103 protein-coding genes, 4 tRNA genes, 1 pseudogene and 1 riboswitch (2 of these 109 cut by a window edge) are annotated in these 115,343 nt (G+C 55.6%); of the genes and pseudogenes, 68 read left to right on the top strand and 40 right to left on the bottom strand.

Annotated features, from left to right (window positions below):
* The 4 genes from secD to queA form a co-directional block, all read right to left on the bottom strand.
* A protein-coding gene (secD, locus tag AC1XYH_RS02065) for a protein translocase subunit SecD (RefSeq protein ID WP_483325012.1) crosses the window boundary here: on the bottom strand, nucleotides 1–1,329 show its 5' portion. Its footprint begins 543 nt before the window's first position; the window shows 1,329 of its 1,872 coding nt (coding positions 1–1,329); it begins with the start codon at nucleotides 1,327–1,329; its stop codon lies off the left edge, out of view.
* 63 nt (nucleotides 1,330–1,392) lie between these two features.
* The gene (gene yajC / locus AC1XYH_RS02060) at nucleotides 1,393–1,728 is read right to left on the bottom strand and encodes a preprotein translocase subunit YajC (protein WP_483325011.1); all 336 of its coding nucleotides are present in this window, start codon (nucleotides 1,726–1,728) and stop codon (nucleotides 1,393–1,395) included.
* Between the two features lie 59 nt (nucleotides 1,729–1,787).
* Entirely contained in the window at nucleotides 1,788–2,906 is a 1,119-nt protein-coding gene (tgt, locus tag AC1XYH_RS02055; protein WP_483326280.1) for a tRNA guanosine(34) transglycosylase Tgt, read from the bottom strand.
* Between the two features lie 5 nt (nucleotides 2,907–2,911).
* Nucleotides 2,912–3,961 (bottom strand): tRNA preQ1(34) S-adenosylmethionine ribosyltransferase-isomerase QueA, encoded by a 1,050-nt coding sequence (queA, locus tag AC1XYH_RS02050; RefSeq protein WP_483325010.1) that lies wholly within the window; start codon nucleotides 3,959–3,961, stop codon nucleotides 2,912–2,914.
* 152 nt (nucleotides 3,962–4,113) lie between these two features.
* On the opposite strand from queA, the gene AC1XYH_RS02045 reads away from it, so the two are divergent.
* A tRNA-Leu gene (locus AC1XYH_RS02045) sits at nucleotides 4,114–4,200 on the top strand.
* An 82-nt stretch (nucleotides 4,201–4,282) separates the two neighbouring features.
* Here AC1XYH_RS02045 and AC1XYH_RS02040 read toward each other — a convergent pair.
* The 5 genes from AC1XYH_RS02040 to AC1XYH_RS02020 form a co-directional block, all read right to left on the bottom strand.
* Entirely contained in the window at nucleotides 4,283–6,223 is a 1,941-nt protein-coding gene (locus AC1XYH_RS02040; RefSeq protein WP_483325009.1) for a DUF7844 domain-containing protein, read from the bottom strand.
* The gene (locus AC1XYH_RS02035) at nucleotides 6,220–6,534 is read right to left on the bottom strand and encodes a DUF2388 domain-containing protein (protein WP_483325008.1); all 315 of its coding nucleotides are present in this window, start codon (nucleotides 6,532–6,534) and stop codon (nucleotides 6,220–6,222) included. The genes AC1XYH_RS02040 and AC1XYH_RS02035 overlap by 4 nt, the downstream gene beginning before the upstream one ends.
* A gap of 131 nt (nucleotides 6,535–6,665) precedes the next feature.
* Nucleotides 6,666–7,382, bottom strand: coding sequence for a ZIP family metal transporter (locus tag AC1XYH_RS02030; RefSeq protein ID WP_483325007.1), 717 nt, complete (start codon nucleotides 7,380–7,382; stop codon nucleotides 6,666–6,668).
* Between the two features lie 109 nt (nucleotides 7,383–7,491).
* Nucleotides 7,492–8,439, bottom strand: a complete 948-nt coding sequence (gene trxB / locus AC1XYH_RS02025; protein WP_483325006.1) for a thioredoxin-disulfide reductase — start codon at nucleotides 8,437–8,439, stop codon at nucleotides 7,492–7,494.
* A gap of 106 nt (nucleotides 8,440–8,545) precedes the next feature.
* Nucleotides 8,546–9,145 (bottom strand): peroxiredoxin, encoded by a 600-nt coding sequence (locus AC1XYH_RS02020; protein ID WP_483325005.1) that lies wholly within the window; start codon nucleotides 9,143–9,145, stop codon nucleotides 8,546–8,548.
* A 138-nt stretch (nucleotides 9,146–9,283) separates the two neighbouring features.
* Here AC1XYH_RS02020 and cysZ point away from each other — a divergent pair, with 138 nt between their 5' ends.
* Nucleotides 9,284–10,027 (top strand): sulfate transporter CysZ, encoded by a 744-nt coding sequence (gene cysZ / locus AC1XYH_RS02015; protein WP_483325004.1) that lies wholly within the window; start codon nucleotides 9,284–9,286, stop codon nucleotides 10,025–10,027.
* A 29-nt stretch (nucleotides 10,028–10,056) separates the two neighbouring features.
* Nucleotides 10,057–11,283, top strand: coding sequence for a glycosyltransferase family 4 protein (locus AC1XYH_RS02010; RefSeq protein ID WP_483325003.1), 1,227 nt, complete (start codon nucleotides 10,057–10,059; stop codon nucleotides 11,281–11,283).
* Nucleotides 11,284–11,304: 21 nt separating this feature from the next.
* On the opposite strand, the gene AC1XYH_RS02005 is transcribed toward AC1XYH_RS02010, so the two are convergent.
* The 3 genes from AC1XYH_RS02005 to AC1XYH_RS01995 all read right to left on the bottom strand — a co-directional run bounded on the left by AC1XYH_RS02005 (nucleotide 11,305) and on the right by AC1XYH_RS01995 (nucleotide 13,741).
* Nucleotides 11,305–12,414, bottom strand: coding sequence for an NADH:flavin oxidoreductase (locus tag AC1XYH_RS02005; RefSeq protein WP_483325002.1), 1,110 nt, complete (start codon nucleotides 12,412–12,414; stop codon nucleotides 11,305–11,307).
* 95 nt (nucleotides 12,415–12,509) lie between these two features.
* Nucleotides 12,510–13,097, bottom strand: coding sequence for a TetR/AcrR family transcriptional regulator (locus AC1XYH_RS02000; RefSeq protein ID WP_483325001.1), 588 nt, complete (start codon nucleotides 13,095–13,097; stop codon nucleotides 12,510–12,512).
* Nucleotides 13,098–13,255: 158 nt separating this feature from the next.
* The gene (locus tag AC1XYH_RS01995) at nucleotides 13,256–13,741 is read right to left on the bottom strand and encodes an FKBP-type peptidyl-prolyl cis-trans isomerase (protein WP_483325000.1); all 486 of its coding nucleotides are present in this window, start codon (nucleotides 13,739–13,741) and stop codon (nucleotides 13,256–13,258) included.
* A 240-nt stretch (nucleotides 13,742–13,981) separates the two neighbouring features.
* On the opposite strand from AC1XYH_RS01995, the gene AC1XYH_RS01990 reads away from it, so the two are divergent.
* From AC1XYH_RS01990 to AC1XYH_RS01980, 3 genes are read left to right on the top strand one after another with little or no spacing between them, the layout of a single operon-like run.
* Complete coding sequence (locus AC1XYH_RS01990) at nucleotides 13,982–15,187, top strand: acetate kinase (RefSeq protein ID WP_483324999.1); 1,206 nt, start codon at nucleotides 13,982–13,984, stop codon at nucleotides 15,185–15,187.
* Nucleotides 15,184–17,325, top strand: coding sequence for a phosphate acetyltransferase (gene pta, locus AC1XYH_RS01985; protein WP_483324998.1), 2,142 nt, complete (start codon nucleotides 15,184–15,186; stop codon nucleotides 17,323–17,325). Before AC1XYH_RS01990 ends, pta begins: the two co-directional genes overlap by 4 nt.
* A gap of 49 nt (nucleotides 17,326–17,374) precedes the next feature.
* Entirely contained in the window at nucleotides 17,375–18,304 is a 930-nt protein-coding gene (locus AC1XYH_RS01980; protein ID WP_483324997.1) for an acyltransferase, read from the top strand.
* An 80-nt stretch (nucleotides 18,305–18,384) separates the two neighbouring features.
* Here the strand turns inward: AC1XYH_RS01980 and AC1XYH_RS01975 are convergent, their stop codons facing one another.
* Together AC1XYH_RS01975 and AC1XYH_RS01970 are read right to left on the bottom strand one after the other, a co-directional pair.
* A complete protein-coding gene (locus AC1XYH_RS01975; protein ID WP_483324996.1) occupies nucleotides 18,385–19,041 on the bottom strand; it encodes a YiaD family glycine zipper/OmpA-like lipoprotein in 657 nt (218 codons plus the stop codon).
* 118 nt (nucleotides 19,042–19,159) lie between these two features.
* Complete coding sequence (locus tag AC1XYH_RS01970; protein ID WP_483324995.1) at nucleotides 19,160–19,804, bottom strand: MBL fold metallo-hydrolase; 645 nt, start codon at nucleotides 19,802–19,804, stop codon at nucleotides 19,160–19,162.
* A gap of 234 nt (nucleotides 19,805–20,038) precedes the next feature.
* Between AC1XYH_RS01970 and AC1XYH_RS01965 the strand changes: the two genes are divergently transcribed.
* The 3 genes from AC1XYH_RS01965 to AC1XYH_RS01955 all read left to right on the top strand — a co-directional run bounded on the left by AC1XYH_RS01965 (nucleotide 20,039) and on the right by AC1XYH_RS01955 (nucleotide 22,306).
* The gene (locus tag AC1XYH_RS01965) at nucleotides 20,039–21,121 is read left to right on the top strand and encodes an OmpP1/FadL family transporter (protein ID WP_483324994.1); all 1,083 of its coding nucleotides are present in this window, start codon (nucleotides 20,039–20,041) and stop codon (nucleotides 21,119–21,121) included.
* A 16-nt stretch (nucleotides 21,122–21,137) separates the two neighbouring features.
* Nucleotides 21,138–21,272 carry a hypothetical protein gene (locus tag AC1XYH_RS01960; protein WP_483324993.1) on the top strand — a complete coding sequence of 45 codons (135 nt, stop codon included), beginning with the start codon at nucleotides 21,138–21,140 and terminating at the stop codon, nucleotides 21,270–21,272.
* Nucleotides 21,273–21,373: 101 nt separating this feature from the next.
* Nucleotides 21,374–22,306 carry an autotransporter domain-containing protein gene (locus tag AC1XYH_RS01955; RefSeq protein ID WP_483324992.1) on the top strand — a complete coding sequence of 311 codons (933 nt, stop codon included), beginning with the start codon at nucleotides 21,374–21,376 and terminating at the stop codon, nucleotides 22,304–22,306.
* A gap of 97 nt (nucleotides 22,307–22,403) precedes the next feature.
* Here the strand turns inward: AC1XYH_RS01955 and AC1XYH_RS01950 are convergent, their stop codons facing one another.
* Together AC1XYH_RS01950 and AC1XYH_RS01945 are read right to left on the bottom strand one after the other, a co-directional pair.
* A complete protein-coding gene (locus tag AC1XYH_RS01950) occupies nucleotides 22,404–23,765 on the bottom strand; it encodes a DUF1329 domain-containing protein (RefSeq protein ID WP_483324991.1) in 1,362 nt (453 codons plus the stop codon).
* A 447-nt stretch (nucleotides 23,766–24,212) separates the two neighbouring features.
* Nucleotides 24,213–25,898 carry a fatty acid--CoA ligase gene (locus AC1XYH_RS01945; RefSeq protein ID WP_483324990.1) on the bottom strand — a complete coding sequence of 562 codons (1,686 nt, stop codon included), beginning with the start codon at nucleotides 25,896–25,898 and terminating at the stop codon, nucleotides 24,213–24,215.
* A 218-nt stretch (nucleotides 25,899–26,116) separates the two neighbouring features.
* Between AC1XYH_RS01945 and AC1XYH_RS01940 the strand changes: the two genes are divergently transcribed.
* The 28 genes and pseudogenes from AC1XYH_RS01940 to AC1XYH_RS01805 form a co-directional block, all read left to right on the top strand.
* Nucleotides 26,117–27,298 carry an acetyl-CoA C-acyltransferase gene (locus AC1XYH_RS01940; RefSeq protein ID WP_483324989.1) on the top strand — a complete coding sequence of 394 codons (1,182 nt, stop codon included), beginning with the start codon at nucleotides 26,117–26,119 and terminating at the stop codon, nucleotides 27,296–27,298.
* Between the two features lie 528 nt (nucleotides 27,299–27,826).
* Nucleotides 27,827–29,128: an urea ABC transporter substrate-binding protein gene (gene urtA, locus AC1XYH_RS01935; protein ID WP_483324988.1), complete on the top strand. Its 1,302-nt coding sequence runs from the start codon at nucleotides 27,827–27,829 to the stop codon at nucleotides 29,126–29,128.
* 108 nt (nucleotides 29,129–29,236) lie between these two features.
* Nucleotides 29,237–30,901, top strand: coding sequence for an urea ABC transporter permease subunit UrtB (gene urtB / locus AC1XYH_RS01930; RefSeq protein WP_483324987.1), 1,665 nt, complete (start codon nucleotides 29,237–29,239; stop codon nucleotides 30,899–30,901).
* 45 nt (nucleotides 30,902–30,946) lie between these two features.
* Nucleotides 30,947–32,041, top strand: a complete 1,095-nt coding sequence (gene urtC, locus AC1XYH_RS01925; RefSeq protein WP_483324986.1) for an urea ABC transporter permease subunit UrtC — start codon at nucleotides 30,947–30,949, stop codon at nucleotides 32,039–32,041.
* Entirely contained in the window at nucleotides 32,041–32,877 is an 837-nt protein-coding gene (urtD, locus tag AC1XYH_RS01920; protein WP_483324985.1) for an urea ABC transporter ATP-binding protein UrtD, read from the top strand. Before urtC ends, urtD begins: the two co-directional genes overlap by 1 nt.
* Nucleotides 32,878–32,880: 3 nt before the next feature.
* On the top strand, nucleotides 32,881–33,576 hold the full coding sequence (gene urtE / locus AC1XYH_RS01915) for an urea ABC transporter ATP-binding subunit UrtE (RefSeq protein ID WP_483324984.1): 696 nt from the start codon (nucleotides 32,881–32,883) through the stop codon (nucleotides 33,574–33,576).
* 239 nt (nucleotides 33,577–33,815) lie between these two features.
* Nucleotides 33,816–34,721 carry an SDR family oxidoreductase gene (locus AC1XYH_RS01910; protein ID WP_483324983.1) on the top strand — a complete coding sequence of 302 codons (906 nt, stop codon included), beginning with the start codon at nucleotides 33,816–33,818 and terminating at the stop codon, nucleotides 34,719–34,721.
* A gap of 561 nt (nucleotides 34,722–35,282) precedes the next feature.
* Complete coding sequence (gene rfaH / locus AC1XYH_RS01905; protein WP_483324982.1) at nucleotides 35,283–35,795, top strand: transcription/translation regulatory transformer protein RfaH; 513 nt, start codon at nucleotides 35,283–35,285, stop codon at nucleotides 35,793–35,795.
* A 374-nt stretch (nucleotides 35,796–36,169) separates the two neighbouring features.
* On the top strand, nucleotides 36,170–37,330 hold the full coding sequence (locus AC1XYH_RS01900) for an outer membrane beta-barrel protein (protein WP_483324981.1): 1,161 nt from the start codon (nucleotides 36,170–36,172) through the stop codon (nucleotides 37,328–37,330).
* A 25-nt stretch (nucleotides 37,331–37,355) separates the two neighbouring features.
* Nucleotides 37,356–37,886 (top strand): polysaccharide biosynthesis/export family protein, encoded by a 531-nt coding sequence (locus tag AC1XYH_RS01895; protein ID WP_483324980.1) that lies wholly within the window; start codon nucleotides 37,356–37,358, stop codon nucleotides 37,884–37,886.
* Entirely contained in the window at nucleotides 37,886–40,123 is a 2,238-nt protein-coding gene (locus AC1XYH_RS01890; protein WP_483324979.1) for a GumC family protein, read from the top strand. The genes AC1XYH_RS01895 and AC1XYH_RS01890 overlap by 1 nt, the downstream gene beginning before the upstream one ends.
* A gap of 176 nt (nucleotides 40,124–40,299) precedes the next feature.
* Nucleotides 40,300–41,139: a tyrosine-protein phosphatase gene (locus AC1XYH_RS01885; protein ID WP_483324978.1), complete on the top strand. Its 840-nt coding sequence runs from the start codon at nucleotides 40,300–40,302 to the stop codon at nucleotides 41,137–41,139.
* A gap of 369 nt (nucleotides 41,140–41,508) precedes the next feature.
* Nucleotides 41,509–42,900 (top strand): undecaprenyl-phosphate glucose phosphotransferase, encoded by a 1,392-nt coding sequence (locus AC1XYH_RS01880; protein ID WP_483324977.1) that lies wholly within the window; start codon nucleotides 41,509–41,511, stop codon nucleotides 42,898–42,900.
* A 58-nt stretch (nucleotides 42,901–42,958) separates the two neighbouring features.
* A complete protein-coding gene (locus AC1XYH_RS01875) occupies nucleotides 42,959–44,422 on the top strand; it encodes a hypothetical protein (protein ID WP_483324976.1) in 1,464 nt (487 codons plus the stop codon).
* Nucleotides 44,419–45,696, top strand: a complete 1,278-nt coding sequence (locus tag AC1XYH_RS01870; protein ID WP_483324975.1) for an oligosaccharide flippase family protein — start codon at nucleotides 44,419–44,421, stop codon at nucleotides 45,694–45,696. The genes AC1XYH_RS01875 and AC1XYH_RS01870 overlap by 4 nt, the downstream gene beginning before the upstream one ends.
* Before the next feature lie 12 nt (nucleotides 45,697–45,708).
* A complete protein-coding gene (locus tag AC1XYH_RS01865; protein WP_483324974.1) occupies nucleotides 45,709–46,626 on the top strand; it encodes a glycosyltransferase family 2 protein in 918 nt (305 codons plus the stop codon).
* 75 nt (nucleotides 46,627–46,701) lie between these two features.
* Nucleotides 46,702–47,766, top strand: a complete 1,065-nt coding sequence (locus tag AC1XYH_RS01860; RefSeq protein WP_483324973.1) for a glycosyltransferase family 4 protein — start codon at nucleotides 46,702–46,704, stop codon at nucleotides 47,764–47,766.
* Nucleotides 47,763–48,914 (top strand): glycosyltransferase, encoded by a 1,152-nt coding sequence (locus tag AC1XYH_RS01855; RefSeq protein ID WP_483324972.1) that lies wholly within the window; start codon nucleotides 47,763–47,765, stop codon nucleotides 48,912–48,914. The genes AC1XYH_RS01860 and AC1XYH_RS01855 overlap by 4 nt, the downstream gene beginning before the upstream one ends.
* A gap of 14 nt (nucleotides 48,915–48,928) precedes the next feature.
* Entirely contained in the window at nucleotides 48,929–50,338 is a 1,410-nt protein-coding gene (locus AC1XYH_RS01850; RefSeq protein WP_483324971.1) for a mannose-1-phosphate guanylyltransferase/mannose-6-phosphate isomerase, read from the top strand.
* Between the two features lie 38 nt (nucleotides 50,339–50,376).
* Nucleotides 50,377–51,396 (top strand): NAD-dependent epimerase/dehydratase family protein, encoded by a 1,020-nt coding sequence (locus AC1XYH_RS01845; protein WP_483324970.1) that lies wholly within the window; start codon nucleotides 50,377–50,379, stop codon nucleotides 51,394–51,396.
* A gap of 75 nt (nucleotides 51,397–51,471) precedes the next feature.
* Nucleotides 51,472–52,494 carry a UDP-glucose 4-epimerase GalE gene (gene galE, locus AC1XYH_RS01840; RefSeq protein ID WP_483324969.1) on the top strand — a complete coding sequence of 341 codons (1,023 nt, stop codon included), beginning with the start codon at nucleotides 51,472–51,474 and terminating at the stop codon, nucleotides 52,492–52,494.
* A gap of 32 nt (nucleotides 52,495–52,526) precedes the next feature.
* Entirely contained in the window at nucleotides 52,527–53,360 is an 834-nt protein-coding gene (gene galU, locus AC1XYH_RS01835) for a UTP--glucose-1-phosphate uridylyltransferase GalU (protein WP_483324968.1), read from the top strand.
* Between the two features lie 152 nt (nucleotides 53,361–53,512).
* Nucleotides 53,513–55,543 (top strand): acyltransferase family protein, encoded by a 2,031-nt coding sequence (locus AC1XYH_RS01830; RefSeq protein ID WP_483324967.1) that lies wholly within the window; start codon nucleotides 53,513–53,515, stop codon nucleotides 55,541–55,543.
* Between the two features lie 60 nt (nucleotides 55,544–55,603).
* Nucleotides 55,604–56,788, top strand: a complete 1,185-nt coding sequence (locus tag AC1XYH_RS01825; RefSeq protein ID WP_483324966.1) for an acyltransferase family protein — start codon at nucleotides 55,604–55,606, stop codon at nucleotides 56,786–56,788.
* A 115-nt stretch (nucleotides 56,789–56,903) separates the two neighbouring features.
* Entirely contained in the window at nucleotides 56,904–57,986 is a 1,083-nt protein-coding gene (locus tag AC1XYH_RS01820; protein ID WP_483324965.1) for an acyltransferase family protein, read from the top strand.
* A gap of 65 nt (nucleotides 57,987–58,051) precedes the next feature.
* Complete coding sequence (locus tag AC1XYH_RS01815; RefSeq protein ID WP_483324964.1) at nucleotides 58,052–59,191, top strand: glycosyltransferase; 1,140 nt, start codon at nucleotides 58,052–58,054, stop codon at nucleotides 59,189–59,191.
* 39 nt (nucleotides 59,192–59,230) lie between these two features.
* A complete protein-coding gene (locus tag AC1XYH_RS01810) occupies nucleotides 59,231–59,593 on the top strand; it encodes a VanZ family protein (protein WP_483324963.1) in 363 nt (120 codons plus the stop codon).
* A 90-nt stretch (nucleotides 59,594–59,683) separates the two neighbouring features.
* Nucleotides 59,684–59,815: pseudogene (locus AC1XYH_RS01805) on the top strand (serine/threonine protein kinase); the annotation flags it as partial.
* A gap of 81 nt (nucleotides 59,816–59,896) precedes the next feature.
* Here AC1XYH_RS01805 and AC1XYH_RS01800 read toward each other — a convergent pair.
* The gene (locus AC1XYH_RS01800) at nucleotides 59,897–61,060 is read right to left on the bottom strand and encodes a type III PLP-dependent enzyme (RefSeq protein ID WP_483324962.1); all 1,164 of its coding nucleotides are present in this window, start codon (nucleotides 61,058–61,060) and stop codon (nucleotides 59,897–59,899) included.
* Nucleotides 61,061–61,531: 471 nt separating this feature from the next.
* On the opposite strand from AC1XYH_RS01800, the gene AC1XYH_RS01795 reads away from it, so the two are divergent.
* From AC1XYH_RS01795 to AC1XYH_RS01765, 7 genes are all read left to right on the top strand, one after another.
* Nucleotides 61,532–62,344 (top strand): MotA/TolQ/ExbB proton channel family protein, encoded by an 813-nt coding sequence (locus AC1XYH_RS01795; protein ID WP_483324961.1) that lies wholly within the window; start codon nucleotides 61,532–61,534, stop codon nucleotides 62,342–62,344.
* A complete protein-coding gene (locus AC1XYH_RS01790; protein WP_483324960.1) occupies nucleotides 62,334–62,729 on the top strand; it encodes an ExbD/TolR family protein in 396 nt (131 codons plus the stop codon). The genes AC1XYH_RS01795 and AC1XYH_RS01790 overlap by 11 nt, the downstream gene beginning before the upstream one ends.
* Nucleotides 62,726–63,154 carry an ExbD/TolR family protein gene (locus AC1XYH_RS01785; RefSeq protein ID WP_483324959.1) on the top strand — a complete coding sequence of 143 codons (429 nt, stop codon included), beginning with the start codon at nucleotides 62,726–62,728 and terminating at the stop codon, nucleotides 63,152–63,154. Before AC1XYH_RS01790 ends, AC1XYH_RS01785 begins: the two co-directional genes overlap by 4 nt.
* Nucleotides 63,151–63,903 (top strand): energy transducer TonB, encoded by a 753-nt coding sequence (locus AC1XYH_RS01780; RefSeq protein WP_483324958.1) that lies wholly within the window; start codon nucleotides 63,151–63,153, stop codon nucleotides 63,901–63,903. The genes AC1XYH_RS01785 and AC1XYH_RS01780 overlap by 4 nt, the downstream gene beginning before the upstream one ends.
* Nucleotides 63,904–64,056: 153 nt before the next feature.
* Nucleotides 64,057–66,306: a TonB-dependent receptor gene (locus AC1XYH_RS01775; protein ID WP_483324957.1), complete on the top strand. Its 2,250-nt coding sequence runs from the start codon at nucleotides 64,057–64,059 to the stop codon at nucleotides 66,304–66,306.
* A gap of 72 nt (nucleotides 66,307–66,378) precedes the next feature.
* Nucleotides 66,379–67,065: a Fe2+-dependent dioxygenase gene (locus AC1XYH_RS01770; RefSeq protein ID WP_483326279.1), complete on the top strand. Its 687-nt coding sequence runs from the start codon at nucleotides 66,379–66,381 to the stop codon at nucleotides 67,063–67,065.
* Nucleotides 67,065–68,177: an alpha-hydroxy acid oxidase gene (locus AC1XYH_RS01765; protein WP_483324956.1), complete on the top strand. Its 1,113-nt coding sequence runs from the start codon at nucleotides 67,065–67,067 to the stop codon at nucleotides 68,175–68,177. The genes AC1XYH_RS01770 and AC1XYH_RS01765 overlap by 1 nt, the downstream gene beginning before the upstream one ends.
* A gap of 84 nt (nucleotides 68,178–68,261) precedes the next feature.
* Here AC1XYH_RS01765 and AC1XYH_RS01760 read toward each other — a convergent pair whose 3' ends face one another.
* From AC1XYH_RS01760 to AC1XYH_RS01740, 5 genes are all read right to left on the bottom strand, one after another.
* Nucleotides 68,262–69,101 (bottom strand): ABC transporter ATP-binding protein, encoded by an 840-nt coding sequence (locus tag AC1XYH_RS01760; protein ID WP_483326278.1) that lies wholly within the window; start codon nucleotides 69,099–69,101, stop codon nucleotides 68,262–68,264.
* An 80-nt stretch (nucleotides 69,102–69,181) separates the two neighbouring features.
* Nucleotides 69,182–70,201, bottom strand: a complete 1,020-nt coding sequence (locus AC1XYH_RS01755) for an ABC transporter permease (RefSeq protein WP_483324955.1) — start codon at nucleotides 70,199–70,201, stop codon at nucleotides 69,182–69,184.
* Nucleotides 70,202–70,282: 81 nt separating this feature from the next.
* Entirely contained in the window at nucleotides 70,283–71,668 is a 1,386-nt protein-coding gene (locus AC1XYH_RS01750; RefSeq protein WP_483324954.1) for a CmpA/NrtA family ABC transporter substrate-binding protein, read from the bottom strand.
* Between the two features lie 38 nt (nucleotides 71,669–71,706).
* Entirely contained in the window at nucleotides 71,707–72,942 is a 1,236-nt protein-coding gene (locus AC1XYH_RS01745; RefSeq protein WP_483324953.1) for an alginate export family protein, read from the bottom strand.
* Between the two features lie 417 nt (nucleotides 72,943–73,359).
* The gene (locus AC1XYH_RS01740) at nucleotides 73,360–73,980 is read right to left on the bottom strand and encodes a hypothetical protein (protein WP_483324952.1); all 621 of its coding nucleotides are present in this window, start codon (nucleotides 73,978–73,980) and stop codon (nucleotides 73,360–73,362) included.
* Between the two features lie 184 nt (nucleotides 73,981–74,164).
* Here AC1XYH_RS01740 and AC1XYH_RS01735 point away from each other — a divergent pair, with 184 nt between their 5' ends.
* The 13 genes from AC1XYH_RS01735 (at nucleotide 74,165) to AC1XYH_RS01675 (ending at nucleotide 92,493) form a co-directional block, all read left to right on the top strand.
* Complete coding sequence (locus AC1XYH_RS01735; RefSeq protein WP_483324951.1) at nucleotides 74,165–74,578, top strand: winged helix-turn-helix transcriptional regulator; 414 nt, start codon at nucleotides 74,165–74,167, stop codon at nucleotides 74,576–74,578.
* Nucleotides 74,579–74,825: 247 nt separating this feature from the next.
* A riboswitch (guanidine-I (ykkC/yxkD leader) is annotated at nucleotides 74,826–74,927 on the top strand.
* Nucleotides 74,928–74,980: 53 nt separating this feature from the next.
* Entirely contained in the window at nucleotides 74,981–76,009 is a 1,029-nt protein-coding gene (locus tag AC1XYH_RS01730) for a putative urea ABC transporter substrate-binding protein (protein WP_483324950.1), read from the top strand.
* 52 nt (nucleotides 76,010–76,061) lie between these two features.
* Entirely contained in the window at nucleotides 76,062–76,883 is an 822-nt protein-coding gene (locus AC1XYH_RS01725; protein ID WP_483324949.1) for an ABC transporter permease, read from the top strand.
* Nucleotides 76,880–77,662: an ABC transporter ATP-binding protein gene (locus AC1XYH_RS01720; RefSeq protein WP_483324948.1), complete on the top strand. Its 783-nt coding sequence runs from the start codon at nucleotides 76,880–76,882 to the stop codon at nucleotides 77,660–77,662. The genes AC1XYH_RS01725 and AC1XYH_RS01720 overlap by 4 nt, the downstream gene beginning before the upstream one ends.
* A gap of 27 nt (nucleotides 77,663–77,689) precedes the next feature.
* Nucleotides 77,690–78,406, top strand: coding sequence for an urea amidolyase associated protein UAAP1 (locus AC1XYH_RS01715; protein WP_483324947.1), 717 nt, complete (start codon nucleotides 77,690–77,692; stop codon nucleotides 78,404–78,406).
* Between the two features lie 11 nt (nucleotides 78,407–78,417).
* A complete protein-coding gene (locus tag AC1XYH_RS01710; protein WP_483324946.1) occupies nucleotides 78,418–79,059 on the top strand; it encodes an urea amidolyase associated protein UAAP2 in 642 nt (213 codons plus the stop codon).
* Nucleotides 79,060–79,147: 88 nt separating this feature from the next.
* A complete protein-coding gene (gene uca, locus AC1XYH_RS01705) occupies nucleotides 79,148–82,762 on the top strand; it encodes an urea carboxylase (RefSeq protein ID WP_483324945.1) in 3,615 nt (1,204 codons plus the stop codon).
* Nucleotides 82,759–84,561 carry an allophanate hydrolase gene (gene atzF, locus AC1XYH_RS01700; RefSeq protein ID WP_483324944.1) on the top strand — a complete coding sequence of 601 codons (1,803 nt, stop codon included), beginning with the start codon at nucleotides 82,759–82,761 and terminating at the stop codon, nucleotides 84,559–84,561. Before uca ends, atzF begins: the two co-directional genes overlap by 4 nt.
* An 86-nt stretch (nucleotides 84,562–84,647) precedes the next feature.
* Nucleotides 84,648–88,520, top strand: coding sequence for a DUF1631 family protein (locus tag AC1XYH_RS01695; RefSeq protein WP_483324943.1), 3,873 nt, complete (start codon nucleotides 84,648–84,650; stop codon nucleotides 88,518–88,520).
* A 131-nt stretch (nucleotides 88,521–88,651) separates the two neighbouring features.
* Complete coding sequence (locus tag AC1XYH_RS01690; protein ID WP_483324942.1) at nucleotides 88,652–90,241, top strand: peptide chain release factor 3; 1,590 nt, start codon at nucleotides 88,652–88,654, stop codon at nucleotides 90,239–90,241.
* 96 nt (nucleotides 90,242–90,337) lie between these two features.
* Entirely contained in the window at nucleotides 90,338–91,132 is a 795-nt protein-coding gene (locus AC1XYH_RS01685) for a TatD family hydrolase (RefSeq protein WP_483324941.1), read from the top strand.
* Nucleotides 91,133–91,191: 59 nt separating this feature from the next.
* On the top strand, nucleotides 91,192–91,656 hold the full coding sequence (locus AC1XYH_RS01680; RefSeq protein ID WP_483324940.1) for a hypothetical protein: 465 nt from the start codon (nucleotides 91,192–91,194) through the stop codon (nucleotides 91,654–91,656).
* Between the two features lie 18 nt (nucleotides 91,657–91,674).
* Nucleotides 91,675–92,493, top strand: coding sequence for an SDR family oxidoreductase (locus AC1XYH_RS01675; RefSeq protein ID WP_483324939.1), 819 nt, complete (start codon nucleotides 91,675–91,677; stop codon nucleotides 92,491–92,493).
* Nucleotides 92,494–92,558: 65 nt separating this feature from the next.
* On the opposite strand, the gene AC1XYH_RS01670 is transcribed toward AC1XYH_RS01675, so the two are convergent.
* On the bottom strand, nucleotides 92,559–93,590 hold the full coding sequence (locus AC1XYH_RS01670) for a Leu/Phe/Val dehydrogenase (RefSeq protein WP_483324938.1): 1,032 nt from the start codon (nucleotides 93,588–93,590) through the stop codon (nucleotides 92,559–92,561).
* A gap of 112 nt (nucleotides 93,591–93,702) precedes the next feature.
* Between AC1XYH_RS01670 and AC1XYH_RS01665 the strand changes: the two genes are divergently transcribed.
* A complete protein-coding gene (locus AC1XYH_RS01665; protein ID WP_483324937.1) occupies nucleotides 93,703–94,545 on the top strand; it encodes a Tim44 domain-containing protein in 843 nt (280 codons plus the stop codon).
* Between the two features lie 86 nt (nucleotides 94,546–94,631).
* Here AC1XYH_RS01665 and AC1XYH_RS01660 read toward each other — a convergent pair whose 3' ends face one another.
* Both AC1XYH_RS01660 and AC1XYH_RS01655 read right to left on the bottom strand, forming a co-directional pair.
* The gene (locus AC1XYH_RS01660; protein WP_483324936.1) at nucleotides 94,632–95,186 is read right to left on the bottom strand and encodes a response regulator transcription factor; all 555 of its coding nucleotides are present in this window, start codon (nucleotides 95,184–95,186) and stop codon (nucleotides 94,632–94,634) included.
* Nucleotides 95,176–96,453: an ATP-binding protein gene (locus tag AC1XYH_RS01655; protein ID WP_483326277.1), complete on the bottom strand. Its 1,278-nt coding sequence runs from the start codon at nucleotides 96,451–96,453 to the stop codon at nucleotides 95,176–95,178. Before AC1XYH_RS01655 ends, AC1XYH_RS01660 begins: the two co-directional genes overlap by 11 nt.
* Nucleotides 96,454–96,605: 152 nt before the next feature.
* On the opposite strand from AC1XYH_RS01655, the gene AC1XYH_RS01650 reads away from it, so the two are divergent.
* Nucleotides 96,606–97,313 (top strand): SIMPL domain-containing protein, encoded by a 708-nt coding sequence (locus AC1XYH_RS01650; RefSeq protein WP_483324935.1) that lies wholly within the window; start codon nucleotides 96,606–96,608, stop codon nucleotides 97,311–97,313.
* 53 nt (nucleotides 97,314–97,366) lie between these two features.
* Here the strand turns inward: AC1XYH_RS01650 and AC1XYH_RS01645 are convergent, their stop codons facing one another.
* On the bottom strand, nucleotides 97,367–97,582 hold the full coding sequence (locus AC1XYH_RS01645) for a hypothetical protein (RefSeq protein ID WP_483324934.1): 216 nt from the start codon (nucleotides 97,580–97,582) through the stop codon (nucleotides 97,367–97,369).
* A gap of 59 nt (nucleotides 97,583–97,641) precedes the next feature.
* On the bottom strand, nucleotides 97,642–98,328 hold the full coding sequence (locus AC1XYH_RS01640) for an energy-coupling factor ABC transporter permease (protein WP_483324933.1): 687 nt from the start codon (nucleotides 98,326–98,328) through the stop codon (nucleotides 97,642–97,644).
* 183 nt (nucleotides 98,329–98,511) lie between these two features.
* Here AC1XYH_RS01640 and AC1XYH_RS01635 point away from each other — a divergent pair, with 183 nt between their 5' ends.
* Complete coding sequence (locus tag AC1XYH_RS01635; RefSeq protein WP_483324932.1) at nucleotides 98,512–98,688, top strand: DUF3094 family protein; 177 nt, start codon at nucleotides 98,512–98,514, stop codon at nucleotides 98,686–98,688.
* A gap of 77 nt (nucleotides 98,689–98,765) precedes the next feature.
* On the top strand, nucleotides 98,766–100,088 hold the full coding sequence (locus AC1XYH_RS01630; protein ID WP_483324931.1) for an NAD(P)/FAD-dependent oxidoreductase: 1,323 nt from the start codon (nucleotides 98,766–98,768) through the stop codon (nucleotides 100,086–100,088).
* Nucleotides 100,089–100,345: 257 nt separating this feature from the next.
* Here the strand turns inward: AC1XYH_RS01630 and AC1XYH_RS01625 are convergent.
* From AC1XYH_RS01625 to AC1XYH_RS01600, 6 genes are all read right to left on the bottom strand, one after another.
* A tRNA-Lys gene (locus tag AC1XYH_RS01625) sits at nucleotides 100,346–100,421 on the bottom strand.
* Between the two features lie 15 nt (nucleotides 100,422–100,436).
* Nucleotides 100,437–100,513, bottom strand: a tRNA-Pro gene (locus AC1XYH_RS01620).
* A gap of 14 nt (nucleotides 100,514–100,527) precedes the next feature.
* Nucleotides 100,528–100,603 (bottom strand) — tRNA-Asn (locus AC1XYH_RS01615).
* A gap of 201 nt (nucleotides 100,604–100,804) precedes the next feature.
* Entirely contained in the window at nucleotides 100,805–102,352 is a 1,548-nt protein-coding gene (locus AC1XYH_RS01610) for a phosphoenolpyruvate carboxykinase (protein ID WP_483324930.1), read from the bottom strand.
* A 174-nt stretch (nucleotides 102,353–102,526) separates the two neighbouring features.
* A complete protein-coding gene (gene hslO / locus AC1XYH_RS01605) occupies nucleotides 102,527–103,408 on the bottom strand; it encodes an Hsp33 family molecular chaperone HslO (RefSeq protein ID WP_483324929.1) in 882 nt (293 codons plus the stop codon).
* A gap of 35 nt (nucleotides 103,409–103,443) precedes the next feature.
* On the bottom strand, nucleotides 103,444–103,851 hold the full coding sequence (locus tag AC1XYH_RS01600; RefSeq protein ID WP_483324928.1) for an RNA-binding S4 domain-containing protein: 408 nt from the start codon (nucleotides 103,849–103,851) through the stop codon (nucleotides 103,444–103,446).
* 102 nt (nucleotides 103,852–103,953) lie between these two features.
* On the opposite strand from AC1XYH_RS01600, the gene rimB reads away from it, so the two are divergent.
* Together rimB and rimK are read left to right on the top strand one after the other, a co-directional pair.
* Complete coding sequence (gene rimB, locus AC1XYH_RS01595; protein WP_483324927.1) at nucleotides 103,954–104,415, top strand: retropepsin-like aspartic endopeptidase RimB; 462 nt, start codon at nucleotides 103,954–103,956, stop codon at nucleotides 104,413–104,415.
* A gap of 48 nt (nucleotides 104,416–104,463) precedes the next feature.
* Complete coding sequence (gene rimK, locus AC1XYH_RS01590) at nucleotides 104,464–105,369, top strand: 30S ribosomal protein S6--L-glutamate ligase (protein WP_483324926.1); 906 nt, start codon at nucleotides 104,464–104,466, stop codon at nucleotides 105,367–105,369.
* A 101-nt stretch (nucleotides 105,370–105,470) separates the two neighbouring features.
* Here the strand turns inward: rimK and yrfG are convergent, their stop codons facing one another.
* A complete protein-coding gene (gene yrfG, locus AC1XYH_RS01585; RefSeq protein ID WP_483324925.1) occupies nucleotides 105,471–106,133 on the bottom strand; it encodes a GMP/IMP nucleotidase in 663 nt (220 codons plus the stop codon).
* 75 nt (nucleotides 106,134–106,208) lie between these two features.
* On the opposite strand from yrfG, the gene nudE reads away from it, so the two are divergent.
* A complete protein-coding gene (gene nudE / locus AC1XYH_RS01580) occupies nucleotides 106,209–106,775 on the top strand; it encodes an ADP compounds hydrolase NudE (RefSeq protein WP_483324924.1) in 567 nt (188 codons plus the stop codon).
* An 87-nt stretch (nucleotides 106,776–106,862) separates the two neighbouring features.
* On the top strand, nucleotides 106,863–107,507 hold the full coding sequence (gene msrA, locus AC1XYH_RS01575; protein ID WP_483324923.1) for a peptide-methionine (S)-S-oxide reductase MsrA: 645 nt from the start codon (nucleotides 106,863–106,865) through the stop codon (nucleotides 107,505–107,507).
* A 21-nt stretch (nucleotides 107,508–107,528) separates the two neighbouring features.
* Here the strand turns inward: msrA and AC1XYH_RS01570 are convergent, their stop codons facing one another.
* Nucleotides 107,529–109,004 carry an HDOD domain-containing protein gene (locus AC1XYH_RS01570; protein ID WP_483324922.1) on the bottom strand — a complete coding sequence of 492 codons (1,476 nt, stop codon included), beginning with the start codon at nucleotides 109,002–109,004 and terminating at the stop codon, nucleotides 107,529–107,531.
* A 159-nt stretch (nucleotides 109,005–109,163) separates the two neighbouring features.
* On the opposite strand from AC1XYH_RS01570, the gene AC1XYH_RS01565 reads away from it, so the two are divergent.
* Both AC1XYH_RS01565 and AC1XYH_RS01560 read left to right on the top strand, forming a co-directional pair.
* Entirely contained in the window at nucleotides 109,164–109,952 is a 789-nt protein-coding gene (locus AC1XYH_RS01565) for an AraC family transcriptional regulator (RefSeq protein WP_483324921.1), read from the top strand.
* A 51-nt stretch (nucleotides 109,953–110,003) separates the two neighbouring features.
* A complete protein-coding gene (locus tag AC1XYH_RS01560; RefSeq protein WP_483326276.1) occupies nucleotides 110,004–110,861 on the top strand; it encodes a DMT family transporter in 858 nt (285 codons plus the stop codon).
* A gap of 85 nt (nucleotides 110,862–110,946) precedes the next feature.
* On the opposite strand, the gene AC1XYH_RS01555 is transcribed toward AC1XYH_RS01560, so the two are convergent.
* The 4 genes from AC1XYH_RS01555 to AC1XYH_RS01540 are packed head-to-tail and all read right to left on the bottom strand — an operon-like array spanning nucleotide 110,947 to nucleotide 113,195.
* Nucleotides 110,947–112,155 carry an AI-2E family transporter gene (locus AC1XYH_RS01555; RefSeq protein ID WP_483324920.1) on the bottom strand — a complete coding sequence of 403 codons (1,209 nt, stop codon included), beginning with the start codon at nucleotides 112,153–112,155 and terminating at the stop codon, nucleotides 110,947–110,949.
* Nucleotides 112,152–112,424: a hypothetical protein gene (locus tag AC1XYH_RS01550; protein WP_483324919.1), complete on the bottom strand. Its 273-nt coding sequence runs from the start codon at nucleotides 112,422–112,424 to the stop codon at nucleotides 112,152–112,154. Before AC1XYH_RS01550 ends, AC1XYH_RS01555 begins: the two co-directional genes overlap by 4 nt.
* Nucleotides 112,402–112,890 carry a hypothetical protein gene (locus AC1XYH_RS01545; protein WP_483324918.1) on the bottom strand — a complete coding sequence of 163 codons (489 nt, stop codon included), beginning with the start codon at nucleotides 112,888–112,890 and terminating at the stop codon, nucleotides 112,402–112,404. The genes AC1XYH_RS01550 and AC1XYH_RS01545 overlap by 23 nt, the downstream gene beginning before the upstream one ends.
* Complete coding sequence (locus AC1XYH_RS01540; RefSeq protein ID WP_483324917.1) at nucleotides 112,887–113,195, bottom strand: hypothetical protein; 309 nt, start codon at nucleotides 113,193–113,195, stop codon at nucleotides 112,887–112,889. The genes AC1XYH_RS01545 and AC1XYH_RS01540 overlap by 4 nt, the downstream gene beginning before the upstream one ends.
* A gap of 356 nt (nucleotides 113,196–113,551) precedes the next feature.
* On the opposite strand from AC1XYH_RS01540, the gene AC1XYH_RS01535 reads away from it, so the two are divergent.
* Nucleotides 113,552–114,730, top strand: coding sequence for a saccharopine dehydrogenase family protein (locus tag AC1XYH_RS01535; protein ID WP_483324916.1), 1,179 nt, complete (start codon nucleotides 113,552–113,554; stop codon nucleotides 114,728–114,730).
* Between the two features lie 45 nt (nucleotides 114,731–114,775).
* Here AC1XYH_RS01535 and AC1XYH_RS01530 read toward each other — a convergent pair whose 3' ends face one another.
* A protein-coding gene (locus AC1XYH_RS01530; RefSeq protein ID WP_483324915.1) for a 23S rRNA (adenine(2030)-N(6))-methyltransferase RlmJ crosses the window boundary here: on the bottom strand, nucleotides 114,776–115,343 show its 3' portion. The gene runs 275 nt beyond the window's last position; only the last 568 of its 843 coding nucleotides appear in the window; its start codon lies off the right edge, out of view; its stop codon occupies nucleotides 114,776–114,778.

Below are 115,343 nucleotides of genomic sequence, written 5' to 3'. Positions count from 1 at the left end.
GTGCATGGGGGCAGCCAAGCCACCGGCACGCAGCAGCAGCGCAAGCTCAGAGGCCTCCGCAGGCGAATCCAGGCCCGTAATACGGAACTGATTACCCAGCGCGCTCTGGATGGTCGCCAGGCTGATGATGGATTTTTCTTCCAAGAACGCCGGAATCTCGACCTCTTGCTCAACACCATCTACTTCCTTGGTGACAGTCCGACTGATCTGCCGTTGCTCGATGAAGAGCACTGCCATGCCACGCCCGATATTGCTGCGCGTAGCACGGTTCATCAGCTCGCCGCCGTGGCTGTCGAGCTTAATGTTGACCTGTGGTCGGCCATTCTCATCGTAGTTGGACTGGGCATCAGTAACCTGGTCACCCGTGATAATGAGCGCGCGCTCAACCTGCGCTGGCGGACGGCCACCGCTACCGCGGTATTCGAAGGTTTCGGTAGTGGCCGCTGCAGCGTCAGGCTCAGCAGCCAGCCGGAACTCAAGGTTGGCCGTCTTGCCCAACACGCGCTTGGCTTCAGCGGTATCTTGCACACCCGGCAGCTCAACCACGATGCGATTGGCGCCTTGGCGCTGAACCAATGGTTCGGCCACACCCAGTTCGTTGACGCGATTGCGGACCGTTGTCAGGTTCTGCTTGACCGCATATTCGCGAATCGCCGCGATTTCTGACTCGGTCAATGCCAGCTGCAATACCTGTTGCTCACCCTGCTCTACCGAATTCACCGCGAACTGAGTGTAGGTTTTGTTGATCAAACGTCGCGCAACAGAAAGCTGCTCTTCATCGGCAAAACCAAACTGCAGCGTAGTGCCCTGAGTCGGCAGGCTGCGATAACGCAGGCCTTCGGTACGCATCAGGCCCCGTACTTCGCTCTGATAAACGTTAACCCGCGTCTCCAGTGCCTTGTCCATATCAACTTGCAGCAAGAAGTGCACGCCGCCAGACAGATCAAGACCCAATGTCATGGGGCCAGCACCGATATTGGTCAGCCACTCAGGTGTGGTTGGCGCCAAATTTTGCGCTACGACGTAATCACGGCCCAACGCATCGCGCACCACATCCTGCGCTTGTAGCTGATCAGAGCGGTTGACCAAGCGCACCAGACCAGAACGGCCGTTGCTGCCTAGCTCACTGCCTTTGGTCTGCAGGTCGGCGGTAGCCAACGCTCGCTCGATGAGATCAAGGTCGGACTGTTCGATGGTTTGCGTGGAACTGGCGCCAGAAATCTGAATAGCCGGGTCGTCCGGGTACAGGTTTGGCGTGGCATAGATCAGGCCAAGCGCGAGCACGACCACGATCAGCAAATACTTCCAGAGGGGGTAACGGTTGAGCATATCAGGGCCTGATAGCAGTCCGGGCGCTTTAGCGGCGCCCGGAACAGAGTTCTACATGAAGGATTAGATGGCTTTCAGTGTGCCCTTGGGCAGCACGGCGACGATCGCGCCTTTCTGAAACTTCAGCTCCTGGCTCTCAGTCACTTCCAACACAACAAACTCATCAGTCACTTTCTTGACCTTGCCAAGAATGCCGCCGCCGGTGACAACTTCGTCGCCGCTAGACAAGTTCGCCAGCAAGTTCTTATGTGCCTTGGCGCGCTTGGACTGTGGACGCCAGATCATCAGATAGAAAATAACGACAAAACCGACCAGAAAAATCCATTCAAAACCAGCACCCATGGGCGCGGCTGCACCGCCAGCTGATTGCGCCATAGCGGAAGGAATGAAAAAGCTCATGTGAAACTCCTGTTATTAAACTGTAAGAAAATCGGTTATGGGGGCGATCTGAGCGTTAATCAAGCCTGCAAGAGCGGAACCGGCAGACCGAGCTTGGCGTAGAAGTCATCCACAAAGTCGGTCAATGTACCTTGTTGGATGGCACCGCGCAAACCGGCCATAAGCCGCTGATAATGCCGCAGGTTATGGATGGTATTGAGCATGCTGCCAAGCATTTCACCGCACTTGTCCAGGTGATGCAGGTACGCCCGCGAGAAGTTCTCACAGGTGTAGCAGTCACAGCCTGAATCAAGCGGGTTCTGGTCATGCCGATGCACTGCGTTGCGAATCTTGATCACACCCGCGTCAGTGAACAAATGGCCGTTGCGCGCGTTGCGGGTGGGCATGACGCAATCGAACATATCTACGCCACGACGCACACCTTCTACCAGATCCTCCGGCTTGCCAACGCCCATCAGGTAACGAGGTTTTTCCGGTGGCATGTGCGCAGGCAGGAAGTCCAACACGCGCATCATTTCGTCTTTAGGCTCACCCACCGACAAACCGCCAATGGCCAGACCGTCAAAACCAATGTCGCAAAGCCCTTCGAGCGAGCGCAAGCGCAAGCTCTCATGCATGCCGCCCTGCACAATACCAAACAGCGCCGACGGATTGCCTTCATGCGCTGCTTTAGAACGCTTGGCCCAGCGCAAAGATAGCTCCATGGAGCGACGCGCAGTGTCCTCATCAGCAGGATACGGCGTGCACTCGTCAAAAATCATGACGATGTCTGAGCCCAGTTCGCGCTGCACTTGCATAGACTCTTCCGGCCCCATAAATACTTTGGCGCCATCAACCGGCGAGGAAAAATACACACCCTCTTCTTTGATTTTGCGCATAGCACCCAAGCTAAATACCTGGAAACCGCCAGAGTCAGTCAGAATCGGGCCTTTCCACTGCATGAAGTCGTGTAAGTCACCGTGCTGCTGAATCACCTTGGTACCCGGGCGTAGCCACAAGTGGAAGGTGTTACCGAGAATAATTTGCGCGCCCGTGGCTTCAACATCACGCGGCAACATGCCCTTGACCGTACCGTAGGTACCTACTGGCATAAACGCGGGTGTTTCGACCACGCCACGCGGGAAGGTCAATCGACCGCGACGCGCCTTGCCATCGGTGGCCAGCAATTCAAACGACATGTGACTCATGGAGTAACCTCGGGACCGCGAGCGGCGGGATTGCGGGTGATGAACATGGCATCACCGTAACTGAAAAAGCGATAGCCCCGTGCTACAGCCGCCGCGTAGGCCGCCATAATCTCGGGGTAACCGGCAAAAGCCGACACCAGCATCAGCAGGGTCGACTCGGATAAATGAAAGTTAGTGACCAGGGCATCAACCACGTGAAAGGTCTTGCCCGGATAGAGAAAAATATCAGTGTCGCCGCTAAAGGGCTTTAGCTGCCCATCACGCGCCGCCGACTCCAGCGAGCGCACGCTGGTAGTCCCGACCGCTATCACGCGGCCACCGCGCGCCTTGCACTGCTCAACTGCAGCGACTACATCAGGCCCGACCTCCAACCACTCTTGATGCATCACGTGATCTTCAATGCGCTCAACTCTCACTGGCTGAAAGGTGCCTGCGCCAACGTGTAAAGTGACTTCGGTCGTGGCTACTCCTTTGTCCGCGATGGCCTGCAATAGCGCCTGATCAAAGTGCAGACCCGCGGTTGGTGCAGCAACCGCGCCCTGACGTTTGGCGTACACAGTTTGATAACGCTCTCGGTCGGTGTCTTCATCAGGCCGATCGATATAGGGCGGTAGCGGCATGTGGCCGACGCGCTCCAGTAGCGGCAAGACCGGCTCAGCAAAGCGCAGCTCAAAGAGCGCAGCATGCCGCGCGACCATCTCAGCCGAGGCGTCGCCATCAAGCAGAATGCGGCTGCCGGGCTTGGGTGATTTGCTTGAACGAATATGGGCTAGAACGCGGTACTCATCCAGCACCCGTTCAACCAGCACTTCAAGCTGGCCGCCGGTTTCCTTGCGGCCAAACAACCGCGCAGGAATCACCCGCGTGTTGTTAAACACCATCAGGTCGCCGGGGCGCAGGTAATCGAGCAGGTCGGCAAAGTGGCGATCACTCAACTCACCGCTGGGACCATCCAGACACAGCAAACGGCTGGCCCGACGCTCGGCCAGCGGATGGCGCGCGATGAGTTCATCAGGCAGATCAAAGGCAAAATCACTGAGACGCATGCAGGGTGCGGTTCCGGAGCAGTTTCAAAGGGGGCATATAATAGCGGAAAACATGCTTCATCGCGATCAACAACAACATCGATTGTCATTTGAGCATTGACCAATGCGCCAACAGCTTCGTATACTCCGCGCCGGCTTGCTTAAAGCGCAAAGCCTCGATGGCGGAATTGGTAGACGCGGCGGATTCAAAATCCGTTTCTGGTGACAGAGTGGGAGTTCGATTCTCCCTCGAGGCACCATTTGATTTGATCAGATGGTGGTAGCAAGGCCCTAAAATGACCAGCCCTGAGCTGGTTTTTTTGTGCCTGACACAAACCCAACTCAGCGCAACTGCAGGCCACCCCCTGCCCGATGCAGCTCCCGCAAACGCTCAGCCAACAGGCTAATATTGTGCTTCCCCGCCTCAATTTCATCACGTCGTTCAGCATCCAGCAAAGCCAGTAACTGTTCGTCCAAACTACCTGCCATATCCAACAAGCCTTGCCGGCGCTCACTGCTGCGCTGCTGCAATTGCTGCCACTCATCTGCCTGCGGTAGCCCGTAACCTGCGGTAAGCAACTCCGCCGGACGGCTAAGGTAGCCGCTCTCAGCCAACAGTTGCCGCATTAGCTGCTCCGTTTGGTTCAACTCTGCATGCCCGGTGTCGCGCAGAGCCAGATAACGCTCTTTCAACTCCTGACGTACCAACAACAGCTGACGGCGCTGCGCCGCCTGCTCCAACAGAAGCAACGCGGCAGTCGTGCGCTGATCACCCATGTTCAGCCAGTTGGCTCGCTGCTGTGCACCCAGCGCCAGCCAATCTTCTACGCGCTCGGACGGCACCTTCAGATGTGCTCGGACCACATCGAACATCACCTGATAACGCTCGCGAAAGGAATCAAAAAAGTAGCCGCGTCGCATGGCCCAGTCGCGATCAGCCAGTACGCTATCATCCGCCAGCCCACGACCTTCAAGCAGCGCCAGCAGCCCTGTTGGGGTAATGCTTTCGAGGTTTCTCAAAGCCGTATTTGCTGTGCCGCTGCGCAGCAGCTTCAGCGTCTCTACTGCGCAATTATTATTGATGAAGTAGTAGGTACCGTCATAACTCCAATGCAGTTGTGCCGCTTGCTGTAACAAGCCTTCGCGCTCCTGCGCATTGAGTCGCAGCGGAATCGAGCTGAGACTACGCAACTCTAGTTTGGTGTATTCGTCTACCACCTGAGTCAGCGGCAGAATGAACAGGCGCGACGGGTAATTACCGGTCAAGCCATCCCAGCTCGACAGCTGCACATCTTCCACAAAGGCGCGAAACGACAGCACCAGGTGCTGATCCACATCCAACATGCAATCTGGCCCGCGCGGGCGGCCCGGTGCGCAGACAACCAAGCGCAGCATGCTGTGCCCCCAGCGGCTAGCCCAGGCTTCGTTCGGCTCGGCCAAGAGGTAGTGCACGGCATAGACGCGCTCAGGATCTATCCGACCCAGCGCTTGCTGGGATGGATCCAGGCTGGCATTCAAATACGGGTAACTGCCAGAGCAGGCCTGCACATCTGCCGGCGCCCAGGAAAAGTGCTGGCGAAAGTAGGCAAAAAGGGCCGGACGGCGACAGGCGTATTGCGGATCGAGCAGGAAGTACTCGAGGTTGACCGCTACGAATTCGGCGGGGCTGGCCAATTCATAGGAATCAGGACTGCGATCACGCTGATGGTTCGTGACTTCACGTGCGCCCCGCTCGCCCATCTGCTCGGGCCAGCCAGCCAAATCCAGCAGGCGGGGATCGTCGCTAAGGGTGAACTGCCGCTCCGCTTGACCACGACAGCGCGCGGGTAAGCCGATCAAGCCGAGGCTTTGTTGCTGTGACTGGCAATCCTGCAATAGCGGGTGCTGCTCGCGGGAAACATAGCGACCACGATCATAGAGGTGAGCCAGCTCATGCACCAGCGTGGCTAGCAGCAGCTTGCGGCTTGCCTTCTGTGCGCCCTCAGAATCCACCGCCGTCAGTGCGGCGAGCCGATCATAGTTGAGCAACACAGCACCAGTGGCGCTGGCCCGACCGACCACCTCGGCGTCCAGCGCGGTACTCCAGCGCACCGGCACAGCGCTATCCAGCCTACTGACCAGCACCGGGGGCAGGCTGCGCCTTGCTTCTACCAGCAGCGCTTGGCTAGCGCTGCGCTGCAACTCGCTCAACCCCGCGGGCTGCAGCACCAGGCGCAATTCTGCCTGCGCCGGAAGACACAACAGCAATAACCAAATCAGCAGCCCACGTTCAAACCAGCTCAACGGGCGAGAATGGCCTCAGCGAGCTGCATATCACTGGCATTCAGTGCGGGCTGTTGCTGACGGATATGGGCAAGTGCCGCCTCCAGACGTACGCCACGGATGCTGCCACCGCTGGCAACAAAGCTGGCTGCATCGTCCTGCGCCTGCAGCAACACCTTATCGTTACCGCCGGAGCTCACGTCGCTGGTGCCTTCTACGCTATTGGCCAGAGAAGCGCCGATGGTATCGGTGGTAGCGACAAAACTACTGGCCGAGGCCAGACCGGAGAAAGCAAACACGCCGATGGCGGCGAGCAAAGAAAGACGTTTCATGGCAGTACTCCTCAAACACACGGAAATGACGCCTCGCTACGCAAGAGTCTCGCGACCGCAAAGCCTGTACACCTGATCAATAATAGCTGTTTTAAAGGCTGCATACCTGCATCTGATAGCACAGACGCCAATCAACCCATCGTCAATTGATGGCCGACCATACCGAGCACAAAGCCCAACACCGCTCCCATCGGTGGCGCCCAGTGCTTTTCTAGCCGGGCCTGCGGGGCGATGTCCTGAAATACTGAGTAGCAAATTCCGCCGGCGGCAAACAACATAACCATTGCCACTACCGAGGGGTAGGCTGAAAGCCAGCTGTAACCGAGCACACCGAAGATAGGCCCGAGCAGCGCCATGGCAGCAAATATTAAGGCTATACGGCGCGCCCGGTAATGCGTTGCGGCGCGCAGTTCGCGACAGGCGTTAAAACCTTCTGGCAAGTTCTGTAGCGTCATCAAACACGCCAAGAGCACACCACTGCTTTCACCCACAGCAAAAGCTGCACCTAGCGCCAAAGACTCAGGCAGAAAGTCCGACAGCATGGCCGCTAGCTGGCCGGCTGGCGTATTGATTTTGTCCAGCAGGATATCCAACGCCATGAAAGCCGCGCCGCCCACCACAAAGCATAGGGCGGCCAACCACGGAGACAATGGTGCGATACCCTCGGGCACCAACACCAACGCGACTGCTGAGAGTAAGGCGCCGCCGCCAAAGGCAATGATGCCGTGGCGATACTCGTCTCTCAGCCAATTGGGACGCAGCTGATCAACACCGGCGAGCAAAGCCCCCAGCGGCATCGCCATACCCGCCATCAAGGTCAGAATGATGACTAGATAAAACTCCTGCATACCCATCTCCGTTGTAGCCGCACCACACCACACATGACTGCATAGAACACAGACACAAAAAAGCCCTGCACAAGCAGGGCTTTATAACACTCAAGCGTCGATGCGCTGCTTACAGCTCATCCAGAAAACGCTCAGCATCTAACGCAGCCATACAACCCGCGCCCGCCGAAGTAATGGCCTGACGATAAACGTGGTCAGCCACATCACCTGCGGCAAATACACCCGGAATATTAGTCTGGGTGGCGTTACCCTCGGTGCCGCTCTTGATCTTCAGATAGCCATCATGCATATCCAGCTGATCTTCGAAAAGACTGGTATTTGGCGTGTGACCAATCGCGATAAATACGCCAGCAAGCGCTATGTCTTCAGTACCACCGCTGTTCAGCGCGATGCGCATGCCGGTCACACCGCTTTGGTCGCCCAGCACTTCATCCAGAGTGGCGTTCAGCTTCAGCTCGATTTTGCCCTCAGCGACGCGCGCCAGCAGCTTGTCGACCAGAATTTTCTCTGCGCGGAAGATTTCACGACGGTGCACCATGGTGACTTTTTTCGCGATATTGGCCAAATAGAGCGCCTCTTCCACCGCTGTGTTACCACCGCCCACAACCGCCACATCCTGATTGCGATAGAAGAATCCATCACAGGTTGCGCAGGCAGAAACGCCTTTGCCCATGAAGGCTTCTTCCGAAGGCAGCCCTAGGTAGCGAGCTGAAGCGCCGGTAGCAATAATCAGCGCATCACACTGGTACTCACCGCTGTCGCCCCACAGGGTGAACGGGCGCTTGCTCAGATCAACCTTATTGATATGGTCGAACTGGATCTCGGTCTCAAAGCGCTCGGCATGTTTACGCATGCGTTCCATCAGTTCAGGACCTTGCAAGCCTTCAACATCACCTGGCCAGTTATCAACCTCGGTTGTCGTTGTCAGCTGACCACCCATCTGCATACCTGTGATCAGCAACGGCTTGAGATTAGCGCGCGCGGCATAGACCGCAGCACTGTAGCCGGCCGGGCCGGAGCCCAGGATGATCAGACGAGAATGACGCACTTCAGACATATAAATCTCCAATTCGCCACCTTGATGGCGAGATAAAAAAGCAGAGTGATTCTGGGTTAAGGGAACCCGCCGCGAGGCCGATCACTCTGGGAAATCAATTCGGTTTTTAGAGCTTGGCTGCATGCTCAGCCATGTAGCTGGCGACCCCTTCGGGGCTTTCCTGCATGCCTTTTTGGCCTTTGCGCCACCCAGCGGGACACACCTCGCCGTGCTCTTCGGTAAACTGCAGCGCTTCAATCAAACGAATCATTTCGTCGACTTCACGCCCCAGCGACAAATTATTCACCACCTGATGCTGCACCACACCGGCGCGATCAATTAGAAAAGACGCGCGCAAGGCGACACCGTCTTCATGCTCCACGCCATAGGCCTGAGTGATCTCATGTTTGACGTCGGCTACCATGGTAAAGCCGACCGGGCCAATACCGCCCTTCTCCACCGGCGTATTACGCCAAGCGTAATGGGTGTACTGCGAATCAACCGAGATGCCGACGACCTCAGCACCCAACGCGCGGAACTTGTCCATGCGATTATCGTGGGCAATGATTTCCGACGGGCAGACGAAGGTAAAGTCCAGCGGCCAGAAAAACACCACAACATATTTGCCACGCAATGAAGAGAACGCAAAATCCTCTACAATACTGCCGTCGGCCAATACCGCAGGGGCGGTAAAATCAGGCGCCGTGCGGTTCACAAGTACACTCATCGCGACCCTCCCGAGTCATCTTTAGAGGCGCAGCTTAAGGCGTCCTCAGGTATGTGGAAATTGCAAAGACTGTATGAGCCAAATAGTTTACCCCTATAGGCTTGGCCAAGCCCCTTTTTCATCCAGGAATCCAGCACCATGAAGAATACATTCGACGTCTTGCGCGGCCCCGACTATCTCAAGGAAGGTTGGCGCACAATCAAGCAGCCAGGGCTGCGGCGTTTCGTGATTATTCCACTGATCCTTAATCTAATCGTATTCGCTGCTTTGATCAGCTGGGGCATTCAGCAGTTTGACTTAATGATGGCGCAGCTGATGCCGCAGCTGCCGGACTGGGCCAGTTTTATCGAGTGGCTGCTATGGCCGTTGTTTGCACTAGTCGTTTTGCTGGTGCTGTTTTTTGGCTTTAGCGTGGTTGCCAATATCATCGCCTCACCGTTTTACGGATTCCTCGCCGAGAAGGTCGCAGAGCAGGAACGCGGCGAAGTCAGCCCGCCCACCAGCTACCGCGATATTCTCCTGGTGGTGCCCCAAAGCGTCGGCCGCGAATTACGCAAGTTGCTCTATTATTTGCCGCGGGTGGGCATACTGCTGCTTCTGACGCTGGTGCCCGTGGTAAACCTAGTGACGTCACCCCTACTGCTGCTGTTTGGCGTATGGATGATGGCCGTGCAATATATCGATTATCAGGCCGACAACGAGAAAGTCAGCTTTATCGACATGCTGCGCTGGATGCGCGGACGCCGCGGTATTTCCTTTGGCTTTGGACTGCCGGTTTATGTCGGCATGCTGATTCCGCTGGTGAACTTGCTGGTAATGCCTGCAGCCGTCGCTGGCTCTACCTTGCTGTGGGTCCGTGAGCGGCGCATACAGCCATCATAAAAATGTAATCAAGCTGTCACAGCGGCATCATGACCCGACACCATACTCGGGTCATGAATATAGCCCAGCCCCCCAGCCAATGCTTCGCGCTGGTTACCGAAACCTATCCGCCGCAGATCAACGGGGTCAGCAACACGCTGGGCAAACTCTGCCAAGGATTGCTGGGCCGTAACCATCAGATACAGCTGATAAGGCCCGCTCTACCAGGTGAAAAACCTGGCTCAAAGCAATCAGGCAACCTACTGGAGCGCTGCGTGCGCGGCCTGCCGATTCCTGGCTATCCAGGCTTGCAATGGGGCTTGCCGGCACAGCGAAAACTCAAACGTTTATGGAACCGGCAACGTCCAGATGCTGTTTATCTGGCGACCGAAGGGCCATTGGGTTGGTCTGCTCTGCGCTTGGCGCGCCGGATGAAAATCCCGGTCATCAGCGGCTTCCACACCAATTTCCAGCAATACAGCAACCACTTTCATCTGGGCCTGCTGCACGAGCCGGCCATGCGTTACCTGCGCTGGTTTCATAACCAAACACAGCTAACCTTGGTGGCCAGCACTACTCAACAACGCGAATTGAACCGCATGGGTGTGCAAAACTTGATGCTGCTTGGACGCGGAGTCGATTGCGATCACTTTCATCCTACCCATCGCAGCGAAACGCTGCGTAAACAGTGGGGCGCCAGCAACCAAGATACCGTGCTATTGCATGTGGGCAGGCTATCGCCGGAAAAGAACCCAGAGCTGCTAGCCGAGAGTTGGGCCAAGCTGAAATCCGCGCACAACAATGCCAATAGCAAACTGCGGATGGTAGTTGTGGGGGATGGGCCTTCAGCGAGTGAACTGCGCAAACGCATGCCGGAAGCGATATTTACCGGCGCCTTGACCGGTTCAGCGCTCGCTGGCGCCTACGCCAGTGCCGATATCTTCGTCTTCCCGAGTTTGACCGAAACCTTCGGCAATGTAGTTACCGAAGCAATGGCCTCAGGATTAGCCGTATGTGCATTTGATACGGCTGCTGCGCACCAGCACATTCAGGACCGCTACAGTGGCAGCCTTGCTCCACTGAGTCACGATCAACTGTTCATCGATAACCTGCGGTGGTTGATTGAGGATACCGAAGGACGCCGTAGCATCCGCCTGCATGCCCGGCACCGCGCCTGCCAACTGGATTGGCAGGCTATAGTGCTGCGCTTCGAGCGCAGCCTGTTGCAGGCTGCGCTACACAAAAGCGTTCCGGTTCAGGCAATCCCAAGCAAGTAGGACTGCCCAACCCCGCTTTACTCAGACCAGCGTTTTTAGCGCTTCACGGCTGAAGGGCTCAATGTCGCTAAAACGACCTTCGCGCACCTTGTCAGCCCACTGTGGATCAACCAACAACGCACGGCCCACACCCACCAGATCAAATTCACCGGCACCAAGGCGGGTCAGCAGATCATCAATATTTGCCGTCTCTGCCACTTTGTCGGTATTGACCATGAATTCCAGGAACTCGCCATCCAGGCCAACGCTACCGACAGTGATCGCAGGCTTGCCGGTAATTTTGCGTGTCCAGCCAGCCAGGTTCAGATCGGAACTCTCGAACTCTGGCTCCCAAAAACGACGCTGCGAACAATGGAAGATATCCACGCCAGCTTCAGATAGCGGAACCAGGAATTGCTCCAGCAGCTCAGGCGTGGGCGCCAGACGTGCGGTGTAATCCTGCTGTTTCCACTGTGAGAAGCGGAAGATGATTGGGTAGTCTGCGCCGACAGCGGCACGCACAGCGCGCACGATTTCAACCGCGAACCGACCGCGATTTTCCATGCTGCCACCGTAGTTGTCGGTGCGCTGGTTGGTGCCTTCCCAAAAAAACTGATCGATCAGATAGCCGTGTGCGCCGTGCAGTTCAATCGCATCAAAACCGATTTCTTTGGCATCTTTAGCTGCCTGAGCGAAACCAGCGACCACGTCATCGATATCAGCCTGGGTCATACCCTTGACCAGCGTCTTGCCTTCCTTCTGTTTTTCCATCGGACCATAACCCGGTACTTCCGGAGCAGGCTCGGTACCCAGACGACGCACATTGCCCACGTGCCACAACTGTGGAGCAATCTTCCCGCCAGCGGCGTGCACAGCATCGACTACTTGCTTCCAGCCAGCCAACGCTTCTTCACCGTAAAAATGCGGTACGTTCGGGTAGCTATTGGCGCCTTCGTGATTGATCACTGTACCTTCGGTGACGATCAAGCCAACACCGGATTCAGCGCGGCGGCGATAGTAATCGACTACTGCCTGATTCGGCACGCCCTTGGGTGAGAAGTTGCGGGTCATGGGCGCCATGACAATGCGGTTACTCAGGGTCAGTGGGCCCAAGGTGAAGGGAGCGAACAGCGGAGTTACATCAGCAGACATGCATTAGTCCTCATAGGTTGTGATCAACAACACGGTTCGCGCTAGAGCTGACCGGTCGTCTTGGTTTTTTTGGGGGTCGATATCAGGGGTAAACATCAAGCTTTTAGCAAACGCTCAAGCTGATCAATGAACACCCGCAACGGGCCAATCTGACGATCCGTTTTCATTCGCAGTAGAGCGCCTTCCCAAGCCGCGCCTATAAAGCTGGCGAGCGCTGCTGGATCTTGATCCTGGGGGATCTCACCCGCTTCCCGCGCCTGTTCGAGACACTCTGCCAGCACCCGACTGGAGCTCTGCAAAATGGCAGCAGCGGCAAATCCGATCGGTTGACTCTCATCGGCCTTCTCATGGCATAGACTGCCAATGAAGCATTGATGCAAGGGCTGCTCCTGATTGGCAAAGTAACCAATCAAGTCACGGTAGCAACGTAATATACGCTCGCGCGGCGAAAGCTCTGGCGTATTAAGCGCAGCTGCAAAACGCTCGATACGAGGCGTGTAATAGTAGTGCAGCGCCTGAATGGCGAAGTCTTCCTTGCTCTCAAAGTAATGATAGAAGGACCCCTTGGGCACACTGGCTCCCTGGGTAATTTCTTGCACACCGGTACCGTTGTAGCCCTTGCGCAACATCACGCTGGTACCGGCGGCCAAAATGCGCGCACGTTTATCTTGGATCGTATTCATGCGCGTACTATACGACTGGTCAACTTGTTTTAATAGTGACGTCCATCATCATTGATAAAATTGATAGTAGCGAATCCATTTAGCCCAACCTCAAAACGTGGGCGAAAAAAAACCAGCCATCACTGGCTGGTTTTTCTACTGCGTGAGCGCTGTGGTGCTTAGTGCTCTACGCCGCCTTCGCCATGAATATGGCCGTGAGCCATTTCGTCTTCAGTGGCTTCGCGTATTTCCAACACCTTCACATCAAAGGTCAACTGCTCGCCGGCGAGCGGGTGGTTGCCATCAACAGTGACTTCATCATCTTCCACTGCCTTGATGGTAACAATCTGCATGCTGCCGTCAGGACCAGAAGCGTGGAATTGCATACCCACTTCCAGCTCATCAACCCCTTCAAACATGTTACGACCCAGCACCGCAATTAGCTCGGCGTTGAATTCGCCGTAAGCTTCAGCAGGCTCGACAGTCACGTTCAGCGCATCACCTTCCTGCTTGCCTTCCAACGCTTTTTCCAGACCTGGAATAATGTTGCCAGCACCGTGCAGGTAGACCAGCGGCGCGCCACCATCGGAGGAATCCAAAACCTCGCCATCCGCATTAGTCAGGGTGTACTCGATGGAAACAGCCTTGTTGGCAGCAATCTGCATAATCTAGTTCCTATCATTTGCTTAAAAATCGTGATTGTACGCGGGTTAGATAACAAACGCACGGCTTGACCCGACTAGCGGACCGACTGAAGATGCGGTCTTTAAAAGGTCGCTAGGCTAACCGTAGTTCAGCTGAACCATGCCCGCTGATTGGCATCGAACGTCTGGCACGCTGCGCAGAACGCGCCTCATTATCGGCAGCTGAAGCCTGCCCATTGATACAGGAAGATTGACGTTACCATGACAAACCGCCTGGTACTGGTCATCAACGGTGGCAGCTCATCGATCAAGCTGGCACTGCGTAAACAGGGAAGTTCCAAGCCCATATTCAAGGCAGAAGCGGAGCGCCTGAACACCCCGCAAGCCAGCTACAGTTACCCCGGCAGCGAAGAGTTCAGCCTGCCAGATGCCGACCATCAAACAGCCCTCAACGCGTTACTACCGTTGTTCGATGCGCATCTGGATCAGCCAATCAGCGCAGTAGGACATCGCGTGGTGCACGGCGGCGAGTTGTTTACCAGCGCACGTCTGATCGACGCAGACGTCATGGCCGGCATTGAAGCCAATGCACCCCTGGCGCCACTGCACAACCCGGCTAACCTGAGCGGCATACGCGCTGCCATGCAGCTGCTACCGGGCATTCCACAGATTGCCGTGTTCGATACCGCCTTTCATCAAAGCATGCCGCCACATGCCTTTCGTTATGCCCTGCCGGACGAGCTTTACGCGGTGCACGGCGTGCGACGCTACGGTTTTCATGGCACCAGCCACCAATACGTCGCCCACCAGGCCGGCTTACTCACTGGCCGGCCTGATGGCTCAGGTGCTTGGCTCAGCGCACACCTAGGCAACGGCTGCTCCAGCTGCGCCATCCTCGACGGCAAAAGCATGGATACCAGCATGGGCCTGACCCCGCTGGAAGGCCTGGTCATGGGGACTCGCAGTGGCGATGTTGACCCAAACCTACACGCGCATCTGGCCCGCACCCTAGGCTGGGATCTGCCCCGCATTGAACAGATGCTCAACCGAGAAAGCGGTTTATTGGGCCTCTCTGGCCTGTCCAACGACATGCGCGAACTCGAGCAGGCACGGACCGAAGGCCACGGCGGCGCGCAATTAGCGATCGAGGTGTTTTGCTATCGTTTGGCACGCTCGCTGGCAGGCTTGGCAGTGGCTCTGCCACGTATCGACGGCTTGATTTTCACTGGCGGCATCGGCGAGAACTCTGCCTTGACTCGAGCCCTAACCCTTAGCCACCTGGCGGTGATGGGCCTGCATATTGATCCGGATCGCAACAGCGCGTTACCACGCGGCGAAACAGGTCGCATTGAAGCTAACGGCTCACCGGCTATTCTAGTGATACCCACCGACGAAGAGCGGCAAATAGCCGAAGAAAGCCTCACTCTCTTGGATCACCAGCCCATGGAAATGGAAACCACGGCATGAGCCAGCACACCTTCTTTGTTGCACCCACCGGTTTTGGCGTCGGCCTGACGTCCACCAGTCTGGGTTTAATCCGCGCGCTGGAGCGCACCGGCCTGCGGGTGCGTTTTCTCAAGCCTGTCGCTCAACCGCACCCCGGCGATGAAGGCCCAGAGCGCTCTACCGAACTGATCAGCCGCACACTCGGATTGAGTCCACCTGCTGCTATGCCCTTAGCAGAAGTAGAACACCTACTGGCCAGTGGCGAATTGGATGATCTGATGGAAGCGATGATCGGCCTTTATCAACAGGCCGCCCAGGACGCTGACGTGGTAGTGGTTGAAGGCATGGTGCCGACACGACAAAGCAGCTACACCGCGCAGATCAACCAAGCGCTGGCGAAAAGCCTGGATGCCGACGTCATTTTGGTCACCACGCCCGATGGCGACGACATGGCGACTCTCGCTGACCGTATCGAGATTCACGCTCAAGCCTTTGGTGGCCCAAGCCACCCAAAAGTGCTTGGCGTGATAGTCAACAAAGTGCATGGCCTGGAACAAGAAGCACTGGCTGAAGTACCTGATGGTCGCGAACTAAAAAGCAGCCTGAAAAACTTTGCGCAGGAGCTAAAAGCAGCCTCTTCGAGACTGAATACTGATGATTTCCGGCTAATCGGCTGTGTGCCTTGGCAGGATGAACTGAATGCCCCGCGCACCGCCGACATTGCCACCTTGCTGAAAACCACCATCTACCATCCGGGCGATATGCACCAGCGCCGCGTGATGGAGATCGCCCTGTGCGCCCGCACAGTGCCCAATATTATTGATCGCCTTAAGCCGGGCACGCTGATCGTTACGCCCGGCGATCGCGACGATATCATTATCGCCAGCAGCCTGGCCTCGTTAGCAGGCACCCCGCTCGCCGGCCTGTTGTTAACCGGCGACATGGCACCCGATCCGCGCGTGGTGCAACTATGCCAACCCGCGCTGGATCAGGGGCTAACCATCCTCGGCGTTAGCACTAACAGTTTCGATACCGCCACTCAGCTTGACCGGATGAACCGCGAAATTCCGATTGATGATCGCGATCGCGCTGAGCGGGTGACTAATTTTGTTGCCTCGTATATCGATCAAGCCTGGCTAGCCCAACGTTGCGATACGCCGCGCGAAAAGCGCATGTCGCCACCGGCATTTCGCTACGAGCTGGTACGTCAGGCGCAGCACGCCGCCAAAACCATTATCCTGCCGGAGGGTGACGAACCTCGCACCGTGCAGGCCGCTGCGATCTGCCAAAAGCGTGGCATCGCCAACTGCATCCTGCTGGCCAAGCGCGAGTCGGTCGAAGCGGTTGCCCGCGCACAACACATCACCTTGCCCGAAGGCCTAAAGATCATCGACCCTGATGAGGTGCGCGCGCGCTACGTTGCACCCATGGTCAAACTGCGCGAAGGCAAAGGCTTGAACGAACCCATGGCGCTACAGCAGCTGGAAGATAACGTAGTGTTAGGCACCATGATGCTGGCAATGGATGAGGTCGACGGACTGGTATCTGGCGCCATTCACACCACGGCCAATACCATTCGCCCGGCCTTCCAGTTGATCAAAACCGCACCCGGCTACAACCTGGTGTCATCGATCTTCTTCATGCTATTACCCGAGCAAGTGCTGATCTATGGCGACTGCGCGGTAAACCCCGACCCAAGCGCCGCGGACCTCGCCGAAATTGCCATTCAAAGCGCTCGCTCAGCCGAAGCTTTTGGGATTCCCGCAAAGGTCGCGATGATCAGCTATTCGACCGGCAGCTCAGGCAGCGGCAGTGAGGTCGAGAAGGTGCGCGAAGCGACGCGACTGGCCAAAGAACGCGAGCCTGACCTGTTGCTAGACGGTCCACTCCAGTATGATGCCGCCGCGATTGCCAGCGTCGGGCGTTTAAAAGCGCCCGACAGCCCAGTGGCCGGTCAAGCCACTGTATTTGTATTCCCCGACCTTAATACGGGCAACACGACGTATAAGGCCGTACAGCGCAGCGCCAACGTAGTCAGCGTCGGCCCGATGCTGCAAGGCCTGCGTAAACCGGTGAATGACCTGTCGCGCGGCGCACTGGTGGATGACATTGTCTACACCATTGCTTTGACAGCGATACAGGCCTACAAAAACCAATAACATAAAGAGAACGACCGCCCATAGCGGTCCTGCCAAAGAGCCCACTACCATGCTTGCTTTCCTACCCGCCTTTCTGCGCGGCAGTTTGGCCACCCTACTGCTGGCATTGAATACCATCTGCTGTGCCTCGTTGTTGTTTATCCTGGCGCTGATAAAACTGCTGCCAATTCCCTCCCTGCAGAAACTCTGCACCCTGATCATGATCGAGGTCGCTGAACTCTGGATGTACTGCAACAGCGGCTGGATTGCTCTGGTCGGCAATACCAAGTGGGAGGTCGAAGGTTTGGAGCAGCTGGACTATCGCGGCTGGTATCTGGTCACCAGCAACCACCAGAGCTGGGTCGATATTGTGGCACTGCAACATGTGCTGAACCGGCGCATGCCGATGCTCAAGTTCTTTCTCAAACAGGAGCTGATTTGGGTACCGGTTATCGGCCTCTGCTGGTGGGCGCTCGACTTCCCTTTCATGAAGCGCTACAGCAAAGCTTATCTCGCAAAGTACCCTGAAAAAGCTGGCCAAGACCTGGCGACCACCCGCAAAGCCTGCGAAAAGTTCAAAACAACACCTGTCGCGGTGTTTAACTTCCTTGAAGGCACCCGGCTAACGCAGGCCAAGCACGCGCAGCAAAAGTCTCCGTTCAACTATCTGCTCAAGCCCAAGTCAGGCGGCATCGCCTTTGTACTGGATGCCATGGGCACGCAATTGCGCTCCCTGCTAGACATCACCATTCACTACCCCAACGGCAACCCAACCTTCTGGGACTTGCTTAGCGGCAAGCTAACGCACGTAGTGATGCACTGCGAGCTCAAGCCCATTCCGGCTGAGTTTCTTGGCAAGGATTACCAGAATGATGCCGCGTTCAGGTCCGAATTTCAGGCGTGGGTAAATGGCCTATGGCTTGAAAAAGATGCACACCTGGCACGCCTGCATGCGCAGTACCCCACACCGACAGACCGAGCCAAAGGCAATAAGCCCTAACCGCTCAAACACTATTCAACAAGCACCCACAAAAAAACCGCGCGGGATTTATCCGGCGCGGTTTTTTTTAACCTACAGCCTTACAGCTGAGTCAGGTTAATCTCCACGCGGCGATTCTGCGCACGACCTGCCTCGGTATCGTTGCTGGCAATCGGTTGGCTAGGGCCAACGCCGCTGCTGCTGATACGGCCACCGGGAACACCCTGACCAGACAGGTAAGATGCCACGGCGCTAGCACGCTCACGTGACAAGCGTGTGTTCAGCTCATTTGAACCAGTGCTGTCGGTGTGACCAACAATGTTGATGCCATTCTTGTCGAACTCTTTGAATACCTTGACCAATGAATTCAGCGTCGGATAGAAGCTACTCGAAATATCCGAAGAGCCGGAGGAAAAGGTGATATTGCCCGGCATGACCAACTGAATGTTATCGCCGTTACGCACCACTTGCACACCCGTTCCAGTTAGTTCCTGACGCAGAGCCTGCTCTTGCTTATCAGCGTAATAACCATAACCGCCACCCGCTGCGCCGCCGACCGCAGCACCGATCAGCGCGCCTTTGCCCCGGTCCTTGCTGCTGGACGTTGCTGCACCAATCGCCGCACCGGTAACTGCCCCGATACCGCCGTATATTGCAGACTTACCTGCCTGCTCTTCACCCGTGTAAGGATTATTAGTGCAACCAGTTAGTACCAGTGCACATACACCGGCAGCAATCAAACCTCGGCTTTTCATCATATTCTTCCCTTTCATATGTTATTTGAATCATTTATTGCTAAAACAGGGCCGGCACCGGACCTAAATCAACAGTGCACGCCCAACCTCAAAAGTGTGACAAACACGTGGGCGATTCACATTAACCACGAATAAACGGATTTTCGCGAATCTCGTCACCAATACAGGTATCGGCACCATGGCCAGTTACCACTACAGCGTCTTCATCCAAACTATAGAGCCGCTCACGAATGGATCGTTCAATTTTCTGATAATCGCCGCCCCAGAGATCAGTGCGACCAATACCCCGGCGAAACAAGGTATCGCCAGCGATCAGCAGCTTATCCTGCGGAAACCAAAAGCTCATTGAACCGGGTGTATGCCCCGGCGTATGCAACGCCACACCGCAACCGCACGCCAGCTCTTCATCGTCTTGCAGCCAGTAATCAGGCGCCGGTACGGGGCGATACGGCACACCAAATCGCTGACACTGCATCTCCAGATTATCCCAAAGAAACTGATCTTCCTTGTGCAGATGCAAGCTCGCGCCGGTCGCCTTTTTCATCTCGCCCGAGGCAAGAAAGTGATCAAGATGCGCATGGGTATGAATGATACTGACCACCTTGAGCCCGAGCACCTCCAGACGATCTAAAATCAGCTGGTGGTCACCACCCGGATCAATTACCAGAGCCTTCTTGCTGATCGGGTCACCGATGATGGTGCAGTTGCACTGCAGAGGGCCAACCGGGAAGGTTTCACGTATCAACGCAGTTTGTGGGGCTGACATGCAAACTCCTATTAAAGAACCTAAGCACTTTCGCCCAAGCCCGCATTGTTAACAACGCCCAGTATACCCAGCACCAAACTCTTTTTCTGCCACCCAGACCACACGAGTTTCTGGCCAAAGCCGGAGGGTTGGCTACGCTATTGTTAGTCGGCTGGAATCGAACCAAAGCGACCGTTGGTTTCTTTCTATAGAACTATAGAAGCTCAGCCATTCAAGGATCAGAGAGGGCAACAAATGGGCACAATTACTTCCTCCACCGGCCTACGCGTATTAAGCAGCCTGTCACTCGCTATTACTGCAGCCTGGAGTGCCACAGCTAGCGCCGGGGGCATCATGCTTTATGAGGTAGGGCAGGAAGGCGCCGGGCTGTCCAACGCTGGCGCGGCAGTACTCGCCACCGACCCTAGCGTGCTGATGAGCAACCCAGCTGGCATTTCCGAACTGGAAGGCACCCAGATCAACGCCAGTGGCCAACTGGTGATCGGTCATATTAAATTTTCCGGCGATAGCAACAGCGACTTTACCGGTAACAACGGTGGCAACGCGCTGGACTATCTACCTGGCGCCAGCTTCTTCATCAGTCACCAGATTGACGATAAATCCAGCATCGGCTTTGGCATGTACGGCAACTTTGGCCTGGCGGTTAAATACGATGACGATTGGGCCGGGCGCTATTTCACCCAAAACGCAGCAGTAATTGGCCTAAGCTTGGAACCAGTTTATTCCTACAAGGTGGATGAAAAGCTCTCGCTCGGTATTGGCCCGCGCATCATGTATGGCTTCTACCGCACGGAGGCGGCAGTCGACAACAACGTGCTCGGGCTTGGCGGTGGCCGCAGCGACGGCCAACTTGAATATGAAGACACTGATATCGGGATAGGCATCAACATGGGTGCTCTCTATCACCTCAACGAGCGCATAGATGTCGGCTTGGCCTACACCAGCAAAGTCGATCTCGAGTTTGAAGATCGCCCCAGCTTCGAGAACATCAACAACCCTCTACTCAACACTGCACTGCAAACCGCCAACATCAACAGTTTGGAACTTGCCATGCAGGTTCCACAAACCCTGCTGCTAAGTTCCAGTTATATCCTTGACCAGCAATGGAAGCTTCTCGCCAGCTTGGGTTGGCAGGACTGGAGCCAATTTGGTGATATCGGTGTTGAGGTAGAGGCCGACAGCGGCACGGTATCAACTGGCGTCGACCGCAAATATAAAGACACCTGGCATGCCTCGGTCGGTGCGCAATATCAGGCCAGCCGGCAGCTCCGCTGGAGCATGGCGCTTTTCCGGCGGCCTCAATTACGCAGTAGATGACAGTCTCGACCTGCACATGGCTTACACCCTCGTCTGGCTGGGCGACATGGACCTGTCGCAAAGCAAAAGCCGTTCTGGCGATACGCTCTCCGGGAGCTACGACAGCAGCGCCCTGCATATTCTGGGCGGTGGCGCAGTGTGGCGCTTCTGAGCTCTGATCACCGCTCATCACGCGGTGATATTTGCGGCAGGAAAATGTAAGAATTTGAAGTATATTGACGGCAATACAGACCGGAACTTGCCTTAACGCCCATGCTCAGAAAGACCTGTTGCGCCGCCCTGCTCGCTTTCGTTAGCTCCCCGCTGACTGCCGCGCAGTTAAAACTGACCGACACCAACGTCGAAGAAAAAATCAACGGCATTCTGTCGCTGATGGCCTACTCAATGACATTGGACCTGGCCTCTAGTGCCCTGCAGATCAACGATAACGATACTGGCGACCCCTCACTGACCATGACGCAACTCGGTGGCGGCGCGACCATGAGCGTCGACATACCTTTGTACCTTGAGGGATCGATTGCCTACAGCCGTTATGACCCAAAATTCGTCGCCAGTGATGGCGTGCAAACCCGTACCATCCCCGTGAAATGGACGTCGCTCACCGCAGCCGGTGGCATTGGTTGGGATTTTGCGCTGAATGATGAGTGGGTGCTCAGACCCATTGGCAATGTCGCACTCGGCTACATCAGCAGCGATCTCAACAGCGCGCGCCTTTACCTCAGCTATGAGCTGGATCGTGATATCGAGTTTCTGGATGACGGGCACATGAGCGCGCTGGGCCTGGGCGGCGCGATGATGCTCGACTGGGAACGGGTACGCGAAGACTACGAAGCTGACATGGAGCTGCGCTACAGTTATCTGGACCTGCAGAATATCGGCGGTAGCGACGCCATTAGCGGTAACGTCACCGCTCAGACCGCCAATCTATGGACGCGCTATCGCGCGCCAACCGGTTGGACTGTCATGCGTAACCCATTGCGTTATGTATTGGAGTACTCACACTCGGAGTATTTAGGTGAACAGCGCGGCGCCCTCGGCTTTGATAGGCTGTCCACCGTCGGCGCTGGCATCGAGTTCGACTCTAGTGCCTACCCCGTATTCATTACCCGTACCCGCGTGTTGATCAGGCAAATGTTTGGTGATGGTGTATCGGGTACAGCCCTGAGTTTGGCGGTCAGCTTCTAAAACCAACAGCAATAAAAAAGGCGCATGGGATCACTCTCATGCGCCTTTTCGTTTGCGGCGCTAACCTGCATGCAGCAGGTTAGCGTGCAATCAACGCTTAGCGAACACCAGCCTGACGCAGCGCAGTAGGCGTGAAGTCATTGCTCCCCGCCTTGTAGCTGTAGTCGTAGTTGCTACGCTCTTCGTTGTTCATGCCCATAGCCAGGTAGCGACCCGCCACCAGGTCATACAGCGTTTCCATAGCATAGCTCGGAACCTGGTCAGGATAACGCTGCAGACCTTCGGCCTCAGCTACACGCCACAACTGATCACGTGCATCGTAGTGATCGATGTGGGCTGCTTGCCAGGAATCCTCGTCCAGGAACATCTGACGCTTAGCGTAGATATGACGCTCGCCTTCCTTAACGGTAGCGGTTACATCCCATACACGGTGCAGCTCGTAACGCACCAGATCCTGGTTGATGTGACCGGCCTGGAAGATCTGCTCGTACTTGACCTCAGGCGAAGCCAGCTCGTAATTGTTGTACGAGACAAACATTTCGCGCTTGCCATTCAGCTTCCACTCGTAACGATCAGGTGCGCCGTTATATAGATCCAAGTTATCTGAAGTACGCATGCCATCGGCTGCGGTACCTGGACCATCGTAGGACACCTGCGGAGCGCGACGTACGCGACGCTGACCGGCGTTGTAGATCCACGCCATGCGCGGATTGGCTACCTGGTTAATGGTCTCGTGAACCAACAGAACGTTACCGGCCAAACGGCTCGGATCAGTTACCTGCTGTTTGAAGTAGTAAAGCATCTCGTTCTTGGCACTGGCATCGTAATCAGTCAACGCACTGGGTAGCACATACTCTTCAACAAAGCGCACAAGATTGTAATTACCGTTCACCTGCGGGGTAGCCTGGGTAACGGTACGCTGCAGCGACGCGCCACGGTAGCGAGTAATCTGGTTCCAAACGACTTCCAGGCCATCCTTAGGAATCGGGAAGGCATAGGCCATTTGGTAATTAGTCAGGCCATTACCGCCGGCAACCAGCTCAGTGTTGGCCGCGTTGTGCTTGGCTGCATCGTTAATTTCTTGCGGTAATGCAACACTGCGACGGCTTTCAAATACGCGCATCTTGAAGGTATCAGGATAACGCTTGAACATAGCGATCTGACCCGGGGCCAGGTTATCGACATACTCTTCGTAGTTGGCGGCTGTGATCACGAATAACGGTTTGTCATCGGCATAAGGGTTGGCCAAAAAGCCTTTTGCGTCGACTGCTGCAGCATCAGTTGCCAAACCACCTGTCCAGGCAGGAATGGTGCCGGCAGCGTTGCCCGCAGTTTCTGCGCCGACCGGCGTCAGGCTGTTGCCCAGCTCGGCAACCTTTTGCGCATCAGCAGCGGCAAAGCTGACTTGAGCGACCAGCGCGGAGGCCAGAAAAGTAGAAGCAAGAATAATCGGTTTCATCGATTCGCCCTGTTTTGCTTGATTGTTTTCGGCTAAGCGCTGCTAACAAATGACGCAGCAGAACGGCCGGAGGGGTGGCATCAAGGAAGCGCGGCCATCGCGCCTGCATAAAGTGTAGACGCACGAAAACATCCTTGCTGTACCGTCTTGTGGACCAGTGCAACAAAGCGTTCAGGATTGTTAGGCTTTTTTATATTCCTTGAGGAGCTGCGCACTTTATAGACAGACGTAATGGCAATCAAGCCCAAGTGTCCCATCGTCACCTTCCGCGCCTTCCAGTCCAACTTTCTACAGCGCCGAATCCATGCGCCTTGCAACCCGGTTAACTACGCTTGAACCGCTCTAGAAGTGAGACATTAGGCAACAATTGATCAGCTAGGCGTGCAGCACCTACAAAAAGACCGCCGGTCGATCACTCGACAGGCGGTCTGCGGACATGCCGCTCGACTATTTCATGGATGAAATACAAGCATCTCCGGACTCTAACCACTGCGCGATTTCACCGCGAATGCGCTTCTTGTCGAGCTTGCCGACACTGGTCTTGGGGATTTCGTTGACCACCGCAATTTGCGTCGGAATCGCCCACTTATTGATCCGACCTTCATCAACAAACGGCATGAGATGCTCGCATAAAGAGTTTGCGGTAACTTCCTGGCCTGCCGCCGCTACTACCAACGCGAACGGACGCTCATCCCAACGCGGATCAGGAATGCCTACCACGGCCACTTCCTTGATGGCTGGGTTGCGGCTGATCAGATCTTCCAGCTCCAACGAAGACAACCACTCGCCACCTGTCTTGATCACATCCTTGATGCGATCCCGAATGTCGATAAAGCCCATAGGGTCGATAGTGGCCACATCGCCGGTATGCATCCAACCACCCGCCCACAGTTCCTTACTCTTCTCTGGCTCACGGAAGTAAGCCTGCGTCAGCCAAGGTGCGCGCAGCACCAACTCACCTTGGGTCTTGCCATCTTTGGGCAGCATGTTGCCGTCGGTGTCAACGATCTGCGCATCAACCATCGGCCCCGGTACACCAGCCTTGATACGATGGCCCACACGGTCGCTTTCGCTGCTGGCTTCCAACTCCAAATTGATATAACCGGCCGAAATCATCGGACAGGTTTCCGACATGCCATAAGCAGCGCTGAGCTGCATACCCTTGGCCAGCGCCCCTTCATACAGACTGCGGTTCAGCGCGCTGCCGCCGATGATCACGCGCATGCCGTCAAAGTCAAAGTCCTTGGCGCCGTCAGCGTTCAATAGCATTTGCAGAATAGTCGGCACGCAATGCGAGAAGGTAACGCCGTGATCCTTGATCAGTTTAACCAGCAACTCGGGCTCGTACCGCCCGGGGTACACCTGTTTGATGCCCAACAGAGTCGCGGTATAGGGAATGCCCCAGGCGTGTACGTGAAACATCGGCGTGATCGGCATATAAACATCACGGTTGCCAAGCATCCGCACGCTATCCAGCGCCCCCAGTGAGGTCGCCTGCGCCAGTGTGTGCAGAACCAATTGACGATGGGTGAAGTAAACACCCTTGGGGTTCCCGGTGGTGCCGGTGGTATAGAAGGTAGTCGCCACCGAGTTTTCGTCAAAATCGGCAAATTCGTAAGTTGGCTCAGCAGCCGCCAGCAGTTGCTCATACTCACCGGCGAAACCGGGAAGGTCCGCCTCTTTGCTTTCTTCGTCAGTCAGCAGAATAGTCGTAGTTACCGTGGTCAGATCGTTCTCAATGGCCTTATAAATAGGCACAAACTCACTATTGACCAGCACCACGATGTCTTCCGCGTGATTCATGGTGTAGAGAATCTGATCCGGCGACAGACGCACATTGATGGTGTGCATCACTGCGCCGAGCATCGGCACAGCGAACATGCATTCCAGATAACGATGGCTGTCCCAATCCATCATCGCGACCGTGTCGCCTGCCTTGACACCAGCTTTGGTCAGCGCGTTGGCCAGCCGACAGACGCGTTGGTTGAAGGTAACGTAGTCATACCGGCTGATGTCCCGGTAGATGATTTCCTGGGTACGCTCGTAACGCTGACCAGACAGCAGCAAGTTCTTGATCAGCAAGGGCGTGGAATGCGCCTCGTCGGTGGGCTTGAGAATACGAGTATTGAGCATGAAATGACCTAGTGTTTTTGGGATTGTCAGGGCATGGAAGCGTAACTAGAACCCACGCCACTGCTCGAAAGCAGTCTAAAGAATAGCGCAGGTGGCAGAGCCGCTAAACATCATACGGATTTTATTCAGACCCATTAAGCGTATAATTGTAAACAAAAGTCGCTTTATGACTGAATTCGAATTCATAGTTTCGAAATAACAACAGTGGAGCCAGAATCATGTCCGACAACAGCATAGTCATCGTTAGCGCTGCGCGCACACCCATGGGCGGATTTCAGGGCTGTCTTTCTAGCGTCAGCGCTGTTGACCTGGGCGCGACGAGTATCCGGGAAGCGGTCAGCCGTGCTGGTCTTGAGGCAGATGCTGTGGAAGAGGTGATCATGGGCTGCGTCCTACCTGCGGGCCTCAAACAAGGCCCTGCGCGCCAGGCCAGCCTGAATGCTGGTCTGCCTAATGCGACAGGTTGCACCACCATCAATAAACTCTGCGGCTCCGGCATGAAAGCCGTGATGCTGGCCCACGATCTGATCAAAGCGGGCAGCAATAAAATCATGGTCGCGGGCGGCATGGAAAGCATGTCCAACGCACCCTATCTACTGGAAAAAGCCCGCACCGGTCTGCGTATGGGGCACGGCGAGATCAAGGACCACATGTTTCTCGACGGCCTGGAAGACGCCCGCAGTGGCCGACTGATGGGTTCTTTTGCGCAGGATACAGCCGATCAGTACGGCATCACCCGCGCAGAAATGGATGCCTATTCCATCGAGTCACTAAAGCGCGCTCAAGCGGCGATTGAAAGTGGTGCGCTAGCTAGCGAAATCGTTCCAGTCACGGTGAAAACCCGCAAAGGTGAAGTGGTAATTAAGGACGATGAGCAGCCCCACAACGCTAATATCGACAAGATCCCTACCCTGAAGCCCGCTTTTAAAAAAGACGGTTCCATCACCGCAGCCAATGCTAGCTCGATTTCTGACGGCGCCAGTGCACTAGTATTAATGAGTGCAAGCGAAGCCGAACGCCGGAGCCTGAAACCGCTGGCTCGCATTATCGGCCACGCTACCCAAAGCCAAGATCCTAGCGAATTCACTATCGCGCCCGTGGGTGCTATCAGCAACCTGTTCAACAAGACCGGTTGGAGCGCGGCAGATGTGGATCTATTTGAAATCAATGAAGCCTTTGCCATGGTCACCATGCTGGCCATGCGCGAACACAAGCTGGATCACGCTAAGGTCAACATTTACGGCGGCGCCTGCGCGCAGGGCCATCCGGTCGGCTCTACCGGCTCACGTATTATCGTTACATTGATCAACGCCTTGCAGAACACTGGTGGCAAACGCGGTGTGGCAGCGTTATGCATTGGCGGCGGTGAAGCGACTGCCATTGCCATCGAACTGATCTGACCCTAGCGGGGCTGGCACTTACCTAAGTGGCAGCCCTTTCTCACGCGCACCGATCAAGATCGCACCAACATAAGGCACAGCACTAATTTGGCGCACCGCTTTGAGCGCACTTGTTTCCTCGATTCCCCTCCAGCTCCCGCCGAGCAATCCATCCTAAATCGTAACCATATGATTTAGATCTTCTTTTTCTGACAATGCGTGACATTGTCAAACTATGGCACGGTCCCTGCTCTGCTCTTAGTCGCCTACAAGGCAGCTACCCGCGACGGACAGGAAACCGATGACTCGCTCATATCAAGGGCACGACCACAGAACACCAGACCAACACCGCCCTGCGGTGGCGGCCCTGCTCAGCACTTGCCTCGCGTTTCCCCTGCGGTCCCGATCCAGCACCCACCGACTCACCCAGCCGGCCACGGGCGCGGATGTTTTGTGTACTTCCTGCTGCGGCGACTTGCCCAATGTCAGCCGCGCACAGCTGTCTCTACCCAAATTACTGGACACAATCACAACAATGGAGATGTACCCATGAAACTGAAGAATCTGGTCAAGAAGGCCGGCGCACTCGGTGTGGCTTGCAGCATGGCGCTCGGCGCGCTGAGCGTGCAGGCTGAAGAAACCATCAAGGTCGGCGTGTTGCATTCGCTATCCGGCACCATGGCGATTTCAGAAACCACACTGAAAGACACCATGCTGATGCTGATTGAAGAGCAGAACAAGAAAGGCGGCCTGCTCGGCAAGAAGCTCGAAGCGGTAGTGGTTGACCCCGCATCCAACTGGCCACTGTTTGCCGAGCGCACCCGTGAACTGCTGGAACAACACCACGTGAATGCGATCTTCGGCTGCTGGACCTCAGTTTCACGCAAGTCCGTATTGCCCGTTATTGAAGAGCTGAACGGCATGCTGTTCTACCCGGTGCAGTACGAGGGTGAAGAGTCCTCACGCAATGTTTTTTACACCGGCGCCGCGCCAAACCAGCAGGCGATTCCGGCTGTTGATTACCTGAAAGACGAGCTTGGTGTAGAGCGCTGGGTACTGGCTGGCACCGACTACGTTTACCCGCGCACCACTAACCGCATTCTGGAAGCCTATCTGAAGGCTGCCGGCGTTGCGGAAGAAGACATCATGATCAACTACACGCCCTTCGGTCATTCCGATTGGCAGAACATCGTGGCCGAAATCAAGCGCTTTGGCAGCACAGGCAAGAAGACCGCTGTGGTTTCCACTATCAACGGCGATGCCAACGTACCTTTCTATCGCGAGCTGGGTAACCAGGGCGTTTCTGCTGAAGACATCCCTGTAGTGGCCTTCTCGGTCGGTGAAGAAGAACTGTCTGGCATCGACACTGGCCCATTGGTCGGCCACATGGCTGCCTGGAACTACTTCATGAGTGAAGACACGCCAGAGAACGAAGCCTTCATCAAAACCTGGCACCAGTTCATCGGCGACGAAAAACGCGTCACCAATGACCCGATGGAAGCGCATTACATCGGTTTCAACATGTGGGTAAAAGCGGTTGAGAAAGCCGGCACCACTGATACCGACAAGGTGATTGATGCCATGGTGGGTGTAGAAGTGCCCAACCTGACCGGAGGCACCAGCAAAATGCTGCCAAACCACCACATCACCAAGCCAGTCCTGATTGGTGAGATCCAGGACGACGGCCAGTTCCTGACCGTATCCAGCACTGATGAACTGGTACCCGGCGATGCCTGGTCCAACTATCTGGAAGGCAGCAAAGACCTGATCTCCGACTGGACTGCACCAATCAGCTGCGGCAACTACAACACCAAAACCAAAACCTGCGTCGGCGCTCAAGCCGAAGAATAAGCAGGACGCTATCTGCTGGCGGCAATACCCAGCGCCAGCAGAAACAAAGGGAGTGGCTCGCCGCTCCCTCTTTGATTGCCCCAGAATAAAACCTTCAGGACCGCAGTTATGAACCCACTTTGCCGCATCACACCCCGGCATACCCTGCACGCCTTGCTGCTCTGGCTGGTCTGCCTGTCGCCTTTGCAAGTCAGCGCGCAAACGCCCGAATCCGAACCCGATGCCCAATCTGCTGCAGCGCCCACCGCTGCTCAGCCAAGCTTCGAACAACTGGTACAACAACTAGCTGGCGGTAGCCTGCGAGAGCGTGCCGCGACCGTTAAACAGCTATCCAGTCAGAGCGATGAACGCCTGGCCGATATTTTTAATGCTTTGGTGGCCGGTGACTTATTGGCCAACAAAGAGAAACCACCCACCATCGCTATTCGCGAAGGTGAAAAGCTAACAGATGCGCTAACCGGTGCCGACCTGACAGGCACCGAGCGGCTGCGCCGCATCCCAGTGAACAACGGTCTGCGTACTCAACTACGCGGGCAAGTCGCGCAGCTCAACCTGAGCCACCCGAATACCGACAAACGCTACGCCGCCGTGCAACGTTTTATTCGCGACGGTGTAGACGAAGAGACCGCCAGCTTGCTGCGCGCCCATCAAGAAGTCGAAGAGTCCGGCCGCGTTCAAGACGCCATCACCACGGCACTGGCCGTGTTTCAACTGCAATCCGATGATCGCGAGATCCGCTTGGCCGCCATCGACGAACTCAGCGGCTCGCTGGAGCAAGAGGCACGCAACGCTTTACGCGGTATTGCCGAGAATGACGCGGACGCCGAACTACGCGCAGCCGCCGCCGAGGCCATCGAGTCCATTCAGGGTCGCATCAGCTTTTACCGCTTTGTCGAGAACCTGTTCTTTGGCTTGAGTCTCGGCTCAGTGCTGCTGCTCGCTGCCATCGGCCTGGCCATCACCTTTGGCGTGATGGGCGTGATCAACATGGCGCACGGCGAACTGATCATGATCGGCGCCTATACCACTTGGGGCGTGCAGGTGCTTTTCCCCGACCTGATCGAGTGGAGCCTGCTGATTGCCGTGCCGGCTGCGTTCCTGATTACCGCACTGGTCGGCATCGCTATCGAGCGCGGCGTCATTCGCTTCCTCTACGGCCGTCCGCTGGAAACCTTGCTCGCCACCTTTGGTTTGAGTTTGGTATTGCAGCAAGCGGTGCGCACCCTGTTCAGCCCCCTGAACCGCTCGGTCAGTTCACCGGAGTGGATCAGCGGCGCGCTGAACGTCAACCCGGTGCTGTCGATCACCTACACCCGTCTGTACATCCTGATCTTCGGGCTAATGGTGTTCTTTGCCCTGATGCTGGTAATGAAGCGCACCACTCTGGGCCTGAAGGTACGCGCTGTTTCACAAAACCGCGCCATGGCCCGTGCGGTCGGTGTGCGCTCCAGCTGGGTAGACGCTCTCACTTTTGGCCTCGGTTCCGGCGTCGCTGGCGTGGCCGGTGTTGCGCTGTCGCAGCTGACCAACGTGGGCCCGAACCTCGGCCAGGCCTACATCATCGACTCCTTCATGGTGGTGGTATTTGGCGGCGTGGGTAACCTCTGGGGCACCTTGGTCAGTGCCATGAGCCTGGGTCTGATCAACAACTTTCTGGAGCCCTATGCCGGCGCCATGTTGGCCAAGGTACTGGTGCTGATCATGTTGATTCTGTTCATCCAGAAAAAGCCCAAGGGACTCTTCCCGCAAAAAGGACGGGCGGCGGCTGACTGATCGCCCCGCTATCCATAGTTAAACGAATTTAACGAGGGAAGAAGTATGCTAACCCAACGACTGTTACTCAGTGATCGGGGCGGAATGCTGGTGCTGGGCCTGGTGGTCCTCATGGCGATTATCGTGCCGATCTGCAATCTGGCGCTGCCTAGCAGCTCGCCGTTCTATATCTCAAACTTTACTGTCGGGCTGCTCGGCAAGTTTCTCTGCTTTGCCCTGCTCGCGCTCTCGGTCGACTTGATCTGGGGCTACGCCGGCATCCTATCGCTCGGCCACGGCGCCTTTTTTACGCTAGGCGGCTACGGCATGGGCATGTACCTGATGCGTCAGATTGGTGATCGCGGTGTGTATGGTCATCCCGAGCTGATGGACTTCATGGTAGTGCTCAACTGGGAAGAGCTGCCGTGGTACTGGCAGGGCTTTGATATGTTCTGGTTTGCCATGCTGATGGTGCTGCTGGTGCCTGGCCTGCTAGCCCTGGCATTCGGCTGGCTGGCATTTCGCTCGCGGGTTACCGGTGTGTATTTTGCAATCATCACCCAAGCCCTGACCTACGCGCTGATGCTGGCGTTCTTCCGCAATGAGATGGGCTTTGGCGGCAACAACGGATTGAACGATTTCAAGGAAATCCTCGGCTTTGATCTCGCCGAAAAAGCCACCCGCGCCGGCCTGTTTGTAGCATCGGCCATCGCACTGGTGCTCGGCTATCTGGCGTGCCGCTATATCGTCACCTCGCGCGCTGGCCGAGTCATCGTCTCGATCCGCGATGCCGAAAGCCGCACGCGGTTCTGCGGCTATCAGGTTGAGTCCTACAAGCTTTGGCTATTCGTCTTTTCCGCCATGCTGGCTGCCGTCGCCGGTGCGTTGTATGTGCCGCAGGTCGGCATCATTAATCCCGGTGAATTCGCGCCACTCAATTCGATCGAAATGGTCGTATGGGTTGCGACCGGCGGCCGTGGCACCCTGTTCGGCGCGATTGTCGGCGCCTTCAGCGTGAACTACGCCAAAACCTTCTTCACTACCTATTCACCGGAAACCTGGCTGTTCATTCTCGGCGGGCTGTTCGTACTGGTTACCCTGTTGCTGCCCAATGGCATCGTCGGCCTGTTTGATCGCTTCCGCCGCAAGGGAGATAAATAATGAACCCACTTAATCGCCTGCGCGAAACCTGGCGCCCGGACCAAGTATTCGACATCGTTCAGCCAGCGCCTACGTTCGACAAATCGCTGGATACCAAGCACGGCCCGATTCTCTACGTCGAGGATATCAGCGTCAGCTTTGATGGTTTCAAGGCGCTGAACAACCTGAACCTCTATATCGACGACGGTGAGCTACGCTGCATCATCGGCCCCAACGGCGCCGGCAAAACCACCATGATGGATGTGATCACCGGCAAGACCAAGCCCGACTCAGGCAGCGTTTACTTCGGTCAGCGGATCAACCTGCTCAAGCTGTCGGAACACGAGATTGCGCGTGGCGGCATTGGCCGCAAATTTCAGAAACCGACTATTTTTGAAGCGCTATCGGTATTTGAAAATCTGGAACTGGCCACCGCATCCAACAAGCGTGTGTGGTACACCCTGAACCATCACTTGAGCGGCGAACAACGTGACCGCATTGATGAAGTGCTCACCCAAATCGGCCTCACCTCGCATTTTAACCAGGAAGCCGGCGCCCTCTCGCACGGCCAAAAACAGTGGCTGGAGATCGGCATGCTGCTAGTGCAAAACCCTCGCGTACTGCTGGTGGATGAACCGGTGGCAGGTATGACGGGTGAAGAGGTCGAGCACACCGCTGAACTGCTGATCTCACTCAAGGGCCGTCACTCGGTGATCGTGGTCGAGCATGACATGGCTTTCGTACGCTCCATCGCCAACAAAGTCACCGTGCTGCATCAAGGTTCGGTACTGGCTGAGGGCAGCATGGACCAAGTGCAGAGCGATCCGCGCGTGGTCGAAGTCTACTTGGGGGAATAACGCATGCTGAACATTCAAGGCATCAACCAGTACTACAACCAGAGCCACATTCTCTGGGATCTTGATTTGGAATTGAAAGAAGGCAGCTGCAGCTGTTTACTGGGCCGTAACGGCGTCGGCAAAACCACACTGCTCAAGTGCATCACCGGCCTGTTGCCTGTCCGCGACGGGCAGATAAACCTAAGAGGCCAGGACATCACCCGCATGAGCACCGAGAACCGAGCACGCTCGGGCATCGGTTACGTACCCCAAGGCCGCGAAATTTTCCCGCTACTCACAGTGGAAGAAAACCTGAAAATCTCACTGGGCGCGCGACCAGATAAAGCCAAGCAGATACCGCCGCAAATCTATGAGCTGTTTCCGGTACTCAAGGAAATGAAACACCGCCGTGGCGGCGACTTATCTGGTGGGCAGCAACAACAGCTGGCGATTGGCCGAGCGCTGGTACTGGATCCTAAACTGCTAATTCTCGATGAGCCCACCGAAGGCATTCAGCCAAATATCGTGCGTGACATTGGTGAGGTAATCCGCAAGCTCAACAGCGAACTAGGCCTGACCGTTCTGTTGGTCGAACAGAAACTACCCTTTGCCCGGCGCGCGGCTGAGCACTTCTTTATCATGGAGCGCGGCCGGGTGGTCGCCAATGGCGAAATGGACACACTGGATGATGAGTTGATTCAGCGTTATCTCACGGTGTAATTGACCGGCGGCTCGGGCGCTTGGATCGCGCTTGAGCCGCCATTCTTATCCGCAATCGCGGCCTGCATCACCAAGCCCTGACCTCCATCAACCCGCGTAGAACCCGATAAAAAACTCACTTGGTAGACTGAATACGGTTTATATCAAGCTATTCACCCGTCGGGCCGCCCTTGCCTAAATCAAACGACTGTTCGACACTGGGTGCCGATTTTCCATCCGCACACTGAAGGGAACAACCCATGAGCGATATTCGTTTTGACGACAAAGTTGTCATCGTAACCGGCGCTGGCGGCGGCATTGGCCGCGCCCACGCCCTGCTGTTCGCCAAGCACGGCGCCAAAGTCATCGTTAACGACCTGGGTGGCAGCACCCAAGGCGAAGGCTCCAACAGCGATGCAGCACTCAAGGTTGTTGAAGAAATCAAGGCCGCCGGCGGTACTGCTATTGCCAACCCTGACAACGTGATCGATGGCGAGAAGATCGTTCAGTGCGCCATGGATAACTTCGGTCGCGTTGACGTTGTCGTCAACAACGCCGGTATCCTGCGTGACAAGAGCTTCGTCAAGATGAGCGATGCCGACTGGGATCTGGTTTACAAGGTCCACGTTGAAGGCGCTTACAAAGTGACCCACGCCGCCTGGCCGCACATGAAGGACAGCAACTTCGGTCGCGTCATCTTCACCGCGTCCACCTCTGGCATCTACGGCAACTTCGGCCAGGCCAACTACGGCATGGCCAAGCTGGGCCTCTACGGCTTGACCCGCACCTTGGCCATCGAAGGCCGCAAGAACAACATCTTCGTCAACGCCATCGCCCCTACTGGCGGCACGCGCATGACTGAAGGCCTGTTCCCAGAAGGCGCGTTCGAGAAGCTCAAGCCTGAGCTGGTCAGCCCGCTGGTGGCTTACCTCTGCTCCGAAGACAACAAAGAAACCGGCAGCCTGTTCGAAGTCGGCGGCGGTTGGATGGGTAAAGTACGCTGGGAGCGTTCACTGGGCATCGGTTTCAACCCAGACGAAGGCTTCACTCCAGAAGACGTTGCAGCCAACTTCGAGCAACTGTGCAACTTCGAAGGCGCCGTGCATCCGAAGGACAACATCGAAGCACTGCGTGAGTTGATGGCTAATATCCAGAAGTTTGCGTAACCGCAGCCAGAAACTTTAAGTCCCAAGCGGCAAGCTGAAGGTCAAAAGCTGGAAGCAAGCGTAAAAAAGCCCGCCGTGACGCAAGTCACGGCGGGCTTTTTATTTGGATTGAAGCGGTAGTTTTCAACCCAGCAGTGACAATCCGCCGCTTGAAAAGAGCATGCCACTTCATCACCGAGAAACTTACCTACATAATTGATCGATAAAAAAAGAGCCTTTTGCCCAAAACCACAACCGCTGCCCAAAGTGAAAGCGCGCTATGCACCAGACTAGTGCCAACCGCTAATACTCACCCGACTGCCATTGCCCATTTCCCTACAACGAGAACCCACAAACCATTCGTCAACAAAACGGCGATTATCTATCTAGCTGATTTCAGACGTCAAAAGTTCATAATTCACTGATAGGATCGCTCCATCTCTGGTTCTCAAGCATCCGCAGCATTTTTTGGCATGTTCCCTGCATTTGTTTGAATACCCGTTCCTCTAGGACAGAAGGACTGGAGTCAGGGTCGGCAAATCGTCGCCAACTCTGTCATCCCAAGGTAAAAAACGGAGCAATATGCGAATGGAAAGCCTCGCCGCAGCACCAACATCTTGGTATTTGTTGCAATGTAAGCCCCGCCAAGACTCGCGTGCGGAGCTTAATCTCCAGCATCAACAATACACCGTTTTTCGCCCCCAAATCGCCAGTAAACGCTTACTCGGCAAAACCAGTTCAAATAGTCTGGAAGCGCTGTTTCCAGGCTATATGTTTATTGCACTCTCCCAGGAAGACAACTGGGGACCTCTGCGGTCAACCCGGGGTGTTAGCCGTATTGTCGGCTTCAACAACACTCCACTTAAGGTGGCGGATCAGGTTGTAGAGCACCTCTACGAGCGATGCAGCACTTATCAGTCGGAAGAGCCCATTCTCGCTCCCGGCGACGCCGTGCAGATCGTTCAAGGCCCACTGAACACGTTGGAAGGTATCTTCCTATCAATGGACGGTCACGAACGTGTAGTGGTTCTACTGCAACTACTGAGCCGCGAACAACAGGTTCGAATGCCTCTGGAACACATCCAGAGCGCTTGAAACGCTCCACCAGAGAGCGAGAGTTACAGGATGCTGAATGGCATTCCTCGAAACTGATTAGAACCCCCGACTCGTGGGGTGGAACAAATCTTTCTACTGCCAGATTCGTCTCAAGGGATTAACGATAAACCCTTGGGGCGGTAGCGTGCCTGAAAGCTCAGTATGGATACTGACGAGTACTGGATTACCGGGTTTTGTTCACGACAAAAAGCACAAGCCATGCGCACACTCATGACCGTGCTCACCTTGTTCTTCCTTACCTGCGGTAACGAAATAAACGCTGTGAATAACAACGAAAGCAGCACCGTAAGCCCGAGCTGAAACAACGGATTAGACCTGAGACTTGGAAAGATGCAAAACGCAAGGATACGTGGATGAAATCAGCCAGCTCACTCGCCATAGTGCTTATTGCGCCTACGCTACTGCCTGTTTATGCATGGGCTCTCGACCCGCAAAGTGTATATGTTGCTGGAATGCAACTCGTCCCTACACTGAAGGTAAGCGAATCCTATGACGACAACTTCCGCCAGCTAAACAAACACGAAGAGTCGTCCTGGATTACCACAATCGCGCCTGAACTGGCGTTGGTTGCCGAAGATCGCAACAGCGCCTATCGCTTAATTTATAAAGGCAATAGCCAGATCTACCACGACGATTCTGACGCCAGTAACACCGACCATATAGTTAAGCTCGATGGCGTCATGGAGTTCACCGCCCGCCAGCGCCTCAAGCTGACCGGTGAATACCGCAAAATGGAAGACACTGCTGACACTGCTGTGGAGACAGAGAACGACAAATACCACGTCAAATCGATTAGCGGTTTGTATAGCTACGGCACCGAGAGGGCCAGTAACCGTATCGATCTGGGTGCCAGATACTCAGAATTACGCTACGACAATAGCGGCAACATCAATGCCGATGAGGAGCGTGACACAACCAGCGTTAACGCAGTCTTGTTTCATCGTCTGGGTGGCTCCACTACTGCTCTGATAGAGGCGCGTCACACCGATTATGACTATCTGTTGGCCAATAGCCGACGCAACAGCACGGAAGAAGCTCTGTTAGCCGGCGCAGTCTGGGAAACCACCGAAAAAACCACCGGTAAATTACGTGTTGGTTACGAGATCAAAGATTTTCAGCGCAATGACGTTGATGATCTAGAAAGCCCCATGTGGGAAATCGGCATCGACTGGGAACCCCGTACCTACTCTAAATTCAGCCTGTCTACACGACAATCGTTCGATGAAGGTGACGACGGCTCCAACGCCATCAAGAACACCAGCTCTACCGTGGCCTGGAGCCATGGCTGGACCAACCGCATTACCTCAAGGGTATTTTTCGGCTATTCGCAGCAGGATTACGAAGGCCAGGACCGCCAAGACGACATCACTAACATAGGAGCGAACCTGACTTACAAAATGCGCAGCTGGTTGGACATCGGCGTTGGCTACACCTTTATCGACAATAATTCCGATGCAGACAACGAAGGCTACAAACGCAACATCTACTTGATCAGCCTAACAGGCAGTCTCTGAGCAAAAACAACTTGAGCCCCGCCCTATGATTTATAGAACCGTTTTAGCGCTTGTAACCTTGGTGTTTTGCCAACTGGTTGGCGCGGAAGGAGATGGTCAGTACCAACTTGCCTCTGGCGACGTGGTGCGAATCACCGTATTTGGCGAAGCAGATTTGAGCTTTGATGAGATCCGCCTGAATGACGCGGGCACGTTCTCCTACCCATTCATTGGTCAGGTGCGCGCGCGGGGCAAAACGCCCAGTCAGATCGAAGATGTAATCGCCAGCAAGCTTAAAGATGGTTACTTGATTGACCCGCGCGTAACAGTAAGCGTGGTCACTTACCGCGAGTTCTACATCATCGGCGAAGTAAAAAAACCTGGCGGTTACCCTTACCAACCTGGCCTCACACTGGAGCGTGCGATTGCTCTGGCTGGCGGCTTGACCGAGCGAGCCTCAACCAACCGAGTAACCATCATGCGTGGCAACGGAACCACCCGCAACGCCCAGAAAGCTGAACTCGAAACCGCCATTCATCCAGGCGACTCCATCAACATCGAGCAGGGTTTCTTCTGATGGATAACACTCCGCGCGCTACCAGTGAACGTTTCATTCCTCTTCACCATAGCAGTGAAGAGGACGACGCCATCGACCTCCGAAAACTAGGCAATGTGCTTTGGGCTGCCAAGTGGAACATCGCCGCATTGGTGGTTGTAGTAACCGTGTTGGCTATCGTTGCTGCGCTCAATTTAGTGCCGCAGTATCGTTCCAGCGCTACCCTGCTGATTGAGGAAAAGAACCCTCAAGTGCTGTCGTTCCAGCAAATTTATGATCCAGCCAACACCACCAGCGAATACCTGCAAACCCAACTTGGTTTGCTGCAATCGCGAGCGCTGTCTGAACGTGTGGTTCGTTCCCTTGGTCTTATCGAAGACCCGTTTTTTGATCCACGCCAGTACTCCAAACCACTGATCGACCCAAAAAACATATTGCGCAATATGGGCGTTTCCGACCTGGTCCCTGGCCTGCTCCCGGAGGAAGACAACAGTGGTCCAAGCGAAGAAGAGCTGACTAACTACGCTACGCAAAAGCTCATGAATTTGATTAACGTCGGATTTGTCGGCAAAAGCCAATTGATGGCCATCAGCATCGAAATGCCCAACGCCGAATTGTCTGCAAAGATCGCCAACGCCTTGGCTGAAGGCTTTATCGAGAGCCAGTTGGATGCCAGCTTAAACATGTCACTCTCGACCACCATCTGGATGGACTCTCGCCTGGCTGAACTACAAGAAAAGCTGCGCAACGCTGAGAACACCCTGCAGGGCTATCGCGAGGCCCAAGGCCTTGTGGACGTCGACGGCGTTACCACCATCAGTGCCAATGAGCTGTCGATGACCGGCAATCGAATGATTGATGCCCGTCGCGCTCGAGCTGAAGCCGAAAGTCAATATCGCCAGGTGCAATCCTTTAGCTCTGGAGACCTAGACCGACTGGCCAGTGTGCCGGCCGTTCTAGGCCACCCACTGATTCAACAGTTCAAAGCTGAGGTCGCCAGGTCGCAGGCAAAGGTAGACGAGCTATCCAGCCGTTATGGTGATAAGTACCCAAGCATGATTGCTGCTCGCACTGAACTGGCCGCTGCAACAGCAAGCCTGCAGGCACAAGTGCAGTTGGTGGTGGCCGGACTCCAGCGCAACTATCAACTGGCGCAGGCCAACGAGAATTCACTAAGCAAGTCTTTCAACAATAACAAAGCGCAAATCCAAGACATTTCACGCAAGGAGTTCAAACTGCGTGAGCTACAGCGCGAAGTGGATAGCAACCGGGTTCTTTATGAAACCTTTCTGACGCGCTTGAAAGAAACCGCCGCCACTTCCGATATCAACTCGGCGAACGCCCGCATCGTCGATATGGCGATAACCCCAAGCGCACCGAGCAAACCGCGTAAATCGCTGATCGTTGCTATGGCTGCGGTACTGGCGGGCTTTATTGGTATTGGTCTCACGCTGCTGTTTGAAGGAATGAACAATACCTTCAAAGGCACTGACGACGTGGAAAGTAAACTCAACTTGCCGGTACTGGGTGTGGTGCCGATGGTGCTGAAAAAGAATCGCCACCAGGTTGCCAGTCTATTTCAAGAGAACAAGGACAAGCGTTTCTGTGAGTCAATCCGCACCCTGCGCACCAGCCTGGTATTGTCTGACTTGGACTCACCACGGCGAATTATATTGGTTACTTCATCAGTGCCAGGTGAAGGCAAAAGCTCAATTGCCAGCAACCTGGCGTTCTCCCTCGCACACATTGAAAAAGTACTGCTGATAGATGCCGATCTGCGCCGGCCCACCATGGCACGCAATTTTGACTTCCCAGTCGGCGCGCCTGGCTTGGCCAATCTGATTGCTGGCACCGCCAAGCTTGAGGAATGTATTCGCACTGTCGGCAATGTCGACATGATCCCAGCCGGAATGGTGCCACCGAACCCACAGGAGTTGCTCTCGTCATCACGACTGACAAAACTTCTTGAGGGTCTGAAAACCAGATATCAACGCATCATTATCGACTCACCGCCCACTCAAGCCGTGAGCGACTCGATGTTACTCGCGACCATTTCCAATGCATTGATATACGTGATCCGAGCAGAAAGCACGTCGATACCCTTGGTGCAAAAAGGTGTTGGCCAATTGCTGCAAAACAATGCCCCGGTAACCGGCGTCGTACTAAACCAAGTCGATGCGAGCAAAACCAAGCGCTATGGACACAACTACGCCAACTACTACGACAATTACGGCAACCAGTCGCAACCACAGACCTAACTGCAGAAAGCTGAAAGCGACCACTTAAACAGGCGCGCTTTCATTAAGTTACAACTTCACGTTACTTGCTCTCGAGCCAGAACAAGCTAAGAAACCCAGCCCAATAATTTTGCTGTCTGCGGCAATGCTTTACGCATTGCTTGCGTCGGCTGCACGTGCATCCGGACGACATGCCCATGATCGACATCCACTCACACCTGCTGCCGGGCATTGATGACGGCGCACAAAACATGGCCGAGGCACTTGAACTTGCGGCGCACGCCGTGGCCTGCGGCACCACACATATGCTTTGCACGCCGCACCTGCACCCTGGGCGTTATAACAACACGGCAGCCCGTATTGCCCTGGCCGTACGCGAATTTTCCGCTGCCCTGGCCCAGGCCAAAATTCCCTTACAAGTGAGCGCGGCCGCGGAAGCACGGTTTGATTCGGACCTGGTGACGCTGGCAAAACGCAACGAACTGCCCTTTGTTGGCGAATGGAATGGTCGCCAAGTGCTATTACTGGAGTTTCCTCACAGCGCAATTCCAGCGCAGGCTGAAAAGCTCACTAGCTGGATGCTGAAAAACAACATCCAGCCATTGATTGCCCATCCAGAACGTAACAAGGGTGTGATGGCTAACTACAAACGCATTACGCCATTTCTTGAACAGGGCTGTTTGCTACAAGTGACCGCTGGCTCGCTGGTCGGGCAATTTGGGCCAACCGCACAGAAGTTGGCCGAATCTCTATTACTGAGCAACCACATAACCATACTTGCCAGTGATGCCCACAACATGAAAAACCGCCCACCAAATCTACTTCCTGGCCTAGAACAGGCTACTCGTCTGATTGGTGAAGCGGCAGCTCGCAAGCTGGTACAGGATAACCCTTGGCGCATGGCGCATGGGCATTTCCCAACAACGCACATGAATACCGTTACCGCTATTAGCCCCGTCAGTGTGGATACACCCGGTGTGGATACATCCAGTGCGGACACACAGGCGCAAACTACGTCACGTGTTTTATCCAATTAACAGCGCCACCTACCTCAACCAACATGGCCGAATACGTGAGCGCGTTTGCGCCCATAGCAAATATACCTTAGGGGAAGTCAACACCGAGTTCGCCTACGCATTCGAGCAAGCCAAGCAACTCGGACGTTATCACCCGCGAGTACAGTTTGAGCTAGCCAATAACGGCATACGTGCCTGATCAAATCTGTCTTTTAAGCAACGCCTCTCTGCCCTCTTTTGAATGCGTAAAACCCTAGGTAGCAGCGATGCTAACGCAATTCGCCTGCTTGCCATGGCCCAGTCCACAGGACTGGAAAGAATGCTCTGTGAGAGTGCCGGCTAAGACCTCGACAGAGTCCGCAAACGTTGTATGCGTGCAGGTGACCCTTAATGACTTCCCAACACAGCAGTATTTTGGCAAATCGCCGTGGCCTGACGTTTTGGGGCCAGTGGGCGACTGCCATGTTTCTTGTCAACCTGATCCTTACTGCCATTGTGATCCACCGTTACGGCATAATCCCAAGCGAATACAGACTGCTTGGCGTTCTTACCTTACTCGGTTCGGTGCCTTGCTATGCGGCGCTTCAGGTCTATCACAAACGTCATCGCCTGCTCTCTGGGCTGGGACGCTTGGCCGCTGGCTGGGGCTTGTTGTTAGGTGCACTGCTAACCATTGCTTTCGCCACCAAAAACATTGGCATCTATTCGCGCGAAGTTGTGCTCCCTTGGGCCATTCTTGGCTTTGTTGTGCAGGTGCTGAGCTACTTACCACTGCGCATGATTACCCGCCTGCACTCACGCAAGCTACGTAAAGAACGACTTTCCGTGATTGTTGGTACCGGAGCTCTGGCCAAAGATCTAGCATATAAACTCAGCCACCCGAACCGGGTGCCACTCGCTGGCATGATTAGCACAGATAAAAGCGACCCAAGCGACGAGTGCGCACTGCCGGTGCTTGGCAATCTGGAAAACCTGCGTGACATCATCGTGCGAGAACATGTGCGCCGCGTGTACATCGCCGTACCATTGGGCGAAGTAGCACACATCGAAAGCATCTACATTGATCTGCTGGACATGAGCGTCGACGTGGTATGGATTCCTGACTTCGGCAGTATGTTGTTGCTCAATCAGTCAATCTCCGAGATCGAACACATGCCCGCCATCTACCTGAATGAAAGCCCGATCAGCTCTCATCCGGCGGCGCTGTTCGCAAAAGAAGCTATGGAGCGCACCCTGGCGCTGCTGGCGATCATCATTCTCAGTCCCGTTATGGCCGGCATTGCCATTGCTGTGCGCCGCTCCTCGCCAGGGCCGATTTTGTTCAAACAGGAGCGCCATGGCTGGAATAGTGAAGTAATCAAGGTGTGGAAATTCCGCTCCATGCGTATGCACGACGACCATGTAGTAAAACAAGCAACGCGCGGAGACGACCGTATTACACCGGTGGGCGCGTTTATTAGACGCACCTCGCTAGATGAGTTGCCGCAGCTGTTCAACGTGCTCTTTGGTGAGATGGCGCTGGTCGGACCACGACCACATGCAATTACCCACAACATCTATTACACCGACAAGATCCGCGCGTACATGGCGCGGCATCGGATCAAACCGGGCATCACCGGTCTGGCGCAAATCACCGGCCACCGTGGCGAAACAGAAACAATCGACAAGATGCAGCAACGGGTCAATCAGGACCTCAACTACATCAACCAGTGGTCTTTGTGGTTGGACATAAAAATCCTGATCAAAACGCCATTCACACTACTGTCGAAAAACATCTACTGATTACCCTGGGCCTCATGGCCTGGGACTCAACCATTTTTCAGGGCATGCCACGCGAACCATGACTGCCATTCCTATCCTTATATTCTGGGGGCTCGCCTTCTGGGGCTTGTTCGGCAGAATTCATGTTCTGTTGTACCTGTTTTTCGCGTCGATGCCGTTCGGCGCGTTTGCGGTTATCCCGTCACAGCTCACCGGCGGTTTGACCCTGACGCCAACACCCATGATTTTGCTACTGCTGATTTTGCGCACTATCGCAGCACCCGGCGGTTTACAATTTTTTGCCACCTTAGCTCTGTCACCAAAACGATTACTGTGGCTATTTATATTTTGGTTGGTGGCGATTTATACCACTGTTTTTATGCCACGGTTGTTTGGCGGCGACGTCACCATCATCCCTGTGCACTTGCAGCTTTACACCGAAGGTGAGCTGCTATGGCCAACTTCGCAAAATTTTTCACAACTGGCCTACTTGAGCATCTCCGTGTTCGCCGTATTTGCCTTTACTCGCATACTGCGCGACGAAAACACTCGTCAGCACGCATTAGCCGCCATGTGCTTAGGCGGCGCAATGGCAGTGCTCACCGGTCTGCTTGATTACCTGAATCAGTACATACCACTTAATCCGTTACTCGACCCTTTTCGTACCGCCACATACAACCTTCTAACGGAAGTTCAAGTAGCTGGAGGCAAGCGCGTGGTAGGCCTGATGCCAGAAGCCTCGGTATACGGTATTCGCTGCCTGATGTTTTTAAGCCTGCTGTACTTCTTCCGCCACGCGATGACTGATCGCTGGCTGCGAGAACGCGTGGTACCAGCGCTTATCTTTTTGCTGATACTGTTTATCTGGCTATCTACCTCATCGGCATCCTACGTTGGTTTGATCGTGTTTTTTCTGCTGGCGGTCATCGAATGGTCACAGCGCAAAGCTTCGCCGCGCATCTCCAGCTTCGGCCGCAAAGGTCTTGGCGCGGAGTTCTGGACTGCTTGGACAGCTTTGATCGGTATTGGCCTGGTGATTTTGTTTGCCCCAAGCATGCTTGATCCGATCATCAACAACTTCAACGAAATGGTGGTGAACAAATCCCAGTCCAGCTCCTTCGAGGAGCGCAACATGTGGACTGCTGTGGGCTGGCAAGCGTTGATAGACACCTGGGGCCTCGGCGTGGGTCTCGGTGGCACCCGTACGTCTAACTCCCTAGCAGCTATTCTGAGCAATACCGGGCTGCTGGGCGGCTTTCTGTATTTGTCATTTGCCTTCCAAACTCTAATGCGCAGGCTGAATACAAGAAGCAACGAAATCAGCAATGCCATGATGAGCGGCGCACGCTACGCCTACATCCCGCCGTTCGCCGTCGGCCTATTGATCAGTACCACACCCGATTTTGGTAGCTATAACTCATTTTTATACGGTATTGCGCTGGCAGTCATACTGACTACCAACAACAAAATCAGTCAGTCTGCCCACTCATTCAATGTGGGTACTTTGCAATCGAAGCATGCGCCGAGTGATTTACCAAGATGACGAGCGCCAACAATATCCACAACCAGTCTCGCGCTGACTTTTACTTCGTCTATACCGCGTACGCCTTTCGTTATCTCTACCTGCTGCTGCTGATTCCATTCTTTGGTCGGGTGCTGGGGGTTGAAGGGTATGGCGTGGTGCTGGCCGCCATGTCGTTGATGACCATAGTCTGGCGTTTCGTCGAATGGGGTTTTGCCACCGCTGGCATGCGCGACATTGCTACTGCTGAACCGCAACGCTATGTGCGCCTGTTCAGTGACCAACTAACTGCGCGCGTTATGCTCGGGATGCTTGCCATTGTTGGTGGCGCAGCCGCTATTGCGTTGTCGCCGGTGCTCGCAGCGCATCCATTGACTGGCATCCTGGCGGTCACGCTGGGTATTGTTTCGGCATTTAACATTGGATGGTATTTCATTGGCAGTGGCCGTCCACGTATTGCGGTGAAACTGGAAGTGTTGGGTTTTGCCATCAGTCTGGGCCTCATTTTTGCGTTGGTGCGTGGCCCCGAAGATGACGATCTGGTGCTGCTATCTCTGCTCTGCTCGGCGGTGATTGCTCTCTGCGCTGCACATTGGACTGCACGCCGGGAAATTAGCGCCACGTCCCTGGATATCAAGGCTGGTATGGCCTTGGTTCGCTCATCCAGCACCATTTTTCTGTATACCGGCAGTTCGGCACTATTGGTGGCTTCGTCCACCTACCTGCTTAGTATTTTGTCCACGCCGGCAGAGGTCGGTGCCTTTGGTGCAGCTGAACGTCTGGTAGCGGTTGGCTTAAGTGTGATGGCACCGGCCGGGCAGATTTTTGTACCGCGCATAACCGCTTTTTTTGTCCGCGACGAAGCGGCTGCATATGCTCTGATCCGCAAGGCACTAGTGCTGCTCACCGGGATCGGCATATTGGGGTTGGCGTGCAGTTTGCTGCTGGGAGACTGGATTGTGCCGCTGATTTTCGGCCCCGGCTTTGAGTCGAGCGTAGCCATTTTGCAGTGCCTCGCTTTCATATTCCCCATTAGCGCCATCACTCTGATTTTGAGCAGCTATGTGCTGATCCCGCTGCATAAAGAAGGCCTACTGGCCAAAATCGTCTTATGCAGCGCTGCAGTCAGCCTGGTCTGCGCAGTCCCCCTAGGCATGAATTACGGCGGTATTGGCATGGCGGTGGCCCGCCTGTTTGGGGAAATTTTAGTGTTTGTCAGCCTCAGTTACGCGTGCTGGAAAATGGGGATCCTGCGCCGGCTATTTACGTTTGAATCCAAGGGACTTTCGAAATGAGGGGCTTGTAACATGAAGGCATTCGTCATTATTGCCACCAAAGGACGCGCCAAGGAAACCTACGTTCTACTCGACTATTTGGCCAAACAAACCTTGGCCGCATCGTTCATCTATCTAGTCGGTAGCGAACAAAAAGATGTAGAAGGGCTGGAGCAGCACCCACTCTTCGCCGCAGGAAAAACCGCAGTTTTGCTCTCTACTGCAGGCCTGACGACGCAACGCAATGCCGGGCTGGTAGCTTTAGCGCCTTTAGTTAAAGAACTGCCGCCGCAAGACTGGTTTGTCACTTTCTTCGATGATGACTTCCGTCCAGCCCCCGACTGGCTGGAGAACGCCGCCAAGACACTACAGCAAGATTCAACTGTGGTCGGCATTACCGGTAACGTACTTGCCGACGGAGTGAACACCGAGTTCGGCATCGCCGAGCTTGACGCACCGCTATACATCGACGGCAGCAAACCGCCGGAAACGCATTGGTCGAGCGCCGCACAAAGGAAACTCCTCGACGGCCTGTATGGCTGCAACATGTCCTATCGAGGCACCGTGGCTGGCGTTGAGCGCTTTGACGAGCATTTGCCTATGTACGGATGGCAGGAAGACTGGGACTACTCCAGTCGCGCTCGGAAGTTTGGCAGCCTGACTCTTGAACCCAGCTGCAAAGGTGTACACCTGGGCGTCAGTTCAGGTCGCACCAGCGGTGTACGCTTCGGCTACTCGCAGATTTCCAACCCGATTTTCCTATTGAAAAAGGGTTCAATGAGCTGGAGCAAGGCTTGTCTGTTGATGTCGAAAAACATCGTCTCCAATGTGGTGAAAACGCTATTGATGGTGCGCATCAAAGATTTCCCCGGCCGCCTGCGCGGTAACTTTCTGGCCTTCTCGCACTTGTTCACCGGCAAGCTCGACCCTCTGCACGTTCTGAAAATCTAAACATTCGTCAGCCGACCCTATCCCTCTCCTGCTACTGGTGTGGCATTCGCCGCACCGGGTATCGGTCTTTTATCTATGCAAAGGATTTCTGGCTTGGTCTACATAAACGCACGCTTTCTCACACAAGCCATGACTGGTGTACAGCGATATTCGCTGGAAATCAGCCTTCAGCTGCGACAGCTGCTGCCTTCGGTACAATTTGTTGCGCCGCACAACATCGTCCAACATGAGGCAGCACAGGCGCTCGGGGTAGAGCTGATTGGCAGTCGCACCGGGCATGCCTGGGAGCAGATCGATCTGCCGTTGTTTTTGCGCAAAAACGGCTCACCATTGCTGATCAATCTTGCCAACACCGCCCCACTGCTTTACGTCAATAAAATTTCTACGCTGCATGACGTGGCCTTTGAGCGCTTTCCGGACAATTTTTCCTGGAAATTCCGCTTGGCGTACCAACTGGCCACCCCACGAATTATTAATAGCTCGCTGAAGATGCTCACCGTCAGTGAGTTCTCGAAAAAAGAAATTTGCGACATTTACAAGACCTCGAAAGACAAGGTTGTAGTCATCCCTAATGCCGTTTCCGGTTCATTCCATACCCGCACAGAACCGGCTGCCGAACGTTATTTGTTAGCGGTGTCGTCACTCAACCAACAAAAGAATTTCCATGGCTTGATTGATGCTTTCACCCTGCTCAAACAAGACACACACCAGCTCTACATTGTCGGTTCACTGAACAAGAATTTTGCTGATCCTGGGCTGGTGAAAAAAATTGAAGCCGATAGCCGCATCAAGCTACTTGGCCGAGTCAGTGATGAACAATTGGTCGGCCTCTACAGCGCAGCCGAAGCTTTTATCTTCCCTTCATTTTACGAAGGCTTTGGCATCCCACCGCTAGAAGCCCAGGCATGCGGCTGTCCAGTGATTGTTGCCAACACCGCGAGCCTGCCTGAGGTCTGTGGCGACTCCGCACTCTATTGTTCGCCGCATGATGCACAAGACATCGCCGCAAAAATCCAACAGCTAATCACCCACCCGGAATTAGCCGAAAGTTTGAAACAAAAGGGCTATGCCAACATCACCCGCTACAGCTGGGAAACCTCTGCCAAACGCCTTGTTCAAGTCATACGGGAGCTTCAATGAAAGTTGCAATCATCCATTATTGGTGGCTCAGCAATCGCGGCGGTGAAGCCGTCTGTGCAGCGCTGGTCGAACTGTTCCCGCACGCCGATATCTTTATTCATGTGTGCAATGAAGAGGTGGTGCGCCAAGCCCTGCCAGAAACCTTCACGGGGCAAATCAACAACACCTTCATCTCGCGTTTGCCAGGTGCCAAGAAGCACTACCAGAAATATCTACCCTTTATGCCCCTGGCCTTGGAGCAGCTGGACCTCAGCGTCTATGACCTGATACTGAGCAGCGAATCAGGACCAGCCAAGGGCGTGATCACGCGCCCGGACGCGGTGCACATATGCTACTGCCACTCGCCCATGCGATATGTCTGGGACATGTACCACGAGTACATGGCGGGCAGCGGCCGGCTTATTCGCAAGCTGTTCCCGATAGTCGCGCATTGGCTGCGCGTATGGGATCGCTTGTCGGCGGACCGAGTTGATTATTTCATCGCTAACTCGGGCTTTGTTGCCGCACGCATTCGCAAGTTCTATCGACGTGAGGCCGAGGTGATTTTCCCACCGGTGAATACCACTGAGTTCAGTCATGAACAGCAGCGTGGTGACTTCTATCTGTGCCTTGGGCAACTGGTCGCCTATAAGCGCGCGGATCTAGCCGTGGAGGCTTTCAATAAGCTTGGCCTGCCACTGGTTGTTGTCGGTGAAGGTGAGCTATTTGAGCGCTTGAAGTCCATCGCCTCGCCGAATATTGAACTGATGGGGCGTCAGCCGTTTTCGGTAATCAAAGATCTGCTGCAACGCTGCCGCGGCCTGATATTCCCAGGCATGGAAGACTTCGGCATCGTGCCGGTAGAAGCCATGGCCGCAGGGGCACCGGTCATAGCCTATGGCAAAGGCGGCGCGTTGGAGACCGTAATCCACGGCAAAACCGGTATCCACTTTCACGAGCAAACCATCGAGTCCCTGACCCAGGCTGTGGAGTTGATGGAAAACGGCGCGTTCGACTTCAACCCCGAGCTCATGCATGAACACGCAGCCACCTTCGACAAGAGCGTGTTTAAGCAACAGATCCAGGCCTTTGTTGATCAAGCCTTAGGCGATTTACCGTCAACCACGCATCGACAACTTGTCGCTGCAGCCCAACCTACCCTCGTTTAGAAAAGGTGAGTCCCATGCTTCTTCCAATCATCATGGCGGGCGGTAACGGTTCTCGCCTGTGGCCACTGTCGCGCCAACTTAACCCGAAGCAGTTTCTACCTCTGGGTGACGCCAGGGTTTCGATGCTGCAGGCCACTATCCAGCGTTTACAGGGGTTGGACATTGCCACGCCACTGTTAATCTGCAATGAACAGCACCGCTTTCTCGCCGCCGAACAGTTGCGCCAGTTGGATATGGAAAAGTCCAACATCCTGCTCGAGCCGGTGGGTCGCAATACCGCGCCAGCTATTGCTCTGGCCGCGCTGCAGGCTACCCATGACGGCCAGGATCCTATTCTGCTGATACTCGCCGCCGATCATTTGATAGAGGATGTATCTGCCTTTCACGCCGCCATTCACACGGCCCTACCGTTGGCCAGCAGCGGCAAGCTGGTTACTTTCGGCATTGTGCCGACACACCCGGAAACCGGTTACGGCTATATCGAAAAAGGTATAGCCGAGGGTACGGGTGGTTATGCTGTCCGCCAGTTTGTCGAAAAGCCTGACCTGCCGACTGCCACCGATTACTTGGCCAGCGGTGACTTTTTTTGGAACAGCGGCATGTTCATGTTCCATGCCAGCCGTTACCTGCAAGAGCTAGAACGCTTCCGGCCGGAGATCATTGCCGCCTGCCGTTTGGCCCTCGCCGGCAGCCAACAAGACATGCACTTCACTCGCGTGGACAAAGCCGCTTTCGAGCTCTGCCCGGATGACTCCATTGATTACGCCGTTATGGAAAAAGCCGAGGACGCCGTGGTAGTACCGCTGGATGCCGGCTGGAGCGACATTGGCTCCTGGTCAGCATTATGGGATGTCAGCGAGAAGGACGAAAACGGCAATGTTCTCAAAGGCGACGTGCTCCAGCTCGACAGCAGCAACAACTATATTCATGCCGCCAGCCGCCTGGTAACGCTAGTGGGCGTCAAAGACCTGGTGGTGGTAGAAACCAAAGATGCGGTGATGGTTGCGCACAAGGACCACGTGCAAGATGTGAAGAAAATCGTCGAGCAACTCAAACTGCAAGGCCGTGGCGAACATATCAATCACCGCGAGGTGTATCGCCCATGGGGCGTCTATGACTCCATTGATGACGGCCACCGTTATCAGGTTAAACACATCACCGTGAAACCCGGCGCCAAGCTCTCGGTGCAAATGCACCACCACCGCGCCGAACACTGGGTCGTAGTCAGCGGTACCGCCAAGGTCACCAATGGCGACACCACCTTTCTGGTCACGGAAAACCAATCCACCTATATCCCGATCGGCCAGGTCCATGCGTTGGAAAATCCAGGCGTGATTCCGCTGGAGCTGATTGAAGTGCAGTCTGGCCCCTACCTGGGTGAAGACGACATTGTACGCTTTGAAGATAAATACGGCCGAGCCTGACTCTCCGTATCGCTGACTTTCATTAGAGGGAGTTACCCATGAACTGCGCCGTTATTTTTGGAGGTTCGGGTTTTATTGGCGTGTTCTTCGCCAGGCAAATCCTCGCCCAAGGTGGTTACGACAAGGTCTACTTGTTTGACAAGGAGCAGGTAGCCAACAAGCCCTTCCCTTACCGTGCCAAGCTGGTGCGCGAAGCCAGTGAGGTAGTTGAAGTCAATGGCGATGTGCGCAAAGTCATCGACTGGGTACCAGAAGAAAAAGTCGACCTAATCGCCAACTTCGCCGCCGTGCACCGCGAACCGGGGCATGAAGATTTCGAGTACTACGAAACCAACTTGCTGGGCGCAGAGAACGTCTGCGCCTGGGCTGAGCGTGTCGCCTGTACTGACTTGATTTTCACCAGTTCGATTTCGCCCTACGGCCCCAGCGAGCAGCAAAAGGACGAGCGCACCCTGCCCGTACCGGCAACGGCTTATGGTGGGTCGAAACTAGCCGCTGAGAAAATCCACCAGGGCTGGTTGGCTGCCGACAAACAGCAGCGTCACTTGGTGATCGTTCGCCCTGGCGTGGTGTTTGGTGCCGGTGAAGGCGGCAACGTATCGCGGCTCGTTAAAGCAGTGATCAAGCGCTACTTCTTCTATATGGGTAACCGTGACACACGCAAAGCTGGCACCTATGTGAAGGAACTTTGCGCAGCCATGCTTTGGGTACTGCAGCGGCAGAAGGAGCAAGCGCTGCACTTCTCCCTGTTCAACATGACCATGAACCCCGGCCCGTCGATTCAGGAATACGTCGAGGCGGTGTGCGACGTGGCGGTAATCAAGCGCAAAGTGCCGGCTGTGCCTTACCCGTTAATGCTGTCGGCCGCCTATAGCATCGACTTGATAGCTCGCCCCCTTGGGATCAAGCATCCGTTCAGCCCGGTGCGTATTCGCAAACTGGTGCGCTCCAACAACATCCTGCCTAACTTCCTCGTGGAGAACGGCTACGCGTATCAGTACAGCCTGGCGTCGGCGCTGGCAGACTGGAAAACCAGTTGCCCGGAGGAGTGGCGCTAAGCAAGCGCACAACTCGCTGCACGCTTCAACATCCGACCGATAACCTTGATTACCCATCCCTTGGCTGGCCTTCTTATGAATGAAAAAATTCTGGTAACCGGTGGTGCCGGCTACATTGGTTCGCACACCACACTTGCCTTGCTGGAAGCAGGTTATGACGTGCTGGTGCTGGATAACCTCTGCAACAGCTCCGCACAATCGCTCGAGCGTGTGCAGCGCATCTGCGGTAAAGCACCGGCTTTTATCGAAGGCGACATTCGTGATCAGTCGTTGCTAAACAACCTCTTCAGCTCACACAAAATCACTGCCGTGCTGCACTTTGCCGGGCTTAAGGCCGTGGGTGAAAGCGTGCGCTTGCCATTGGACTATTACGAAAACAACGTCGCTGGCAGCGTCACTCTGTGTCAGGCAATGGCTCGCGTTGGCATCTTCCGCTTGGTGTTCAGCTCGTCTGCCACTGTGTATGGCGAGCCAACGCAAATGCCTATCAGCGAAGCCTTCCCTACCGGGGTGCCGACCAACCCTTATGGTCGCTCCAAATTGATGGTCGAAGAGCTGCTGAAAGACCTGGCTAGATCCGATCCACGCTGGAGCATTGCCTTGCTGCGTTATTTCAACCCGGTTGGTGCGCACACCAGTGGCTTGATCGGCGAAGACCCCAATGGCATCCCCAACAATTTGTTGCCCTATGTCAGCCAGGTAGCGATCGGCAAACTCAAAAAGCTGTCGGTGTTTGGTGCCGACTACCCGACCCCGGATGGCACTGGCGTGCGCGATTACATCCATGTGGTCGATCTCGCCTCAGGTCATCTGAAGGCCTTACAAACAATGAGCGAGAACAGCGGGATTAATGTCTGGAATCTAGGCACTGGCGCAGGCTACAGCGTGCTGGAAATGATCCGTGCCTTCGAGCAAGCCAGCGGTCAGCCAATACCATACAAACTGATTGAGCGCCGCCCAGGGGATATTGCCGAGTGCTGGGCAGACCCCAGCAAGGCAGCACGTGAATTGGGCTGGAAGGCCGAACGTGGCTTGTCTGAAATGATGAGCGACACCTGGCGCTGGCAATCAGGTAACCCGCAAGGATACGCGAACTAACGGATTTTTATCGTCATGGTCAAGGAGATTACATGATCCGCAAATGCCTATTCCCAGCCGCCGGTTACGGCACACGCTTTCTGCCAGCAACCAAGTCTATGCCCAAGGAAATGCTGCCCATCGTCAACAAGCCGCTGATTCAATATGGCGTTGAAGAGGCACGAGACGCTGGGCTCAATCACATCTCAATTGTCACGGGCCGAGGAAAACGAGCACTGGAAGACCACTTCGATATCAACTACGAGCTGGAACACCAAATCCGTGGTACCGACAAAGAAAGTTATCTCACTGGCATCCGTTCGCTGATTGAGGGTTGTACGTTCTCCTACACCCGCCAGGTTGCCATGAATGGCCTCGGCCACGCGATTCTCTGCGGCGCGCCGCTGATCGGTGATGAAGCGTTCGCCGTGGTACTGGCAGATGATCTGTGTCTGAACATTGGCGGCGACGGCGTGCTGACGCAGATGATCAAGCTGTACAACGAGTTCGGCTGTTCCATTGTGGCGATTCAGGAAGTTCCTGCGGACCAGACCCACAAGTACGGCGTAATAGACGGTGAGCTGATGCGCGCTGGCCTTTACCGTGTACACAGCATGGTGGAAAAACCACAGCCCGAAGACGCCCCGTCAAACATGGCAATCATTGGCCGCTACATTCTCACACCAGATATTTTCGGCCTGATTGCCGATACCGAGCCTGGTAAGAACGGTGAAATCCAAATCACCGATGCGCTGCTTAAGCAGGCCAAGAACGGCGGCGTGCTGGCCTACAAGTTCCAGGGTCAACGCTTCGATTGTGGCAGTGCAGAAGGTTACGTAGAGGCCACCAATTTCTGTTTCCAGGAGCTGTACCTGAAAGGCCAGTAAACGCCCAGGGCATCAAAGGTGCCCGTTACCCTGGCGGGCATACCCCTTCTGCTGCCTTGCACATTGAAAATAAGACCGGCATCTCATCCGCCGTCAGTGGAATCACGACACGCCACTATCTGAAGACAAGCAGTATCCCTACAGGCTAGAAAATGACCACAGCAAGTAAAACGTTCAGAACCGACATCAACGGCTTGCGAGCCTGGGCCGTGGTCTCGGTGATTCTGTACCATTTCGGCATTACGACCTTTTCCGGTGGCTTCGTCGGCGTTGACGTATTTTTCGTCATCTCCGGCTTTCTGATGACCAAGATAATCGTCAACGGCCTGGAGAATAACGCAGTTGCCGGCACTAGCTCGCCGTTTTCGATAATCGGCTTTTACCTGTCACGGGCGAGACGCATCATCCCCGCACTGCTGGCTTTATGCGCGATCTTGTTACTGGTAGGCTGGTGGTATTTACCGGCCGTGGAATACAAAACGCTCGGTATGCATGTCGCCAGTGCGTTGTTGTTTGTCTCCAACATTACCTTCTGGCAGGAAGCCGGCTATTTTGATATCAACTCCCATGACAAGCTGCTATTGCATACTTGGTCATTGTCGGTGGAATGGCAGTTCTACCTGATACTGCCATTGGCATTACTGGCAGTGTGGAAGATTCGCCCGGGACGTGGTGCGCAAATTGTCGCCATTGCTGCCGCCTTGGTCCTGTCACTGTTGCTGTGCATCGTAGCAACGCCGATTCGTCCCTCAGCCGCGTTCTATCTGTTGCCGACACGCTCATGGCAAATGCTCGCCGGAGGGCTGGTATTTCTGCTGGGTAACTCACTGATACTGAATGTGCCCATACGGCGCCTGTTAGAGGCCGTTGGTTTCGTCATATTGATTGGCGCCATTACGCTATTTGATACCAATAGCGAGTGGCCAGGCTGGCGAGCCACTGTGCCGGTCATCGCCACGATGCTAATTCTGTTCGCCGCTCGCCAAGGCTCACTCTGGAGTGGTAGCCGTATTGCGCAATGGGTAGGCGATTGCTCGTATTCGCTGTACCTGTGGCACTGGCCGATTGTAGTCGTGCTGGTTTATTTACAGCTACTGGACCAACTAGGCGCAGTGTTGATTGGTTTGGTATTAACTCTGTTACTGGGTTGGTTCTCGTACCAGTGGGTAGAGAAGCCAGCTCGCACCACACTTACCCACCTGCCGCAGTGGCACGGAGCGCTGGCGCTACTCGGAGTGATTGCGCTGGTCAGCGTTCCGGCGCTGATTATCCACCAGCAGCAAGGTGTACTTGAGCGTTTGCCGCCACAGATTGATGCGATATTTGCCGAGGCCAATAACACCAATCCCCGTGAATCCGAGTGCCTGAGCAATGAGTTTTCAGTCACGGCCCCGGAATGTACCTATGGCGGCGACAAGCTTGGCGTCATCGTCATGGGCGACAGCCATGCGGCAGCACTAGTCGGGGCCGTTGAGCGCGCGCTGCCAGACCCGCAGCTGCATGTTCTGGACTGGACCAAAAGCAACTGCCCAACCATTGCCAACGTTAAGGCAGTGAACAAGCCGGACTTCAGCTGCGGCGAGTTTGTCAGTAATAAAGCCGAGCTATCGGACCCCGCACTGAATAATGCGCCCCTGATCATCATAAACCGCACCTCTTACTATGCACTGGGGCCTAATGAGCCTGACCGCAGCCGTGAAGTACCGGTGCCCTATCTGTATTTCGATACGCCCTATCCAGCGCGAAACGACGCCTTTTTTCAGGCTACACGCAAGGGCATCATCGATACGGCCTGCGCGTTTGCCCAGCACCACCCGGTTTACATGTTGCGGCCGATACCAGAGCTGAAATTCAACGTACCGAAAACCATGGGCAGAGCGCTGATGCAAGGCAAGCAGGTACGCGTATCGATCACCATGCAGGAATATCAGGCACGCAATAAATTTATATGGGAAACCCAAGACCTGGCAGCGCTACGCTGCGGGGTAACAATTCTCGACCCATTGCCTTACCTATGCCAGGACGGCCGCTGCAACGGTGACACAAATGGCCATCCGATTTACTTCGATGACGACCACCTCAGTGAGCGCGGTGGTAGTTTGCTGGTCCCTTTGTTTCGCCAAATGTTTAACGGTAGTTCAACGCTGGCCCAGCGCGCCAAGGCTGTCACCGACAGTCAGTAGATTCTGATTACTTCTGGCGCTCCCACTTCTCCCGCGAGCACCTAGCATCGAGCAACAAGCATGCAGATACCACGACGGTTCTACTCCCTTGATCTGGTTCGCGGGCTAGCCTCGCTCGCGGTCGTGTTTTGGCACTGGCAGCACTTTTTTTATGATGGCAGCACCTTTTCCCCTTACGTCATGGAAGCGCAACCTTTCTACTCGGTGTTTTTCGTGCTGTACCAGACCGGCTGGCTGGCTGTGGACTTTTTCTTCTCGCTGTCAGGTTTTATCTTTTTCTGGTTATACGCACAGAAGATCGCTGAGCGTCGAACTGGGGGTTGGGAATTTTTTGTTCTGCGATTTTCACGCTTGTATCCGCTGCACATCGTTACCTTCATTTTTGTTGTGCTGTTGCAACATTGGATATTCAGCCATACCGGCGACTACTTCGTAACGCCTTTCAACGACGCCTACCACGGCTTTTTACAGCTGTTCATGGCCTCAAGCTGGGGCTTCCAGCAGGGCACCTCGTTTAACGGCCCAGTGTGGTCGGTGTCCGTTGAAGTCTTGATGTACATTCTGTTCTTCTTGCTTTGCCTGATCTTTCGCACGCGTCTATGGGCGATGGTGGTGATCGGCGCCTTGATCAGCCCTTGGCAGCAGGAGATAGCGAGAGGATTGTTCTCATTCTTTATCGGTGGTTTGTTATTCAGGTTCTACCGTCATTTATGTGCAAGGCAACTCGTTAAGAGTGCCAGCCTGATCGTTGTCAGCACCACGCTGCTATTGTGGTTAGCGACCTTTTTTGAAGTGCGCTACAGCTGGTTTTGGCCACAGGTAGAAACACTGTTGCAAGCTTTACTGCCGCCCCAGATGGACGCTCTGGTACCGCACCTGTGCCATATGGCCATGCGCTTTATGCCGGTAGGCATATTATTTCCACTGACCATTCTAAGCCTCGCATTGGTGGAAACATGGCGTGGCTATTTAGGTCGACGCCTGGCTCCCATCAGTAACCTCACCTACGCGTCCTACCTTTTGCACTTTCCATTACAGATGGTGGTGTGGGCAGTGGTGATGCAGGCTGGCGGAGATAAAACATTTTTCTACCAGGAAAGCACCATGCTGCTGTTTTTTGCCGTGCTGATCCCGCTTTGCATGGCCAGCTATTACTACTTCGAGGCGCCAGCGCAACGCCGCCTGCGCACCATGATGCTCAATTCTGGACGCAAACTCCCACTGCTACCACCCAAGCAGTCATAACAATCAAATACCTGCAAACGCCATAAAACAGCCATCGCCCCTGACCCTCCTATGAGCTCTGTACTTATCTCATCTTCTTCGACTGCGCGCCGCACCATACAGAGTAAGGACCTATATGATTCCCAAAGCCCTCCCCGCGCGAAATGAATGTTTAGACGCCGCCAAAGGCATCTGCATCTTATTGGTGGTGATGTACCACACCTTTATGTATTTCATCTCCAAGAACCCTCAATTTCTTGAAGCAGAGAGTTTCAGAGTTGTGCAAATTGTCGTTGCTGGGCTGGGCACAATGCGCATGCCGTTGTTCTTCTTGATTTCTGGCTACCTGGCACACACCGCTGTATTCAACCGCAATTGGCGGGAAATATTTGAGCCGCGTATAGCCATGATGTTGTGGCTTTACGTATTGTGGGTGTGCTTGGACTGGGTGTTTCGCGACCTAATGATTACGCAGTTCAACCCACTCTTTGTGCATGGAGGCGAAGACTTTCCGCGTACCCTTGACGCGTTCTTGCATGACGTAGTTATGGGCAATACAGCTATATGGTACCTCTACGCGCTAGTGATGTATTTCAGCGTGTGCAAAATCGGTAGCCACCATACATGGCTGACCTTCTCCGCATTTCTGCTGCTCTCGGTGGTGTGCCGACAACTCTTCTCGACGGACGAGTGGAGCATGCGCAGTATCTGCGGTAACGCGGTATTCTTCTGCGCCGGCTGTTACGGCAAGCACTATGTCGAACAAATTACTACTCAGTTTTCGCTACGCAACTGTATCTTGGCCTTTGCCGCCTTTCTGCTCTTGGGGAAAATCTCATTGCGCTACGATGCCATTGATTTGCCTGGCGTTAGAGTATTGATTTGTGCCTGCATGGTGATCGCCTCGCTGTATGCGATTTCCCTGACAACCCGGCACTTAAAATTGGCGTTACTGCAAAAGCTGGGGCGCTATACACTGCCCATTTACGTGATGCACCAATTTATCATTGATATCACAGCGCAGCTTATTCTTCCCATCGAAGTGCCGGCCGCCTATTTAAACTTCAGTTTCCTCGCCGCCCTTATTGGCATGATCGTGCTGAACACCGCTATTTGCGTGTTTTTATATTGGATACTCAATAGACAGCATGGCCGCATGTTATTTGCCTTACCAACACGTGACTTGTTTAAAACCAAGAGGCCGATTGCTGTTAAGTAAACAAAGCATTCTTTCACCTGACTTAAATCATTGTCGATCAGCTCATATAAATTGGGGATTTTTTCATGGATTCAAAACCCGTCGCCTTCGTATTGCTAGCCCATGGATTTGGTGCTGCAACGTGGAACACGCGTTTTCATCAGGGAAAAGTAATTGGCCTGAATGAGGAGTATGCGTACGGCTATCACCATGCGGAAAAGATGGGCGTTCACGTACGCTATTCCGAAGACGCTCAAGAAAGTTTCCTTAACAAAGCGCTGCGTATTAGTGTGCGTGGCTTGCTAGGATTTGACTTGATACATGCTTGGCGCAATCGGCAGGCTTTTTTTGCCGCCGACGTGGTATGGACTCATACCGAAAGCCTAAGCCTGGCGGCCGGCATGCTTTGCCGTTTCTACTCGCGATTACCTACGCCGAAATTGATTCTACAATCCGTGTGGTTGGTTGATCGTTGGGATTCCTTCAGCCAGATAAAACGCAGCCTCTACCGTGCCCTCCTTTCCCGCGCTGATGTATTAACCTTCCTCTCACCGCTGAACGCGGACAAAGCACGGCAAATTTTCCCCACGCAGCGCTGCGAGCTAGTGCACTTTGGCATCACTACCGACCAAAAGGAGCCGCCACAACCGCCCAGGCAAAAACGCCCTTTGCAGTTGTTATCGCTGGGCAACGACCGGCACCGGGATTGGGGAACATTGGCCGATGCCGTACGTGGTCAGGACGAATTACAACTGACCATCGTTTCCGGCACCGTGCCGAAACGGCTAGTGAACAGCCTGGACAATTGCACAGTGGAAAGACCGCGCCAAAATGATGAGCTGTATGCGCTATTTGAGGCTGCCGATATCGTTGTCGTCCCGCTCAACTCCAACCTCCACGCCTCAGGTATAACCGTCCTCGAAGAGGCTGTAATCAAAGGCAAGTCCGTTATTGTCACGGACACCGGCGGACTGCGTGCCTACTTCACCGATGACGATGTATGGTATGTGCCGCTCAATAACCCACAAGCTCTGCGTGAAACCATCAAGCAAGTAGCCAGCAATCCCGATCAAGCGCTGGCCAAAGCCATTTCTGCCCAGGAAAAAACTGGCCCGGATGGCCTCAGCTCCATCGCCTTTGCTCGAGAACACGCGCGCTTAAGCTTGGAAATTCTCGACGAAGAGAAAAGCCGTCAACTGGCAAAAAATGGCTACGTTTGCAAATGATCCGCGAGCAAGGCCACCCCACCAATGCATGAGGTACACGTGATTCGCACCCTTTCCATACTGTGCTTCCTAACCACCCTTGCAATCATCCTTGTTGCCGGCATGCGCAGTGAGGCAATACCGCAGGTATTTGAGCATCAAGACTGGCTGCACCATGCCGCCGCGTTTTTAGCCCTGGTATGCAGCGCACGCTGGGCCTTCCCACGCACCCATGCATTCTGGAGCTTGCTGTATTGTTTGCTGTTGGGGCTACTGATAGAACTGTTTCAAGGCCTGCTGCCGCACCGCACAGCGTCGGTAGCAGACATGCTGGCCAATACTACAGGTGTCATTATCGGTATCGGTATCGCGACCCTGATCAAGCGCAAACTGGCACTGCGCCGAGCAGCCAAGCGCTGGTAAATCAGCGCGAAGTAAACGCTAACTCCGTGTGCGAGCGCAGCGTTCTCGGAAATGGTTGTTGGCCAGCACGCCAACTGCACAGATCACTACGTAGGTAGCGACTGGGCGGATAAAGTCCGCTGGGAACGCTCACTGAGCATCGGCTTCACTCCGGAAGGCGTTGCGGCCAACTTCGAGCACCTGTGCAACTTCGAAGGCGCCGTGCATCCGAAAGACAATGTTGCGAAAAAAGCCCCACACTGTCACCAGTGCGGGGCTTTTTCAGTTCAAACCAACTCAGTCAGCTTGCCGCTGCCCGCTACATCAAACGTAGTAAGCCTCCAACGGCGGGAAGCCATTGAACTCAATCGCGCTGTAGCTGGTGGTGTAAGCACCCGTAGAGAGCCAGTACATACGGTCGCCGATGGCTAGGTTCAGCGGCAGGCCGTATTTGTAGTTTTCATACATGATGTCGGCGCTGTCGCAGGTTGGGCCGGCGATGACGGCTTCTTCCAGCTCGCCCTGCTTTTCGGTCCAGATCGGAAACTTGATGGACTCGTCCATGGTTTCGATCAGGCCGGAGAACTTGCCCACGTCGGTGTAAACCCAACGCTCCAAAGCAGTGTGCGACTTGCGCGAGACCAGAACCACTTCGCTGACCAAGATACCGGCATTGGCAATCAACGAGCGGCCGGGCTCAAGGATGATCTCGGGCAGTTCATCACCAAAATCTTCCTGCAGGAAGCGGGTGATCTCTTCCGCGTAGGTTTGCAGGGTGTTGGTTTTGGTCAGGTAGTTGGCCGGGAAGCCGCCACCCATGTTGATCATCTTCAGGGTGATGTTGTCTTCTTCCTTCAAGCGCTCGAAGATCACTTTAACCTTGGCGATAGCGGCATCCCAGGCGCCGATATCGCGTTGCTGCGAGCCCACATGGAAGGAGATGCCGTAGGGATCCAGACCCAATTCTCTTGCCAGCACCAACAGATCCATCGCCATATCAGTCTGACAGCCAAACTTGCGTGACAGCGGCCAGTCAGCGGTGCTGGAACCTTCGGTGAGAATGCGCACGTAAATCTTCGAGCCCGGCGCGGCCTTGGCGATGTTGCGCAGATCAGCTTCGGAGTCGGTGGCAAACAGACGCACGCCTTTCTCGTAAAACGCGCGAATGTGGCGGGCCTTCTTGATGGTGTTGCCAAAGCTGATCTGTTCCGGCTTGACGCCCAGCGCCATCACCTTCTCCAACTCATAGATGGAGGCGATATCGAAGTTGGAGCCCTTGTTTTTCAACAGGTCGAGCACTTCATTAGACGGATTGGCTTTGACGGCGTAGTAAATTTTGCCAAACGGAAAGCCGTTGACCAGTTCGTCGTAGGCGCGGTCAATGGTTTTCAGGTCTACGACCAAGAAAGGGGTTTCGAGCTGTTCAGCGCGCTCTTTAATGCGGCCAAAGGTCTCACGATCAAAATAATCATCAAGCTTGATAGACATTGCGTCGGCTCCAAAGCGTAAATTCTGGTTACGGACCGCATGGGGCTTACAGATCAGATGCAAGGCAGGCACACGTACCAATGCCCCCTGCGCGATGCAGAAATCATAGGGTACGCCTTCCGACGAAAGCGAGTCTAAACGCTGTAAACCAACACACAACCCGGGGGTGCGAACGTCTGATCAGTATCCCCACTTTGGTTCGCCTACTTCCCAAGGCGTGCGCCGAAAGCAATAAGCCCGCTGTAACCCGCGGCCTCGCTGTCTCGTCGTCAGTACTTGAGCCGTATGGATCGTGCCAGCCTCAACGTTCGGAGCGAACCATAAAACCAAGTGACCTTAGGGTCAATAGTGCTAAACAAAATGGACCTACAGGATAGAGACCTGCGGCGCGTGACAGGGTTCAATAAATGCATTGCCAATGTAAATAAGAACCTCTATCATTCGCGCCTTAAATTCTATCTGGAGCATCCTGTGAGCACTGAAGCAACTTCCGACGCCTCAGGCGAAGCCGTCACCACCGCCTCCACTATAGTTGCTACTCCAGACGCCGCGGCGACTGCTGCCGATCCGACGTTGCTCCCCGCGGAGCCGATGGTAAACGGCCTGCATGACACTACCGTGGCAGCCACACCGCTAATCGAAACCTTACAGGGCTGGCTTGTTGTCGGCGGGCCAGTCGTGTGGATTCTGCTGGCGATGTCGATAGTGGCGCTGAGCATTCTGTTGATTAAGCTGTGGCAATTCAACCTGCCACGCCCCGAGGGCGCACGCGCGGTCACCCGCAGCCTGTCACTCTGGCACAAGGGCGAATCAGAAGCGGCCATCGAACAATTGAACACGCGCCAGACCGTGCCTGCAGTCTTGCTGCTGACGATGCGCGGCCTGCGCAACGGTACTGATCAGACACTGCTGCGCGAAGAAATTCAACGCGTTGCCACGTACCGTCTAAATCAACTCAAGATGCTGCTGCGTCCGTTGGAAGTGATCGCCAACCTGGCACCGTTGCTGGGTCTCCTGGGCACCGTGCTGGGCATGATTGAAGCTTTCCAACAGATGGAGTCAGCCGGCAGCCGTGTTGACCCTTCGATCCTGTCTGGCGGTATCTGGCAGGCCCTGCTGACCACCGCAGTGGGTCTGGCGGTGGCCATCCCCGTGGTTGTCATTCACAGCTGGTTGGAACGCCGCGTCGAGCGCATCGCCGCCAGCCTAAACGATGCCGTAACGCAAGTATTTACCCATCAACCCAAACCCCAGCAGAGCGGAAAGATCGCCAATGCTGCTTGAGGCCTTTCCGGGCAAAAAGCGCCGCGGCATCAGCCTGACACCACTGATTGATGTGGTGTTCATTCTGCTGCTGTTCTTCATGCTGTCTTCGGACTTCATGCACTGGCGCCAGATTAGCCTTTCCTCGGCCAATGAGACCGAGAGCAAGCCCGACAGCATTCAGTTGATTCGCATTGAAAGCGATACCGGCGAGCTCAGCCACGAAGGCAAGCGCTTCGCCTTACAAGACCTTGCGGGTTTGAGCGCGTTAATCGCCAGTGACCCAAAAGCCGTCTATGCCGTTGAGGCCGTACCCGGCGTGAAGACTCAAACACTGGTGTCAGTACTGGACCAGCTGCACAAGGCTGGAGCTGACAAGGTATCCATGACCGGTGTACTGCCATGAACTTCACCGGTCAGGAAATCCCGCGTAAAGATAACGGTGATGATCAGTTGATCCCGCTGATCAATATCGTCTTTCTGATGCTGATTTTCTTTATGGTCGCCGGCCAGATCAGTGAGCAGGATGCGCAGTTTATAGCGCCACCCGAGTCCATCAGTGAAATGCCGACCGATGCTGACGCGCCCCGCGTACTGATCGACGCCGACGAGGTGATCTGGCTGAACGATCAACAGATCACACTGGAAGAATTGGAAGCGCCCCTGGTTAAAGCTTTCGAGCAAGCTGGAGATCCGGAGAGCTTCAGTATTGCGGTAAAGGCAGATGGTCAGGTACCCGTGGAAACCCTGCAAGCGGTCATGCGCAGTATCAAAGCAGCCGGCTTTCGCCGCATCACGCTGCTGACACAACCCAGTGGTGAAGCATCATGATTCGCCCACATCACTGGTTGATCGCACTGGCACTGGCATTCGGGGTTCACCTGATGGCCTTTGCCGTGCTCGCCTACAACGACCCCAAGGGTGATGCCGCTGATCAGGGCGTGCAGGGCATTGAAATCGACTTGGGTATGCTCGGCGATCTAGGAGAAGCACAGGAAACCGAACAGCCGGAAGAGGTAGCCCCGCCCAAACCGCAGGTCACCGCGCCACCTCCGCCAGAGCCACCGCCGGCCCCACCGCGTCAGCAGGCAGTGGCGCAGGTGAAGACCCCGCCCAAGCCCAAGCCCGAACCACCGCGCGAGCCAGAACCTGTGCAGGACGACATCAAGCAGGAAGCCAGCTCAGTAGCCGCTGTGCAGCCAGGCCAAAGCCAGGCGGAAACCAGTCAGCTCAAGCAATCGACTGGGTCAGGCAATGCGAACACTTCCGGCGGTCAGAGCGGCGCGACCAAGTCCTATTACTCGATGTTGGCCTCCAAGCTGGCTCGCAACAAACGCTACCCTTCTGCGTCGCGGCGACGCGGCGAAGAAGGCACCGCCACGCTGTTTTTTGTCGTCGCCCGCGACGGTTCGGTCAGCCAGGCAAGCATTCGCACCAGTTCCGGTTCCAGACGTCTGGACGACGCTGTACTGGACATGCTGAAGCGCGCCACTCCGCTGCCCACGTTTAGCGACGACATGACAGAACAGCAACTGACTATCGCGATTCCCGTGGAATTTAAGCTAAGCAACGCGCGCTGAGACGCGTGGTTATAAACACGATAAACCCTGATAAGAAGAAACCATAGTTCGCGGCCCCGCCCGCAGGCTAATCCAGCCCCTGACGTCTTCCAGCAGAGAAGACGCAGTGGAAGCAATCTGGACCAGCCAAGGAAACCATCTAGGAAAGAGAGCATGACACAGACTAATCGCACCGCACTGGCTGGCAAAACCGGCACCGACCTAACCTTGCGCAAATCTGGCGGCCATCACGTCATGGCCACCTCCCTGGCGTTAGCTATTTCGGGCGCCATGATCGGCCATCTGCATGCCGCCGAAGACGAAGTAAATCTCGATACGCTAGTGGTTGAAGACTCCGGCATTCAGGCCGAAGCCAACCCCTACGCCGAAGAAGCTGCCCCCTATAAAGCCCGCGTTGTATCTGACTCACGTCATACCCGCGACATAGCCGACACACCGCAGACCATGACGGTCATCACCAAAAGCGCTATCGAAGATTCTGGCAAGACGGAGCTGAAAGATATCCTCAGCGCGCAGCCCGGCATTACTCTGGGCACAGGTGAAGGTGGTAACTCCTTTGGTGATCGCTACATCATTCGCGGCTACGAAGCCCGCAGCGATATCTACACCGACGGTCTGCGCGACCCCGGCCTGATCACCCGCGAAACTTTTGCGCTTGAGCAGATCGAAATTGCCAAGGGCCCAAGCTCTACCTTTGCCGGTCGCGGCTCCACCGGCGGCGCCGTTAACAGCGTTACTAAGAAAGCCAATATCTGGGATGACTTCACCACCGTTGAAGGCGGCCTGGGTACGGACGAATTCCAGCGCTATACCCTGGACACCAACAAGGTGCTCTCCGATGAGCTAGCGATCCGCTTCAACGGCCTGTACACCGAAGCCGAAGTGCCAGACCGTGGCCCCGCAGAAAAACGTCGTGAGGGCGCCCTGATTTCAGGCGTGTACCAGCCACTGGATGAGTTCAAGATTCTGGCTGACTACTACTACGCCCGCAGCGACGACCGTACCGATCCGGGTACTTTCATGAACAACGGCAAGCCCGACGATGACGCCAAGTACGTCGGCCAAAGTGGTCTGGATTTCCAGGAAACCGGCGCAGACATTTTCACCCTGGGCTTCGAATGGGAGCTGGGTGACGGCGTCAAACTGGAAAACAAGAGCCGCGTAGGCTCAACCGACAACAGCTATATCGTGTCGGCCTACAACTCGCGTACCGGCGGAACGCGTGCATTCGCGGGTTGGCAGGAAAACGACTACATCGGTAATCAGACCAACCTGACCCTCGACAAAATGTGGGGCGATGTGCGGCACACTGTGATTGTGGGTGGCGAGTACGCCAACGAGCAAACCGATGCCGGCGGCTACTCCGCTACGCCAAGCAGCGTTGCAGTCGACCCCTACAACCCGGATAACAATGCGTGGAATGGCACCAAAACCCGCAGCGACAAGACTAGCGCGCTGGAGCTGGAAACTATCTCAGCCTACGTAATGGATACCATTACTTTAAATGATGACTGGGAAGTTTTTGGCGGCGTACGCTATGACCGCTTTGATTATGCTCTAAATACCGAAGAGCGAACCGGTCGTGGCGGCATTATCCCTGCTGCCACTTATGAATACGACGACGGCTTCGTTAACGGCCATCTGGGCGTGGTCTACTCCCCATGGGAGCACGGTAACGTCTACGTTAGCTGGAGCACTTCCTCTAACATCAACGGTGGCGAAGCCGATGCAGCCACTAACTGCGGTTATGGAGGCCTCTGCGTCGACGACGCAGGTAACTATGCCCAGGCGGAACCGGAGCAGTCGACCAACTGGGAGCTGGGTACCAAGTGGAACCTGCTGGATCATCGCCTGCTGCTGACGGCTGCGGTCTTCCAGACCACCAAGGATGACGTCATCGAAGGCGGTAGCGACTCCTACCAGACCGGCGGCAGCCTCAATACCGGCAAGAACCGCGTACACGGCGTTGAACTGGGGCTGGCGGGCAACATTACCGACAAACTGAGCGGCCAGGTTGGTGCGGCCTTGATGGACTCCGAAACTCTGGAGTCCTATAACGAGGAAAACGAAGGTCGGCCAAAAGCCAACTTCGCCGAGAAAAGTGCCAACGCCCAACTGCGCTATCAGTTAACGCCCGCCTTTGCATTCGGCGGCACCATGACCTATTCCAGCGAAATGTTCGGCGGCCAGCCTGATGAAGGCGCCAACGGCAACATCGAGCTGGATGGTTACACCGTGTACGACCTGTTCGCCAGCTATAAGGTCAACGAAAATCTCGACCTGCGCGCCAACGTTCAGAACATCTTTGATGAAGAGTATTACACCGCCGTTTACCGCGGTGGCAGCATTGTCTATAAAGGTGATGCACGTAACGCTCAGCTAACCGCTCGCTACAAGTTCTGAGTGTTGTAATCGGTTAGTACCGACAGCGGCGAAGGCAACTTCGCCGCTGTTTCATTTCAGGGGGACATGCAGGTGATAATCCCGATTCAAGCTGTGTTTACTGCTGACGAAGTAAGCAAGATCCGTAGTCATTTGGATAACAACGCCGATTGGCAAAACGGCAACGCCACCGCCGGTGGTCAAGCTCGTCAGGTCAAGCAGAACCAACAGTTGCCACTAGATAGCAAATTGGCGCAGCAGCTCGGCGACATCATCCTTAACACCCTCTCGCAACACCCCACTTTCATTTCAGCGGCGTTGCCGCTGAGAATCTTTCCGCCGATGTTCAATCGTTATCGCACCGGCGAAACCTATGGACTGCACGTGGACAACGCGATTCGCTACATTCCCGGCAATTCCGCCCCTATTCGTACTGATCTGTCCGCCACCCTGTTCCTTTGCGATCCTGAGGAATACGAGGGTGGTGAGCTGGTCATTGAAGACAACTTTGGCAGCCAGCGCATCAAGCTGAACGCCGGTGATCTGGTGCTCTACCCATCCACCAGCCTGCACACCGTCACTCCGGTAAGCCAAGGTACGCGTATCTGCGCGGTGTTCTGGTTGCAGAGCATGGTGCGCAGCAACCAGCAGCGCGAAACCTTGTTCGATCTGGACCAAAGCGTGCAGGCACTGACCACCGAACTCGGCGCCAGCCACGCGGAAGTGGTGCGTCTGTCCGGCACTTATCACAACCTGATTCGCCAATGGGCTGATACCTGATGTCGCTATCCTTCGAACGCCGTGCGCCACTAAACAGCATCCCTGCCGACCTGGTTAGCGTGGCCGACTATGCACGCTATGCGCCGGACTTCATACCGCACGCCATCATGGAGTACATCGCCGGTGGCGGCGCCGATGAAATCAGTCTGAAGCGCAATCGCACCGCGCTGGATGAGCTGCACATATTGCCACGTGCATTGGTCAACTGCACCGCCGGCGGCACGCACACACAGGTGCTGGGCGAACCTCTGCGCCATCCGCTGCTGCTCGCCCCTGTCGCTTTTCAAACACTGGTACACCCTGAGGGTGAACTGGGCACGGCAGAAGCGGCCAGCGTGCTGGAAACCGGCATGATCGCTAGTACTCTGTCGAGCTACAGCCTGGAAGAGATCGCCACGCGTTGCGGTTCGCCCAAGTGGTTCCAGCTTTATATGCAGCAGAGCCGCGACTTTACTCTGGGCCTGGTACGCAGAGCCGAGGCTGCCGGCTATACGCAGCTAATGGTCACCGTTGATGCACCACTGCATGGCATCCGTAACCGAGCGCAACGCGCCGGCTATGAGTTACCGGCAGGTGTAGAAGCAATAAACCTGAAAGACCGCCCTCCTCTGCCCAGTGCCAGCTTCGAGCCGGACCAGAGCATCGTGTTTCAGGGCATGATGAGTGAAGTCCCTACTTGGGATGACATTACCTGGCTGCAGCAGCAAACCAGCTTGCCGATTACACTAAAAGGCCTTTTGCACCCAGCGGATGTGCTGCGCGCACGGGACATGGGGCTGGCCGGCGCAGTGATTTCCAACCACGGCGGCCGCACGCTGGACTGCGTGCCCTCAGCCATCGACCTGCTACCGCGCATCCGCCAAACCGTAGGGCCTGACTTTGCGCTCTTGATGGATGGCGGCGTCGAACGCGGCACCGACATTTTTAAAGCCATTGCGCTGGGTGCCAATGCCGTGTTGCTCGGTCGCCCGCAGCTTTATGCATTGGCGGTCGCTGGCAAGCTAGGCGTAGCGCATATGCTGCGCATCCTGCGCGAAGAACTGGAAGTCACCATGGCGCTGGCTGGCACCCCAACCATTGCCGATATCACCCCGGACGCTTTGTTCAAGTAGGTGACGTCACGGGTTACCCGCCCGATTTACCGCTGCACCCAGCACCGTCAGGAAGGATGAAGAAATCATCATCCCTGTGAAAACTCAGGTGCCTTCCGGCCGACGCTGGCGTTCGTAGAGAAAGGTCAGTACTTCGGAGCGTAACTTGTTGTAGCGCTCATCGCTGGCCAGGGCCAAACGATTACGTGGACGCGGCAAGTCGACTTCCAGCACTTCACCAATAGTCGCAGATGGACCGTTGGTCATCATCACTATCTTGTCAGACAGCAATACCGCCTCATCCACATCGTGGGTCACCATGATCACGGTATTTTTTAGATCGCTCTGAATTTCCATCACCGAGTCCTGCAAATGCGCGCGGGTCAAAGCGTCGAGTGCGCCAAAGGGCTCATCCATGAGCAGCACTGAGGGCTCCATTGCCAACGCCCGCGCAATCCCTACCCGTTGTTTCATCCCGCCGGAAATCTCAGAGGGATATTTGTGAATGGCGTGATCCATATGTACTAGCGTGAGGTTGTGCTCGATCCATTCACGCATCTCTTTTTTACTTTTTTTGCCCTTGAACACCGTTTTCACCGCCAACTCAACGTTCTGGTAGCAAGTCAGCCAGGGCAGCAACGCATGGTTTTGGAACACCACGGCGCGCTCCGGTCCCGGCTCATTAACTTCTTTACCGTTCAAAATGGCGCCGCCTTCGGTGGCCTGCGCCAAACCAGCGACTATGTTCATCACCGTCGACTTGCCACAACCTGAATGGCCAATAATAGAAACAAACTCGCCCTTAGTGATTTTCAGGTTAACGTTGTTGAGTGCGCGGAACGGTCCCTTGCGGGTGGGGAAGTCAATGGATACACCCGAGAGTTCGAGAAAGCAGCGGCTTTTATTCACACTGGCATTCTCCTGCAGCTCGTTTGATTCAGTCATTTTCTCTGCCAAATTCAGCTCGCGTTTGAGCATCTGCACGACGGACATGGTGTCACCTCATAACGTTGGTTTGGATGGATTCAGTGGCCAGCCGGCTTTTGATGCGACAACATGGCCTGCACTGTGGTCATCAGCCAGTCGAGCAAAAAACCAATGATGCCGATGGTGACGACCGCGACCATGATGCGACCCAGCGAGTCGGAGCTGCCGTTCTGAAATTCATCCCAGACGAACTTGCCCAAGCCAGGGTTCTGCGCCAACATTTCCGCCGCAATGAGCACCATCCAACCCACCCCGAGTGACAAACGCAGACCGGTAAAAATCATCGGCAGCGAGGCAGGGATGGCAATTTTAAAGACCTGAGTCACCCAACTCAGGCGGATCACCCGGCCGACGTTGATCCAGTCCTTATCGATCGACGCCACGGCAACCGCGGTATTGATCAACGTGGGCCAAAGCGAGCACAGGGTCACAGTCACCGCAGAGGTAATAAATGACTTCTGAAACAACGGGTCATCCGAGACGTACACAGCGCTGACCACCATGGTGACAATCGGCAACCATGCTAACGGCGAAACCGGTTTGAATATCTGCACCAGTGGGCTGATAGCGCCATACAGCTTGGGGCTCAGCCCGCACGCCACACCCAGCGGAATAGCGATCAAACTGGCCAGTAGAAAGCCAGTAAAAACCGTGATCAAACTGGTGCCGATCTGATCGAAGAAGGTCGGTTTGCCGGTGTAATCGCGCAACTTAATTTCTGCATCCGGATTAGCCACCAGCTTCTTGGCATTGCGCTCATCTTGCCGCGCATAAAAGGCATCGGCCTTGTCGCGTTGCAGTTGGTGCTCCTCGTACAGATTGGTTGCCTGGTGCCATACCGCAACCGGACCCGGCAGTACGCCGAGGCTGGTTTTTACCTGCGCTGCGCCAGCAGACCACAACAGCAAAAACACCAGTAGTGCGAGCAGCGGCAGCCCGACCTTATTGAACAGCTCAGTGGCCTGCTCGCGGGCGTCTTCGCCCTTGCAAAGCCGGACCATGGGCACCATCCAGGACAGCCCCGCGGTTTCCATATAGCTAATCAGTTTGTTGCTCATGCGGTCACCTCCATTGGTAAAGCACGTGCTGGTTCAAGCGAGCGGATTCGGCAACGCTGAGTGCGCCGCCGCGTGCCGACTTCAGATTTTGTCGTCATCTTTAAGGCCAATCTCAAACTGCTGTAGATAGGCGTTGGGCTTGCTGCCGTCGTAGGTCACGTTGTCGATAAACTCGGACTGTGGCGGCTTGAAGCCGGATTCGCTGGCGAAGTCAGGGAAAGCAGAGGCCGGGATCTTGCCCTCTTCGATCAGTTCCTTAGCGGCAACGGCGTAGATGTCTGGGCGATAGACCTTCTTGGCGATGTCCATGTACCAGCTGTCGGGCTGAGCCTCAGCAATCTGGCCCCAACGGCGCATCTGGGTCAGATACCAGATCGCATCGGAGTAATAGGGGTAAGTCGCGTTATAGCGGAAGAACACGTTGAAGTCCGGCACCGAACGCTTATCGCCTTTTTCATACTCGAAGGTGCCGGTCATGGAGTTGGCGATGACTTCCGCATCGGCGCCTACATAAGCCGACTGAGATAGGATTTTCACTGCTTCGCCACGGTTAGCGTTGTTATCAGCGTCCAGCCATTCGGCGGCACGAATCAACGCCTTGACCACGGCAATATGCGTATTGGGGTTTTCATCCGCCCACTGCTGGCTAACACCGAAGACTTTCTCCGGATTGTTCTTCCAGATTTCGTAATCGGTAATCACCGGCACGCCTATACCCTTAAAGACAGCTTGCTGGTTCCAGGGCTCGCCCACGCAGTAACCGGAAATGGTGCCAGCTTCCAATGTCGCCGGCATTTGCGGCGGAGGGGTAACCGAGAGCAAGGCATCGGCATCGATCTGGCCGGAGGTGTCACCCTTGGCCGGCGCGTAGTAACCGGGGTTAATGCCGCCAGCCGCCAGCCAATAGCGCAGCTCATAATTGTGGGTAGAAACCGGGAACACCATGCCCATTTTGAATGGCTTACCGGCTGCCTTGTACTGCTCAATCACTGGTTTAAGTGCATCCGCCTTGATTGGATGGACCGGTTTGCCGTCGGCATCCATCGGGATGTGCTTCTTCATCTCTTCCCAGACCGCATTGGAAACGGTGATGCCGTTGCCGTTGAGGTCCATCGAAAAAGCCGTAATGACATCGGCCTGAGTGCCAAAGCCAATGGTCGCACCCAGCGGCTGACCCGCCAGCATGTGCGCACCGTCCAATTCACCATCAATTACGCGGTCGAGCAGTACCTTCCAGTTAGCCTGTGCTTCCAGGCTGACGTATAAGCCTTCGTCTTCAAAAAAGCCTTTTTCATAGGCAATCGCCAGCGGTGCCATATCGGTCAGTTTGATGAAACCAAACTTGAGTTCTTCCTTCTCCAAATTCTCAACTGCCTGTGCGCTTTGCAGGGGCAGCAGGCTACCAACAGAAAGGGCAACCGCCAGCGAGAGACAAGCGCCAAGAGATTTACGAGTAAATTGCTTCATGTGGAGCACTCCATTTCCAGTTTTAAAGGTCAGCCAGCTCAGAAGGCAACTTGTGCCATCAGCCAGAACTTGTCGGTATCGGTAGCAAAATCGTCAGCGTTGTACTGCGCGTACTTGGCCAGCAGCGTCACGTCACCAAATTTTTTCGCCGCCAGCAGGTCCAGCTCAGAACCGTAGTCGGCACCGCCTTGATCAGCGGAAAACTCGTGGTACACGGCCTGCAACTTGATGCCAGCGAGCGCGCCACCCACCTGCAGGTAAAGGTCTTCCAGACCGTCAGCAGGCGTAGCAAGGAACTTGTCAGCCCAGCCATTAAAGGCGTGGCCAGTGGCGTAAGGAGTCTGGAACGCAGATTCACCTGACCCCAACAGCTCGTAGCCACCCAACAGCTGCACACCGCTGAAGTTGATACCCAGCTCAGCCAACTGATAGTCGGCATCGATATTCTTGCCATCGGCGTAATCGGTTTGTTTGGCGTATTCCAGCGTGTACACCAGCGTGCTGCTGGCACTCAGCACTGGCTCACCGGCCAAACGCAGGCCCAGGGTTTTATTGGAGCCTGCCGGGGTATCGTCAAAGTCGAGGAAGTAGCCGTAGCCCGTCACTTTGATCCAGTCGAAGCCGGCGTAGGACAGATTGGCCAAATGGGTGTCGGTTTCGATATCGCCCTTGGATGAGTCTTCGCCAAAGATGCGATTGACGTTGTAGACGTAGGCGTAGTTGAGCGTGGTGTCGATCAGACTGGTGTTAGTCAGACTGAAACCGTCATAAGTCTGCTCGTTCTGGCGCCAGCCCACGTTGCCGATAAAACGCGCGTTGTCGTAGATGATCCTCTGGCGGCCAAATTTCAGTACGCTGTCCGGCACGCCGGCGTAACTCACGTAGGCCTGATTGACCTCGGTACCCTCTGGATCAACTACCACCGGGTATTGCGTATTGGCGCTGGGTAGGCCACTACCGTCGTTATAACGTTCGCTGCCAATTGATGTGACGTTGTCAAACTCAACAAATACGCCGACGCCTTGGTAAGGTGCAGTTGCAAAGTTGAGCCGGCTGCGCAGGGTTGAGGCACCGGCATTCTTGTCGATGCCATCCTGATCGACAAACTCATAGCGATAGCGCAGATCCAATCCAATCTTGCCCTCGGTAACAGCTTCCTTGATCGACTGCACGCCTGTTGCTTCCTGCGCCAGCACAGCGGGACTGAAGACCACCAAAGAGGCGGCCAATACGCTGGCGGTGTTGATTTTCTTGAATCCTTTTTGCTTGCTCATGAGCACCCTTTCCTGAAAAACGCGCACAAAAAAAGGCGTCCACGAACATCACTGTTGATAACAGGTATGTTGGTGGACGCCTTTGCCCGAAAATTCTGTAATTGATTTTGCTGTGTTAGCCGCTGCGCCCAGTCTTTGAACGCTGCGTTACAGAGGATTTAGCAAGCCCTGTGCCACAGATTTCAAATCGTTGTTTTTGTTGTCTATTTCAGAAATACAAACCACCGTGACCGGACCGCACTGCGATAGTCCAGTGCAGACTGTGCAGTCATCGCACTACTGCTGTGCACTCGCGCGGCACCAAAACCCTCACACGCTATGGCACGCGCCAAGCAATTGATCAGGCAAACCGATCAGCAAAGCGTGAGATGAAGCGCGGGCTCATCATTACGCCTGGCTTGGGATGGCTGCGGCGTTTTATGCGGCGTGCTTGCTGCGCCGCACTTCGAGCAGATAGGTAAAACTCAAAACCGCGACCGACAGCGCGAACAGCAGCACTAACGGGCGGGGAAACTCATTGCCGCTGCTCGCCACGCGCAAATTCAACTTGCTGGCCGCCAGACGGTCGGGCAGCGCTTGCCGGTAGCCCTCGTCGAGAACCACTTCCATAAAGTCCCGGCGGCTGCGGTAACGCACCACGCTGACAAACTCCCAGGGCTGCGCTTCACCCGTGGCCGCAACCGGCATGGAAAATACCGGATAGCCGCCGTGCTTCAGCCAGATGGGCAGCATCGAACGGCTAAAGCGCGCGAGTGATTCCTCACCCGACAGGCTGTCTGGTGCAGCCGAAGCAGTGTTCAACTGGAAAAGATTCACTACGTGAACGGCCCTGCCGTCGTCGCCACGCATAAATGCAAGCACATCCATACCCTGCAAAAAGCCGCGCGTTGCAGCGGGCAAAGCGTCGATACGTGTCTGGTAGGCGTTGATCTCGTGCTCCGTAAGAGGCGAACCGCTGCCTCGGTACCAGAAAAACGTGGTTAGCATGAGTACGACGGCTAGCGCAGCGACGATAAACACTGGGCGTATGGCTGGCATGGGAGAATGCTCTAGGGAGGTTGAACTTACCTTGCGCCAAAGCACTTGCATTTTGCAAGCTCTTTTCAATTCAAACCGCTCACAAACTCAAAGGCAGCAAACTCGATGGTTTAACCTGCTGCTTTAGCTGCCCATGCGCCGGTGCTAGTATTTCTACCGATAATGAATGAAGGTGCCCCAGCAAATGTCGGAAGATTTCCCCAGCCGCTCGCATTGCCCGATCAATTACGCCCTTGAGTCGTTTGGCGACAAATGGACGCTGTTGATCATTCGCGATTTGATGTTCAAGGCCAAAACATCATTTAACGAGTTTCTTTCCTCCAACGAAAAAATCTCTACCAACATTCTCGCTGACCGTTTGCGGCGTCTCGAATCCCTGGGCATTGTCAGCAAAGAGGTGAGCGACGAAAATCGCTCCAAATTGATTTATTCTCTGACTCGCAAAGGTCGTGACTTGTTGCCGATCATGATGGAAATCACCCAGTGGAGCGGGAGATATGATCCTCAAACCAATGCCCCTGAGGCACTACTGAAACGGCTTGAAGCCGACAAACTAGGCCTGATAAAGGACATAGAAACGGGCTGGGAGCATAAGTAGTCGCCATAGCCACAGCACAGCGAAGCGACCCGCCAGCCTACTTTAGCTATCAACAAATCTTGCACCGAAAACGCTCACCAGACCGCCAGCGCACCAATATAGAGCAACAAGCGCAGGTATCCATCTGCCCTACCCCCGCCAAACACCGCGCCAACAGGTGCCGTAGAGTGAAACGTTCAACTCTGGTCTGCTATTTGCTTTAGAAGAAGTGTTCGCACTCCTTAAAGCAGGCGCAACACACAATTTGCAAATAGAGCGCTAGGGTTCCGGCTGATCTGCTCAGTGACTGGTCCGAGAGCACTCGACCTTTCAAGCAAAGGTTACACGGCGGGATAAAAGCCCGGGAGACGATTGGCGTAACCGCCAGGAGTGCTCCGCGTGTCACTGATTGAGAGGTTCAAGATGAAAAAGCTTTCCGCACTGGTTCTATCCCTTCTGCTTTCCTCCACCGTGCAGGCACAAGATAGCTTTAAGGTCTGCTGGTCGATCTACGTCGGCTGGATGCCTTGGGCTTACGGCGACGAGTCTGGCATCGTAAAAAAATGGGCAGACAAGTACGACATCGACATTGAGGTCGTGCAGATCAACGACTACATCGAATCGATCAACCAGTACACCGCTGGCCAGTTTGACGCCTGCACCATGACCAATATGGATGCCCTAACCATCCCGGCTGCTGGCGGTGTTGACAGTACCGCGCTGATCGTCGGTGACTTCTCCAACGGCAACGATGGCATCGTGCTCAAGGGCAAGGATCAGTTGTCCGACATCAAGGGCCAGAACGTCAATCTGGTAGAGCTGAGCGTCTCGCACTACCTGCTAGCCCGCGCGCTGGAAACGGTCGGCATGAAGGAAGCCGACGTGCAGGTGGTCAACACCTCTGACGCAGATTTAGTTGCTGCCTATGGCACTGACGACGTCACCTCAGTCGCTACCTGGAACCCACTACTCAACCAAATTTCCAGCCAACCGGACAGCCACAAGGTATTTGACTCGGCGCAAATTCCCGGTGAAATCATCGATTTGCTGGTCGTTAACACCGACACCCTGAACGCCAATCCAAAATTGGGCAAAGCGTTGACCGGTGCCTGGTACGAAATCATGGCCAAGATGCAAGCCGACGAGGCCGTGCGCACCTATCTGGCTGAAGCTTCAGGCACCGATTTGGCTGGCTATCAGGCCCAGCTCGACAGCACTGAAATGTTCTATACCCCACAACAGGCGTTAGCACTGACCAACGACAGCGCGTTGAAAACCACCATGCAGTACGTCGCAGAGTTCTCCTTCGACCACGGCCTGCTCGGTGAAGGCGCGCCTGATGCGGGTTTTGTCGGTATCAGCACGCCCTCTGGTGTATTGGGCGATAAAAACAACATCAAGTTGCGCTTTGATCCTAGCTACATGCAGCTCGCGGCAGACGGCCAACTGTAATCCGACCCGCTGAATCCACCGGGGGCGCTTGCCCCCGACGCAAGGAAACACTATGAAGCGACTGATCAATCTATCTCCCGCGCCAGCAACCCGCATGTTTATCGCGTTGCTGCCGTTCGTGCTCCTGTTGCTGGTATACATAGTGGCCTCCGACGCGCGCCTGGAAGCGAACCCTAACGACAAGTTGCTGCCGTCCTTCAGCCAGATGGGCGCCGCGATTGACCGAATGGCGCTGGAACCCAGCAAACGCAGCGGCGATTACGTGTTCTGGGTAGATACCGCCAGCAGCCTTAAACGCCTCGGCATGGGCGTGGCGATCGCCGCCAGCGTCGGACTGGCAATTGGACTACTGACCGGTGCCCTGCCCGTCATCAACGCCAGCATGAGCCCCTTGCTGACGGTGATTTCGCTTATCCCGCCACTGGCGATACTGCCGGTGCTGTTCATCATTTTTGGTCTGGGTGAGCTGTCCAAGGTGATGCTCATCGTACTGGGCATCACCCCGTTCATTGCCCGCGACCTGCAACGCCGCACGCAAGAGATACCCAGCGAACAGCTCGTCAAAGCACAGACACTGGGCGCCAATACCAGCCAGATCATGGTTCGCGTATTGCTGCCGCAATTGATGCCCAAACTGATCGATGCGGTGCGCTTGTCGATGGGCGCTGGTTGGCTGTTCCTGATCGCGGCTGAGGCTATAGCCTCTACGGACGGCCTCGGCTACCGCATCTTTTTGGTACGTCGCTACATGTCGATGGACGTCATCCTGCCCTATGTCGCCTGGATCACCCTGCTGGCCTTTCTGTTCGATTGGCTGCTGGCGACCCTGAGCCGCCGACTGTTCCCTTGGAACGTTCAAGGAGGCAACTCATGATTGAAGTTAACAACCTGGGCAAAAGTTACGACGGCAACCCCGTTCTTGAGCGTTTGAACGTCAACGTTAAAGAGGGCGAGTTCGTCACGCTGGTCGGTGCTTCGGGCTGCGGCAAGAGTACCTTCCTGAAAATGCTGCTGGGTACCGAGTCGCCTACCAGCGGCGAGCTGCTGCTTGACGGTAAACCCATAGCCGATGAACCGGGCCCGGATCGCGGCATCGTCTTCCAGCAGTATTCCGTGTTCCCGCACATGACCGTGCTGGATAACGTGATGTCCGCCGTCGGCTTTGCTCAGCGTGGCTTGACGGGTTATCTGTTCGGCACCAAGCGCAAGCAAGCGCGCAAGGACGCCGAAGCCATGCTCAACGAAGTGGGCTTGGGGCATGCACTGCAAAAATATCCGCACGAGCTGTCGGGCGGTATGAAACAGCGCCTGGCGATTGCCCAGGCACTGCTCGGCAAGCCACGCATTCTGCTGCTCGACGAGCCATTCGGTGCGCTCGACCCGGGTATCCGTGCGGATATGCACGAACTGGTTTTGCGGCTGTGGAAAGAACACAAGCTGACCATCTTCATGGTTACTCACGATATTAAAGAAGGTTTTTATCTCGGCACCCGCCTCTGGGTGTTCGACAAAGTCCGCCAGGACCCACACGCCCCGCAAGCGTTTGGCGCAACCATCACTTATGACTTGCCGGTCAACAGCAAAGCCCGGCAACCGGCAGCGAAAACGACCGCTGAAACCATTGCGCCACTGCTGGCCGAAAAGGCCGGTTGATAGCAACCCGATACGGAGACAACGGCAATGAGCATGAATCACTACAGCACAGAAATCCCCGGCGCCAGCCACTGGTCCCTGCGCGTGCGTAAAGGCATGCAAATGCGCCTGACCGACCTCAACGGCGGCGCCAACGTTGGCATGCTGCTCTACAACCCGGAGAACCTGCTGGAGCGCTATAACGCCCCGGATACCCTCAAGGGCCAGCACACATTCAAGCTGAGCAAAGGCAACTGCCTGTACTCCGACATGGGTCGGGTGTTCGCCTCAATCATTGAAGACAGCCTCGGCTGGCACGAAACCGTGTGCGGCAACAGCAACGCCGAGCAAATCAAGGCTCGTTGGGGCCAGCGCGATTATCAGCGCGACCGTAATGAGTGGCACCAGAACGGCTACGACGCCTTTCTGGTTGAGCTGGCCAAGTACGGATTGGGTCGCGCCGACATGGCCGCCAACCTGAATCTATTCAGTAAGATCGGCACGGACGACGAAGGCAACATGACGCTCGACGGCCAACACAGCAAGCCTGGCAGCCAAGTGGTCTTGCGCTTCGAGATGGACACCCTGGTGCTGCTGCACACCTGCCCGCACCCACTCAACAACGCCGAAGCCTACCCCTACAACCCGGTGCAGATTGAACTGAGCCCGGCCGACCCGGTAGACGATGACGACTACTGCCGTAACTTCCGCCCGGAAAACCAGCGCGGCTTCATGAATAACGCCCTGTATCACCTAGGCAAGTAAGCGAGAACACCATGATCAAAACCAGCTCACGTCAATCCGAGACAGCCTCGCAACGCAGCACCATCGGCGCCGGCGATTATTACATCGGCACCGTCAAGGCCGGCCAGACCCTGCGCCTGCTCGACCTGGAAGGCAATCAGGCCGCCGACACGCTGTTTTTCAGCGCCGCCAACCCGGTTGAGCGCTATAGCGTCACCGATACCATCCGCGAGCAGGGCAATGTCTACCTGACCGCCGGCTCGGTGATTCGCTCCAATGAAAACAACCCCATGCTGGAAATCGTAGCCGACACCTGTGGCCGGCACGACACCCTGGGCGGCGCTTGCGCCAGCGAAAGCAACACCATCCGCTACGACCTGGAAAAACGCTGCATGCACTCCTGCCGCGACAGCTGGATGCTCGCGGTCGCCGAAAACCCCGATTACGGCATCAGCAAACGCGACATCACCCACAACATCAACTTCTTCATGAACGTGCCGGTCACCAGCGATGGCGGCCTGACCTTTGAAGACGGTATTTCCGGCGCAGGCAAGTACGTAGAACTGACCGCGCTGATGGATGTGGTAGTGCTGATCTCCAACTGTCCACAGCTGAACAATCCCTGCAACGGTTACAACCCGACGCCGGTTGAGATGCTGGTATGGGACAAATGAGTCAGCTGTAACGACCGAGATTCACCTGCTTCAGTGGACGACCACTGTCGTATATGCAGCCTGGGACGGCCCGGCAAAGGCTAGAGTGATGTTCAATAAAGTATTGATTGCCAACCGTGGCGCCATCGCCACCCGCATTATTCGCACCCTGCGCCGTCTGGGTATTGGCTCGGTCGCAGTCTACGCCGAGTGCGACGCTGAAAGCCTGCACGTACGCCTGGCCGATGAAGCCTACTGTCTAGGTGACGGCGCCGCTGCTGATACCTACCTGCAGATCGATAAGTTGCTTGCCATTGCCGCCAAGACGGGCGCCCAAGCCATACACCCCGGTTACGGTTTTCTCAGCGAGAACGCCGGTTTCGTGCGCCGCTGCGAGGCGGAGGGCATCGCCTTTGTTGGCCCTACTCCTGAGCAGATGCTGGCCTTTGGTCTCAAGCACCGCGCCCGTGATTTGGCCGAGAAGGCTGGCGTACCGCTGCTGCCCGGCACCGATCTACTGAAAGACTTGAGTGCTGCGCAGGAAGCCGCCGAGCGTATCGGTTATCCCATCATGCTGAAAAGTACTGCCGGCGGCGGCGGCATCGGTATGCAGTTGTGCCATACCCTAGAAGAATTGAACGGTGCATTCGACAGCGTCAAGCGCCTCGGCGCCAGCAACTTCGCCGACGATGGCGTGTTCCTGGAGAAATTCATCGCTCGCGCTCGGCACATAGAAGTACAGATGTTCGGTGACGGCGCAGGCAAAGCATTGGCCTTGGGAGAGCGTGACTGCTCTAGCCAGCGCCGTAACCAGAAGGTGGTAGAGGAATGCCCTGCGCCCAATCTCACCGACGCGGTGCGCAACGAGCTGCATAGCACCGCCGAGAAGCTGCTGTGCAGCATCGGTTACCGCAATGCCGGGACCGTGGAGTTCATCTACGACGCCGACAGCCACGAGTTTTACTTTCTTGAAGTGAATACCCGCTTGCAGGTTGAGCACGGCGTGACCGAAGAGGTTTATGGCGTTGATCTGGTCGAGTGGATGATCCGTTTGGCCGCCGGTGATGCGCCGGATCTGGATGCACAGCGAGGCAATCTTCAACCGCAAGGTCACGCGATTCAGGTACGTCTGTATGCCGAAGACCCTTTCCGCGACTTTCAGCCCTGCGCCGGCCTGCTCAGCGAAGTTATTTTCCCATCCGGCGACGGCATTCGCATTGACCACTGGATCGAGTCCGGACTGGAAGTGCCCGCTTACTTTGACCCCATGCTGGCCAAGGTTATTGTGCATGCCGATACCCGCGAGCAGGCGCTGAGCAAGCTGCAAAGCACCCTGGACGCTACCCGCTTGTATGGCAGCGAAACCAACCTGGACTATCTGCGCGCCTTGAGCCGTGATCCGGTACTGGCAGCCGGTGAGGTGACCACGCGCTATCTGAACAGCTTCCGCTACAGCCCGGCACGCATCGACGTACTGGCCGGCGGCACCCAAACCACCATCCAGGATTTTCCGGGCCGTGCCGGTAGTTGGGATGTGGGCGTGCCGCCCTCCGGCCCGTTCGATAGCTATGCCTTCCGGCTTGGCAATCGTCTGCTGAACAACGCCAAAGACGCTGCAGGTCTGGAAATCACTCTGCAAGGCCCAACGTTACGGTTCGCCAACGCCTCTCAAATTGTGCTCAGTGGTGCTCCACTGGACGCGCGACTGGACGATCAGCCCGTTGCCTTCTGGCAGATCATTGATGTTGCCGCTGGCCAGACTCTGACCCTGGGCCGCATCAAGGAGTCCGGCACCCGTGCTTACTTGAGCGTGCTCGGAGGCGTGCAATGCCCCGATTACCTGGGGTCAAAGTCGACCTTTACGCTGGGCAAGTTCGGTGGCCACAACGGCCGCGCGCTACGCACCGGTGACGTGTTACATCTGGATAACAGCGCTAGCAGCGTTGCCGCCGCCACCGTGCCGGACGCTTTGCGGCCGAGCATCAGTAACCAATGGGACGTACGCGTCATCTACGGACCGCACGGCGCGCCAGACTTTTTCACTGGCGAGGATGTAGAGACCTTCTTCAATACCGACTGGGAGATTCACTACAACTCCAGCCGTACCGGCGTGCGGCTGATCGGCCCCAAGCCCGAATGGGCGCGTAAGGACGGCGGCGAAGCTGGCCTGCACCCCTCGAACATTCACGACAATGCCTACGCTTTCGGCACTGTGGACTTCACGGGTGACATGCCGGTCATCCTCGGACCCGACGGCCCGTCATTGGGCGGCTTTGTTTGCCCCGCCACGGTGATCACCGCCGACCTGTGGAAACTCGGCCAATTGCGCGCTGGCGACAAGGTGCGCTTCATTCCGATCAGCATTGAGCAGGCGGTCGCGTTGGAAGCAGCGCAAATTGCAGAGATCGACGCTTTGCAGGCCCAGCCGATCGAATGGCAGCCCGTGGCACCCGAAACCCCCATTCTCAAGCGCTTGCCCGCAGAGCAGTTTGGCGATGAAATTGTTTACCGCGCGGCGGGTGATCACTTTCTGCTGGTGGAGTATGGCGAACAGATTCTGGATATTCGTCTGCGTTTTCGCGCACATGCATTGATGCAGTGGCTGCAGCAGAATCCGCTGCCTGGCCTGCGCGAACTGACCCCGGGCATCCGCTCGCTGCAAATGCATTTCGACAGCCAACAGCTGAGCCACGAGACGCTACTGGCGCATTTACTCAAGGGTGAGCGGGCACTGTCCGAGCGGCTTAACGAACTGTCGGTACCGTCGCGCATCGTGCATATCCCGCTGTCCTGGGATGACGAGGCCTGCCAACAGGCGATCGAGAAATATACCCAGTCAGTGCGCAGCAACGCGCCCTGGTGCCCAAGCAACCTGGAGTTTATCCGTCGCATCAACGGGCTCGACAGCATTGATGATGTAAAAAAAGTACTTTTCGATGCCTCCTATCTGGTGATGGGCCTGGGCGATGTGTATCTCGGTGCGCCGGTCGCGACGCCGACCGACCCACGTCACCGGCTGGTGACCACCAAGTACAACCCCGCGCGTACCTGGACGGCAGAGAACTCAGTCGGCATCGGCGGTTCTTATATGTGCGTTTACGGCATGGAAGGCCCCGGCGGCTATCAGTTCGTCGGCCGCACCTTGCAGATGTGGAATCGCTACCGCCAGACGCGCGAGTTCAGCAAACCCTGGCTTTTGCGCTTCTTCGACCAGATTCGCTTTTATGAAGTAAGCAACGAAGAGCTGCAACAGATTCGCCGCGACTTCCCCCAGGGACGCTATCCACTGCGTATAGAAGAGAGTCATTTCAGTCTCTCCGAGCATGAAGCATTTATTGCTGACAACGCAGAAGAGATCGACGCATTCAAGCAACAACGCAACGCCGCCTTTGCTGAAGAACTGCGCCAATGGCATGCCAACGGTCAGTTCAATTTTGTTAGCGAGGAATTGGAAAGCGCTGACGAGAACGTCAGCTGGCCGGAAGACAGCGTCGGTGTCGACAGTCCGGTGTCGGGTAGCCTGTGGCAAGCCGCCGTCAAGGTTGGCGACCAGGTTAAGGCTGGCCAAGTGTTGTTGATCCTCGAATCCATGAAAATGGAAATCCCTTTGCAGGCGCCGTGCGACGGCGTCGTTACCCACGTATTGCAACAGGCCGGTGGCCGCGTACACGCTGGCCAACCGCTGGTGGTATTGCGGGACGCTGCGCAGGAGAACCCAGCATGAAAATTGATATGAGCATCAGCGGTCTGAAACAGGCCTACAGCGAAGGCAGTCTGACCCCGGCCACACTTTTGGCCCGCATCCGCGAGCAGGCCGCCGCCCTCGCCGATCACAACATCTGGATTCACCTGCTCAGCGAAGCCGAGCAGCAGCCCTATCTACAAGCGCTGGCCGACAAAGACCCTGCCACCACGCCATTGTGGGGCGTGCCTTTTGCGATCAAGGACAATATCGACTTAGCCGGCATACCAACCACCAACGGTTGCGAGGCTTTCGCCTATACCCCCACCGAATCGTCGCAAGTAGTACAGCAACTGATCGACGCTGGGGCAATTCCGGTCGGCAAGACTAATCTAGACCAGTTCGCTACGGGTTTGAACGGCACCCGATCACCCCACGGCCCCTGCCACAACGCCTTTGATTTTGACTACATCAGTGGCGGTTCCAGCGCCGGCTCTTCGGTCTCGGTTGCTAAGGGTCTGGCCACTTTCAGCTTGGGTACCGATACTGCCGGTTCCGGTCGTGTACCCGCCTGCTTCAATAACCTGGTTGGCCTGAAACCGACTCGCGGCCTGCTCTCCGCCAGCGGTCTGGTGCCGGCTTGCCGAAGCCTGGACTGCATCAGCATTTTTGCCCTCAACAGCGACGACGCCAACAACGTACTGGCCAGCGCCGAAGGTGTTGATCAGCGTGACGGCTACAGCCGCGCCAATCCCTTCAACAACCAGAATCGTCAATACGGCCTACGCAAAGGCGCGCTGAAGATTGGCGTACTGGCGCCAGAGCAACTGAAATTCTTTGGCGACGATGCCTACGCCGCCGCTTATACCGCCACGCTAGAAAGGCTCAGCGCCGATGACATTGAGCTGATCACCATCGACTACACGCCCTTCAACGAGGCCGCGTTGCTACTTTACGAAGGCCCTTGGGTAACCGAACGTTACCTGGCAGCGCAGCCGCTGATCGACGACAACCCCGAGGCAATTTTCCCCGTGGTGCGCGAGATTATCGCCCCCGGCGGCAAGCCACCAGCCACTGCACTGTTCAAGGCGCAATACCGTCTGGAAGAGTTGAAAAAGGCCTGTCATGACCAACTCGCCGGTCTCGACTGCCTGCTGACGCCCACCGCTGGCCGCTTATTTACCATCGCTGAAATGCTGGCAGAGCCAATTCTGCATAACAGCCAATTAGGCTACTACACCAATTACATGAATCTGGTCGACATGACCTCCGTCGCCGTACCGACCGCGCTCACCGACGCAGGCCTACCGTTTGGCGTAACCCTGGTAGGCCCGGCGTTCAGTGACCGGGCGCTACTGTCCATTGCCAACCGCATTCAGCAACTACTCCCCCTGCCCCAGGGCGCACTTGATCTGCCGCAACCCACGCTCAGCGGCCAGCCGGTCGGCAACCCCGACAGCATCGATGTGTTGGTCTGTGGTGCACACCTCGAAGGGCTGCCGCTTAACTGGCAACTGGTTGAGCGCGGTGCCGTGCTCAAACAACACACCCAAACATCGCCGCACTATCTAATGTACGCGCTGGCCGGTGGTCCACCGTTCCGTCCGGGTCTGATCCGCGATGAAAGCAAAGGGGTCGCCATCGACGTGGAAATCTGGTCGATTCCAAAGGCTGAGTTTGGCAGTTTTGTGGCCGGCATCCCTGCGCCACTGGGTATCGGCAAGGTGCAGATTGCCGATAATAGCTGGGTCTGTGGCTTCATTTGCGAACCTTATGGACTCGAAGGCAGCAGCGATATTTCTGCACTGGGAGGTTGGCGCGCCTATATGAAAAGCGCCTGAGAGGCCGCGAAAAACGCGGGGGGAGACATTTCTGAATACAGCACATAAACTAGCCAGTGACCATGTAGTCAATCTGGGTGCAGTTCATGGAAAAACGGAAGTCCCCTCGCCAGATATGTGCAGTAGATGCCGTGCTATCGGTGGCGGAAGGACAAAGCTATCACTGCACTATCAGCGAATACAGCCAAAGTGGTTTACAAATAACCTTTGATGCCGCCATCGCAAGCAGCATCATTAATAGCCTCAAGCGGCTCGTTGCACAGCACGGCGATGCGAGCGTTAGCTTTCGCCAAGCACAGCAACACCTGCGTTTGCCGGTTGCGATTATTCACCTGAGCAAGCAGGGAGCTGGCCTTCGCCTGCACGCCCCAGATCCGTCTATCTATCGCGTACTACAGCATTTGTCCGCCGCTCAAGCAGACACCAGCAGTGAGCGCACCAACCTGGTCAGCAGTCAACCGACCCTCAGTCCGCGGCACAAGAAAACCCTCATGCAGGCCGCTTCGACGGTATTGCATAATTATTTGCGCCAGCAGTATTCCGGTTTCTGTCATCAGCTCGAGCATGAGTTGCTCGCCGCCGCCGATCAGCAATCCGACAATGGCGAACAACAACACTTTTTTATTGCTATCAGACAGTTTCGTAAGGAACGTCAAGCCATCTTCGCCGCCCTGAGCCAAAACATGATTACCGAGGCTATGGCGCTCACCAAAGCCCGAGATGCCACGGCAAGCACGGTCCAGACGCCAGACAAAAAGCGTGCGTCGCCGCTGGAGTTGGTCACCAAGAACGATTTTGAGGACTGGTTGTTGGTGCGCGTGGCCATTTCCAAGGTCGAACTAAAGCTGCGTGAAGCGCTTATAGAACTGCAGATCCGTGTCGACGCCGCCTTCGGCGACCGCGATGGCAAGCGCACTTACAACCCGTTTTCACCTGCAGCGCTGTGCAACAGTTTTTTTGATCAGATTCACCATTTACGATTGCAGCATGCGCAACTACAGGTGGTGTGTTCAGTACTGCAAAAAACCGTGCTCAATGACTTACATGTTTTCTACCAGCAACTGAATCAAGTATTCATAGATGCCGACATCCTGCCGGATATCGATGTTAACCAGTACCTAGCCGAACAGGCGATCCTGAAGCGTCCCGTGCCGGTGACGCCTGAGCAGACAGCAACCGAGAGTGAATCCGGTAGCGCACGGCCAGCAGAAGGACCGGCAGCAGCCCCAAAAGCTGCGCAGCCAACGACTCAAACCAAAGACCACCAGACGCGACCCACCGATACAGTTCCAACCACAGCACCTGCGGCGGCGGCTTACGGCACCGTAACCCAGTTGATGGGGCTGCGCCGACAAGCACGTGGTGACGCTAAGATTGACAGTGAAAGCCTGCCCGAAGAGCGCAGCGCAACTGCACAACAACTTGGCGAACTGCAAGAAGACCTACTTAATGGCAACCTGCAGCTGCATCAGCCCGGTGCGCTCAAGGAGTTGATGCAGCAAGCCAAGGGCAATACCCAAGCGCTCTCCGAGCAGGAACACGATGCGGCCGACACCATTGAAGGGCTGTTCGACAGCATCATGCAGAGCGACCGCATCACCACCGATCTGCGTGATGAGTTCAGCAAACTCCAGGTTCCGCTGTTACGGGCAATGTTGCAGGACCCGGAAATATTCGCCGCCGAGTCACACCCCGCAAGGCAGGCGCTGAACTACATTGCGCTGCTATCCGACAAAAGCAGCACCAATCTGGCATCCAACACCCCGGTGATCCTGGATGCCATTCGCAGCATTCTGTCGGATAAGACCGATGGCAAGGGCTTCAGCCAGAGCATCGATAAGTTGGATCAATTGGTCAGCCGCGAAAAACGTCTGATCGAGCGCAATTTACAACGCATCCGACAAAGCTGTGATGGACAGCAGCGGCTACGCCACGCCAACCGTCAAATTCAACATGAATTGAGCCGCATGCTGGCCGAGCCGGCGCCCCAGCCGGTAATTGAGCTGCTTGAAAATGGCTGGCGCGACCTGATGCGGCTGAGCTATTTACGCGAAGGAGTAGCTAGTCGCTCTTGGGAGATCACCTTACAGGTAATAGAACAGCTGGCTGCCAACCGCGACGCCGAGCGGTTGGCAGCCATTGAAAAGCCACTGAACGATGCAGATTTGATTCGCTTGCTGGAAAAGGGCTTATCGAAAATCCCGGAAGGCCAGCTTAGCCAGCGCGACTTGCTGGCGCAGTTACAGCAGTTGCTAGCGACTGACCCCAGCGAGGTCAGCCTCGCACTCTATCAAACCGCCGCACCGGAGCTTAGCCTGGAAGAGCGTCTCGACACGCTCCCTGATAACGGTTTGGCACTGCAACGCTGGATCAAGCGCGTGCGCGGACTGAAAACCTCGCAATGGTTTGAGCTGACCCACGGCAAACTGCAGGAAAAACTCGTGCAGCTTGCTTGGATCGCCGACGACGACAGCTTGTATGTTTTCGCCAATCACCAAGGCACACAAAAACTCGAATTACCCTTGGAGCGAGTTGCCGCGCTGCTGCGCGATGGCAACCTTGTGCTACTCAGTGATGCCGCGTTGCCAGCGGTAGAGCAAGGTCTCGATGCGCTGGTGCAAAAGGTCTACGACAAACTCGCTTTCGACTCATGCCACGACCCGCTCACCGGCTTTCTTACCCGTAAGGAATTCTGTAGAGCAATGGCGCAGCGAGTAGCCAGCGCTAGCGAGGACGACAGCAACTTCAGCCTGATCTTTATCGACATTATGCAGTTTAAGGTGATCAACAACACCAGCGGCTACGAAGCTGGCGATAGCTTCCTGATCGAGTTGTCACAACGTTTAAAGAGCTTTCTCAAAGGAAGTGCCACCGTCGGCCGCATGGGCACAGACCAATTCGCTATCTTGCTGCCGGAAGAGGCTGAAACCCTCGGTTACAGCAGTGCTCGCGAAATTAAAGCGGTGGTAGAAGAAAAGCGCTTTGAATACGAAGAGCACAGCTTTGTTATCAACAGCGCGCTGGCACTGGTCGGCTTTGATCGCAGCAACCAGAAGGTCATGGAGTTGCTACGATCAGTCGAGGCTGCCACCAGCTTGTCTAAGAAATCCGGTTATAAAGATGTGCAGGTAATACGTCCTGGTGACCAAGCACTGGAGAATCTGGATGAAGTCATGGCCTGGGTCACCCGCATCAACCGTGCCCTGGATAACGACAACCTGAAATTGCGCTGCCAGAAAATTATGCCCATCAATGGCAGCCCCCGCACCCTCGCTCACTATGAGGTTCTGCTCAGCGTGCTGGATGAGCAAGGTGAGGCTTCCCCGCCGGCGGAGTTCATCAAGGTTGCCGAGGAATACAACCGTATGGCCGACGTGGATCGCTGGGTGGTAGAGCATGTGCTGCAATGGATGCACCAGAATGAGGACGAACTGCACTTGTTTGGTGGCTTCTCAGTCAACTTGTCCGGCCACAGCATGAATGATGAAACCTTCCTCGACTTCATCTTCGATGCACTAGTGCGTTATCCGGTGCGGCGCGACAAGTTGGTGTTCGAAATCACCGAAACCACCGCAGTAACCAATCTGGACGACGCCGCAGACTTCATCAAGGAGATGCGTAGCATCGGCTGCCGCTTCTCGCTCGACGACTTTGGCGTAGGCCAATCTTCCTACTCCTACCTAAAGCGCCTACCGGTTGATTTTATTAAGATTGATGGTGCCTTCGTGCGTGACATCAATACCAACGACGTCGATTACGCACTGGTCAAATCCATCACTGAAATGGGCCATTACCTCAAAAAGAAAGTCATCGCCGAGTATGTCAGCAGCCCGGAGATTCTCAGCACCGTGACCCATGTCGGTGTGGATTATGCTCAGGGCTATCAATTTGGTATGCCGGTGATGCTCGACGAATTGAATCTACGCCAGCAAAACCTGCAGGGTACCGAGCCAGCCTGAGGCCAGTTCGGGCCCAGTTGACGGCTTTTACCGCGTTCGATTGTTAAAGCCGACGCGATCAGGGAAAATGGCGCCCAATATCGTCAATAGCTGCGCTGCTTGTCGCGTACAGACCTGGAATACCTCTACTGATGTCGAACTCCCCAATACAGCAGGAAGTCGGTAAGCGCCGCACTTTCGCCATTATTTCTCACCCCGACGCGGGTAAGACCACCATCACCGAGCGCCTGTTGTTGATGGGCCAGGCGATCAGCATCGCGGGTACGGTAAAGTCGCGTAAGTCCGACCGCCATGCAACCTCGGACTGGATGGCGATGGAAAAGGAACGGGGTATTTCGGTCACCACCTCGGTCATGCAGTTTCCCTACCGCGACAGCATGATCAACCTGCTCGATACTCCCGGTCACGAAGACTTCTCGGAAGACACCTACCGCACACTGACTGCGGTTGACTCTGCCTTGATGGTGCTCGATGGCGGTAAAGGCGTTGAGCCGCGCACCATCGCACTGATGGACGTCTGCCGCCTGCGCGATACGCCTATCGTCAGCTTCGTCAACAAACTCGACCGTGACATTCGTGATCCGATCGAACTGCTTGACGAGATTGAAGAAGTCCTCAACATCAAAGCCGCCCCAATCACTTGGCCGATTGGCTGCTATCGCGACTTCAAAGGTGTTTATCACCTGGAGCGCGACTGCATCATCGTTTACCAATCGGGTCATGGCCACGAGCGGACTGAAACCAAAATCATCGACAAGCTGGACTCGGACGAAGCCCGTGCCCATCTTGGCGACCTCTACGATGACTTCGTAGAGCAACTGGAGTTAGTACAAGGCGCTTGCCACGCATTTGACCACGATGCGTTTCTGCGCGGTGAAATGACTCCGGTATTTTTTGGTACTGCACTGGGCAACTTCGGCGTTGATCAGGTGCTCGATGCCATCGTCGACTGGGCTCCCAAGCCACAATCGCGCGATAGCCACGAACGTACCGTTACGCCAACCGAACCTACCTTCAGCGGCTTCGTATTCAAGATTCAGGCGAATATGGATCCCAAGCACCGCGACCGCATTGCCTTCGTGCGCATCTGCTCCGGGCGCTATGAAAAAGGTATGAAACTGCATCATGTGCGCACCGGCAAAGACGTGCGCATTGCCGATGCACTGACCTTCTTCGCCGCCGAACGCGAGCACTTGGAAGAGGCCTGGGCCGGCGATATTATCGGTCTGCACAACCACGGCACCATTCAGATTGGCGACACATTTACCGAAGGCGAAAAAATTGGCTTTACCGGTATTCCGCACTTCGCCCCGGAACTGTTCCGTCGCGTGCGCCTTAAGGATCCGCTGAAGTCCAAGCAGCTGCGTCAGGGTTTGCAGGAATTGGCCGAAGAAGGCGCTACTCAGGTGTTCTTCCCAGAGCGCAACAACGACATCATCCTCGGCGCGGTGGGCATTCTGCAGTTCGACGTGGTCGCTTCGCGGCTGCAACAGGAATACAAGGTCGAGTGCATTTACGAGCCAATTAACGTCTGGTCCGCCCGCTGGGTCAGCTCCAGCGATCGTAAGAAGCTGGAGGAGTTCAGCAACAAGGCAACCGATAACCTGGCCATCGACGGTGGCGGCCATCTCACCTATCTGGCCCCTACCCGCGTCAACCTCAGCCTGACCGAAGAGCGTTGGCCGGATATTAACTTCCGCGCTACGCGCGAACACCACTGACCCGTAAGCAAGCAATATGCAGCCCGTTCCGATGTTAGGTTCGGGCTTTTTGCTTGAAGCTTGCGGCTTGCCAGCTGCCCGCGTAGCGTTAACCCCATGCGCTACATAGATACTCACACCCATCTCGATTTCAATGTTTTCGATCACGACCGCGAAGCCGTGCTGGATGACTGTGCACGCCTTGGTGTCGAACGCATGGTGGTGCTGGGCGTCGGCGCTAATAACTGGCAACGGGTCTGGCAGTTAAGCCAGCAGCACCGAGCGCTATATGTCGCCTTTGGTTTACACCCAATGTTCCTTGAGCATCATCGTCCAGAGCACATTGCCCAGTTAAGCGTGCAATTGCAGGCCACTAAAAGCAGCGACAAGCTATGCGCGGTGGGCGAGTTCGGGCTGGACTTTTTCATCGATAACCCCGACCGCGAAGCACAACAACAGTTGTTTGAACAACAGCTGGCGTTAGCTGCCGACTTTGAGCTACCGGCGCTGCTGCATGTGCGCCGCGCCCACGCCCAGTGCATTGCCACGTTAAAACGTTATAAGCTCAAACGCGGCGGTATCATCCACGCCTTCTCTGGCAGCCTGGAAGAGGCGCAGGAGTACATTAAACTGGGTTTCAAGCTGGGTCTTGGCGGTGCCGCCACCTGGCCCCAGGCCAAACGACTGCATCGAACCGTCGCGAACCTGCCGGCCAACAGCATGGTGCTGGAAACGGACTCACCGGATATGCCGCCCCAATTTGCCGCTGGGCTGCGCAACAGCCCGCAGCACCTACCAAAGATCGCCAGGCTTCTGGCTGAGCTGCGAAAACAGCCACTGCAAGAGTTCACCGAGCAGTGCTGGCATAACAGCTGTGAATTATTCGACTGGGCCACCACGCCAGTGTCGTGAGCGGGGCTGTCTGTTACAGTCGGAGCCTTGTTTAGCTAGCCCACCAAGGAGACAGATCCATGCCATTTTTAGGCGCTGCCATTTTTTTGGTCTGGCTTGTTCTGCTGCTGCGCTTTCCGCGCGTGATGCTGCCGGTCAGTGGCGTGGTAGCGGGTTTGGGCTTGCTGTTGGGGCTGGTCATGGGCTTGTTGCAATGGCAGCAGGGGCAACGGCTAGACCAGCTGGCCTTTGACCTGAGTTACCAACCGCAGCAATGCGAGTTTGGTAAACCCCTGGCCGTGCGCATCAGCAACCAGAGTAGCTATGCAGCGGAACACATTCAGTGGCAGCTGGTTGCCAGTCAGCCCGGCCAAAACACAAATTTGCTGGATGCCGGAGTAGCCCAGGAATTCACCAGTGCGGCTCGACTGGCATCAGGAGAACAACAACTGCTGTGCTACAGCGTGCCGCGCCTGCGAAGCGGTTATCGCGAAGCCGAGCTGGAATACCGCGTCGACGCGGTCAGCGCAGAATTCATCAAATAACCAACAAGGACAATAAAGATGACTCAAGAAGTTGCGTTGATAACCGGATGTTCTACCGGCATCGGCCAAGCATTAGCCCACTGCTGCCTGGATGCCGGTTATCAGGTCTGGGCTACTGCCCGCAATCCGGACACCTTGGCGCCGCTGGTAGCACGTGGCGCGATAGCAGTGACGCTGGATGTGAATAACACTGAGCAACGGCTGGCTTGCGCCGAACGTTTGCGCAGCGAAGCCGGTCGACTGGATCTGCTGATCAACAACGCTGGCTACGGTGCCATGGGTCCGATCATGGATGCCGATCACGACACCCTGCTCAAGCAATTTGATACCAACGTATTTGCGCCGCTACAAATGGTCCGTGACAACGCTGAATTGCTACGCAGCAGCAAAGGGCTGATCGTTAATATAGGTAGCGTGTCCGGGGTTACCACCACGCCCTTCTCAGGTGTCTACTGCGCTTCCAAAGCTGCTTTGCACGCCATCTCTGACGCGCTACGCATGGAGTTGCATCCGTTCGGTGTTCAGGTGCTGACCGTGCTGCCAGGCGCAATTGCTTCAGACTTCGGGAATAACGCCAGCGCCGCCATCACCATGGCAGAAACATCCTGGTTCAAACCCTGGGAAAAAGCCGTGCAGGCGCGCGCCAAAGCCTCGCAGAACGCCAAGTCCACCAGCGCTGCAGACTTCGCCAAGGAATTACTCGGTTACGTAAAAAACCCGGTGCGCCCAGAACAGGCATTGATCGGTCATAGCGCTCGTAGCATGGTGCGGCTGAAGCGCTGGCTGCCCCTATCGATCCTCGACAAACGCATGCGTAAGCGCTTCAAACTGGAGTGACCGACGGCGGGGCTATGTCTGGCGCGTAAGCGCGCCAGTCGTAAGCAGCTGGCAGCTTTACCTGATCAAAACCCGGCTTCGGGATAAATAATCCGTTCTGCCTGCCGGTCTGCCACCTCAGCCGGCGAGCGACCCTCGCCTTTGCTTTGCGCAAAAATGCTGTCCAGACGCTCACCGATCTGTTTGACCCGTGCGGCGATTTCGCCGTGCGCGACGCCGTTATGAGTCAACGCCACATGCAGCAATCCACCCGCGTTAATCACATAATCCGGGGCATAGAGAATGCCTCGAGCGTCCAGTTGGTCAGCCATATCGATATCAATCAATTGGTTATTGGCTGCGCCGGCCACAGCAGCGCAGCGCAACAGTCCAATGCTGCGCTGATTGATCGCGCCGCCCAATCCGCAAGGCGAGAAAATATCGCAGGGCGCCTCGTATACCGCGTCTAGCGCCAGCGGTTGTGCATCCAGTTCCTCTTCAGCAAGGCGTACCTTGCCATGATCCAGATCACTAACCATAAGTTCGGCGCCTTCGGCGTGCAGTAGCTGCGCTAGCGCATAGCCTACGTTGCCCAGACCTTGCACGGTAATACGCACACCGCTGAGGCTGTCCTGCCCCAATCGAGCCCGCACTGCAGCGCGCACGCCGGCCATGACACCCAATGCCGTATGCGGTGACGGATCACCCGCCTCAGTGGTGCTGGTCACATGGCCGGTTTGCTGGGCAATGCAGTCCATATCGGCGCTGCTTGTGCCGCTGTCCATGGCGGTGATATAGCCACCGCGCAAGGATTCGATACAGCGACCAAAAGCTTCGAACAGCGCCGCGCGATTGGCCACGTGTGGCGGTCGCAGAATGACGGCTTTGCCGCCGCCCTGATCCAGGCCAGCCAACGCGGCTTTGTAGCTCATGCCGCGGGCCAAACGCATGGCGTCGGCAACCGCATCATCAAGGCTATTGTAGGGAAGGTAACGGCAGCCACCCAGCGCCGGCCCAAGGTGCGTGTTATGGATAGCAACAATAGCTTCCAGCCCACTTGCCTGGTCTGAAAAGAAATGCAGCCCCTGCATACGCTCCGCCCGCATTGCTGTGAACATTTAGGCCTCTCCTGCTTTTGCTGGTTGTCTGAAACAACAATACACACTAATCCTATTCGTTACCCGTGACGCTTTGGCAAACTAGCAGCTCTTAAATCCGGAGAAGTGAAACATGCGCTGGCTAATGCCCTTTCTAACCGTATTACTGATGATCACCGTCAGCGTGCCCGACGCTGAAGCCCGTCGCATGGGCGGTGGCAAAAGCTTCGGCAGCACACCGAGCCATCAGAGCCAGCCAGCTCAGCGCCAGCAGGCTCCGCGTGATCAACAAGCCGCAGCAGGCAAGCAAACCGGCGCCGCAGCCGCTAGCTCGGGTGCCAGTCGCTGGCTCGGACCGCTGGCCGGTATCGCCGCTGGTGGGCTGCTGGCCTCGATGTTTTTTGGCGATGGCTTCGAAGGCTTCCAGCTATTCGACATTCTGATCCTCGGATTGATTGCTTTCGTGCTGTTCAAATTGTTCAGCCGCCGCCAGCAGCCACAGTTGCAACCGGCCGGTGGTGCACCCTTGCAACGCGAAGCATCGCCGCAGTACGAGGCAGCGACAGCCGCCAGCACTCAGTTTCGCACTGAACCCGCGCAACAGGATGCACCGGCCTGGTTTGATGCGGAGCTGTTTCTGCGCGCCGCCACAGAGCACTTTTACACCCTGCAGCGTCATTGGCGCGACGGCGACACTGCCGGCATGGCCGAATATCTCAACCCGCAGCTGCTGACACAACTAATACAGGCACGCGAGGAACAACCACCTACCGCCAACGGCTTTGTCGACGAACTCGACGTTCGCTTGGATGGGATTAGCCAGACCCAGGGGCGGACACTGGTGACGGTTAGCTTTACCGGCCTAGACCGCGACAGTGCTGAAGACCCCGGACATCGGTTTGACGAAAGCTGGGCGCTAGAACGCGCCGACGGGGAAGGTCAACCATGGATCATTACCGGGATCAGGCAGAACTGAGCGCGCCTCGGGCGCGCTAGAAGCTAGAAAAAGTGAGAAGCCCGTGCCGGAGATCGGTTCGGGCTTTTTTTGTTGATTGAAGCTTATCAGCGCCTGACAGGCCGCTTCTGCAACTTGCGCTGCAGTGTGCGCCGGTGCATACCCAGCGCACGCGCCGTCGCTGAGATATTGCCATCGTGCTCGGCCAATACCCGTTGAATGTGCTCCCATTGCAGCCGGTCAACCGACATCGGGTGATCAGGCACAAGCGTCTCCGGGTCAGCCTGATCAGACAACAGCGCAGTCAGCACGTCATCCGCGTCGGCGGGCTTGCACAGATAGTTGCAAGCCCCGCGCTTGATCGCTTCTACCGCAGTGGCAATGCTGGAATAGCCGGTAAGGATGACAATCTTCAGGTCGGGGTAGAGCTCCAGTAGACGAGGCATCAGTACTAGCCCGGAGTCACCTTCCATCTTCAGATCAAGCACGGCAAAATCCGGCTGCCGCTCGCGTGCAATTTGCATCGCTTCTTCGGCGCCACCCGCTGTGTCTACCCGCAGACCACGTCGGCTCAGCGCCCGGGCAAGCACCCTGGTAAACGTTGGATCATCATCCACCAACAGCAGCAACGGCTGCTCTTCCGGGGTCAACTCATCGCTCATGCCTGATCTCCTGTGCAATCGGCAATTTCACTTCGGTCAAGGTACCACCTTCATCCTGATTAAATAGCCTTACCGTGCCGCCTATTCGTTCAACCGCTGCCTGACTTAAAAACAAACCAAGGCCAAAGCCTTTTTTGCCCTTGGTGGTCAAAAAGGCGGTACCCAGTTGCTCGGCAATGTGTAACGGCACGCCGGGGCCCCGGTCGTGAATACTCAGCGTAATGCAGCGTTGATCCCATGCAAGGCTGATGCGAATCCCCTCAGGACAGGCATCGGCGGCATTATTCAACAGGTTCAACATCGCCTGCCCCAGCTCCGGACTGGCCTGAAGACTAGGTACTTCTCCTGCCGGCAGCGGCTGCCATTGCCATGACACCTCCGGGCGCATCAATTGCCAACGTGCCAACATTGCCCGCAGCCAGTCATCGGCAGGCTCCACTCTTTCTGGCTGACGGCGGTTATCTTCAGCGCTGCGCACCATGTGCTGCAGGCTCTCCTTGCAAAGCTTGACCTGCTCCTGCAGCAACGCCAGATCCTCTTGCAACGCGGGGTCTGCGTAGTCCTTTCTCAAATCCTTGAGTAATACGCTCATGGTCGACAGTGGCGTTGACAGTTCATGCGCCGCGCCCGCCGCGACACTGGCGATGCCCAGTAACTGAGCGTCGCGAATACTCTGCTCTCGGCGTTCCGCGAGTCTGCCGGCATGCTGACGTAACGCATCCGCCATACGCACAACGAACAGACTGATCAAACCGGCGCTCATCGCGAAGTTAAGCCACATACCGATCACGTGCAGGCTTACCAAGCCACCGCCGAGGGGAATATCGAAGGCCGCCAGCGGCACATACCACACCAACAATGCGCTGTAGGAAGTGACCGCTACAACTGCCAGCACGGCGGTGAAGAACCACGGCAAAGTGGCAGCCGCAATGGTCAGGGGCACCAAGTAATAAGAGACAAAAGGGTTGGTCGGCCCGCCCGAGTAGTACAACAGCACGCTATGAATAAACATGTCGAACAACAGCTGCAAGGCATATTCGATACTGGTAACCGGCCAACCACGGCCAAGCCGCAGCAGCGTTAAAATACTGACCAGCGCAGACCCACCAAGCGCCAGCAGCAAAGGCCCCCAAGGTAAACTTAGCCAGCCGCTAAGGTACGCAGCCATCACCGACACACTCTGCGCCAGCAACACCAACAAACGAATGAGAATAAGGCGCCAGAGGTTCTGACGTGATGGCGACAAGGCCAGGGTATTTGGGCTCATGAATGATCGCTTGGACATACCAGACTCCAGTATAGGCGCGTGGGGCCGCCGCCTCGCGCGACACAGGGTCGCACAATGCAGCGATTCAGGGGAGAGTGGAACCAGTGCAACTCGATCATGTCTGATTCACTATTACCAAGGAGACCCACTTTATGCGTTCACTTCACCTTCCTTTATCCGGCCTCATGCTTGGCATGAGCCTGCTGGCCGCCGGCGTCCAGGCGGAGCCGATGCGCTACAACCAGGTTTCACTGCATGCGCAGGTTGAACAGTCGGTCAACCATGACACCATGCGCGTGACGCTATTTACCGAGGCGCAGGATAAAGATCCAGCCAGACTGGCCGAGCAGATTACCCGCACCTTGAACGACGGATTAAAAGCGGCGCGCGCGCAGGACAAGGTTGAAGTCAGCAGCGGCAACCGCAGCAGCCAGCCGGTCTACGACGAAAAGCGCGAGAACATCATTGGTTGGCGGGAGCGCGGCGAAATTATTATTGAGGGCAGCGACTTTGCCGCCATCTCAACGCTGACTGGCGAGCTGCTAGGCGATCTCAGCCTAGCAGACATGCAGTTCAGCTTGTCCGCCGAGAGCCGCAGCAGCACCGAAGACACCTTGGTTGCTGACGCGATCGAAGCTTTCAAGTCACGTGCCAACATTGTTACACGCAGCCTTGGCGGGGCCGGCTACAAAATCGTCAACCTGAACCTCAACACCCAGTTCATGCAGCCTATGCGCTACCGTGGGCAGCAAAAAATGGCGATGGCCGCTGACATGGAAATGAGCAGCCCAGAGGTAGAGGGTGGACAATCCGATGTCACCGTCAGTGCCGATGGCACCATCGAAGTTCAGGGCCTTTGATCTGAACTGCGTACTGAGCTGCGTACGCGCAGCTCAGTTTTGAAGCTGCCCTTTCAAGGCCGCATAAAAGCGTACTCTTGATCCTCGTCAAGATTATCCGCCTGAAATTTAAGCTCGCTGGCAATGTCATCCATGCTACGGGCACGACGATAAACCGCGATCACTTCCGTCATCATCGCCCGCGCAAACGCCTGTTCGTCGTAACCCTCAGCTAACGCCTGCTCAACACCCTGAGCCATCACCGCCTTTGCCACTTTGTATGCCGACATTCTCGCTCTCCTTAAAACTGCATTTCATCACGCAACCCACGCCAGTATGTTGATCTGTCTCAGGGTTTATCGTTGGAATCAAAGGGTTCCTGCAGGTAGCGGTCGCTGTTGAAGGTGTCTACCCAGTCAGGATAAAACACAATTAGTGCGGCCACCGCGGTGCCGTTGATAAAGCCCTCCGGAAACATCACCAATAACAGATATCCAAATAGCTCGAAAATACTATTCGGTGCCTGAATGCTGCCCGACCACTGCAACAGCCCTATACCCACGAGCACAGTAGCGGCAGCAGCCAAGCCTGCAGCAAAAAAACCGCTGATAAAAATATAAAGGAAAAGATTACGCGGCTGAAAGGACTCCAGCGTGCGGCTCAGCAGAAGTGTAATACTAACCGGCACCAGTATACGTAACAGACCATTGGCACCCAGGGCAGAAAGATCGTCCAGCCCCAAGAGGCAAAGCCCGAGCTGAGCCAGGCTGCCAGCCACAATCGCCAGTGGCCAATCGAGTATCAGCATCACCGCAGTCAGCCCAATAAAGTGCACGGTCAGGCCATTGTCGAATTCGCGGCGCACCAGCCAAAGCGCAAACAGCGCGAAAACGCTGCCAAAAAACAGGTGTTGACGCCGACTATCAGTGATCAGCTCGACCCAACGCACCCGCTTCAGCGCCCACAGCAGCGCGAGTGCATAAAGCAGCGCACAGAGCAGCAGTTGGCTAGACGTCAACAACGCAGCAGAGAGCATGAGCAACCTCTTGATCAAGAGCAGCAGATGATAGCAGCCGACCGCTGGAATCTCAGCCTCGCCCGGTTTTCGAGTGAAGTATGGGCACTGATGCAATAACCCCCGCCAAGGACTAGAATGATCACATAGTCAGTCAAGCCTCCGCGCAGCAATGCACTGCGCCACCGTATAAAAGGTCACGCCATGCCTAGCCGCCTGAATCCGCAAGACCAGCAACGGGTCGACGAGTACCTCGCCTCACCCATACACCAAGTGCAGCGACGCCCTTTTAAAGTATGGATCATGCTCGCACTGGTCGTAGGCTCGGTAGTGGTCCTTGGTCTGCTCGCGCGCGTGCTGGGCCAACTGGTAGTGACCTGAAGCGGCCCGAAGAGCCACCAAAGCTTGTATCGGCCTGACTGACGCCTGGCTTCCTACACTTCCGTGAGTAAACACGCATGTCAGACGCAGAAAACGTTAATCAGCCACCCCGCATCCTAGTCGTTGGCGGCGGTGCTGGTGGCCTGGAGCTGGCCACCACCTTGGGCCGTAAACTGGGCAAGAAAGGTAAAGCGAGGGTTACGTTGATCGATACCAACATGACCCACATCTGGAAGCCGTTACTTCATGAGGTCGCGGCCGGCTCACTAAACTCCACCGATGATGAGCTCAACTACGTCGCCCAAGCCAAATGGAACCATTTCAACTTCCAGCTTGGCGCCATGACAGCGCTGGATCGTGAGCAACGATGTATAACCTTGGCTCCCCTTCTGGATGAAAAAGGTAACGAGCTGGTTGCCAGCCGCACGCTGAATTATGACTATCTGGTGATTTCGGTCGGTAGCACCACCAACGACTTCAATACACCCGGTGCTGCCGAACACTGCCTGTTTCTGGATACCCGCGCGCAAGCCGAGCGCTTTCATCGCTCGCTACTCAATCAGTACATGAAGACTCAAGCCAACGATCTACAGATTCCCGGCCAGCAAATCAACGTCGCCATCATTGGTGCCGGCGCAACCGGGGTTGAGCTTTCTGCTGAGTTACACCACGCGGCGCAGATGCTGCGCGCGTACGGCTTTGACCGCATTAACCCCGAAGACCTGAACATCAACATCATTGAGGCCAGTGAGCGTCTGCTACCCGCCTTGCCGGAGCGCATCAGCGGACCGGTAACCCAGGTACTCAAGGACCTGGGTGTCAAACTGCATACCGGCTCGGCAGTGAAGGAAGTAAAAGAAGATCGCCTAGTGCTGGCGAACGGCGAAGAGATACCGGCCACACTCAAGGTCTGGGCTGCGGGGATTCGCGCGCCTGCCTTTCTGGCCAGTTTGGGCCTACCGACCAATCGCATCAATCAGCTGGAAGTTGAACGCACCTTGCTGGTGAAAGGCGAAGACCGGATTTACGCCTTTGGCGACTGTGCCGCCTGCCCGATGGGCGATGAGGGCCGCTTTGTACCACCGCGCGCTCAGGCCGCTCACCAGCAGGCTAGCCTATTGGCCAAGAACCTGCGCAAGCTACTGGATGGCAAACCGCAGGAAGAATACAGCTACCGCGATTACGGCTCGCTGATTTCGCTGTCGAGCTTCAGCGCGGTCGGCAATCTTATGGGCAACCTGACAGGCAATGTGATGCTGGAGGGCCGTCTGGCTCGTATGTTTTACGTCTCGCTCTACCGCCTGCACCAGATGGCGCTGTACGGCTTCCCACGCACCATGATGCTCATGCTAAGCGACACCTTCGGCCGATCTACCGAACCACGCCTAAAACTGCACTGAGGCACTGAGAGGCGCAGCGAGCTGCGCCCTCCCCCTAATTCCCTCGCACATCTACCCCGCAACCGTGAAAATCCATTTTGCTGAATAGCCAGGCACGATAAATCCGCGGCGAACAACGCCGAGCAGACATAGCAAAGCCGAAAATAGATATAGATAATGCAGAGAAAAAGCTAATGGGGAAAAGCAGATGCCGCTCGAAGGAGCGATAAACTAACAGGACATTACTAGATAAGGGAGGGCTTACTGAAAGGTATGAGTGGTGGGTCGTGTAGGATTCGAACCTACGACCAATTGGTTAAAAGCCAACTGCTCTACCAACTGAGCTAACGACCCAATGCTCAAAAAAAATGGTCGGGGTAGAGGGATTCGAACTCTCGACATCCTGCTCCCAAAGCAGGCGCGCTACCAGGCTGCGCTATACCCCGAACTTGCTTAGAAGTGGCTCCGCGACCAGGACTCGAACCTGGGACCCAATGATTAACAGTCATTTGCTCTACCAACTGAGCTATCGCGGAATTACCTTCAAAACATCTCAACCCGAGTAGTGGTTGGTGCCACATATCCCCTGCTGAGGCGCGCCATTTTACCGACCAGCGCAAACCTGTCAACCTTTTTTAAGTCTTTTATTTCAATACGCTATGCAAATAGCCGTGCAATCACCCATAAACACAAAACCCGCCAAGCGGCGGGTTTTGTCAACAACAAAAGAACCTGTTTCAGACCAGCTGAGGGCCCGCTGCAACAATGCTATCTGCTACGTCGAACTTCTTGAAGTTCTCAACAAACAGCTTGGCCAGGTCAGCTGCAGCCTTGTCATACGCCGCAGGATTAGCCCAAGTGTTACGTGGGTTCAACAGTTTGGTCTCAACGCCCGGTACAGCCTTAGGCACATCCAGGTTGATGCCGGCAAGATGCTCGGTATCAGTACCAATTAGCGCGCCAGACTGAATAGCGGAAATAATGCCGCGTGTGGTCGGAATGCTAAAACGCGTACCTTCGCCGTAGGAGCCGCCAGTCCAGCCGGTATTAACCAGGTAAACCTTGCTACCGAACGCGTTGATGCGTTTGATCAGCAGCTCTGCGTACTCACCAGCAGGACGGGGGAAGAAAGGTGCGCCAAAGCAGGTAGAGAAGGTTGATTTGATGCCATCGCCGGAACCCATTTCGGTCGAGCCTACCAGTGCGGTGTAACCCGACAGGAAGTGATATGCAGCCTGCTCGTTATTCAGGATAGATACTGGCGGCAATACCCCGGTCAGATCGCAAGTTAGGAAGATGATCGCATTCGGCTCACCAGCACGATTGATTTCAACGCGCTTCTCAACATGCTCCAGAGGGTAGGCCGCACGGGTGTTCTGCGTGAGGCTAACGTCGTTGTAATCCGCAGTACGAGTGACTGGGTCAATCACTACGTTCTCAACGATGGAGCCAAACTTGATAGCATTCCAGATAACCGGCTCGTTCTTCTGCGACAGGTCGATACACTTCGCGTAGCAGCCCCCTTCGATGTTGAATACGCTGCCTTCCGCCCAGCCGTGCTCATCATCACCAATCAAATTGCGCGACTCATCGGCAGACAGAGTGGTCTTGCCGGTGCCAGAAAGACCGAAGAACAGCGTAGTGTCGCCGTCGTCACCGACGTTGGCGGCGCAATGCATCGGCAACACGTCCTTGGCAGGCAACAGGAAGTTCTGCACCGAGAACATCGCTTTCTTCATTTCACCAGCGTACTGCATGCCTGCGATCAGAACCTTGCGCTGTGCAAAGTTGAGAATCACGCAGCCATCGCTGTTGGTGCCGTCACGCTCAGGCTCGCACTCGAAGTGCGGCGCGTTGAGAATCTGCCAGTGGCCTTTCTCAGACGGATTGAAGTTCTCGGGATTGATAAACAGAGTACGACCAAAAACGTTATGCCAAGCGGTCTCGGTTTCCATGACGACCGGCAGGTAATGCTCAGGATCAGCACCCACGTGTACGTGCGACACAAAACTTTCACTGGCGCCAAGGTAAGCTGCAACACGGTTCCACAAGGCATCAAACTTGTCAGCCGGGAACTTGCGGTTGATCGGCCCCCAAGCTACGGCGTCTTGGGTGGAAGGCTCTTCAACGATGAAACGATCCATCGGAGAGCGACCGGTACGTTCGCCAGTCTTGACTACCAGTGCGCCGTTGTCAGCCAGTTGGCCTTCCTTACGCTGAATAGCCAACTCAATCAGTTGAGCAATGCTCAGATCGGTGTACACAGTATTGGTAGCTTGCGTCATCAAACATAGTCCTCTTCGACTTAGACCGAATATTCCATAAAGACCGACGATCCGGCCTCAGCACGTGGGGGTGTAAGGTTTATCTATCATCCATTGATACAGCGCTGACTCAGCGCGCAGGCGCGCCATTATGCCAAAAAAAAAGCGGCTGCGCTAAATCTGATCGCCCAGCGGTCAGTGCAACTGCCGCGCATGCTCATCAGCGGCGGCAAACAGCGACTCGATAGCGTCTGCATTAAAAGGGTAACGGGCATTACAGAACTGGCAGTCGATTTCTATACAACCGCCCTGTTCTTGTAGCAGTGCGAGCACATCATCTTTGCCTAGGCTGACCAGCGCGTTGCCGGAACGGTCAGCAGAACAACTGCATTCAAAGCGCACTGGCTGTGCGTCAAACAGCCGCAGCTCTTCTTGATGAAACAGACGATGCAGCACGGTTTCGTTGTCTAGCCCAATTAGCTCTTCTGCCTTCAAGGTATCCGCCAACACATTCAAGTGTTGCCAGGTATCCGCACGCTGCTCCGGGTCAGGCTGACGATCAGCAGGGAGCGCTTGCAGCAGAAAGCCACGCGCCGTGCGCCCGTCTGCCTGTAGACGAAAACGCGTGGCCAGTTGCTCTGAGTTGGCAAAATAGCCATCCAGTGCCGCCGCCAAAGAACCGCCCTCAAGGGACACAACGCCCTGATACCGCTGGCCGTTGTCCGGGTCTATGGTGATCGCCAACACGCCGCCGGGCATCAACTCATCGAGACTTCCGCCCTCCAGGTCATCGGCATAACGGGCAATGCCGCGCACAGCCTGATCGCTGGAACATTCGACCATCAAAGTGGAAAGCGGCCCCTCTGATTTGGCCTGCAGGATCAATAAACCATCAAATTTGATAGTGGTCGACAGCAGTACAGCGGCGGCCAACATTTCACCCAGCAACGCTTTGACCGGTTCAGGATAAGTGTGTTTGGCAAGGATCTCGCGATAACTCTGATCTGCCGATACCATTTCGCCGCGCACGTCGGCATTCTCGAACAGAAAGCGCTGGGTAATGTCTTGCGACGCCATGCTGGATTCCTCGCAAAAGGCGGAATTATAACTAATCAGTCGCCCTCAGGTGCATTACGTTCATCGCGGAACCGATGAATTTGCCGCCGCTGCTTTTTGGTAGGCCGATGTTCGCTGATCAAACCACTGGCACCCAGTGCCTTACGCTGGGCTGCCGCAGCTTCGCGACGACTGAGGCTTTCGGCCGTCTCCGCGTAAAGTGCTTGCGCCTCCGGTGCACCACGACGCTGTTCGCTGAGCACCAAAACATCAACATCACGCACGTCAAACCCCTGGCGAACCTGCAGACGATCGCCGACCCGGATCTCTTTGCTCGGCTTGCAACGCTCACCCTGACACTGCACCTTACCGCCTTCGATTGCTGCTTTGGCTAGCGCTCGTGTCTTGAAGAAGCGCGCGGCCCACAGCCATTTATCTAAGCGCAACTTGCCATCTTGCTGCATAAGGTCTGTACTCCCCTTTCGGCCTGCAGTTTAACAGGCTTGTCGAAAGCCGTGCGTTACCGCATGATGCGCGCCATTGGCCCAGGGTCTGGAGAATTTGCCGTGAAAACCTTTGACCATTTGACCGTAATTGGCCTGCGTGAATGGGTTGGTTTACCTGCTTTTGGTATCGATCAGATTGTTGCCAAAATCGATAGCGGTGCCAAAACCTCTTCCCTGCACGCCAGCAACATCGAAACCTTTGAGCGTGATGGTGAAACCTGGGTACGCTTCGATGCGCATATTGGCACTCGCAACAAGCAACGGACCCAGCAATGTGAAGCGCAACTGATTGAGCTCAAGCGAGTCAAAAGCTCGAATGGGCACCTGCAGGAACGCCACACCATACGTACGCAGATGGTTCTCGGCGATAAGTGCTGGCCGGTCGAGTTCACCCTAACCTGTCGCAAATCCATGCGCTACCGCATGTTGATGGGTTGTACCGCTATGCTTGATGGCAATTTAGTCATCAATCCTGGCGTACGTTACGTGCAGGAAAAGCCACAAACCAAAGAATTTGCCTGAATCATTACCGGCACCCCAACACCGCACCAAAGCTTTAAAGGAAACACCATGAAAATCGCGGTCCTGTCACGCAACGCCAATCTTTACTCAACTCGTCGCTTAGTAGAGGCGGCAACTGAGCGCGGCCATGAAATACGGGTGATCGATACCCTGCGCGCCTACATGAACATCGCCAGTCACAAACCGTCGATTCATTATAAAGGCGAGGAACTGGAAGGCTTTGACGCGATTATTCCGCGCATCGGTGCGTCCATCACCTTTTATGGTTCCGCGGTGTTGCGCCAGTTTGAAATGATGGGCGTTTACCCATTGAATGAGTCAGTTGCTATCAGCCGCTCGCGCGACAAACTGCGTTCATTGCAGCTGCTCTCGCGCAGAGGCGTGGGTCTGCCGGTAACCGGCTTCGCCCACTCACCTGACGACATTCCCGACCTGATCAACATGGTCGGAGGTGCACCTCTGGTGATCAAGCTGCTGGAAGGCACTCAAGGCATTGGCGTCGTCATGTGTGAGACCACAAAGGCGGCGGAGTCGGTACTCGAAGCCTTTATGGGACTCAAAGCCAACATCATGGTGCAGGAATATATCAAGGAAGCCGGCGGTGCCGATATTCGTTGCCTGGTAGTTGGCGATAAGGTGATCGCGGCGATGAAACGTCAGGCCAAGCCGGGCGAATTTCGCTCCAACCTGCATCGTGGCGGCAGCGCCAGCCTGATCAAAATCACCCCCGAAGAACGCATGACCGCCGTGCGCGCCGCCAAGGTGATGGGGCTAAACGTGGCCGGTGTAGACATCCTGCGATCCAACCACGGCCCAGTCGTGATGGAGGTCAACTCCTCCCCCGGCCTGGAAGGTATCGAGTCCACCACCGGGAAAGATGTCGCTGGCTTGATTATTCAGCACATCGAGAAGAACTGGCGCCCCAACAAAACCAGCACCAAAGGCACCGGTTAACGCTGGCGCCAGCCTGAGGCTGGTAGCTTTCCGTAAGGATGGAAGGCTAACCTGATAAATAGCACTTCAAACCCCGATTCACGCTTCTAGCATAGCCGGTCTTACAGGCCGGTCGTCAGCTCCGCATACTCTTCCACCGCAACAAACTCTTCGGTATCGCGCGCCGCGCCGCGGCTGTCAGGCTCGCGCACAGCCAACAAATGACCAATACCGTAGTCTCGTGCGGAGCGCAGCACATTCAGGCTATCATCGATGAACAGCGCACGCGCCGGTTCAAAGGGAAGATCAGCCTGTAATGCCTGCCAAAAGCTCTGTGTCTCTTTCGGATAGCCGTAATCGTGTGAGCTGATCAAGCGCTGAAAGTAGCTACGCAGCTCAATACGCTCCATTTTCAGAGACAACGAGTCGCGATGCGCATTGGTGATAAGCACCACCTGCTTACCGCTGCGCTGCAACGCCTGCAGAAATAGTTCTGCACCCGGGCGCAGGCTGATCAGGAGGGCTATTTCACGCTTTAATTCGATAATTGGCATACCCAGCTCACGGGTCCAATAATCCAGACAGTACCAGTCAAGCTGACCCTGAATAGTGCGCATCAGCGGATAGACCTCGGCCTTGGCCCACTCCAGCGACTGGCCATGATGGCGTGCGTAGCTGGCGGGCATGTGCTCAAGCCAGAAGTGATTATCAAAATGTAGGTCCAGCAATGTGCCGTCCATATCCAGCAGGACGGTGTCAATCTCGTTCCAATTCAGCATATCCAATCGATCGGCAGTTGGGCTTGGGCTCTAGGTGCGGCTATGATACCCAAGCACCAGACCAATCACCACGGAGTCCGCATGCCGCAAAAGCCAGAAACCCTCGAAGCCCGCATTGTTGCCAAGAGCCGACTATTCACCGTTGAACAAGTGCAACTGCGCTTCAGCAATGGCGTGGAGCGTACCTACGAGCGCCTGGTCAACAAAGGTCAGGGCTACGGCGCGGTAATGATAGTTGCCATGCGAGATGAACGCACCGCCGTGCTGATTGAGGAGTACTGCGGCGGCATGGACAGTTATCAATTGTCTTTACCCAAAGGCCTGGTCGAGCCCGGAGAAGACGTATTGGAAGCGGCAAACCGTGAACTCATGGAGGAGGCTGGTTTTGGCGCCGAGCAGCTTGAGTTGCTGACCAAACTGTCGCTATCACCCGGCTACATGAGTCAGGAAATCAGCGTGGTATTGGCCAGAGGTCTGTATGAAAAGCGTCTGCCGGGCGATGAGCCTGAGCCCATTCGGGTCGACAGCATCGACTTGTACCAATTGAGCGAACTAAACCAGCGCGAAAATTTCACTGAAGGGCGCGCACTGGCCGCGCTCTATCTGGTACGCGATCTGCTGGAACAACGCGGCGAACTGAGCCGCTAAGCGTGTAACAAACCGGCTCGCAGTCGGTCCAAGTAACATACCCGGCAGAATCACTCTGTCGCTCTTTTTCCGCAACGGGAGCCGCTAATGTTCTTGCAACGCACCTCTGAATATAAAACGCGTATACCGACTAATGAAGAAGCGCTACCCGGTCGCGACCAGCCCATCTCAACAAGCAGCACGCATAGCGTACTTGGTACGCCGATCAAACCACCCTTCCCGGATGGCATGCAGCAGCTAATTGTTGGCTTGGGCTGTTTCTGGGGCGCTGAACGTTGCTTCTGGCAGGTTCCGGGCGTTTACACCACAGCTGTTGGTTACATTGGCGGCCCGACGCCCAATCCAACCTACGACGAAGTCTGCTCGGGGCGCACCGGACATAACGAAGTCGTACTGGTGGTGTTCGACCCGGAACAAGTCAGCCTCGAGCAACTACTCAAGGTATTCTGGGAGTCGCATGACCCAACACAAGGCATGCAGCAGGGCAACGATACTGGCACCCAATACCGCTCCGGCATTTACGTAACCGACATGGCTCAACGCGCCAAAGCAGAAGTTAGCAAGATCCACTTCGCCAATGCATTGGAAGACGCGGGTAAGGGCGGCATCACCACCGAAATCCTTATAGCGCCTGAATTTTATTACGCTGAGGCCTATCACCAGCAGTATCTGGACAAGAACCCCGGCGGCTATTGCGGTCTTGGCGGCACCGGCGTGTGCATGCCGGGTTGACCTGCTGCCGTGACTGGATCGTCAGTCGCGGCCCTGACTAAGCCGTTTGAGTGCCAGACCTGCCAGCTCAGCCACTTTGCCAAAGATCGAGATCTGAAGGTCAGTAGGCTCGCGGCCAGAGGGGCGCAGGTCTGCGTAGAGCACGCCCACCGGGTGCTTGCCCGCCAATACCGGCGCTACAACAAAAGACCCATCACCCACTTGTGCAACAAGCTGATCACTCAGCATTGGCTGCATTGCTTGGCGGTTACCAGGCCCAAGATGAATGACTTCGCGCTGCTGCAAAGCGTATGAAAATATCTGTGGTGCTACATTGCCGTGCGGCAGGCTAAAGCTTTGCAACCATAGCTGACTCCCTGCACCGGCCACCGTACGCGCTTTGAAGCGGCTTTGACCATCGGTCAATACCGCCAGCATTACCCGTTCAAAGCCTGCACCGCGTTGCAATGCCTGCATGACAGTCGACAGACAGGAGTCAACATCCACTGCCGTACGCGCCATCAACCTGAGACTCTGCAACGACAGCTTGAGCAGCTCCAGATCAGGTTGCATCAGCGGCAGCGGCGGTCCAGTTTCGGCCGTGAGGTGCTTCTCGTGCTCCGTTGCTGCCGGCTCAAGTGCAACCAGCAATAACTCGGACAAATCCAGTGGCAGATCATCGGTTCGCGGAATCCATGCTTTGAGGTCACCGTTGGAGCAGGTGCCGGCAATTCGCACAGCTTCATCACCGCTCGCCAGCATCTGCTGCCAGGCCTGATCCGGCTCAGATCCAATCAAGCTGGCGATGGGTTCGACCAACGCCTGTACCGGGTCGCTGGCCCAGCCACTCAAGGCCACTGCGTCTGCTACCTCGGCACCAAGCGCCACTGCCAACGCTGCGGGCCCGCGTGCCGTGTGGCTTGCCTGAATCAACTGGCCAATCTCACCCATGTTCCAGGTTTTCAGTAACCCCAGAGTGAGCTGATCAAAGCTGGCACCCAATAGTCGCTTAACCACTTTTTCAGGATCTTCCGGCATCTCGGCCAGCGCACTGGCCAATTCATCAGCCTGCTTGCGTCCATGACTCCAGAAAGCCAGCTCGCCTAGATTGAGTAGCAAGGTGGCAATAAAGACTTCTTCTTTTTGCTGCTGACTGACGTGCTGAGCCAGGTTGCGCGCCTGCACGGCGCCGTGAAACGAGCGCGCGAGCAGCGACTGTAGCTGCTCGCGCGAGGAGTCCTTGAGCAGACCGTCAAGCAAGCTCACCGAAAGACCAATCATGCGAACCTGATCGAAACCCACTACAACCACAGCGCGGGAGATGGTTCGAACGACCTCACGCCCCGGATTGCAATACACACTATTGCTGACGCGCAACACTTTTGAAGTCAGAGAAGCATCGCGCAACAGCACCTCGGCCAGCTGACGAACGGATGCGGTAGCCGATTGCGAGAGACGCAGCAGGTCGTGCACGACCACTGCCATAGCAGGCAGCTCAGCCTTGTTAAGCTCATCCATCCAAGACCTGAGGCCGTGTGTCTTATTCTGCAAAATCGCCACCTGTGCTTATGCCAACATCAATAATAGCAATATAACATCAACCCTTCATACGGGCTCGACCCTTCGAAAATACTGGCTGCTGTTCCTCTTACCCGCACCTGCTTATAGAATAGCTGGATGACCAGCACCCGATTAAACATACATCACTACGCCAGCGCCGCTGCCAGCCACGCGCACGCAGACCACAGCCAATTGGTATTCGGCCTGCATGGCAGTCTAGAGCTGGAACTTGCTGGCCAGGGAGCTCTGGTCGAAAGCGCCGCACTGGCCATCATCGCCCCAGGGGATGATCATACATTTTTAAGCCGTGATGGCGGTCAGTGTCTGGTCTTGGACATCCCTCCCCAGCAACAGCTGGAGGGTTTGCTACCAAATAACGATCAACAACAGCGCTTGTTGAGTCAAACCTTACTGCGGACCCTTTCGCCGCAACAAAGCAGCCTGGTAAGCAGCCTTGCCAGCGTTATCCGCAACCAACCGGGTCTCGCTGACGCAGGCGCCAGTTTGCTGATAGCCAGTTTGCTGCAGCAGCCTGTGCCTGCTGAACGCCTACCCTTAAGAGCGCTTGACGCCTATATTGATTCGCATCTTGCCTTCCCTATAGAAGCCCGTGACCTTGCGCGGATTGCAGGCACCTCCAGGTCCCGCCTGCGCCACTGGTTTTCCCTGGAGCAAGGCTGCAGCCCCATGGCCTATGTGCGCCACCGCCGGTTGAGCGCTGCACGTCAGCTTCTTGAGCGCAGCGCACAACCGATAGCACTCATTGCAGAGCGCTGCGGCTACAGCAGCCAGAGCGCTTTCGCGCAGGTCTTCAAACAACGCTGGGGGTTATCACCGCGTGCTGCACGGCAGCAGGCGTTACACAACAATATCCGCGTATCGCGCGACAGTTTGCGCAAGACCTGAGCGTTAAACTGGGTAAATATCCTCAGCCAATGTAGAACTTAAATGCCCCTGTTGACCCATCAACGCGCTCTGGCTTACATGCACATCGCCGCCCTGCTGTTTGGCTTGACCGGCATCTTTGGCAAGCTGGCCAGCGTAACGCCCGATGTCATCGTGCTGGGGCGTGCGCTGTTCGCCGTAGTAGCCCTACTGGTGTTCGCACGCTGCTTTAGGCACGCCATGTTGCGCGATCTCAACAGCACGCGGTTGTTTCAGCTGACTGCGTGCGGTGTGCTGCTGGGTACACACTGGCTCACTTTCTTCCACGCCATTAACCTTTCGGGTGTTGGTATCGCCACCTTGGGGTTCGCCAGCTTTCCCGCCTTCGTGGTACTGCTGGAATGGCTTATCTGGCGAGACAAACCTGGCCGCCTGGATCTGATAAAGGTCGCGCTGGTGTGCATCGGACTGATGTTGGTGCCACCCAGTTTTGATCTGCAACAGAGCGGCGCTGAAGGACTGTTATGGGCGCTAACATCCGGCTTTTGCTTTGCTGCAGTATCGGTTGGTAATCGACTCACGAGCGGAAAATTGCACCCTGTGCAAATAGCTTGCTGCCAGAACATGGTGATTCTTGCATGTCTGCTGCCGGTCAGCGCCAAAGCAATGCTGCAGATGCCCGCGCTGGATTGGCTGTGGATAGCCCTGCTGGGCACGCTTTGCACTGGCGTGGCGCATGGCCTGTTTGTTACCAGCCTGACGATACTCAAGGCGCGGGTAGCATCGCTGTTTTTCGCCCTTGAACCCGTGTACGGCATTCTGTTTGCTTGGTACTTGTTTGGCGAAGAACCCAGCTTGCGTATGCTGCTGGGCGGCGCGTTGATCGTGAGCGCCTTGCTGCTAGTGCAGCGGGCACCCAGACCAGCCTAACGGCACACGATTTAGGCCTGTTGCATCACAAGCCGCGTCACTGCGTAAAAAAACAGTGACGCGGCTGCAAAGAAATATCAACAGCCTAACCGGGAGTCTCGATCAACTTTACCCAGTGGGTGAAGACGTTCAAGCGGGCAGCAGCAAGTTTCAAGCAAACCAGCAGTGGTACTGCTATCAGCACCCCCACCACACCCCAGACCCAGCCCCAAGCAATCAACCACAACATCAGTATCAGCGGGTTAAGTCGCATATTGCGGCCTAGCACCATTGGCGTGATGAACTGAGCTTCAATCATATTGATACTGAAGTAGATCAGTACAGGCATCAGCGCTAACAACACCGGCCCATATTGCACCACCCCGGCCAGGCAGAGCACAGCCATGCCAATGATGGGCCCGACATAGGGCGCAAAGTTGAGCAGCCCAACCATTACACCCCAGAGCAGCGCGTCTTCGACGCCCATCGCCCAGAGCGCAAATCCCGTCACCACACCCAGCACTGCATTGATTGCGCTGACGGTCAGAATGTAACGCGACAGCTCGTGCTGCACGTCCGCCAACAACTCATTTGCTGCCTGCTTGTCACGCACCTGAGGAAATACCGTAATGAAGTTGGTATATAACAAAGGACCAAATACCAACATAAACATCACCAGGATCACGAAGGTGAGAAATTGGGCCAAAACCACAGGGGTAGCGCCCAATAACTGAACCATCAGCTCCACACTGCCCTGCATCACACGATCCGATACCGCGCTGTCGGGTACGTTGACTGGAGGTGGGGCAGGCGCCTTTTCGGGCTTCTCTTCCTCTTCATCATCGCGGAACCAGCCAAACAGACGGAAACCTTCCTTCTCTTGAATTTCCAAGGTTCTCTGCGCAGGGGCAGGAGCCTGAACTTTAGAAGGAGAGAGCTTTTCGCTGAACTCATCCAGTTCATCGGTCAGCTGAGCAGATAACTCAGGAATACGCTTAGCCCATTTTTGCGCAGGCTCCGCGAGCTGCATACCCAACAGCGTAAAAGGCACGCCAATTAGCGCCAGCAGCATCAGCGCCGACAATACGCGAGGTATATGAAAACGCTTGAATACTCCGACCAAAGGGCTCAGCAGTAATGCAAAAAGCGCCGCAACTACCACGGGTAGCAACAGCGATTTGGCAAAGTACAGGGTATAAAGTATCGCAAGCGACAATAGCCAATACAAAGCCATCTGTACCGGTGGTACCTGTTTGCGTGGCCCTGTGATTTCTTCTATTTCATTACTAGGAGCTTCCTGCTCCAGCTCACTCATCCCTGCTCTCCGAAACTTCGCCCGAGATTAAATGCGTTTTGCACCATAGGGAACAAACGCAACCCCGCCATCCCGAGAGTGTAAGTACGCCCGATACCCATGCGGCCAACCAAACCACCGGCCAAGGCTCCAGCTCCAACCAACCAAGCTGGATTCACCTGCCCCAAAGAAAGCTGAGTGTGCTGAGTCACCGCACTCATGACTTCAGCACGCAGTGACAACTTGCGATCCTGAACGTCAATTTTTTCAATCAGTTGTTGGCGTTTCACCTTTTGCTCCTTGCATTATGCGTTTGGCGTGAGCCTTGGTACGTCGAAAACCCAACTGACGCTTAAAGCGCATGGCTTGGCCGACCAAATAACCCAGTACCAACAGCTGCAGTAGCGCAAAAGTGGCCAATCCAACAGTGACAGAACCGCTGTAATCGTACGCCAGCCAACTCACCAATACGCTCAGCGAGACCCAGCTGAGAAACAACATCGGCACAATTGCCAGCCCAACCACTGCCAGACGCCGGGCATCGCCCAGCGTCAGCTGCAACTCCAGCCTGAACAGGTTAGCAAGCTCCGCACCAGCCACCAGTGTCTGGCGGAACCAAGCACTCAACTGCTCAATCAGTTCCGTCGGCAGAACGCCTTCAATACCTGCGTTCTCACCGGCGGCACCGGCTTGCTCTTGCTGTTCAGGTTGTTCTGGCTGCTCGCGGTGCTTCTCAGCGGCAGACCCTTCGCTCATTTGCGCGAGAATATTTGAGAAACAAGAAAACCGGCAGCGAAGGCGATGCCCATAGTAGCCAGCGGCTTCTCGCGCATATAGGAGCTGGCTTGAGCACCGAGCATCTCAGCCTTTTCACGGCCCTTAAGCATTTGCTCTGCGGCATCGTGTTTCAGATCAACACCAGCTGCTTCCGCCGCCAGCTTGAAATGTCCCTTGGCTTCCATCAGCTTTTCATAGGCATCGGATACGGCTGCCTTGCTAGCTGCCAATTCCTTATCCTTGCTGTTTGTAGACGCTGTAGTTGCTGTGTTTGCAGTCGCCATTGTCGTTCTCCTTGATCATCCAAACCAGAATTGGGTAGCCCCATAGAGCTATCCGTTAATACTCGTTCCCAGCCTAATACAGGCTTGGCTTCCACGCCATTCGAGCAAAGCTGTCAGCCATGCATCTCATTTATCGCTCGCCATTCTCAGGGGCGAACTTCGCGCGAGAGCCTTTACCTGCTGTCGATTAAAAATCAACCTAAGGGTGGAATACATGCAGCGGCGTCACGCTGTGCCAAACTGTTGGCAGCCTACGTCAGTACGCCACTAAATATACGACCGAATAGCAGCGGGCGAGTTCAGCGTAATTTCTCACTCGTGCAATTTGGCACACTCCATAACCTCAGGAATAAAGCATGAAAACTGCCACCGAGTTCGACATCATCGTATACGGCGCCACTGGCTACACTGGGCGCTTGGTCGCCGAATACCTAAGCCAAGAATACGCCAACGACGGCAAGTTGCGCTGGGCAATGGCCGGCCGCAGCCAAGCCAAACTGGAAGCAGTGCGGGATGAAATTGGCGCGCCCGCTGACACCCCATTGGTGGTGGCCGATACAGAAGACACCGCCAGCTTGAAAGCGATGGCCGAGCGCACCAAGGTTATCCTGACTACCGTTGGACCATACCAGCTGTACGGCTCTGAACTGGTAGGTGTATGTGCCGCTACGGGTACCGACTACGTTGATCTCTGCGGCGAGCCCGCATGGATGCGCCAGATGATTGATGCCCACGGCGAGGCGGCAAAACAAAGCGGTGCGCGTATCGTGTTCTCTTGCGGCTTTGACTCAATCCCCTTCGATCTTGGTGTGTACTTTCTGCAGCAAGCCGCACGCAAACAGCTGGGTAAATCGCTACCGCGTGTTAAAGGCCGTGTACGCAAGATGAAAGGGACTTTCTCCGGCGGCACCGCAGCCAGCCTGAAAGCCACTCTGATTGCCGCCAAGCAGAATCCTGAAATTTACCAGCTGCTCGGCAACCACTTCGCCCTGACGCCCGGATTCACCGGCCCTGCACAGCCACCGGCAGCCAAGCCTGAATTTGACGAGTCGCTCGGTAGCTGGGCTGCGCCTTTCATCATGGCTGCAATCAACACCCGCAACGTACATCGCTCCAACGCGCTGCTGGGTCACGCCTATGGCGAAGACTTTGTATACGACGAAATGCTGCTGACCGGTCCCGGCGAGCAGGGTGAACAGATTGCCAATGCGGTTGCGGGAGACAAGTCCCTGTCCGGCGATTCAGCGCCAAAGCCGGGCGAAGGCCCAAGCAAGGAAGAACGCGAAAACGGCTTCTACGATGTGTTGTTCATTGGTGAGGACGGCGAAGGCAAATCCTTGATGGCCAGCGTTTCCGGCAAGCGCGATCCGGGTTACGGCTCCACCTCCCGGATGATTGCTGAAAGCGCCATCTGTCTGGTGCGCGATGCGACCGACACCGCTGGCGGCATCTGGACCACCGCACCCGCCATGGGAGAGAAGCTGATCAAGCGCCTGCAGGAACACGCCGGCCTGACGTTCAAGCTGGAGTCCTGATTCATTAAAGGTGCGGGCACCATCAAGGTGCCCGTACTTACAACTTCAGGGCTCGCCCGCCAACCAATCCAGCCGATAACTCCCCTCCCCCGACTGCGCCAGCGTGCGCGCCAGCCAAGGCAGTACCTGCTCTAATTCTTCCCAGATTGGCCAAGGCGGATTGACCAGAATCAGCCCTGACCCATTTAAGCCCATCTGGTTATCAACCGGCCGAATATTCAACTCTATTCTCAGCGCCTTGGGCAAACCGGCATCGGCAATCTGCTGATAGAAATCGCGCAGCAGGCGCTGATCCTTGATCGGATACCAAATAGCGATCACCGTTTGCCGCATACGCTGAATAGCGATCTGCACTGTTTCAACGCAGCGTCGCAATTCATCTGCCTGTTCATACGGAGGATCAAGTAACCAGAGCGCACGCTTCTCCGCAACCGGCAGAAAAGCCTTAGGCAGCTGATAACCGTCACGCTCATGCACCGCTACCTGCTCTTGGTCGGCGAAGTGCTGCTTAAGCGTGTCTGCGTCTGCCGGGTGTAGCTCACTGAGAATCATCCGGTCTTGCGGGCGCAATAAGTCGTCGACAAACTGCGGCGAGCCCGGATAGTAACGTAGC

It is taken from the genome of Pseudomonas sp. GW-45 (assembly GCF_056896675.1).
The sequence above is the reverse complement of the archived record's forward strand: the minus strand, read 5'-3'. Positions and strand labels throughout refer to the sequence as shown.

Coding starts and splice junctions, on each gene's coding strand:
- yajC (WP_483325011.1), bottom strand. CDS start 1,728: ATGAGCTTTTTCATTCCTTCCGCTATGGCGCAATCAGCTGGCGGTGCA.
- tgt (WP_483326280.1), bottom strand. CDS start 2,906: ATGTCGTTTGAATTGCTGGCCACCGATGGCAAGGCGCGTCGCGGTCGA.
- queA (WP_483325010.1), bottom strand. CDS start 3,961: ATGCGTCTCAGTGATTTTGCCTTTGATCTGCCTGATGAACTCATCGCG.
- AC1XYH_RS02035 (WP_483325008.1), bottom strand. CDS start 6,534: ATGAAACGTCTTTCTTTGCTCGCCGCCATCGGCGTGTTTGCTTTCTCC.
- AC1XYH_RS02030 (WP_483325007.1), bottom strand. CDS start 7,382: ATGCAGGAGTTTTATCTAGTCATCATTCTGACCTTGATGGCGGGTATG.
- trxB (WP_483325006.1), bottom strand. CDS start 8,439: ATGTCTGAAGTGCGTCATTCTCGTCTGATCATCCTGGGCTCCGGCCCG.
- AC1XYH_RS02020 (WP_483325005.1), bottom strand. CDS start 9,145: ATGAGTGTACTTGTGAACCGCACGGCGCCTGATTTTACCGCCCCTGCG.
- cysZ (WP_483325004.1), top strand. CDS start 9,284: ATGAAGAATACATTCGACGTCTTGCGCGGCCCCGACTATCTCAAGGAA.
- AC1XYH_RS02010 (WP_483325003.1), top strand. CDS start 10,057: ATGACCCGACACCATACTCGGGTCATGAATATAGCCCAGCCCCCCAGC.
- AC1XYH_RS02005 (WP_483325002.1), bottom strand. CDS start 12,414: ATGTCTGCTGATGTAACTCCGCTGTTCGCTCCCTTCACCTTGGGCCCA.
- AC1XYH_RS02000 (WP_483325001.1), bottom strand. CDS start 13,097: ATGAATACGATCCAAGATAAACGTGCGCGCATTTTGGCCGCCGGTACC.
- AC1XYH_RS01995 (WP_483325000.1), bottom strand. CDS start 13,741: ATGCAGATTGCTGCCAACAAGGCTGTTTCCATCGAGTACACCCTGACT.
- AC1XYH_RS01990 (WP_483324999.1), top strand. CDS start 13,982: ATGACAAACCGCCTGGTACTGGTCATCAACGGTGGCAGCTCATCGATC.
- pta (WP_483324998.1), top strand. CDS start 15,184: ATGAGCCAGCACACCTTCTTTGTTGCACCCACCGGTTTTGGCGTCGGC.
- AC1XYH_RS01980 (WP_483324997.1), top strand. CDS start 17,375: ATGCTTGCTTTCCTACCCGCCTTTCTGCGCGGCAGTTTGGCCACCCTA.
- AC1XYH_RS01975 (WP_483324996.1), bottom strand. CDS start 19,041: ATGATGAAAAGCCGAGGTTTGATTGCTGCCGGTGTATGTGCACTGGTA.
- AC1XYH_RS01970 (WP_483324995.1), bottom strand. CDS start 19,804: ATGTCAGCCCCACAAACTGCGTTGATACGTGAAACCTTCCCGGTTGGC.
- AC1XYH_RS01965 (WP_483324994.1), top strand. CDS start 20,039: ATGGGCACAATTACTTCCTCCACCGGCCTACGCGTATTAAGCAGCCTG.
- AC1XYH_RS01960 (WP_483324993.1), top strand. CDS start 21,138: ATGGCTTACACCCTCGTCTGGCTGGGCGACATGGACCTGTCGCAAAGC.
- AC1XYH_RS01955 (WP_483324992.1), top strand. CDS start 21,374: ATGCTCAGAAAGACCTGTTGCGCCGCCCTGCTCGCTTTCGTTAGCTCC.
- AC1XYH_RS01950 (WP_483324991.1), bottom strand. CDS start 23,765: ATGAAACCGATTATTCTTGCTTCTACTTTTCTGGCCTCCGCGCTGGTC.
- AC1XYH_RS01945 (WP_483324990.1), bottom strand. CDS start 25,898: ATGCTCAATACTCGTATTCTCAAGCCCACCGACGAGGCGCATTCCACG.
- AC1XYH_RS01940 (WP_483324989.1), top strand. CDS start 26,117: ATGTCCGACAACAGCATAGTCATCGTTAGCGCTGCGCGCACACCCATG.
- urtA (WP_483324988.1), top strand. CDS start 27,827: ATGAAACTGAAGAATCTGGTCAAGAAGGCCGGCGCACTCGGTGTGGCT.
- urtB (WP_483324987.1), top strand. CDS start 29,237: ATGAACCCACTTTGCCGCATCACACCCCGGCATACCCTGCACGCCTTG.
- urtC (WP_483324986.1), top strand. CDS start 30,947: ATGCTAACCCAACGACTGTTACTCAGTGATCGGGGCGGAATGCTGGTG.
- urtD (WP_483324985.1), top strand. CDS start 32,041: ATGAACCCACTTAATCGCCTGCGCGAAACCTGGCGCCCGGACCAAGTA.
- urtE (WP_483324984.1), top strand. CDS start 32,881: ATGCTGAACATTCAAGGCATCAACCAGTACTACAACCAGAGCCACATT.
- AC1XYH_RS01910 (WP_483324983.1), top strand. CDS start 33,816: ATGAGCGATATTCGTTTTGACGACAAAGTTGTCATCGTAACCGGCGCT.
- rfaH (WP_483324982.1), top strand. CDS start 35,283: ATGCGAATGGAAAGCCTCGCCGCAGCACCAACATCTTGGTATTTGTTG.
- AC1XYH_RS01900 (WP_483324981.1), top strand. CDS start 36,170: ATGAAATCAGCCAGCTCACTCGCCATAGTGCTTATTGCGCCTACGCTA.
- AC1XYH_RS01895 (WP_483324980.1), top strand. CDS start 37,356: ATGATTTATAGAACCGTTTTAGCGCTTGTAACCTTGGTGTTTTGCCAA.
- AC1XYH_RS01890 (WP_483324979.1), top strand. CDS start 37,886: ATGGATAACACTCCGCGCGCTACCAGTGAACGTTTCATTCCTCTTCAC.
- AC1XYH_RS01885 (WP_483324978.1), top strand. CDS start 40,300: ATGATCGACATCCACTCACACCTGCTGCCGGGCATTGATGACGGCGCA.
- AC1XYH_RS01880 (WP_483324977.1), top strand. CDS start 41,509: ATGACTTCCCAACACAGCAGTATTTTGGCAAATCGCCGTGGCCTGACG.
- AC1XYH_RS01875 (WP_483324976.1), top strand. CDS start 42,959: ATGACTGCCATTCCTATCCTTATATTCTGGGGGCTCGCCTTCTGGGGC.
- AC1XYH_RS01870 (WP_483324975.1), top strand. CDS start 44,419: ATGACGAGCGCCAACAATATCCACAACCAGTCTCGCGCTGACTTTTAC.
- AC1XYH_RS01865 (WP_483324974.1), top strand. CDS start 45,709: ATGAAGGCATTCGTCATTATTGCCACCAAAGGACGCGCCAAGGAAACC.
- AC1XYH_RS01860 (WP_483324973.1), top strand. CDS start 46,702: ATGCAAAGGATTTCTGGCTTGGTCTACATAAACGCACGCTTTCTCACA.
- AC1XYH_RS01855 (WP_483324972.1), top strand. CDS start 47,763: ATGAAAGTTGCAATCATCCATTATTGGTGGCTCAGCAATCGCGGCGGT.
- AC1XYH_RS01850 (WP_483324971.1), top strand. CDS start 48,929: ATGCTTCTTCCAATCATCATGGCGGGCGGTAACGGTTCTCGCCTGTGG.
- AC1XYH_RS01845 (WP_483324970.1), top strand. CDS start 50,377: ATGAACTGCGCCGTTATTTTTGGAGGTTCGGGTTTTATTGGCGTGTTC.
- galE (WP_483324969.1), top strand. CDS start 51,472: ATGAATGAAAAAATTCTGGTAACCGGTGGTGCCGGCTACATTGGTTCG.
- galU (WP_483324968.1), top strand. CDS start 52,527: ATGATCCGCAAATGCCTATTCCCAGCCGCCGGTTACGGCACACGCTTT.
- AC1XYH_RS01830 (WP_483324967.1), top strand. CDS start 53,513: ATGACCACAGCAAGTAAAACGTTCAGAACCGACATCAACGGCTTGCGA.
- AC1XYH_RS01825 (WP_483324966.1), top strand. CDS start 55,604: ATGCAGATACCACGACGGTTCTACTCCCTTGATCTGGTTCGCGGGCTA.
- AC1XYH_RS01820 (WP_483324965.1), top strand. CDS start 56,904: ATGATTCCCAAAGCCCTCCCCGCGCGAAATGAATGTTTAGACGCCGCC.
- AC1XYH_RS01815 (WP_483324964.1), top strand. CDS start 58,052: ATGGATTCAAAACCCGTCGCCTTCGTATTGCTAGCCCATGGATTTGGT.
- AC1XYH_RS01800 (WP_483324962.1), bottom strand. CDS start 61,060: ATGTCTATCAAGCTTGATGATTATTTTGATCGTGAGACCTTTGGCCGC.
- AC1XYH_RS01790 (WP_483324960.1), top strand. CDS start 62,334: ATGCTGCTTGAGGCCTTTCCGGGCAAAAAGCGCCGCGGCATCAGCCTG.
- AC1XYH_RS01785 (WP_483324959.1), top strand. CDS start 62,726: ATGAACTTCACCGGTCAGGAAATCCCGCGTAAAGATAACGGTGATGAT.
- AC1XYH_RS01780 (WP_483324958.1), top strand. CDS start 63,151: ATGATTCGCCCACATCACTGGTTGATCGCACTGGCACTGGCATTCGGG.
- AC1XYH_RS01775 (WP_483324957.1), top strand. CDS start 64,057: ATGACACAGACTAATCGCACCGCACTGGCTGGCAAAACCGGCACCGAC.
- AC1XYH_RS01765 (WP_483324956.1), top strand. CDS start 67,065: ATGTCGCTATCCTTCGAACGCCGTGCGCCACTAAACAGCATCCCTGCC.
- AC1XYH_RS01760 (WP_483326278.1), bottom strand. CDS start 69,101: ATGACTGAATCAAACGAGCTGCAGGAGAATGCCAGTGTGAATAAAAGC.
- AC1XYH_RS01755 (WP_483324955.1), bottom strand. CDS start 70,201: ATGAGCAACAAACTGATTAGCTATATGGAAACCGCGGGGCTGTCCTGG.
- AC1XYH_RS01750 (WP_483324954.1), bottom strand. CDS start 71,668: ATGAAGCAATTTACTCGTAAATCTCTTGGCGCTTGTCTCTCGCTGGCG.
- AC1XYH_RS01745 (WP_483324953.1), bottom strand. CDS start 72,942: ATGAGCAAGCAAAAAGGATTCAAGAAAATCAACACCGCCAGCGTATTG.
- AC1XYH_RS01740 (WP_483324952.1), bottom strand. CDS start 73,980: ATGCCAGCCATACGCCCAGTGTTTATCGTCGCTGCGCTAGCCGTCGTA.
- AC1XYH_RS01735 (WP_483324951.1), top strand. CDS start 74,165: ATGTCGGAAGATTTCCCCAGCCGCTCGCATTGCCCGATCAATTACGCC.
- AC1XYH_RS01730 (WP_483324950.1), top strand. CDS start 74,981: ATGAAAAAGCTTTCCGCACTGGTTCTATCCCTTCTGCTTTCCTCCACC.
- AC1XYH_RS01725 (WP_483324949.1), top strand. CDS start 76,062: ATGAAGCGACTGATCAATCTATCTCCCGCGCCAGCAACCCGCATGTTT.
- AC1XYH_RS01720 (WP_483324948.1), top strand. CDS start 76,880: ATGATTGAAGTTAACAACCTGGGCAAAAGTTACGACGGCAACCCCGTT.
- AC1XYH_RS01715 (WP_483324947.1), top strand. CDS start 77,690: ATGAGCATGAATCACTACAGCACAGAAATCCCCGGCGCCAGCCACTGG.
- AC1XYH_RS01710 (WP_483324946.1), top strand. CDS start 78,418: ATGATCAAAACCAGCTCACGTCAATCCGAGACAGCCTCGCAACGCAGC.
- uca (WP_483324945.1), top strand. CDS start 79,148: ATGTTCAATAAAGTATTGATTGCCAACCGTGGCGCCATCGCCACCCGC.
- atzF (WP_483324944.1), top strand. CDS start 82,759: ATGAAAATTGATATGAGCATCAGCGGTCTGAAACAGGCCTACAGCGAA.
- AC1XYH_RS01695 (WP_483324943.1), top strand. CDS start 84,648: ATGGAAAAACGGAAGTCCCCTCGCCAGATATGTGCAGTAGATGCCGTG.
- AC1XYH_RS01690 (WP_483324942.1), top strand. CDS start 88,652: ATGTCGAACTCCCCAATACAGCAGGAAGTCGGTAAGCGCCGCACTTTC.
- AC1XYH_RS01685 (WP_483324941.1), top strand. CDS start 90,338: ATGCGCTACATAGATACTCACACCCATCTCGATTTCAATGTTTTCGAT.
- AC1XYH_RS01680 (WP_483324940.1), top strand. CDS start 91,192: ATGCCATTTTTAGGCGCTGCCATTTTTTTGGTCTGGCTTGTTCTGCTG.
- AC1XYH_RS01675 (WP_483324939.1), top strand. CDS start 91,675: ATGACTCAAGAAGTTGCGTTGATAACCGGATGTTCTACCGGCATCGGC.
- AC1XYH_RS01670 (WP_483324938.1), bottom strand. CDS start 93,590: ATGTTCACAGCAATGCGGGCGGAGCGTATGCAGGGGCTGCATTTCTTT.
- AC1XYH_RS01665 (WP_483324937.1), top strand. CDS start 93,703: ATGCGCTGGCTAATGCCCTTTCTAACCGTATTACTGATGATCACCGTC.
- AC1XYH_RS01660 (WP_483324936.1), bottom strand. CDS start 95,186: ATGAGCGATGAGTTGACCCCGGAAGAGCAGCCGTTGCTGCTGTTGGTG.
- AC1XYH_RS01655 (WP_483326277.1), bottom strand. CDS start 96,453: ATGAGCCCAAATACCCTGGCCTTGTCGCCATCACGTCAGAACCTCTGG.
- AC1XYH_RS01650 (WP_483324935.1), top strand. CDS start 96,606: ATGCGTTCACTTCACCTTCCTTTATCCGGCCTCATGCTTGGCATGAGC.
- AC1XYH_RS01645 (WP_483324934.1), bottom strand. CDS start 97,582: ATGTCGGCATACAAAGTGGCAAAGGCGGTGATGGCTCAGGGTGTTGAG.
- AC1XYH_RS01640 (WP_483324933.1), bottom strand. CDS start 98,328: ATGCTCTCTGCTGCGTTGTTGACGTCTAGCCAACTGCTGCTCTGTGCG.
- AC1XYH_RS01635 (WP_483324932.1), top strand. CDS start 98,512: ATGCCTAGCCGCCTGAATCCGCAAGACCAGCAACGGGTCGACGAGTAC.
- AC1XYH_RS01630 (WP_483324931.1), top strand. CDS start 98,766: ATGTCAGACGCAGAAAACGTTAATCAGCCACCCCGCATCCTAGTCGTT.
- AC1XYH_RS01610 (WP_483324930.1), bottom strand. CDS start 102,352: ATGACGCAAGCTACCAATACTGTGTACACCGATCTGAGCATTGCTCAA.
- hslO (WP_483324929.1), bottom strand. CDS start 103,408: ATGGCGTCGCAAGACATTACCCAGCGCTTTCTGTTCGAGAATGCCGAC.
- AC1XYH_RS01600 (WP_483324928.1), bottom strand. CDS start 103,851: ATGCAGCAAGATGGCAAGTTGCGCTTAGATAAATGGCTGTGGGCCGCG.
- rimK (WP_483324926.1), top strand. CDS start 104,464: ATGAAAATCGCGGTCCTGTCACGCAACGCCAATCTTTACTCAACTCGT.
- nudE (WP_483324924.1), top strand. CDS start 106,209: ATGCCGCAAAAGCCAGAAACCCTCGAAGCCCGCATTGTTGCCAAGAGC.
- msrA (WP_483324923.1), top strand. CDS start 106,863: ATGTTCTTGCAACGCACCTCTGAATATAAAACGCGTATACCGACTAAT.
- AC1XYH_RS01570 (WP_483324922.1), bottom strand. CDS start 109,004: ATGGATGAGCTTAACAAGGCTGAGCTGCCTGCTATGGCAGTGGTCGTG.
- AC1XYH_RS01565 (WP_483324921.1), top strand. CDS start 109,164: ATGACCAGCACCCGATTAAACATACATCACTACGCCAGCGCCGCTGCC.
- AC1XYH_RS01555 (WP_483324920.1), bottom strand. CDS start 112,155: ATGAGTGAGCTGGAGCAGGAAGCTCCTAGTAATGAAATAGAAGAAATC.
- AC1XYH_RS01545 (WP_483324918.1), bottom strand. CDS start 112,890: ATGAGCGAAGGGTCTGCCGCTGAGAAGCACCGCGAGCAGCCAGAACAA.
- AC1XYH_RS01540 (WP_483324917.1), bottom strand. CDS start 113,195: ATGGCGACTGCAAACACAGCAACTACAGCGTCTACAAACAGCAAGGAT.
- AC1XYH_RS01535 (WP_483324916.1), top strand. CDS start 113,552: ATGAAAACTGCCACCGAGTTCGACATCATCGTATACGGCGCCACTGGC.